This window comes from Aeromonas enteropelogenes (assembly GCF_020097295.1).
GTDB classification, from domain to species: domain Bacteria; phylum Pseudomonadota; class Gammaproteobacteria; order Enterobacterales; family Aeromonadaceae; genus Aeromonas; species Aeromonas enteropelogenes.
On sequence record NZ_CP083625.1, the window covers coordinates 2,763,304 to 2,877,456 of the forward strand.

At 60.6% G+C, this 114,153-nt stretch carries 100 protein-coding genes, 2 tRNA genes and 1 riboswitch (2 of these 103 cut by a window edge); of the genes, 53 read left to right on the forward strand and 49 right to left on the reverse strand.

The window, feature by feature from the left end:
* Window positions 1–590: the 3' portion of an NAD-dependent epimerase/dehydratase family protein gene (locus LA321_RS13060; RefSeq protein ID WP_042072041.1), read on the forward strand. It extends 244 nt beyond the left edge of the window; the window shows 590 of its 834 coding nt (coding positions 245–834); its start codon lies beyond the left edge, outside the window; its stop codon occupies window positions 588–590.
* A 60-nt stretch (window positions 591–650) separates the two neighbouring features.
* A complete protein-coding gene (gene yciA, locus LA321_RS13065; RefSeq protein ID WP_042025585.1) occupies window positions 651–1,055 on the forward strand; it encodes an acyl-CoA thioester hydrolase YciA in 405 nt (134 codons plus the stop codon).
* Here yciA and LA321_RS13070 read toward each other — a convergent pair whose 3' ends face one another.
* Window positions 1,056–1,280, reverse strand: coding sequence for a hypothetical protein (locus LA321_RS13070; protein WP_026458683.1), 225 nt, complete (start codon window positions 1,278–1,280; stop codon window positions 1,056–1,058). It lies immediately after the preceding gene.
* Window positions 1,281–1,376: 96 nt separating this feature from the next.
* Between LA321_RS13070 and LA321_RS13075 the strand changes: the two genes are divergently transcribed.
* On the forward strand, window positions 1,377–2,222 hold the full coding sequence (locus LA321_RS13075) for an endonuclease/exonuclease/phosphatase family protein (protein WP_042072039.1): 846 nt from the start codon (window positions 1,377–1,379) through the stop codon (window positions 2,220–2,222).
* A 104-nt stretch (window positions 2,223–2,326) separates the two neighbouring features.
* Here the strand turns inward: LA321_RS13075 and LA321_RS13080 are convergent, their stop codons facing one another.
* From LA321_RS13080 to LA321_RS13120, 9 genes are all read right to left on the reverse strand, one after another.
* On the reverse strand, window positions 2,327–2,590 hold the full coding sequence (locus LA321_RS13080; protein WP_026456982.1) for a GrxA family glutaredoxin: 264 nt from the start codon (window positions 2,588–2,590) through the stop codon (window positions 2,327–2,329).
* A gap of 218 nt (window positions 2,591–2,808) precedes the next feature.
* Window positions 2,809–4,242, reverse strand: a complete 1,434-nt coding sequence (gene dacB / locus LA321_RS13085) for a D-alanyl-D-alanine carboxypeptidase/D-alanyl-D-alanine endopeptidase (protein WP_042025588.1) — start codon at window positions 4,240–4,242, stop codon at window positions 2,809–2,811.
* 87 nt (window positions 4,243–4,329) lie between these two features.
* Window positions 4,330–6,090, reverse strand: a complete 1,761-nt coding sequence (locus LA321_RS13090) for a DEAD/DEAH box helicase (protein WP_042072038.1) — start codon at window positions 6,088–6,090, stop codon at window positions 4,330–4,332.
* A gap of 115 nt (window positions 6,091–6,205) precedes the next feature.
* On the reverse strand, window positions 6,206–7,243 hold the full coding sequence (locus LA321_RS13095) for an HlyD family secretion protein (protein WP_026457467.1): 1,038 nt from the start codon (window positions 7,241–7,243) through the stop codon (window positions 6,206–6,208).
* A gap of 3 nt (window positions 7,244–7,246) precedes the next feature.
* Window positions 7,247–7,585 carry a DUF3302 domain-containing protein gene (locus LA321_RS13100; protein WP_026457466.1) on the reverse strand — a complete coding sequence of 113 codons (339 nt, stop codon included), beginning with the start codon at window positions 7,583–7,585 and terminating at the stop codon, window positions 7,247–7,249.
* 207 nt (window positions 7,586–7,792) lie between these two features.
* A complete protein-coding gene (locus tag LA321_RS13105) occupies window positions 7,793–9,214 on the reverse strand; it encodes a carbon starvation CstA family protein (protein WP_042072036.1) in 1,422 nt (473 codons plus the stop codon).
* A gap of 140 nt (window positions 9,215–9,354) precedes the next feature.
* Window positions 9,355–10,059 carry a two-component system response regulator BtsR gene (btsR, locus tag LA321_RS13110; protein WP_042072035.1) on the reverse strand — a complete coding sequence of 235 codons (705 nt, stop codon included), beginning with the start codon at window positions 10,057–10,059 and terminating at the stop codon, window positions 9,355–9,357.
* Between the two features lie 94 nt (window positions 10,060–10,153).
* Window positions 10,154–11,824 (reverse strand): sensor histidine kinase, encoded by a 1,671-nt coding sequence (locus LA321_RS13115; RefSeq protein ID WP_042072033.1) that lies wholly within the window; start codon window positions 11,822–11,824, stop codon window positions 10,154–10,156.
* 352 nt (window positions 11,825–12,176) lie between these two features.
* Window positions 12,177–13,421 carry an HD-GYP domain-containing protein gene (locus LA321_RS13120; RefSeq protein WP_042072032.1) on the reverse strand — a complete coding sequence of 415 codons (1,245 nt, stop codon included), beginning with the start codon at window positions 13,419–13,421 and terminating at the stop codon, window positions 12,177–12,179.
* Between the two features lie 215 nt (window positions 13,422–13,636).
* Between LA321_RS13120 and LA321_RS13125 the strand changes: the two genes are divergently transcribed.
* Window positions 13,637–15,253, forward strand: a complete 1,617-nt coding sequence (locus LA321_RS13125; protein WP_042072031.1) for a phosphoethanolamine transferase — start codon at window positions 13,637–13,639, stop codon at window positions 15,251–15,253.
* An 83-nt stretch (window positions 15,254–15,336) separates the two neighbouring features.
* On the opposite strand, the gene nagC is transcribed toward LA321_RS13125, so the two are convergent.
* From nagC to nagB, 3 genes are read right to left on the reverse strand one after another with little or no spacing between them, the layout of a single operon-like run.
* On the reverse strand, window positions 15,337–16,551 hold the full coding sequence (nagC, locus tag LA321_RS13130; RefSeq protein ID WP_042025596.1) for a DNA-binding transcriptional regulator NagC: 1,215 nt from the start codon (window positions 16,549–16,551) through the stop codon (window positions 15,337–15,339).
* Window positions 16,552–16,555: 4 nt separating this feature from the next.
* Window positions 16,556–17,701: an N-acetylglucosamine-6-phosphate deacetylase gene (nagA, locus tag LA321_RS13135; protein WP_026457908.1), complete on the reverse strand. Its 1,146-nt coding sequence runs from the start codon at window positions 17,699–17,701 to the stop codon at window positions 16,556–16,558.
* A gap of 9 nt (window positions 17,702–17,710) precedes the next feature.
* The gene (gene nagB / locus LA321_RS13140) at window positions 17,711–18,511 is read right to left on the reverse strand and encodes a glucosamine-6-phosphate deaminase (RefSeq protein ID WP_026457909.1); all 801 of its coding nucleotides are present in this window, start codon (window positions 18,509–18,511) and stop codon (window positions 17,711–17,713) included.
* Window positions 18,512–18,784: 273 nt separating this feature from the next.
* On the opposite strand from nagB, the gene nagE reads away from it, so the two are divergent.
* From nagE to glnS, 3 genes are all read left to right on the forward strand, one after another.
* Window positions 18,785–20,263, forward strand: a complete 1,479-nt coding sequence (gene nagE, locus LA321_RS13145; RefSeq protein ID WP_042025599.1) for an N-acetylglucosamine-specific PTS transporter subunit IIBC — start codon at window positions 18,785–18,787, stop codon at window positions 20,261–20,263.
* 122 nt (window positions 20,264–20,385) lie between these two features.
* Window positions 20,386–23,049, forward strand: a complete 2,664-nt coding sequence (locus LA321_RS13150; protein ID WP_042072029.1) for a beta-N-acetylhexosaminidase — start codon at window positions 20,386–20,388, stop codon at window positions 23,047–23,049.
* Between the two features lie 336 nt (window positions 23,050–23,385).
* Window positions 23,386–25,047: a glutamine--tRNA ligase gene (gene glnS, locus LA321_RS13155; RefSeq protein WP_042072027.1), complete on the forward strand. Its 1,662-nt coding sequence runs from the start codon at window positions 23,386–23,388 to the stop codon at window positions 25,045–25,047.
* Window positions 25,048–25,164: 117 nt separating this feature from the next.
* Here the strand turns inward: glnS and fur are convergent, their stop codons facing one another.
* A complete protein-coding gene (fur, locus tag LA321_RS13160; protein ID WP_026457520.1) occupies window positions 25,165–25,593 on the reverse strand; it encodes a ferric iron uptake transcriptional regulator in 429 nt (142 codons plus the stop codon).
* A 240-nt stretch (window positions 25,594–25,833) separates the two neighbouring features.
* Between fur and LA321_RS13165 the strand changes: the two genes are divergently transcribed.
* Window positions 25,834–26,313, forward strand: coding sequence for a DUF4442 domain-containing protein (locus tag LA321_RS13165; RefSeq protein WP_042072026.1), 480 nt, complete (start codon window positions 25,834–25,836; stop codon window positions 26,311–26,313).
* Between the two features lie 69 nt (window positions 26,314–26,382).
* Here the strand turns inward: LA321_RS13165 and fldA are convergent, their stop codons facing one another.
* From fldA to LA321_RS13185, 4 genes are read right to left on the reverse strand one after another with little or no spacing between them, the layout of a single operon-like run.
* Complete coding sequence (fldA, locus tag LA321_RS13170; protein ID WP_042072025.1) at window positions 26,383–26,907, reverse strand: flavodoxin FldA; 525 nt, start codon at window positions 26,905–26,907, stop codon at window positions 26,383–26,385.
* A 39-nt stretch (window positions 26,908–26,946) separates the two neighbouring features.
* The gene (gene ybfE / locus LA321_RS13175; protein ID WP_026457523.1) at window positions 26,947–27,243 is read right to left on the reverse strand and encodes a LexA regulated protein; all 297 of its coding nucleotides are present in this window, start codon (window positions 27,241–27,243) and stop codon (window positions 26,947–26,949) included.
* A 20-nt stretch (window positions 27,244–27,263) separates the two neighbouring features.
* The gene (locus tag LA321_RS13180; protein ID WP_005334296.1) at window positions 27,264–27,485 is read right to left on the reverse strand and encodes a DUF2788 domain-containing protein; all 222 of its coding nucleotides are present in this window, start codon (window positions 27,483–27,485) and stop codon (window positions 27,264–27,266) included.
* A gap of 55 nt (window positions 27,486–27,540) precedes the next feature.
* Window positions 27,541–28,323 carry an alpha/beta fold hydrolase gene (locus tag LA321_RS13185; protein ID WP_082043423.1) on the reverse strand — a complete coding sequence of 261 codons (783 nt, stop codon included), beginning with the start codon at window positions 28,321–28,323 and terminating at the stop codon, window positions 27,541–27,543.
* 274 nt (window positions 28,324–28,597) lie between these two features.
* Here LA321_RS13185 and seqA point away from each other — a divergent pair, with 274 nt between their 5' ends.
* Together seqA and pgm are read left to right on the forward strand one after the other, a co-directional pair.
* A complete protein-coding gene (gene seqA / locus LA321_RS13190) occupies window positions 28,598–29,107 on the forward strand; it encodes a replication initiation negative regulator SeqA (protein WP_026457525.1) in 510 nt (169 codons plus the stop codon).
* Between the two features lie 57 nt (window positions 29,108–29,164).
* Window positions 29,165–30,814, forward strand: coding sequence for a phosphoglucomutase (alpha-D-glucose-1,6-bisphosphate-dependent) (gene pgm / locus LA321_RS13195; protein WP_042072023.1), 1,650 nt, complete (start codon window positions 29,165–29,167; stop codon window positions 30,812–30,814).
* Window positions 30,815–30,938: 124 nt separating this feature from the next.
* On the opposite strand, the gene LA321_RS13200 is transcribed toward pgm, so the two are convergent.
* Window positions 30,939–31,517: a TetR/AcrR family transcriptional regulator gene (locus LA321_RS13200; RefSeq protein ID WP_042072022.1), complete on the reverse strand. Its 579-nt coding sequence runs from the start codon at window positions 31,515–31,517 to the stop codon at window positions 30,939–30,941.
* Between the two features lie 112 nt (window positions 31,518–31,629).
* On the opposite strand from LA321_RS13200, the gene LA321_RS13205 reads away from it, so the two are divergent.
* Entirely contained in the window at window positions 31,630–32,295 is a 666-nt protein-coding gene (locus tag LA321_RS13205) for a peroxiredoxin-like family protein (RefSeq protein WP_042072021.1), read from the forward strand.
* A gap of 100 nt (window positions 32,296–32,395) precedes the next feature.
* Here LA321_RS13205 and mltB read toward each other — a convergent pair whose 3' ends face one another.
* From mltB to LA321_RS13250, 9 genes are all read right to left on the reverse strand, one after another.
* Complete coding sequence (gene mltB / locus LA321_RS13210) at window positions 32,396–33,487, reverse strand: lytic murein transglycosylase B (protein WP_042072020.1); 1,092 nt, start codon at window positions 33,485–33,487, stop codon at window positions 32,396–32,398.
* Window positions 33,488–33,572: 85 nt separating this feature from the next.
* Complete coding sequence (locus tag LA321_RS13215; RefSeq protein WP_042072019.1) at window positions 33,573–34,187, reverse strand: CDP-alcohol phosphatidyltransferase family protein; 615 nt, start codon at window positions 34,185–34,187, stop codon at window positions 33,573–33,575.
* An 11-nt stretch (window positions 34,188–34,198) separates the two neighbouring features.
* Window positions 34,199–34,843, reverse strand: coding sequence for an ATP-binding cassette domain-containing protein (locus LA321_RS13220; RefSeq protein WP_042072017.1), 645 nt, complete (start codon window positions 34,841–34,843; stop codon window positions 34,199–34,201).
* A gap of 16 nt (window positions 34,844–34,859) precedes the next feature.
* Complete coding sequence (locus LA321_RS13225; protein WP_042072016.1) at window positions 34,860–36,533, reverse strand: ABC transporter permease; 1,674 nt, start codon at window positions 36,531–36,533, stop codon at window positions 34,860–34,862.
* Window positions 36,533–37,717, reverse strand: coding sequence for an ABC transporter substrate-binding protein (locus LA321_RS13230; RefSeq protein ID WP_042072015.1), 1,185 nt, complete (start codon window positions 37,715–37,717; stop codon window positions 36,533–36,535). Before LA321_RS13230 ends, LA321_RS13225 begins: the two co-directional genes overlap by 1 nt.
* A gap of 17 nt (window positions 37,718–37,734) precedes the next feature.
* Window positions 37,735–39,885, reverse strand: a complete 2,151-nt coding sequence (locus LA321_RS13235; protein ID WP_042072014.1) for an FAD-dependent oxidoreductase — start codon at window positions 39,883–39,885, stop codon at window positions 37,735–37,737.
* Entirely contained in the window at window positions 39,882–40,469 is a 588-nt protein-coding gene (locus LA321_RS13240; RefSeq protein ID WP_042025393.1) for a carboxymuconolactone decarboxylase family protein, read from the reverse strand. Before LA321_RS13240 ends, LA321_RS13235 begins: the two co-directional genes overlap by 4 nt.
* A gap of 2 nt (window positions 40,470–40,471) precedes the next feature.
* Complete coding sequence (locus LA321_RS13245; RefSeq protein ID WP_042072013.1) at window positions 40,472–41,164, reverse strand: DUF1499 domain-containing protein; 693 nt, start codon at window positions 41,162–41,164, stop codon at window positions 40,472–40,474.
* A gap of 311 nt (window positions 41,165–41,475) precedes the next feature.
* Window positions 41,476–42,516 carry a DUF1214 domain-containing protein gene (locus LA321_RS13250; protein ID WP_052445737.1) on the reverse strand — a complete coding sequence of 347 codons (1,041 nt, stop codon included), beginning with the start codon at window positions 42,514–42,516 and terminating at the stop codon, window positions 41,476–41,478.
* Window positions 42,517–42,683: 167 nt separating this feature from the next.
* On the opposite strand from LA321_RS13250, the gene LA321_RS13255 reads away from it, so the two are divergent.
* Window positions 42,684–43,598 carry a LysR family transcriptional regulator gene (locus tag LA321_RS13255; protein WP_042072011.1) on the forward strand — a complete coding sequence of 305 codons (915 nt, stop codon included), beginning with the start codon at window positions 42,684–42,686 and terminating at the stop codon, window positions 43,596–43,598.
* 128 nt (window positions 43,599–43,726) lie between these two features.
* On the opposite strand, the gene LA321_RS13260 is transcribed toward LA321_RS13255, so the two are convergent.
* Together LA321_RS13260 and LA321_RS13265 are read right to left on the reverse strand one after the other, a co-directional pair.
* Window positions 43,727–44,005 (reverse strand): peptidylprolyl isomerase, encoded by a 279-nt coding sequence (locus LA321_RS13260; protein ID WP_026457964.1) that lies wholly within the window; start codon window positions 44,003–44,005, stop codon window positions 43,727–43,729.
* A gap of 109 nt (window positions 44,006–44,114) precedes the next feature.
* Window positions 44,115–44,489 (reverse strand): hypothetical protein, encoded by a 375-nt coding sequence (locus LA321_RS13265; protein WP_026457965.1) that lies wholly within the window; start codon window positions 44,487–44,489, stop codon window positions 44,115–44,117.
* A 523-nt stretch (window positions 44,490–45,012) separates the two neighbouring features.
* On the opposite strand from LA321_RS13265, the gene tamA reads away from it, so the two are divergent.
* On the forward strand, window positions 45,013–46,788 hold the full coding sequence (gene tamA, locus LA321_RS13270) for an autotransporter assembly complex protein TamA (RefSeq protein ID WP_042072010.1): 1,776 nt from the start codon (window positions 45,013–45,015) through the stop codon (window positions 46,786–46,788).
* Window positions 46,785–50,558, forward strand: coding sequence for an autotransporter assembly complex protein TamB (tamB, locus tag LA321_RS13275; protein WP_042072009.1), 3,774 nt, complete (start codon window positions 46,785–46,787; stop codon window positions 50,556–50,558). The genes tamA and tamB overlap by 4 nt, the downstream gene beginning before the upstream one ends.
* 132 nt (window positions 50,559–50,690) lie before the next feature.
* Here tamB and LA321_RS13280 read toward each other — a convergent pair.
* Together LA321_RS13280 and LA321_RS13285 are read right to left on the reverse strand one after the other, a co-directional pair.
* Window positions 50,691–50,775 (reverse strand) — tRNA-Tyr (locus LA321_RS13280).
* Window positions 50,776–50,809: 34 nt separating this feature from the next.
* Window positions 50,810–50,894: transfer RNA gene (locus LA321_RS13285), tRNA-Tyr, on the reverse strand.
* Between the two features lie 124 nt (window positions 50,895–51,018).
* On the opposite strand from LA321_RS13285, the gene LA321_RS13290 reads away from it, so the two are divergent.
* Window positions 51,019–51,528 (forward strand): VC2046/SO_2500 family protein, encoded by a 510-nt coding sequence (locus LA321_RS13290; RefSeq protein WP_042072007.1) that lies wholly within the window; start codon window positions 51,019–51,021, stop codon window positions 51,526–51,528.
* A gap of 116 nt (window positions 51,529–51,644) precedes the next feature.
* Here the strand turns inward: LA321_RS13290 and hpf are convergent, their stop codons facing one another.
* Window positions 51,645–51,983 (reverse strand): ribosome hibernation-promoting factor, HPF/YfiA family, encoded by a 339-nt coding sequence (hpf, locus tag LA321_RS13295; protein ID WP_026456769.1) that lies wholly within the window; start codon window positions 51,981–51,983, stop codon window positions 51,645–51,647.
* 383 nt (window positions 51,984–52,366) lie between these two features.
* Between hpf and LA321_RS13300 the strand changes: the two genes are divergently transcribed.
* The 3 genes from LA321_RS13300 (at window position 52,367) to LA321_RS13310 (ending at window position 58,036) form a co-directional block, all read left to right on the forward strand.
* Window positions 52,367–54,868, forward strand: a complete 2,502-nt coding sequence (locus tag LA321_RS13300; protein ID WP_042072006.1) for a putative bifunctional diguanylate cyclase/phosphodiesterase — start codon at window positions 52,367–52,369, stop codon at window positions 54,866–54,868.
* A gap of 99 nt (window positions 54,869–54,967) precedes the next feature.
* Entirely contained in the window at window positions 54,968–56,869 is a 1,902-nt protein-coding gene (locus tag LA321_RS13305; protein WP_042072005.1) for a transglycosylase SLT domain-containing protein, read from the forward strand.
* 168 nt (window positions 56,870–57,037) lie between these two features.
* A complete protein-coding gene (locus LA321_RS13310; RefSeq protein WP_042072003.1) occupies window positions 57,038–58,036 on the forward strand; it encodes a LacI family DNA-binding transcriptional regulator in 999 nt (332 codons plus the stop codon).
* An 83-nt stretch (window positions 58,037–58,119) separates the two neighbouring features.
* Here the strand turns inward: LA321_RS13310 and LA321_RS13315 are convergent, their stop codons facing one another.
* Both LA321_RS13315 and LA321_RS13320 read right to left on the reverse strand, forming a co-directional pair.
* Window positions 58,120–59,187, reverse strand: a complete 1,068-nt coding sequence (locus LA321_RS13315; protein ID WP_042072002.1) for a 3-deoxy-7-phosphoheptulonate synthase — start codon at window positions 59,185–59,187, stop codon at window positions 58,120–58,122.
* 115 nt (window positions 59,188–59,302) lie between these two features.
* The gene (locus tag LA321_RS13320) at window positions 59,303–61,255 is read right to left on the reverse strand and encodes a TonB-dependent receptor domain-containing protein (protein ID WP_042072001.1); all 1,953 of its coding nucleotides are present in this window, start codon (window positions 61,253–61,255) and stop codon (window positions 59,303–59,305) included.
* A gap of 264 nt (window positions 61,256–61,519) precedes the next feature.
* On the opposite strand from LA321_RS13320, the gene LA321_RS13325 reads away from it, so the two are divergent.
* The 11 genes from LA321_RS13325 (at window position 61,520) to LA321_RS13375 (ending at window position 75,078) form a co-directional block, all read left to right on the forward strand.
* The gene (locus tag LA321_RS13325) at window positions 61,520–62,668 is read left to right on the forward strand and encodes an isochorismate synthase (protein ID WP_042072000.1); all 1,149 of its coding nucleotides are present in this window, start codon (window positions 61,520–61,522) and stop codon (window positions 62,666–62,668) included.
* A complete protein-coding gene (locus LA321_RS13330) occupies window positions 62,665–64,314 on the forward strand; it encodes a (2,3-dihydroxybenzoyl)adenylate synthase (protein WP_042071999.1) in 1,650 nt (549 codons plus the stop codon). The genes LA321_RS13325 and LA321_RS13330 overlap by 4 nt, the downstream gene beginning before the upstream one ends.
* Window positions 64,311–65,201: an isochorismatase family protein gene (locus tag LA321_RS13335; protein WP_042071998.1), complete on the forward strand. Its 891-nt coding sequence runs from the start codon at window positions 64,311–64,313 to the stop codon at window positions 65,199–65,201. Before LA321_RS13330 ends, LA321_RS13335 begins: the two co-directional genes overlap by 4 nt.
* A complete protein-coding gene (gene dhbA, locus LA321_RS13340) occupies window positions 65,198–65,950 on the forward strand; it encodes a 2,3-dihydro-2,3-dihydroxybenzoate dehydrogenase (protein WP_042025413.1) in 753 nt (250 codons plus the stop codon). The genes LA321_RS13335 and dhbA overlap by 4 nt, the downstream gene beginning before the upstream one ends.
* Window positions 65,951–66,075: 125 nt before the next feature.
* Window positions 66,076–70,020: a non-ribosomal peptide synthetase gene (locus LA321_RS13345; RefSeq protein ID WP_042071997.1), complete on the forward strand. Its 3,945-nt coding sequence runs from the start codon at window positions 66,076–66,078 to the stop codon at window positions 70,018–70,020.
* A complete protein-coding gene (locus LA321_RS13350; protein WP_042071996.1) occupies window positions 70,017–70,874 on the forward strand; it encodes a hypothetical protein in 858 nt (285 codons plus the stop codon). The genes LA321_RS13345 and LA321_RS13350 overlap by 4 nt, the downstream gene beginning before the upstream one ends.
* Before the next feature lie 235 nt (window positions 70,875–71,109).
* Entirely contained in the window at window positions 71,110–72,198 is a 1,089-nt protein-coding gene (pdhA, locus tag LA321_RS13355; protein ID WP_042071995.1) for a pyruvate dehydrogenase (acetyl-transferring) E1 component subunit alpha, read from the forward strand.
* Window positions 72,191–73,174, forward strand: a complete 984-nt coding sequence (locus LA321_RS13360; protein WP_042071993.1) for an alpha-ketoacid dehydrogenase subunit beta — start codon at window positions 72,191–72,193, stop codon at window positions 73,172–73,174. Before pdhA ends, LA321_RS13360 begins: the two co-directional genes overlap by 8 nt.
* A complete protein-coding gene (locus tag LA321_RS13365; RefSeq protein WP_042071992.1) occupies window positions 73,171–74,271 on the forward strand; it encodes a dihydrolipoamide acetyltransferase family protein in 1,101 nt (366 codons plus the stop codon). The genes LA321_RS13360 and LA321_RS13365 overlap by 4 nt, the downstream gene beginning before the upstream one ends.
* Before the next feature lie 206 nt (window positions 74,272–74,477).
* Complete coding sequence (locus tag LA321_RS13370) at window positions 74,478–74,687, forward strand: cold-shock protein (protein ID WP_005302803.1); 210 nt, start codon at window positions 74,478–74,480, stop codon at window positions 74,685–74,687.
* A 91-nt stretch (window positions 74,688–74,778) separates the two neighbouring features.
* Window positions 74,779–75,078, forward strand: a complete 300-nt coding sequence (locus tag LA321_RS13375; RefSeq protein ID WP_042071991.1) for a hypothetical protein — start codon at window positions 74,779–74,781, stop codon at window positions 75,076–75,078.
* Here the strand turns inward: LA321_RS13375 and LA321_RS13380 are convergent.
* Complete coding sequence (locus LA321_RS13380) at window positions 75,065–75,313, reverse strand: TIGR02647 family protein (protein WP_026457400.1); 249 nt, start codon at window positions 75,311–75,313, stop codon at window positions 75,065–75,067. The genes LA321_RS13375 and LA321_RS13380 overlap by 14 nt on opposite strands.
* Before the next feature lie 246 nt (window positions 75,314–75,559).
* On the opposite strand from LA321_RS13380, the gene LA321_RS13385 reads away from it, so the two are divergent.
* Both LA321_RS13385 and LA321_RS13390 read left to right on the forward strand, forming a co-directional pair.
* A complete protein-coding gene (locus tag LA321_RS13385; RefSeq protein WP_026457401.1) occupies window positions 75,560–76,114 on the forward strand; it encodes a hypothetical protein in 555 nt (184 codons plus the stop codon).
* A gap of 153 nt (window positions 76,115–76,267) precedes the next feature.
* On the forward strand, window positions 76,268–76,660 hold the full coding sequence (locus LA321_RS13390; protein WP_026457402.1) for a DUF2750 domain-containing protein: 393 nt from the start codon (window positions 76,268–76,270) through the stop codon (window positions 76,658–76,660).
* Between the two features lie 87 nt (window positions 76,661–76,747).
* Here LA321_RS13390 and LA321_RS13395 read toward each other — a convergent pair whose 3' ends face one another.
* The 5 genes from LA321_RS13395 to LA321_RS13415 form a co-directional block, all read right to left on the reverse strand.
* Window positions 76,748–78,598 (reverse strand): extracellular solute-binding protein, encoded by a 1,851-nt coding sequence (locus LA321_RS13395; RefSeq protein WP_042071990.1) that lies wholly within the window; start codon window positions 78,596–78,598, stop codon window positions 76,748–76,750.
* Between the two features lie 128 nt (window positions 78,599–78,726).
* Window positions 78,727–79,620: an EamA family transporter gene (locus tag LA321_RS13400; RefSeq protein ID WP_042071988.1), complete on the reverse strand. Its 894-nt coding sequence runs from the start codon at window positions 79,618–79,620 to the stop codon at window positions 78,727–78,729.
* 140 nt (window positions 79,621–79,760) lie between these two features.
* Entirely contained in the window at window positions 79,761–80,507 is a 747-nt protein-coding gene (locus tag LA321_RS13405) for a DeoR/GlpR family DNA-binding transcription regulator (RefSeq protein WP_042072396.1), read from the reverse strand.
* Window positions 80,508–80,734: 227 nt separating this feature from the next.
* Window positions 80,735–83,167 (reverse strand): formate C-acetyltransferase/glycerol dehydratase family glycyl radical enzyme, encoded by a 2,433-nt coding sequence (locus LA321_RS13410; RefSeq protein WP_042071987.1) that lies wholly within the window; start codon window positions 83,165–83,167, stop codon window positions 80,735–80,737.
* A 45-nt stretch (window positions 83,168–83,212) separates the two neighbouring features.
* Window positions 83,213–84,109: a glycyl-radical enzyme activating protein gene (locus tag LA321_RS13415; protein ID WP_042071986.1), complete on the reverse strand. Its 897-nt coding sequence runs from the start codon at window positions 84,107–84,109 to the stop codon at window positions 83,213–83,215.
* Window positions 84,110–84,238: 129 nt separating this feature from the next.
* On the opposite strand from LA321_RS13415, the gene fsa reads away from it, so the two are divergent.
* Both fsa and LA321_RS13425 read left to right on the forward strand, forming a co-directional pair.
* Window positions 84,239–84,892 carry a fructose-6-phosphate aldolase gene (gene fsa / locus LA321_RS13420; RefSeq protein ID WP_042071985.1) on the forward strand — a complete coding sequence of 218 codons (654 nt, stop codon included), beginning with the start codon at window positions 84,239–84,241 and terminating at the stop codon, window positions 84,890–84,892.
* 102 nt (window positions 84,893–84,994) lie between these two features.
* Window positions 84,995–85,174 carry a hypothetical protein gene (locus LA321_RS13425; RefSeq protein ID WP_026457583.1) on the forward strand — a complete coding sequence of 60 codons (180 nt, stop codon included), beginning with the start codon at window positions 84,995–84,997 and terminating at the stop codon, window positions 85,172–85,174.
* A 15-nt stretch (window positions 85,175–85,189) separates the two neighbouring features.
* Here the strand turns inward: LA321_RS13425 and LA321_RS13430 are convergent, their stop codons facing one another.
* Window positions 85,190–86,389 (reverse strand): HD-GYP domain-containing protein, encoded by a 1,200-nt coding sequence (locus LA321_RS13430; RefSeq protein ID WP_042071984.1) that lies wholly within the window; start codon window positions 86,387–86,389, stop codon window positions 85,190–85,192.
* A gap of 166 nt (window positions 86,390–86,555) precedes the next feature.
* Here LA321_RS13430 and rsuA point away from each other — a divergent pair, with 166 nt between their 5' ends.
* Window positions 86,556–87,248, forward strand: a complete 693-nt coding sequence (gene rsuA, locus LA321_RS13435; protein WP_042071983.1) for a 16S rRNA pseudouridine(516) synthase RsuA — start codon at window positions 86,556–86,558, stop codon at window positions 87,246–87,248.
* Between the two features lie 24 nt (window positions 87,249–87,272).
* On the opposite strand, the gene LA321_RS13440 is transcribed toward rsuA, so the two are convergent.
* Window positions 87,273–88,169, reverse strand: a complete 897-nt coding sequence (locus LA321_RS13440) for a DMT family transporter (protein ID WP_042025434.1) — start codon at window positions 88,167–88,169, stop codon at window positions 87,273–87,275.
* Between the two features lie 157 nt (window positions 88,170–88,326).
* On the opposite strand from LA321_RS13440, the gene LA321_RS13445 reads away from it, so the two are divergent.
* Both LA321_RS13445 and yfcE read left to right on the forward strand, forming a co-directional pair.
* A complete protein-coding gene (locus LA321_RS13445) occupies window positions 88,327–89,964 on the forward strand; it encodes a peptide ABC transporter substrate-binding protein (RefSeq protein ID WP_042071982.1) in 1,638 nt (545 codons plus the stop codon).
* Between the two features lie 10 nt (window positions 89,965–89,974).
* Window positions 89,975–90,517, forward strand: coding sequence for a phosphodiesterase (gene yfcE / locus LA321_RS13450; protein WP_026457622.1), 543 nt, complete (start codon window positions 89,975–89,977; stop codon window positions 90,515–90,517).
* Window positions 90,518–90,553: 36 nt separating this feature from the next.
* Here the strand turns inward: yfcE and LA321_RS13455 are convergent, their stop codons facing one another.
* From LA321_RS13455 to flgA, 3 genes are all read right to left on the reverse strand, one after another.
* Window positions 90,554–90,970, reverse strand: a complete 417-nt coding sequence (locus LA321_RS13455) for a flagella synthesis protein FlgN (protein WP_042071981.1) — start codon at window positions 90,968–90,970, stop codon at window positions 90,554–90,556.
* The gene (flgM, locus tag LA321_RS13460) at window positions 90,967–91,287 is read right to left on the reverse strand and encodes a flagellar biosynthesis anti-sigma factor FlgM (RefSeq protein ID WP_026457620.1); all 321 of its coding nucleotides are present in this window, start codon (window positions 91,285–91,287) and stop codon (window positions 90,967–90,969) included. The genes LA321_RS13455 and flgM overlap by 4 nt, the downstream gene beginning before the upstream one ends.
* Window positions 91,288–91,379: 92 nt before the next feature.
* Complete coding sequence (gene flgA, locus LA321_RS13465; RefSeq protein WP_082043422.1) at window positions 91,380–92,063, reverse strand: flagellar basal body P-ring formation chaperone FlgA; 684 nt, start codon at window positions 92,061–92,063, stop codon at window positions 91,380–91,382.
* 143 nt (window positions 92,064–92,206) lie between these two features.
* Here flgA and LA321_RS13470 point away from each other — a divergent pair, with 143 nt between their 5' ends.
* The 14 genes from LA321_RS13470 (at window position 92,207) to mgtE (ending at window position 106,824) form a co-directional block, all read left to right on the forward strand.
* The gene (locus LA321_RS13470; RefSeq protein ID WP_042025439.1) at window positions 92,207–93,118 is read left to right on the forward strand and encodes a chemotaxis protein CheV; all 912 of its coding nucleotides are present in this window, start codon (window positions 92,207–92,209) and stop codon (window positions 93,116–93,118) included.
* An 18-nt stretch (window positions 93,119–93,136) separates the two neighbouring features.
* Window positions 93,137–93,961 carry a CheR family methyltransferase gene (locus tag LA321_RS13475; protein ID WP_026456457.1) on the forward strand — a complete coding sequence of 275 codons (825 nt, stop codon included), beginning with the start codon at window positions 93,137–93,139 and terminating at the stop codon, window positions 93,959–93,961.
* A 251-nt stretch (window positions 93,962–94,212) separates the two neighbouring features.
* Complete coding sequence (flgB, locus tag LA321_RS13480; RefSeq protein ID WP_026456458.1) at window positions 94,213–94,611, forward strand: flagellar basal body rod protein FlgB; 399 nt, start codon at window positions 94,213–94,215, stop codon at window positions 94,609–94,611.
* The gene (flgC, locus tag LA321_RS13485) at window positions 94,611–95,030 is read left to right on the forward strand and encodes a flagellar basal body rod protein FlgC (protein WP_026456459.1); all 420 of its coding nucleotides are present in this window, start codon (window positions 94,611–94,613) and stop codon (window positions 95,028–95,030) included. Before flgB ends, flgC begins: the two co-directional genes overlap by 1 nt.
* A gap of 15 nt (window positions 95,031–95,045) precedes the next feature.
* Window positions 95,046–95,792 (forward strand): flagellar hook assembly protein FlgD, encoded by a 747-nt coding sequence (locus LA321_RS13490; protein WP_042071979.1) that lies wholly within the window; start codon window positions 95,046–95,048, stop codon window positions 95,790–95,792.
* 10 nt (window positions 95,793–95,802) lie between these two features.
* Complete coding sequence (flgE, locus tag LA321_RS13495; RefSeq protein WP_042071978.1) at window positions 95,803–97,182, forward strand: flagellar hook protein FlgE; 1,380 nt, start codon at window positions 95,803–95,805, stop codon at window positions 97,180–97,182.
* 152 nt (window positions 97,183–97,334) lie between these two features.
* Window positions 97,335–98,081, forward strand: coding sequence for a flagellar basal-body rod protein FlgF (flgF, locus tag LA321_RS13500; protein WP_026456462.1), 747 nt, complete (start codon window positions 97,335–97,337; stop codon window positions 98,079–98,081).
* Between the two features lie 14 nt (window positions 98,082–98,095).
* Window positions 98,096–98,884, forward strand: a complete 789-nt coding sequence (flgG, locus tag LA321_RS13505; protein ID WP_026456463.1) for a flagellar basal-body rod protein FlgG — start codon at window positions 98,096–98,098, stop codon at window positions 98,882–98,884.
* 14 nt (window positions 98,885–98,898) lie between these two features.
* Window positions 98,899–99,570 carry a flagellar basal body L-ring protein FlgH gene (flgH, locus tag LA321_RS13510; RefSeq protein ID WP_026456464.1) on the forward strand — a complete coding sequence of 224 codons (672 nt, stop codon included), beginning with the start codon at window positions 98,899–98,901 and terminating at the stop codon, window positions 99,568–99,570.
* 8 nt (window positions 99,571–99,578) lie between these two features.
* Window positions 99,579–100,676 (forward strand): flagellar basal body P-ring protein FlgI, encoded by a 1,098-nt coding sequence (locus tag LA321_RS13515; RefSeq protein WP_042025443.1) that lies wholly within the window; start codon window positions 99,579–99,581, stop codon window positions 100,674–100,676.
* Between the two features lie 43 nt (window positions 100,677–100,719).
* Window positions 100,720–101,787 (forward strand): flagellar assembly peptidoglycan hydrolase FlgJ, encoded by a 1,068-nt coding sequence (flgJ, locus tag LA321_RS13520; protein ID WP_042071977.1) that lies wholly within the window; start codon window positions 100,720–100,722, stop codon window positions 101,785–101,787.
* A gap of 3 nt (window positions 101,788–101,790) precedes the next feature.
* Window positions 101,791–103,794 carry a FlgK family flagellar hook-associated protein gene (locus LA321_RS13525; protein WP_042071976.1) on the forward strand — a complete coding sequence of 668 codons (2,004 nt, stop codon included), beginning with the start codon at window positions 101,791–101,793 and terminating at the stop codon, window positions 103,792–103,794.
* Window positions 103,795–103,798: 4 nt separating this feature from the next.
* A complete protein-coding gene (gene flgL / locus LA321_RS13530) occupies window positions 103,799–105,007 on the forward strand; it encodes a flagellar hook-associated protein FlgL (RefSeq protein ID WP_042071974.1) in 1,209 nt (402 codons plus the stop codon).
* Between the two features lie 174 nt (window positions 105,008–105,181).
* Window positions 105,182–105,351: riboswitch (M-box (ykoK) riboswitch) on the forward strand.
* A gap of 123 nt (window positions 105,352–105,474) precedes the next feature.
* Window positions 105,475–106,824 (forward strand): magnesium transporter, encoded by a 1,350-nt coding sequence (gene mgtE / locus LA321_RS13535; RefSeq protein WP_042071973.1) that lies wholly within the window; start codon window positions 105,475–105,477, stop codon window positions 106,822–106,824.
* Between the two features lie 68 nt (window positions 106,825–106,892).
* Here mgtE and ppx read toward each other — a convergent pair whose 3' ends face one another.
* The 3 genes from ppx to LA321_RS13550 form a co-directional block, all read right to left on the reverse strand.
* Window positions 106,893–108,383: an exopolyphosphatase gene (gene ppx / locus LA321_RS13540; protein ID WP_042071972.1), complete on the reverse strand. Its 1,491-nt coding sequence runs from the start codon at window positions 108,381–108,383 to the stop codon at window positions 106,893–106,895.
* A complete protein-coding gene (gene ppk1, locus LA321_RS13545; RefSeq protein WP_026456854.1) occupies window positions 108,373–110,442 on the reverse strand; it encodes a polyphosphate kinase 1 in 2,070 nt (689 codons plus the stop codon). Before ppk1 ends, ppx begins: the two co-directional genes overlap by 11 nt.
* 72 nt (window positions 110,443–110,514) lie before the next feature.
* Window positions 110,515–111,027 carry a glycine cleavage system protein R gene (locus tag LA321_RS13550; protein WP_042025450.1) on the reverse strand — a complete coding sequence of 171 codons (513 nt, stop codon included), beginning with the start codon at window positions 111,025–111,027 and terminating at the stop codon, window positions 110,515–110,517.
* Window positions 111,028–111,257: 230 nt separating this feature from the next.
* Between LA321_RS13550 and LA321_RS13555 the strand changes: the two genes are divergently transcribed.
* From LA321_RS13555 to LA321_RS13565, 3 genes are all read left to right on the forward strand, one after another.
* Complete coding sequence (locus LA321_RS13555; protein WP_042071970.1) at window positions 111,258–112,127, forward strand: DUF2726 domain-containing protein; 870 nt, start codon at window positions 111,258–111,260, stop codon at window positions 112,125–112,127.
* A 242-nt stretch (window positions 112,128–112,369) separates the two neighbouring features.
* A complete protein-coding gene (locus tag LA321_RS13560) occupies window positions 112,370–113,791 on the forward strand; it encodes a sigma-54 dependent transcriptional regulator (protein ID WP_042071969.1) in 1,422 nt (473 codons plus the stop codon).
* Window positions 113,792–113,897: 106 nt separating this feature from the next.
* Window positions 113,898–114,153, forward strand: partial view of a sensor histidine kinase gene (locus LA321_RS13565; protein WP_026458407.1) — the 5' portion only. It continues 779 nt past the right edge of the window; the window shows 256 of its 1,035 coding nt (coding positions 1–256); its start codon is at window positions 113,898–113,900; its stop codon lies beyond the right edge, outside the window.

Sequence of the window (114,153 nt, forward strand, 5' to 3'; positions counted from 1 at the left end):
TGCCGCCCAGCAAGACCGATGATTATCCGGCAGCGGTGGCGCAGGCCTGCGCGCTTGCCAAAGCGCACGGCACCCGGCGAGTGCTGTTTGTCAGCGCCACCTCGGTATGGGGCGCAGGCCAAGCGGAGGGTGAGCAACCCAAACCGCGTCATGCCCGCGGCGAGCGGATGCTGGCGGCGGAGCTGGCGGTGCAGGCGGCCGGGTTCGAATGCGTGATGATAGTGCGCCCCTCCGGTCTTTATGGCCCGGATCGTCATCCGGGGCGCTTTTTGGCCGGCAAGACCCTGGAGGGGGGCGCCCAGGCGGTCAATCTGGTGCATCTGGACGATGTGGTGGCCGCCTGCCTGCTGCTGCTGGAGCGGGGCAAGGATGGGGATGCCTACAATCTGAGCGCGCCGGTTCATCCGCGCCGCGAGCAGTTCTACCCCTTTGCCGCGCGCCAGCTGGGGCTGCCCGCGCCGGTGTTTATCGAGCCTGCCGGGGAGTTTTTGCCCATCGACGGGCTGCGCATCTGCGAGCAACTGGGATTCAACTATCGCTGGCCCGATCCGGCCCACTGGTTCGCCGAGCTGGCGGCCCGTGGCAATTGAGGTTTGCCAAGGGGCAGATCGCCCCCTATCATGCCGCCCATCCATGAGAGAGAGGCAGTAATGATGGTAGATACACAACGTCACCCCGATGGGGAGCTGTTGCTGAGAACTCTGGCGATGCCAGCCGATACCAACCCCAATGGCGACATCTTTGGTGGCTGGATCATGTCCCAGATGGATATAGGTGGGGGCATCATGGCCAAGGAGCTGGCAAAGGGACGTATTTGTACCGTATCCGTCGAGGGCATGACCTTTCACAGCCCGGTTAAAGTAGGGGACGTGGTCTGCTGCTACGGCCGCTGCATGAAGATCGGCCGCAGCTCCATGAAGCTCAAGCTGGAGGTGTGGGTCAAGCCGGTGTTGCGTGAAAACGACGCCCAGCGTTACTGCGTGACCGAGGGGGTCTTTACCTACGTCGCCATCGACGAAAACGGCAAATCCCGCCCGGTTCCGGTGAGCGAGTGATCAGAGCAACCGGGCATTGATGATGGATATTTCCTGCTCAAGCCCGGTTTTTTGCCGTATCATGCGTTCCAGCATCTCTTCCGACCCGACGTATTGCAGGGTGTCAAACAGGCAGAGATCGCACTGCGGGTCCCGTCTGATCTGGTAGACGGTGGCAAGTTCCACTTGATGACAATTTCCTTGTTGATCATAAAACGTCACGTTGTACCTGAGTTCTTTCGCCATGGGGGCATCTCCTCCTGGTTGAGCGGAACGGGAACTTATCAGCTTAGTCGGCACTCATGACGTTTGTGATGGTCACAGCACAATGCAAAGTAGCCAATGAAAAATAGTTATCGCATTCTGGGTACCTCTCTGCTGACCCTGGGGTTGGTGGGCTGTTTCGACGTGCCGGATCAGAACCATCTGGTGACCGCGCAAGGAATCGTGCCGGATCTCGATTGCCAGCGCCCGCCACTGGTGGCGCTGGCGACCACGGCGCTGCCGCGCGAGTTCGGCATTACCGTGTGGAATCTCTACAAGGGGCAGCGCAAGAACTGGCGCGAGGGGATGGACCAGTACGCCAAGGGGCAGGATCTGGTGCTCTTGCAAGAGTCGGCGACCCGTCCCGAGATGCTCGACTGGCTGCGCGCCGGGAATTTCCAGTGGCAGCAGTTGCAGGCCTTTACCCAGGGTTCCGTTTCGTTTGGCGTGATGACGGTGGCCAAGACCCCGCAGGCGTTCGTCTGTGGCGTGCGCTCCCCCGAGCCGCTGCTGCGTATCCCCAAATCCGGGCTGGTGAGCCTCTATCCGCTACAGGGCGATCCTGACGGCGTGCTGGTGATCAATCTGCATGCGGTCAACTTCGAGCTGGGGATGGCCACCTTCCGCGAGCAGCTCAATGATCTGACCGCCCTGGTGCGCCGCCATCAGGGGCCGGTGATCCTGGCCGGGGACTTCAACACCTGGAGCGACAAGCGCCAGTTCTGGTTAAACAAGCTGGTGGACGAGCTGGGCCTGCAGGAGGCCGTGCCCGTGCCCGACTTGCGCCGCACCGCTTTCGGCCGCCCGCTCGATCACCTCTACTACCGCAATCTGGACCTGGTGGAGGTGAGCTCGCCCGCGACCGATTCCTCCGATCACAACCCCATCGTTGCCCGCTTCGCGGCCCAGTCGCTGACCCCCTGACAAGGGATGATGTGCGAGTTTTGCCCATAAAAAATCCGGCGCCATTGGCGCCGGATTTTTTATACGCTGCTGGCGGCTTGCCAGCACGGGATGACCCGCAGGAATTACTGGTAGAGGCCCAGATGCTCTTTGGCGTAGGCTTCGAAATCGGTGCAGCCACCGATGTGCTGCTCGTCCAGGAAGATCTGCGGCACGGTATTGACCGGCTTGCCGGCGCTCTTGGCCAGATCTTCCTTGGTGATGCCTTCTGCGTGGATGTCCACGTAGCGGAATTTGAAATCGTCGCGCTGCTCGACCAGCTGCTCGGCAATTTGCTTGGCGCGGACACAATAGGGGCAACCCGGGCGACCAAAAATCACTGCAAACATTTTATCTCTCCGTTATGGGGTCGTTAATTGAGGCTGGGCCCAGCATAGCCTCGCCTCGTGCTGACTTAAAGCTGAAATTGTCGATACCCTGCTGCGAGTGGCTCTATCGGCTCAACCCTGTGTGGCGAGCCATCGAGAAGCGCTTTGGCTCGCCGTATCAAGCCGGGTTGGGTGTTATCGGGGCAGCCTGACGGTTGCCCCTGTTGTAATCGAGTGGGTTACTGGGCGGCAATCTGGATGGGTTGCTGCTGATAGATGCTCTCCAGCACGCCTTTTTCGAATACGGTCCAGGGCCAGGGCGCCTTGCTGGCACGATAGCGCTCGTGAGTGGCCGGATCCTGCGACAGGCCGCGCTGGAAGATGACGAAGGCCTTGCGTTGGCCACCGGCGGTGTCGATGAAACCGGCCAGGTTGGAGGTGCCTGTGATGGTGCCGGTCTTGGCATGGACCTTGTTTTTCATCATGGGGGCGGTGACGCTGCGTCGCCAGGCCAGGGTGCCATCCACCTGGGAGCTTGGCAGCAGCTTGATGAAGTCGAGCTCGGCATCATTTTTCTGGATGAAGTTCAGCACCGACAGCATTTGGCGGGCGCTGATGAGATTGTGAGCAGAGAGGCCGGAGCCATCGGCCAGGGTGGCGTTGCCAAGGTCAATGCCGTGTTTGGTGAGGATGGCGCGCACTGCCATGGTGCCGCTGCGATAGCTGCCCGGCTTGTTGTAGTAGTGGCGGCCAACGGTTTTCAGGAAGGTGTCGGCGTAGAGGTTGTCCGATTTCTTCAGCATCTTGGCCAGCATGATGGGCAGGGAGACCGAGTAGTGGGTCGCCAGGGTCTGGGCACCGACCGGTGCCTTGTGGGTGATCCGCAGCAGACCGTCGTGCTTGATGCCGGCCCTGTCCATCGCCCAGCGGATGTTGTCCCATCCCCAGGCCTCCACATCGTGAATGGCAAAGCGCAGCCCCTGGGGCTCCTTGTTCGGGGTGATGCAGCCCTTGAGCTCATAGAAGTTGCCCTTTGCCATGTCCACTTCCAGGGCGCAGAACTGGCGCGCCATGTCGCCATAGCTCATCACTTCCACGTTGTCGGCCCCGACGCCGATGGCGACGCCTTTGGCGACATTGCCCACCGCCGGCTTGCCGATCTGGGTGGCGGTGATGGTGGCGTAGGCGCAGTTCTTGTCGATGATGACGGAGGAAACAGGCGCTGCGAAGCAGAGGGTCTGATCACCCCACGACCAGCCATTGCCGCGCTCGTAGCCGTTGTAGGCGCCGGTGTTGACGTAGACGTTGCCATTGATGCGGTTGATGCCGAGCTGCTTGAACAGGGCCAGCAGATCCATTTTCGACAGGGTGGGGTCGCCGACGAAGTTGATCCAGATATCGCCGTTGATGGCGTTGCCCTGTTTGGCACCGGGCTCGGCCTGGATATCGGTGGCGAAGCGGAAGTCAGCGCCCAGCTCCAGGCGGGCGGCCAGGGCGGTCAGCACCTTCATGGTGGAGGCTGGGGCAATCATGTCATCCGCGTTGCGGGCAAACTCAATGCCGTTGTTGCCCTGCACTATGATGGCGTACTGGCCACCCTTGGGCGGGGTGAGCGGGGTGGCGTGAACCGCCATGGAAACGAGGGCGCAAAAACCAATCAACAGCCGCAGCATAGGATCCTCAAACTTGATGAAGGGCGTCGGCAGTGGAGTACCGACTCTGATAATCGACGATGTTCATCTGCCGACCGGCGCTCGTCCTCAATAGAGGGCGTTGGCAGTTCGATACCGGCCGTCATAATCAAAAATTTTCTCTTTCACCTGCCAAAACCGTCCTGACTTGCGAGCGATGACGAAATCCGGGTGACGGAACTGGCCGGATGCGGCCAGCACGCTCTCCAGGGTGGCAAATTCGGGCTCCAGTCCCGGGGCGGGCCAATGATGACGCACAAAGCGCTGTTGAAACAAGCGCCGTGCGCCGACGGAGTGAAAAGCGAAGTATTCGCAGAGGGTGAGGCCATCCTCGTCGTGATAGGTCACCTCCAGCCGCTCCCCCTGTTTGCCACGGCCAGCGGCCAGAGTGAGGCCGGCGCAGCGGATCACCATGCAGTCCTTGAGATTGAGCGCTTCTTTAAGCTTGTCGTCCGGATCCACCAGCAGCTGATCGCAGCTCTGGCAGCGGCGGGCGGCGATGTCGTTCTCAGCCCCGCAGGCGGGGCAGATCTTGGCTCGAAAGCGGTAGTCACACTCCTCGCGGTGGCCCTCGTCATCTTCAAACAACCCCTGACAGCGGCGGCCGTAGTGCTCGATGACCTTGCCATCTTCGTCAGTCTTGCCCCAGAAGGTGTTGGCAAAGCCGCAGGCGGGGCAGGGCACCTGCACCGGCTCGGTGCCGGCGTGGGGCCTGGGTTCCCCCACCTCGGGGGCAAACAGGTTGAAGTTGTTGCCGGCATAATCGAGCACCAGGCAGTCGGTCTTGCCAGGTGACAGGCGCAGGCCGCGCCCCACTATCTGCTGGTAGAGCGACACCGACTCGGTGGGTCTGAGCATCACGATAAGATCGACATGGGGGGCGTCAAAGCCGGTGGTGAGCACCGCCACGTTGACCAGGAACTTGAGTTCGCGGGCCTTGAAAGCGCTGATAAGGGCATCGCGCTCCTGCCCCGGGGTTTCGCCGGTGATCAGGGCCGCTTTCTCTCCTTTGGCACCGAGCAGGCCGTGAATCTCGCGGGCGTGTTCGACGGTGGCGGCGAAGATCATCACCCCCTGACGTTCGGCGGCATACTCCAGTACCTGGCTCAGGATATGGGGGGTGACCCGCTCCTGGCGCTTGAGCTCGCCGTTGAGATCCGCCTCGCTGAAGAGGCCGTTTTCCCGTGGTACCAGCTTGCTGAAGTCGTAGTGGACTATGGGGGCATCAATCAGGCGCGGCGGGGTCAGGTAGCCGTTTTTTACCATGAAACGCAGGGGCAGCTCGAACACGCAGTCGCCAAACAGCCGATCCCCGTGGCTGCGCACCATGCCGTGGTAGTGACGCCGATAAATCCAGCCAAGGCCGAGCCGGTAAGGGGTGGCGGTGAGACCCAATATCTTGAGTGCCGGGTTGGCGGCCTTGAGATGGTCGATCACCTGATGGTACTGACTCTCGTCATCGAGCGACACCCGGTGGCACTCGTCGATGATAAGCAGGGAGAAGGCGCCATCGAAGGCGTCCAGGTTGCGCGCCACCGACTGCACCGAGCCGAACACCACCTGGGCGCTGGCCTCCTTGCGCGACAGTCCGGCGGCGAAGATGTCGGCCTTGAGTCCCCAGGCTTCGTACTTGGCGTGGTTCTGCTCCACCAGCTCCTTGACGTGGGCCAGCACCAGCACCCGGCCGCGGGCTTTTCGCGCCAGCTCGGCGATCACCAGACTCTTGCCGGCCCCGGTGGGCAGCACGATGACGGCGGGATCAGGATGTTTGCGAAAGTGGCTGATGACGGCGTTGACGGCGTCGGTTTGATAGGGTCTGAGAACGAACATGAGGAGAATGGCTGCTGCAAGATGGCGCCATTATAGGGATTCGTTTTTTAAATGTCTGGCTTAAAAACAGAGGGCCGGCAAGCGCGGCCCTCTGGACAGGAGGTGGCAACGAAGCTTAGTGGAAGGGGAACAGGTAGTTGAGCCAGCTCGCCATCCGCAGCAGCACTTTGCGCATGATGGAAACATGGTGGAAGTGGTGGGTGTAGATGGCCGCCTGGCCGCTGGCACCGGCGATCACCTGATACTTGGACCACTCTGGGTCGGTGATCTTGATGGTGACCGGCAAGCGGCCCGGGCGCTGGGCGGTGCTCTGGTCCAGCAGACCTGAGTTGGCCTGTACGTTACCGGCGGCGATGGCGGGCACCACGACAGTGACTTCGCCCTTGAAGATCTTGCCGGGAATGCCGTCGATCACCACTTCGGCCTCGTCGCCGACTTCCAGTCGCTGCATGCTGTTTTGCCAGAACCAGCCCACGTAGTAGTTCTCGCTCTGGTGCACGAAGGTCATGACGGGGCGATAGAGGTAGGGGGTGGCAATCATGCCCGGACGCAGCGCCAGTTGCAGCACGAAGCCGTCGGAGGGGGCAAGCACCACCGTCTGCTCGAGGTCATAGCGGGCTTTCTCCAGCTGGGCCTGCACGTCGTTGACCAGGGCGCGCTGCTGATCGAGCTGGGAGACCAGATCGTCGACATTGGCCTGGCTCACGTCGAGATCCCGCTGCTTGCCGATGCCGCGGCGCAGCAGCTCCTGGGCGCGGTCACGATCCAGCCGGGCGGAGCGCAGGCGTGCGTCGATGGACTTGATGTGATCCTGATTTGACTGCAGGCGGGCCTGCAGGCTGGCAACCTGCTGCTTGAACGGCGTGTCGTCGATGCGAAACAGCACGTCCCCCTGTTTGACCTGCTGGTTCGGTTTGACGGGCACCTCCACGACGCGCCCCTTCACCAGCGGCACTATAGGGGTGGAGATATAGTAGTTGCGCGCCATTTCGGAGTAGGGGTGGTTGTAGTTCATCAGCATGATCAGGGTGCCGATGATCAACACGCCCCCGAGTACCGCCGTCGGTACTGTCCACTTGTTGAGCGGGATACGGAAGATTTTGAAGATGGCCACACAGATGGCCGTGTAGGTCAGGATCAGTAGCAGGTCCATGGCTTATCCCTTTTGTTCGCTCTGTTCGATATGGTTGAGGCGGTTCTTCAGCTCGGCCAGCTCCTCCCTGAGGGCGGCGAGTTCCTCTTCATCCTTTGCCAGACGCTTGTTGAAGCCCCAGCCGCGATCGGGGCGGTAGAGGGTTGCCCAGATCCAGAGAAAGGGCCAGAGGACATGGAGGGTGAAGAGACTGACCCAACCGGCGACATGAATGGCGTCCTGATGGGGGTGGTCGCGGTGCTTGGCTATCTCGTAGGGAATATCGTGGATCACGATGATGCCGTAGAAGATGACCAACCCGACAAACACGAGCAGACCGAGTGCAAAGTAATCAAGGGACATGTAGACCTCCGGCGGCTTGAGCACCCATTGATAATTGGTTTTTGTTGCCACTAAAGCAATTAATAATCACATCGTTAACGTGATATCGCCCGCCATGATAATGCGGAAAGCCTGATTTGGGATGGGGTTTTCAAGGAAGGGCGTTAATATTGTTTTCATCAAAAAGGGGGCCGCACGGGCCCCCTTTTGATTCAGGTGTTATTTGCGTCAACTTTCGCTGGTCTGGCTCACCAGTGGCTGGCGGAACTTGATCAGGAAGGTGGCGGTGATCACGGCAGTGGCGACCAGACCGATGATGGTGGAGATACCCATCTCCAGACCAAAACCGATGGGGGCGTTGGCCAGGTAGGTGAACACCACGGCAGTCATGAACATGGCCGGGATGGTGCATACCCAGTGCAGCTTGCCCTCCTTGATGAGGTAGGCGGCAGCGGCCCACAGCATGATGACGGCAGTGGTCTGGTTGGCCCAGCCGAAATAGCGCCAGATCACCCCGAACTCGGCCTTGGAGATGATGAAACCAAGGACAAACATGGGGATGGCGATCAGCAGACGCTTGGCCATCGGCTTCTGGGTCAGGTTCAGGAAGTCCGCCACGATGAGGCGGGCGCTGCGAAACGCGGTGTCACCCGAGGTGATGGGCAGGATCACCACGCCGAGGATGGCCAGGATGCCGCCAACGGTGCCGAGCAGGCTGGTGGAGACTTCGTGTACCACGGCAGAGGGACCGCCGCTTGCCAGGGTGGCGTTGAGCGCTTCAGTGCTGTCGTAGAAGGAGAGACCCAGGGTGCACCAGATGAGGGCGATGATGCCTTCACCGATCATGGCTCCGTAGAAAATGAAGCGGCCGGATTTTTCGTTCTGCATGCAGCGCGCCATCAGCGGGGACTGGGTGGCGTGGAAGCCGGACACAGCACCACAAGCGATGGTGATGAAGAGCAGCGGCCACAGGGGCAGATCGGTCGGGTGCAGGTTGGAGAAGTCCATTCCTGTGTTGTAGAAGCCCTTGCCGGAGACGATGAGGCCGATGATGAGGCCGACCGACATGAATACCAGCAGTGCGCCGAAGATGGGGTAGAAGCGGCCGATGATCTTGTCGATGGGCACTATGGTCGCCAGGATGTAGTAGGCGAAGATGGCCATGATCCAGTAGACCAGATCGGTGGAGGTCAGGTTGGCCAGCAGGCCCGCCGGGCTCAGCACGAACACCACGCCCACCAGCATCAAAAGCACCACGGCGAACAGGTTCATGAAGTGCTTGGCGGCGTTGCCCAGGTGCTCACCGACCACGGTCGGCACCGAGGCGCCCTTGGCGCGCACCGACAGCATGCCGGAGAAGTAGTCGTGTACCGCACCGGCAAAGATGCAGCCAAACACGATCCACAGCATGGCGACCGGACCATACAGGGCACCCAGGATGGGGCCGAAGATGGGGCCGACGCCGGCGATGTTGAGCAGTTGGACCAGATAGACTTTCTTGTCCGACATGGGGACATAGTCCACCCCGTCCGCCATGGTGATGGCGGGGGTTTTCAGCTCGGGTTTCGGGCCAAATATCCGTTCGATGAATTTGCCGTATACGAAATAGCCGGCTACGAGCAAGCCGACGCATAGGAAGAACCAGACCATTGTTACGCTCCTGCATTGTTATTCTTTGATGTGCATGAGCAGTCTAGCGGGGATGGGCGCAGCCGGCAGTGGAAACGAGGCGAGCGGCGCCATGGCGCTGCGAGTGGTTGGCGCCTGTGATCGGGCGCACACAAACGGCCTTACTCCAGACCCAGCCTATCCTTCAACTCCTTGAGGTAGCGGCGGCTCACCGGCACCCGGGCGCCGCTCGGCGTGACTATTTCCGCCAGCTGGTTTTCCAGCAGCTGGATCTCGAAGATGGCCTCGGGGGCGATCAGATACTGGCGGTGACAACGCAGCAGCGGGCTCTTCTCTTCCAGGGATTTGAGGGTGAGCTGGGTATGAAACAACTCACCCTGGCAAGCCACATGGACGCCGCCGAGATCGGAGAAGGCATACTCCACCTGATTGATGGGCAAGAGGCGCACCCGGTTGTGCAGATAACCCGGAATGTGGTGAATGGCGGGGGCCAGCTTCTCAATCGGTTGCGGGCTGATGTCCTGGCGCAGGCGGGCGATGGTCTTGGCCAGCCTGGCGGGTTCCACCGGTTTGAGCAGGTAGTCGAAGGCGTTCTCCTCGAACGCCTGGATGGCGTACTCGTCGAAGGCGGTGACAAACACGATGCGGGGCAGGGGATCGAGCATGGCCACCAGCTCCATGCCGCTGAGCTTGGGCATCTGGATATCGAGAAACACCACTTGTGGCTTGAGCTGCTGGATAAGCGGCAGCGCCTCGATGGCGTTGGCCGCCGTGCCCAGGATCTCGATGTCGGGATAGCCGGCCAATTGCTGGGCCAGCTCTTCACGGGCGTAGGGCTCGTCATCGACAAGCAGGGCGCGGATCATGATTTCCTCCTATCAAACATGAATGGGTGCATGGGGTCGGCCACAGGGCCGGCGCCATATCCTGCTGACGCCAGGACAGAGATAACGGCCTGCATCAGGGAGCCACTTTTGGAATGGTGCAGGAGACCCGGGTCCACTGCTCCGGTTCGCACGCAACGCTCACCCCGTAGCGCTCGCCAAAGGCGCTCTTGAGTCGTCTGTCCACTATGGTCATGCCCAGGCCATCGCCAGCCGGCTGGGGTTGCCAGGTGCCGGCGTTGTCCTCGACGTGGATGGTCACGCTGTTGGCGCGCTCCTCGGTATAGAGGCGGATCTGCCCCTGCTCCAGCAGGGTCGAGATGCCGTGCTTGATGGCATTTTCAATCAGCGGCTGCAGGGTAAAGCTCGGCAGCTGCAGGTTGGCCAGGTGGGCCGGGATCTCGTTGATCACCGTCAGGCGATCGCCAAAGCGGGCGAGCTCTATCTCCAGATAGGACTGGCAGTGCTCCTGTTCCTCCTGCAGGGTGCTGAGGCCGCTGTGGCGCTTGAGGTTCTTGCGAAAGAACAGGGAGAGATGCAGCAATAGCTCGCGCGCCTTGTCCGGATCCCGCCGGGTGATGGCGCTGATGGTGTTGAGGGTGTTGAACAGGAAATGGGGGTTGATCTGGGCCTGGATAAGCTTGAGCTCGGATTGCACCAGCAGCCGCTGCTGCTGCTCCAGCCGACCGGCTAGCAGCTGCTGCGACAGCAGGTTGGCAATCCCCTCACCCAGGGTGTGGTTGATCTTGAGGAACAGCCGCTTCTTCGGCTCGTAGAGCTTGATGGTGCCGATCACCCCCTTGTCTCCCTGCAGCGGGATCACCAGCACAGAGCCGAGCTGGCACTGGGGTGAAATGCTGCAGCGGTAGGGCTGGCTGTTGCCATCGGCAAACAGCACCTTGTTCTGGGCGATGGCTTCCATGGTGGTGGCCGAGGTGATGGGGGTACCCGGCTTGTGGTGATCCTCCCCGATCCCGATAAAGGCGAGGATCTTGTCGGTATCCGTGATGGCGACTGCGCCGACCCCGGTCTCCTCCTGAATGATTTTTGCGATTTTACTGCTCGCCTCCGGAGTGAAACCCTGGCTCATGATCCCCACGGTGCGGTTGGCGATGTTGAGCGCCTTGGCGGAGAAGACCCGTGAGAACTTCTCGTACATCAATTGCTGGTCGCGGATCATGCTGATGAAGAGCGCCGCCCCGCAGGAGTTGGCCAGGATCATCGGGGTTGCGATGGTGCGCACCAGCAGCAGCGCCTTGTCGAAGGGGGCGGCCACCAGCAAGATGATCACCATCTGCAGCATTTCGGCGTAAAGAGTGGTGAAGAAGGCAACCTTGGGTTCAAACAGCGCGCCCATCCGGCCGGATCGCATCAAGCGCCAGTGCACCAGACCGCCCAGCAGTCCTTCACAAGTGGTGGAGATGGCGCAGGCCAGATCGGTAAATCCCCCCAGGGTATAGCGGTGCAATCCCCCGCTCAGTCCCACCAGAAAGCCCACCAGCGGTCCCCCCAGCAGGCCCCCCAGCACGGCGCCGACTGCCCGGGTATTGGCGATGGCATCATCGATATCCAGCCCCACGTAAGTGCCAAGGATGCAGAAAGCAGAAAAAATGATATATATCAGTATCTTGTGTGGGAGTCTGACGGAGTAGTTGGCCAGCGGGCGCAGCAGAGGGCTTTTTGAGAAGAGATAGGCGATCACCAGGCTGACGCTCATCTGTTGCAGCAAGGAGAGAACCAACTGCATAAAAAACGCTCCTCAAGGGAAAGGTTAAAAAACAGCCAGCATCTGAACAAGTGTGATCAGGATCTTGTTCTGGGGGGCCAATTTTGCGACGTGGGCCGCCAGTTTGCCAGAACGTGCGGATAAAACCATATTAAATCAGCATGTTAAATTGATATTTGTGTAAGCGAGCCGGGGTTGCTATTGGTGGATGGAGCATAAATCTATCCGCTGGATAGGCTACATGGAGGTAGCATGCTCCGCCCGGCCACTGGCTGGGCGTTTTTTATACATGGCCGGATGACAACTTTCCGGTGGGTATTCGAGTGATTATTCCGGTTTGTCCAATGAGTTATCCCCAGCTTCTGGGGATAACTCAAAAAGCGAAGTAATAACAGAAGCGGCGAGTCAGATTGAAGAACTGGCGCTGCCCCTCATCCAGCTCCTCCTGTCTGATACAGCCCGTGATGGTGCGCTCGTCTTCCCGCAGATCGATCATGGTGACGGCTTCCGGGCGTTGGGCCTTGATATAGGGGAGCAGCTTGGGTTTGAGGGGCATGGTGGGCTCGGTGGAAAGCACCAGCCCTATGCTGTCGTCGGACATTTTGACCAGGGAACCCGGTGGATACACCCCCAGGACCTTGATCAGCAATTTGACCAGATTCTGGTCAAATTTTTTCTGGGACAGCTTGTAGAGCTGGCTGATGGCCTGGCTCGGTGCGGCGGCACTGGCGCTGCTGCGGGGGTGAAGCAGCTCGTCATAATAGTCCACCAGCCCGATGAGACGGGCCAGCGGTGGTATATCTCCTCCCTTGAGCCCCAGTGGATATCCGCTACCATCGAGTCGCTCGTGATGCAGGTGAGCCACCTGGCGGATCTTCGGCTCGAAGGCGTTGAGCTGGGTCAGCATGTCCAGTCCGTATTGGGGATGCATGTTGAGAAAGTTCTGCTCGGCCTTGTTCAATTCTCCTCGCTTCAAGGTGATCTGGGTCGGCACCTTCAGCTCGCCGATGTCGTGGATAAGTCCTGCCAGCCCCGCCTCTTCCAGTGCGACCGGGTTCATTCCCAGCTCGCGTCCCATCAGCATGGCGATGAAGGCGACGTTGAGGCTGTGCTGCAACAGAACATCGGTATGGGGGCTGCGGATCAGATGCAGGCCGAGGGGGCCTTCGTGTTCGCTCAGACGGGCGGCGGTATTGCGCACCAGCTGGGCGGCGTTGGCCAAGCCTTCGTCGGGTTTGAGGTTGAGGGCACCCAGGGCGTCGCGAAGCTCCGACATCGACTGGCCAAAGGCCTTGTCGGCGGCGCGCATGGAGCGGCGAAAGGCTTTCTCATCGAAGGGGGGAGGGCCGGCATCGGTCGGCTCTTCTGTGGCATCCAGCTCGTCAAGATCGGGGCCTGCATCCGGTACATCCCCGCGCAGCAAGGGTTCGACGGGGAGATCGCTCTTGTCCGGGTCAACCATCAGAAGGTGGAGATCCAGGTGGCGAATGATGTCGAGTTGCTGCTGGTCTTTGATCTTGAAGGTATTAAACATAAAAGGGTGGTTGGTCCATCCGGTTGGCAGATGGATGAAGTGGCCTACCTTCAACTGTTCTATCGAAACCTGGATCAGTGCCATTGGAACGCCTGCATTTCTTGAATGCCTCTCAAACAAGCTAGCAAAATCCGATGGATAGACAACTAAAAATCCGTTTAGCACCCCTGGAGAAGGGTCAGGTTGTGACCTCTTTCTCTCTTAATTCACTCTTAAGTTTCGCCGATTAGTCTGACGCCATGGTTTTAGTCAGTTAATCCGGGTCAATCACAGGCTGACCCGTTCGCTAGGAGTTGTTAATGCGTATTGCGCTCGGTGTGCTGAAGGCGAATTTGCTGCTGGTACTGTTTTTTGCGCTGGTGCTGAACTGGCCGATCTTCTTGCATTTCTACAAGGTGCTCAGCGGTCTGGAACATGTCAAAACCGGATTCGTACTCTCCATTCCCCTGGTGTTGGTGGCGGCGCTCAATGCCGTCTTTATTCCCTTTACCTTCCGCTTTATCCTCAAACCCTTCTTTACCCTGCTGATCCTGACCGGCTCCATCGTCAGCTACGCCATGCTCAAATATGGCGTTGTCTTCGATGCCGGCATGATGCAGAACATAGTGGAGACCAACAGTAGGGAAGCCACCTCCTATCTGAACGGGTCGGTCGCCCTCTGGTTCCTGCTGACCGGCATACTGCCGACCCTGGGGCTCTGGTCGCTGAAGATCCGCTATCCCGCCACCTGGTACAAGGGACTGGCGCTGCGCGCCGGTTCGCTGGCGCTCTCCCTGCTGGTGGTGGGCAGCATGGCCGCCCTCTATTACCAGGATTACGCCTCGGTCGGGCGCAACAACAAGTCCCTTGGCAAGGAGATAGTGCCCGCCAACTATGTTAACGGGCTCTACAAATATGCCCGTGATGTGGTCTTCGCGACCCCGATCCCCTACCAGCAGATCGGCACCGATGCCAAGCTGATCGCCAAGGATGCCAAGCCGACTCTGATGTTCCTGGTCGTGGGGGAAACGGCGCGCAGCCAGAACTACTCCCTCAACGGTTATGCCAAGGCGACCAACAGCTTTACCGCGAAAGAGGAGGGGATAGTGTCGTTTCGGGATGTGCGCTCCTGCGGCACGGCGACGGCTGTCTCGGTGCCCTGCATGTTCTCCAACCTGACCCGCCGCGGCTACGATGATCAGCTGGCCGGCTCCCGTGACGGGTTGCTCGATGTGCTGCAACATGCCGGTGTCTCCGTGCTCTGGAAAGAGAACGACGGGGGCTGCAAAGGAGTGTGCCGTAATGTGCCGACCATAGAAATCGCCCCCAGGGATTATCCGGCCCTTTGCAAGGGTGGCTCCTGCTATGACGAGGTGTTGCTGGAAGGACTGGATCAGCAGATCGCCGCCATGAAGGGCAACAAGCTGGTGGCGTTTCACCTGATGGGCAGCCATGGACCGACTTATTTCCGTCGCTATCCCGCCAGCGAGCGTACCTTCGTGCCGGACTGCCCGCGCAGCGACATCGAAAACTGCACCAATGAAGAGCTGGTGAACACCTATGACAACACCATCCGCTACACCGACAAGGTGGTGGCCCGGCTCATCGACAAGCTGAAATCCCTGGAGAGTCAGTACAACGTAGGGTTGGTCTACCTCTCGGATCATGGCGAATCCCTCGGTGCCATGGGCCTCTATCTGCACGGTACGCCCTACAAGTTCGCGCCGGATGATCAGACCCGGGTGCCGCTGCTGACCTGGTTTTCTCCCCAGTTGCAGACGGATCGCCAGCTGAACATGGATTGTCTGCAGCAGGAGGCGGGCAGCAAGCGCTTCTCCCACGACAACCTGTTCCACTCGATGCTGGGGATCATGGATGTGCAAACCAAGGTCTACAACGGAGCGCTGGATCTGTTCAAACCGTGCCGGGCGGGGTAGGAGCCTAACTCCAGGCAAACAAGCAAAACAAAACGGCAGCCCTCGGGCTGCCGTTTGTCATTATGGGCCTTGCGTCGCCAGGGCTACTTCTGCTCCATGATGATCTGCAGCAGATCCCCTTCCAGCAGGGCCCGTTTCACCAGGGCAAAACCACCGATGGTGGGCTGGTTCTGGAAGCGCGCCTTCACGATGGGCAGGCCACGGTGGAAGCTTGGCAGCGACTGGTGTTCGACACAGCGGCGGATGGCCGGGAACAGGATCTCTTCGGCGGCGGTGATTTCGCCGGCGATCAGCACCTTCTGCGGGTTGAACAGGTTGACCGTGATGGCTACCGCCCGCCCCAGATGCTCCCCCACGTTCTCGATCACGCTGTGAGCCAGTTCATCCCCCGCTTGCGCTGCCTTGCACACTTCCTGGATGGTGATGTGTTTTTCTTGCAGCGAGCTCTGGTGGCCACGGCTGATGAGCTCCTTCACCTTGTCGACGATGGCCTCGTTGGAGGCGATGGTCTCGAGGCAGCCGAAGTTGCCGCAGTGGCAGCGCTTGCCGAGCGGTTCGACCTGGATGTGGCCGATCTCGCCCACGTTGCGGTTCTGGCCTAAAAACACCTGCCCTTTGGTGATGATCCCCGACCCCGTCCCCTGGTGCACGCTCACCAGGATTGAGTCCATGCAGTCGCGGGACTCGCCGAAGAAGTGTTCGGCCAGCGCCAGGGAGCGGGTGTCGTTGCCCACATAGCAGGGGAGGTTGAAGTGGTTCTCCAGGAGCTTCGCCAGCGGCAGGTTGCGGATCTGGTACTTGGGGGTGTAGATAACCATGCCGGATTCGGGGTTGACCAGACCCGGCATGGTGAGCGCGATGCTGATGAGATTGCGGCTGCGTTCGCTGTTGGCATCGATAAAGGCGCCAATCTCCCGCAGCAGCATGTCGACCACGGGTTGCTGGTCGATCTCGGCCACCTGGGTGATGTGCTGGTCGAGCTCCTTGCCATCGAGATCATAGAGACTCAGGTGCAGGTAGCCACGGCCCAGCTTGGCAGAGACAAATTGAAAGCGATGCTTGATGGTGGTCAGGGAGATGGCGCGCCGTCCGCCGGTAGAGGCTTGCGGCGAGGTCTCCTTGATCAGGCCATGCTCGATCAGTTGCCGGGTGATCTTGGTCACGCTGGCCGGGGCCAGGTGACTCAGTTCGGCAATTTTGACCCGGGAGATGGGCCCTTGCAGGTCGATGAGCCGATACACGGCCGCACTGTTGACCTGCTTGATAAGATCTACGTTTGCTATTTGTCCGCCAGTCATGATGTCACTGTTGTGTGTAGTGTCCGTTAACCACGGTCCCGCGGACCGTGAAGTCCTGATCGAATACAGTGAGGTTGGCAATCTTGCCGACCTGGATACTACCGAGACGTGAGTCCCATCCAATGGCGCGTGCCGGGTAGAGGCTGGCCATTCTCAGTGCTTCATCAAGCGGTAATCCGACCTGTTTGACCAGATTCTCCACCCCTTCAATCATGGTGAGGGAAGAGCCGCCGAGTGTACCATTCTCGTCAATGCACTGACCATCGCGTAAAAACACGGTCGTGCCACAAAAATCAAATTTCTCAAAGCCTTCCGGCGCGCCTGCCGCCGCGGTGGCATCGGTGACCAGCACCAGTCGCTCGCCGAGGATCTTGTGGGCCAGGCGCACGTTGGCGTAGTGCACGTGGTGACCGTCGACGATGACGCCGGTGTAGACATCCTTGCGATCGTAGATGGCACCGACCACGCCAGGCTCGCGGCCGTTCAGGGTCGGGGTCATGGCGTTGTAGAGGTGGGTGGCAAAGCGGATGCCATTGTCAAAGCCCGCCATCGCCTGATCGTAACTGGCGGCGGTGTGGCCGGCGGAGACCAGGATGCCGGCTTCCACCAGACGGCGGATATGGGCTGGATCGTTGCGCTCGGGGGCCAGGGTGATCTTGGCGATGGCATCGGCGTTGGCACAGAAGAAGTCGATCATCTCGTCCGCCGGCTGGCGGATCTGGGCGGCAGGATGGATCCCCTTGCGCTTGAGATTGGTGTAAGGGCCTTCCAGATGTACCCCCAGCACCTCGTTGGGGTGCGCCGCCATGTAGTCGCGGGTGACGGCGACGGCCTGCTTCATGTCTGCATCCGGACTGGTGATCAGGGTCGGCAGGAAGCTGGTGGTACCGGATTTGAGGTTGGCCGCCTGCATGATGGCCAGGGTCTCCACCTTGATGTCGGTGTTGAACATCACGCCGCCACAGCCGTTGAGCTGGACGTCGATGAAACCGGCGGTCAGGTTGGCACCTTCAAGATCGAATCGCTCGATCCCCTCGGGCAACTCATCCAGATGGGAGATGGCGACAATCTTGTCGCCCTCGATGACGACCCCGTAACCGGTCAGCACACAGCTGCCGGTGTAGAGGGTGCAGTTGGTCAATGCGTACATGTTCACTCCTTACAGGCGGCCGATGTTGGCGGCTTCCAGCTGCTGGAAGTAACGCACCGTCTTGACCTTGAGCTCCATGGTGGAGGGCTCGTCACATACCATCATGCCTTTCGGGTGCAGTTGCAGGGTGGAGATGGTCCACATGTGGTTGACGCTGCCTTCCACGGCGGCCTGCAGGGCCAGCGCCTTGCTGTGGCCGGTCACCAGGATCATGATCTCTTCGGCATCCATCAGGGTACCGACGCCCACGGTCAGGGCCAGCTTGGGCACTTGCTCGGTGTCGCCGCCGAAGAAGCGGGAGTTGGCGATGCGGGTGTCTTCGGTCAGGGTCTTGACCCGGGTGCGGGAGGAGAGGGAGGAGGCCGGCTCGTTGAACGCGATGTGGCCGTCATTGCCCACGCCGCCCATGAACAGGTGGATCTTGCCGTAGGACTTGATCTTGTCCTCGTAACGCTTGCACTCGGCTACCAGATCCTCGGCGTTGCCGTTGAGGATGTTGATGTTTTCCGGGCGAATGTCCACGTGATTGAAGAAGTTGTTGTACATGAAGCTGTGGTAGCTCTCCGGATGATCTTCCGGCAGGCCCACGTACTCGTCCATGTTGAAGGTGACCACGTGCTCGAAGCTCACTTCACCGGCCTTGTGCAGTTCGATCAGGCGCTTGTAGGTGTTGAGCGGGGTGCCGCCGGTGGGCAGACCGAGCACGAAGGGACGATCAGCGGTCGGCTTGAACGCATTGATACGGTCAACGATGTAACGGGCTGACCAGAGGCCGACTTGGCTGGCAGATTTCAACGGGATCAGACGCATGTTGGATTCCTCGGTGTCGGTTTGCGACCGCTTGGACGGTGGCAATGGGCTAAGATGGATTCAAGTTGTTTTATAGCGTAAATAAAGATTGCGAACTAAGCCACATCTATCCGCTACCTTTATCTTGTTTGGGTGATAATGATCACGATTATCGGTTTATTAATTTGCGCAGCGAAATAAAACCCCTAGACTGCCAATCAAGCCTTGATGGCTTATGCGTCAAACGTGATAAGCACTTAATTTCTAGAAATACATTAACTAAGGAGAGGAACCGTGAACATTCTCGGTTATTTACAAAAGATCGGCCGTGCCCTGATGGTGCCGGTAGCGGTGTTGCCTGCCGCTGCGATCCTGATGGGGGTTGGCTACTGGATTGACCCGAATGGTTGGGGTGGTGACAGCGCGCTGGCTGCCTTCCTGATCAAGGCGGGCGCCGCCATTATCGACAACATGTCCGTGCTGTTTGCGGTCGGTGTCGCCTATGGTATGTCCAAAGATAAAGACGGTTCTGCCGCACTGGCCGGTCTGGTCGGTTTCCTGGTAGTGACCACCCTGCTGAGCCCGGGCGCGGTTGCCCAGATCAAGAGCATCCCGCTGGAAGAAGTTCCGGCCGCGTTTGGCAAGATCAACAACCAGTTCGTGGGTATCCTGTGTGGCGTTATCGCCGCTGAGCTGTATAACCGCTTCAGCAGCGTCGAGCTGCACAAGGCACTCTCCTTCTTCTCCGGCCGTCGTCTGGTGCCGATCGTGACCTCAGTGGTGATGATCATCGTATCTTTCATCCTGATGGCCGTATGGCCTGCCATCTATGGCGGTCTGGTCGGTTTCGGTGAGTCCATCGTGAGCCTGGGCTCCACTGGCGCCGGTATCTACGCCTTCTTCAACCGTCTGCTGATCCCGATCGGTCTGCACCACGCCCTGAACTCCGTGTTCTGGTTCAACGTGGCCGGTATCAACGACATCCCGAACTTCCTGGGTGGTCAGGCTACCATCGATGCCGCGCTGGCCGCTGGCAAGAGCCTGGATCAGGTGAAAGGCGTGGTCGGTATGTACCAGGCTGGCTTCTTCCCCATCATGATGTTCGGTCTGCCGGGTGCCGCGCTGGCCATCTACCACTCCGCCAAGAAAGAGAACAAAGAGAAAGTTGCGTCCATCATGATCGCCGCCGCTTTCGCCTCCTTCTTCACTGGTGTAACCGAGCCGCTCGAGTTCTCCTTCATGTTCGTGGCGCCGGTGCTGTATGTCATCCACGCCGTGCTGACCGGTATCTCCGTGTTCATCGCCGCCTCCATGCACTGGATGGCCGGTTTCGGCTTCAGTGCCGGTCTGGTGGATATGGTGCTCTCCAGCCGCAACCCGCTGGCAACCAACTGGTACATGCTGATTGCTCAGGGTCTGGTGTTCTTCGGTCTGTACTACGTGGTCTTCCGCGCCGTCATCGCCAAGCTGAATCTGAAGACCCCGGGTCGTGAAGAGGAAGAGGAGAGCGCTCCGGCGGTTGCTCAGACTACTGACCGTACCGAACTGGCCAAGCAGTACCTGGAAGTGCTGGGTGGTCATGACAACCTGGTCACCATCGATGCCTGCATCACCCGTCTGCGTCTGACCCTGAAAGATCGCAGCATCGTGGATGAGCGCAAGCTCAAAGCCTTGGGCGCGGCCGGTGTGGTCAAGCTCGGTGAGCAGAACCTGCAGGTGATTCTGGGCCCATTGGCCGAAATCATCGCCGGTGAAATGAAGGCCCTGCGTTAATCGGGCGCCAAGCTCGCCTCAAGTCTAAGTCCATTGTTGACATAACTAAGGGCCCCGCTTAGGGGCCCAATATAAAAAAAGCCAAGAAATTCCAACCTTTACTTCAAATGAGAGCAGCAGTTATGAACTTGAAACATTCTCTGTTAGCCATTGCCATGTCTACCGTTTTTGCCACCCAGGTACAGGCAGCCGATGCCGCCAAGCAAGCCGTGGTCGATTCCCTCGCCAATAACCTGGTGGTCAAGTATGAAGTGGTCACCAACGACGGTGCCGGTGCCGGTCTCGATTGCCAGGCGCTGGGCTCCGAGTGGGCGAGCTGTGGCGTTGCCAAGCTGCACCTGACCAACACCGGTGCCGATGTGACCTCCAAGGACTGGAGCCTCTATGTCTCCTCCATCCGCCGCATCCAGCGGGTGGACAACGACCAGTTCACCATTACCCACCTCACTGGCGACCTCTATCGTTTGACGCCAACCGAGAAGTTCCAGGGGTTTGCCAAGGATGCGACCGTGGAAGTGCCGCTGGTCGTGGAGTACTGGGTATTGTTCGAATCTGACATCATGCCGAACTGGTATGTGGCCAGCGAAGGGGCCGAGCCGAAAGTGCTGGCCAGCATGAGCAACATCAATGATGCCACCACCTACGAGAAGCCGATGCCGGCCGATGGCTGGAAGCGCACCAAGGATGACAACAACATCCTGATGAACAGCGAGACCCGTTTTGCTGCCAACCAGACCAGCACCCTGCTGCCGGCGGGCAAGATCGACAACCAGATCTTGCCGACCCCGATGAAGCAGGTAGTGAAAGCAGGTCCGCAGGTCGACTTCTCCACCATCAAGCTCAACGCCCTGGATCTGCCGACCGATCGCGCCGAGACCCTGAAGGCTCAACTGACCAAGCTGGGTGTTACCCTCTCCGACACCGGCTATCCAGTGACCATCAAACTTGGCAGCAAGGTCAAGCAGGCCGAAGGCTACGACATGACCATCGGCCAGAAGGGCACCGTCATCCAGGGCCATGACATTGCGGGTGCCTTCTGGGGCGCGCAATCCTTGGTCTCCCTGCTGGGCGTCGATGACAAGCTGGTCTCCCCGATGAGTGTCGAGGATGCGCCGCGCTTCGAATACCGTGGCATGCAGACCGACGTGGCCCGTCACTTCCGCAGCCTGGACACCATGAAGAAGCTGGTTGACCAGATGTCCGCCACCAAGCTCAACGTGCTGCATCTGGGTCTGACCAACGATGAAGGCTGGCGTATCGAGATCCCGGGCCTGCCGGAGTTGACCGATGTCGGCAGCAAGCGTTGCCACGATCTCTCCGAAACCCAGTGCCTGCTGCCGCAGCTCGGCTCCGGCCCCACCAGCGACAACATGGGCACCGGTTTCTACAGCAAGGCTGACTACGTCGAGCTGGTGCGTTATGCCAAGGCTCGCGGCGTGACCGTGATCCCCGAGATCAACATGCCGGCCCACGCCCGTGCCGCCGTGGTTTCCATGGAGGCGCGCTACAAGCGTCTGATGGCAGAAGGCAAAGAGGCCGAAGCTAACCAGTTCCGTCTGACTGACCCGGCGGATACCTCCAACGTCACCTCGGTGCAGTTCTACGACAAGATGTCCTTCATCAACCCCTGCCAGCCGGGTGCCGCCACCTTCGTTGCCAAGGTGATGGATGAAGTGGCCAGAATGCACGAGGCCGCTGGCCAGCCGCTTACCGCTTGGCACTACGGTGGTGACGAGGCGAAGAACATCATGCTGGGCGGTGGTTATCAAGACCCGAACGTCACCAAACCGGAAGAGCTGGTGGGTTGGCGCGGCAATACCGACTGGAGCAAGCAGGACAAGCCGTTTGGCAAGTCCCCCATGTGCCAGAAGATGATCGAGGATGGCAAGATCAAGGACGTGGCCGAGCTGCCGGTCTACTTCGCCAAGGAAGTGAGCGAGATGGTCAAGGGCCACGGCTTCTCCACCCTGCAGGCGTGGGAAGATGGTCTGAAGTACGCCAAGGATGCCAGCGTGTTCGCCACCGACAAGACCCGCGTCAACTTCTGGGAAACCCTCTACTGGGGTGGCTTCAACGAAGCGATGAAGTGGGCTCACAACGGTTATGACGTGGTGCTCTCCAACCCGGATTACCTCTACTTCGACTTCCCGAACGAGGTGCACCCGGCCGAGCGTGGCTACTACTGGGCAACCCGTTTCAACGACACCCGCAAGGTGTTCGCCTTCGCCCCGGAAAACCTGCCGCAGAACGCCGAGACCTCGGTTGACCGCGACGGCAACGCCTTCGTGGCCAAGGGTGACCAGGAGCCGGTCAAGTTCAAGGGTATCTCCGGTCAGCAGTGGAGCGAAACCGTGCGCACCGACGCCCAGTATGAGTACATGGTTTACCCCCGTGTCTTCTCCGTGGCCGAGCGTGCCTGGCACAAGGGTGGCTTCGAGCTGGATTACGTGAAGGGCCGCGAGTTCTCCGGTGAGACCAAGCACGTCAACAAGGCCACTCTGAACAAAGAGTGGAACCAGTTTGCCAACCTGCTGGGTCAGCGCGTACTGCCTAAGCTCGATCAGGCCGGTGTCGAATACCGCCTCTCCGTACCGGGCGCCAGGGTGGTGAACGGTGTGCTGGAAGCGAACGTGGATCTGCCGGGCCTGCCCATCCAGTACAGCCTGGATGGCACCACCTGGACTGCCTACGACGCTGCGGCCAAGCCAAGCGTGACTGGCAAGGTCTACCTGCGCACTGTCAGCTTCGATGGCAAGCGTACCAGCCGTGTGACCGAGCTGAACTGATAGCGCTCAATCCATAACGCAAGGTGGGTCGCAAGACCCGCCTTTCCCAAGAGCGGTGGTCATCGGTCTTGGGAAAGGTTGACTATGCGTGTGAGCCTTTGTTGTGTGTATTGTCTGTTTTTCATCACCTTCTACCCCGCCTCGTGCGGGGCTTTTTTTGTGCTTTTTGCTGGAGTTCTTCCCCTGGGCGCTATTTTTGGCGCGTCAATGGCATGGAACGGCCAAATTCAGGTTGAGGCAGGGCGCGTAATGAGGGATCATATCCGGCTTGACGGCGGGGGGATGAGGGTGCCAGTCGGCACAACTTCCGCCAGTGACGCTTTTTTGAGGTGAGCCATGAGTCAGGCGAACAGCCCAACTAACTTTATCCGTCAGATCATTGATGAGGATCTGGCCAGTGGTAAGCACACCAGCGTGCATACCCGTTTTCCGCCCGAGCCGAACGGTTATCTTCACATCGGCCACGCCAAGTCCATCTGCCTGAACTTCGGCATCGCCCGTGACTACCAGGGCCAGTGCAACCTGCGTTTCGATGACACCAACCCGGTCAAAGAAGACATCGAGTATGTCGAGTCCATCAAGCAGGACGTGCAGTGGCTGGGCTTCCAGTGGAATGGCGAGATCTGCTACTCCTCCGACTATTTCGACAAGCTGCACGGTTATGCCGTTGAGCTTATCGAAAAAGGGCTGGCCTATGTGGACGAGCTCTCTGCCGAGCAGATGCGCGAATACCGTGGCACCCTGACCGCCCCGGGCAAGAACAGCCCGTTCCGCGATCGCAGCGTGGAAGAGAACCTGGCGCTGTTCGAGAAGATGAAGAACGGCGAGTTTGCCGAAGGCACCGCCTGCCTGCGCGCCAAGATCGACATGGCCTCTCCCTTCATGGTGATGCGCGATCCGGTGATCTACCGCATCAAGTTTGCCCACCACCACCAGACCGGTGACAAGTGGTGCATCTATCCGATGTACGACTTCACCCACTGCATCTCGGACGCCCTGGAGGGGATCACCCACTCCATCTGTACCCTGGAGTTCCAGGACAACCGTCGTCTCTATGACTGGGTGCTGGACAACATCACCATCGACTGCCACCCGCGTCAGTACGAGTTCTCCCGTCTGAACCTCGAGTACACCGTCATGTCCAAGCGCAAGCTGAACCTGCTGGTGACCGAGAAGCACGTGGATGGTTGGGACGATCCGCGCATGCTGACCGTCTCCGGTCTGCGCCGCCGTGGCTATACCCCGGCCTCCATCCGCGAGTTCTGCAAGCGCATCGGTGTGACCAAGCAGGACAACATCGTCGAGATGAGCATGCTGGAAGCCTGCATCCGCGAAGATCTCAACGAGAATGCCCCGCGCGCCATGGCCGTGCTGAATCCGGTGAAGGTCGTCATCGAGAACCTGGCGGCCGACGAAGTGCTGACCGCGCCGGCTCACCCGAGCAAGGCCGAGATGGGTACCCGCGAGCTGAATTTCACCCGCGAGATCTTCATCGACGAGGCTGACTTCAAAGAGGAAGCCAACAAGCAGTTCAAGCGTCTGGTGCTGGGCAAGGAAGTGCGTCTGCGCAACGCCTATGTCATCAAGGCTGAACGGGTCGAGAAGGATGCCGACGGCAAGGTCACCTGCATCTACTGCAGCTACGACGCCGACACCCTGGGCAAGGATCCGGCCGATGGCCGCAAGGTGAAAGGGGTGATCCACTGGGTCAGCGCCACTCACTCCCTGCCTGCCGAAGTGCGTCTCTATGACCGCCTGTTCAAGGTGCCAAATCCGGGTGCCGAAGAGGACTTCGAAGCCGCACTCAACCCGGACTCCCTGGTGATCGTCCAGGGGGCCCGCGTCGAAGCTTCTCTCAAGAACGCCCAGCCGGAGCAGGCTTACCAGTTTGAGCGCGAAGGCTACTTCTGCGCCGACAACAAGCTCTCCAGCCCGGAGCACCTGGTGTTCAACCGCACCGTGGCCCTGCGCGACTCCTGGGGCAAGGTAGAAGGCTAAGTGAGCAGGGTAGGGGTGACCCTGCCCTCTGTTTGGCAATCAGCGTTGCCCAGGACAATAAAAAAGCCAGCATCAGCTGGCTTTTTTATTGTCCGTCATTACAGTGTGTCTGGCGGCTCAGTCGTCGTGCTTGCACTCGCCTGCGGCACAGTGGCCATAGAGGTAGAGGCTGTGGTTAGTGAGACGAATGTTGTGTTTCTTGGCGATGTCGCGCTGGCGCTCTTCGATCACCTCGTCGGAAAACTCGATCACTTTGCCGCAGTCGAGGCAGACCAGGTGGTCGTGGTGCTCCTGGGTAGCCAGCTCGAACACCGACTTGCCCCCCTCGAAGTGGTGGCGGGTGACGATGCCGGCATCATCAAACTGGTTGAGAACACGGTAGACGGTGGCAAGACCGATCTCTTCGCCAAGATCGATAAGTCGCTTATAGAGATCTTCGGCGCTGGTGTGTTGGCAGTCCGGCTGTTGCAGGATTTCCAGAATTTTGACTCGAGGCAAGGTGATCTTGAGCCCGGCCTTTTTTAACGCTTGGTTGTTGTCTGCCATATTCTACTTATTCGCATTCTCGAAGGTGGGTTTATTCTGAGGGACTGCCGCGGGAATGGCAACCTTGAACTCGCTTGGCCTGTCATTATAGGGCGGCATCCCCAAAAATAAACCCGCTAATTCAAAGGGTTTAGCCAAGGATTCCACTCTGTATCGAAAAAATCTATCGTGAGGTTCGGCTTGTCGACAGCCTGTATGTTGATAAAATGTAACTTCTGTATATCTGGTCGGATGAGATCCATGGATTGGCTTTTTGACAAGGCAGCGCGAGTGCGCCGTGCCCTCAATGCCTGGCCCCCTTTCTGGGGCGCCGGCATCAAGATAGAGACCCTGAGCGATGATTTTCGCTACTGCAGGGTGACCCTCAAGTCCCGCTGGTGGAACAAGAACGCCAACCGCACCCAGTTCGGTGGCAGCATGTTTGCCATGACGGACCCCATCTATCCACTGATGCTGATGGGGCACTTCAAGAACCGTTACTACGTGTGGGACAAGGCGGGCAGCATCAATTACATCAAGCCCGGCAAGGGCAAGCTGGTGGCCGAGTTCACCCTGACCGAGGGCAAGCTGGCATCGATCGTGGCGGCAACGGCTGCGGGGGACAAGCACTTTCCCGAGTTTGAAGTGACGGTGCAGGACAGCCGGGGTGAGCTGGTCGCTCAGGTCAGGCGCACCCTCTACGTGCGGGCACGGCCGGAACACAGAAATGGCGCAGAATGACGCTTGTACAAAAACAACAAGGGCCCCGTCGGGGCCCTTGTTGTGTTCAGAGAAGATGCCGAGGCGGGATCACTCCAGCTCGGCCAGGCACATCTCTTCATGCAGCTGTTTGCACCAGCCCTTGACGCGCTCGGCAGTCAGCTCCGGCTGGCGATCCTCGTCGATACCCAGACCGACGAAGTGCTTGTCGTCCACCAGTGCCTTGGAGGCTTCAAACTCGTAACCGGCAGTCGGCCAGTGACCGATGATGATGGCGCCTTTGGCTTCGACAATGTCGCGCAGGGTGCCCATGGCATCGAGGAAATATTCGGCATAGTCTTCCTGATCGCCGCATCCGAAGATGGCGACCAGCTTGTTGTTGAAGTCGATTTCGCCCAAGTCAGGGAAGAAGTCATCCCAGTCGGCCTGGGCTTCACCGTAGTACCAAGTCGGGATACCGAACATCAGCAGATCGAAGCTCTCGATGTCGGCCTTGCTGCTCTTGGCGATGTCACGGACTTCAATCAGTTGCTTGCCCAGTTCTTTCTGGATCATCTTGGCGACAGCTTCGGTATTACCGGTATCGCTGCCGAAAAACAGACCTACACTTGCCATAGTGTTTAGTTACCCGTGTTTGGTGTTAATGCTTAACGCTCAGACTGCAATGTCCACCGGATAGGCGGACTCAATCTGTTGTTTCAGGATAGATTGGATCAGCTCGGCTCGGCTGATGTTCTGTTGTAACGCAAGTTGGTTCAGGCGCTCCAGCAACTCGGCCTCCACCTTTAACTCTACCCGCTTCAGCCCATTTTCCCGATCGCGTTTAAGCTGGTTACGCTTGTTGATCTTGAGCTGGGTCTCGCGGGGGAGTGGGTTGGTCTTTGGCCTGCCGGGGCGCTTCTCATTTGCGAACAGATCCAGTGTTGTTCGATCAGTTTGCTGTTTGGCCATACATCACAGACGAAAAAAAGTTAGCCGAGACCTGAGCCTTCCCAGCCCAGTTCAATCAGCCCCTTGGCGACAAAACCTGCACAACCCAGAAACAGCACCAACCAGACGATGAAACGGCCGAAACGGGGCACGTTGCCGCGTTTGAGGACGTCCTGAATGGCAAGGCCAATCAATATGAAGATGGCCACAAAGAATAACTTCAGGCCCAAACTTTCGATCAGGTCGATATGTTCACTTAGCATGGATTGCGCACACTCCTTATGACCGGCGCACTATATCACAAAGGATTTGAAACTGTTAACCGCCTGTCGACAGGAAATCCACAACCAGTTTGTTGAACAAAACCGGCTTTTCCGCATGCAGCCAGTGACCGGTTCCGGCGATGACCCGCACTTTTGCCGCCGGAAACTGGGCAAGCGCCGTTTCGCTGTACTGGGGCTGCATATAGTCCGAGTCGCCCCCCTTGATGAAGAGCACGGGCCCCTCGAAGCGGCGATCATCCTCGGGCCAGCCCATGATGTTGGCGTAGTTTTGCTCAAGGGCCGGCACGTTGAAACGCCAGCCCCAGCCCGCCTCGGTTTTGGCAAAGGATTTGAGCAGGAACTGGCGAACGCCCGGGATCTCTATGTACTGGGCCAGCAGGGCTTCCGCTTCGCTGCGGCCTTGCGGGGGCGTGGCCAACGTGGCGTTGAGGCCGGCAAACACATTCTGGTGGCGGGAGTGGGGGTAGGCCACCGGCGCCATGTCGGCAACGACCAGCTTGGTGACCCGCGCTGGCGCCAGTTTGGCAACCTGCATCCCCACCTTGCCGCCCATGGAGTGGCCGATGAGCGTCGCCTCAGGGATGGCCAGTTGATCCATCAACGCCAGGATATCGGCGGCCTGGGCAGGGTAGTCCATCATGTCCGAGTGGAAGGAGGCGCCGTGGTTGCGCAGATCGACGCTGATGACCCGATAGTGTTCACTCAGGGCACGAGCCAGCAATCCCAGGTTGTCGAGGCTGCCGAACAGGCCGTGGATCAGGATGACGGCCGGCCCCTGGCCCTGCTCCTTGAAGTTCAATTCGTGATTATGTTGCAAAATAACACCTTCCCGCTCATGAGTTCGAATGGTGATATGGCTTAACGCACTGGAAAGAAAAGCTTTTCATATCCTGGATAGAGATTTTGTGTGGTTTTTTTTCTAAAAAATCCCATCCGAATTGGCTATCAGTGCGGCCGATCACACACTTGGCCCGCCATTATGCCGTATTCTCGATGAGATTCATGTACATCTGCCAGCCCCTGGCTTGGGCTGTCGGGTCTGCCTATGTATAATCGCCGCATCCGAATTTCGACGAGTCCAGCGCATCCCTATGAAAACCATCGAGCTTGATGACGATCTCTACTTCTATATCGCCAGCCAGACCCGGCACATTGGCGAGAGTGCCTCCGATATTCTGCGCCGTCTGCTGGAACAGCCTGTCCAGGTGACGGCGCCCGTGACCGAGCCAGTCACGGCACCGCAGCCCGTTGCGGCGCGCAGCAACCAGGGAGTGCAGGCGCTGCTCGATTCCGGTGAGCTGCAAAAAGAAGAGAAGTCCATCAACCGCTTCATGCAGGTGCTCAGTACCCTCTACCGGGATGATCCGGCCGGGTTCACTCAGGCTACCGAAATCAAGGGGCGCAAGCGTGTCTATTTTTCGCGGGATCCCGACGCTCTGCGTGCCAGTGGCAGCACCACCAAGCCCAAGCCGGTGCCACAGACCCCGTTCTGGGTGATCACCAATACCAACACCAGCCGCAAGCAGAACATGGTGGCCCAGCTGATGAGCAGCATGGGGTATGACGACGAGGTGATCGCACAGGTGTGCGGCGCAATTTAACGGTTCATCAGACTCAGGCCTTGGTCATCAAGGCCGCCATTACGCAAGGACAACACCATGGCTCAGCATGCTCACGCCGGTCAGCCGGCCCGTTTAAGTGATCTGACCAACATCCCTCGTCTGGTCAGCGCCTACTACCTCAACAAGCCGGACATGAGCCGCCCCGAACAACGCGTGGCGTTTGGTACCTCCGGCCATCGTGGCAGCGCCTTGCACAGCGCCTTTACCGAATCCCACATCCTGGCGGTGACCCAGGCGCTGGTGGAGTACCGCCAGCAGGCCGGTATCACGGGCCCGCTGTTTGTCGGCATGGACACCCATGCTCTCTCCGAATCCGCCTTTGCCAGTGCGGTGGAAGTGCTGGCGGCCAACGGTGTCGAGACCCGCATCCAGGCTGGTCTCGGCTTTACCCCGACCCCGGTCATCTCCCACGCCATTTTGCGCCACAATGCCAGCAAGCCTGCTGCGCGTGCCGACGGCGTGGTGATCACCCCGTCTCACAACCCGCCGGAAGACGGTGGCTTCAAGTACAACCCGCCTCACGGTGGTCCCGCGGAAGGGGAGATCACCAAGTGGGTGGAAGACCGCGCCAACGCCATTCTGGAAGCGGGGCTGGCCGGCGTGAAACGCATGCCGTTCGCCGATGCGCTCAAGAGCCCGTTCGTGGTCGAACACGACTATGTCACCCCCTATGTGGATGATCTGAAGAACGTGCTGGATCTGGATGCCATCAAGCAGGCCGGCATCAAGATTGGCGTGGATCCCCTGGGCGGCTCCGGCGTCGCCTATTGGGACGTCATCGCCAAGACCTATGATCTCGATATCGAAGTGGTCAACTATCGCGTCGATCCGACCTTCTCCTTCATGACCCTGGACAAGGACGGCAAGATCCGGATGGACTGCTCCAGCCCGTTCGCCATGGCCAGCCTGATTGCGCTTAAAGACAAGTTCGACATCGCTCTTGGCAACGACCCCGATTACGACCGTCACGGCATCGTCACCAAGGCGGGCCTGATGAACCCGAACCACTATCTGGCGGTGGCCATCCAGTATCTGTTCACCCACAGAACCGGCTGGTCCAAGGATGCTGCCGTCGGTAAGACGCTGGTCTCCTCCTCGATGATCGACCGGGTTGCCGGCGAGATTGGCCGCACCCTGAAAGAGGTGCCGGTCGGCTTCAAGTGGTTCGTGGATGGCCTCTACAGCGGCGAGTTCGGCTTTGGCGGCGAGGAGAGCGCGGGCGCCTCCTTCCTGCGCAAAGATGGCACTGTCTGGACCACCGACAAGGATGGTTTCATCCTGGCGCTGCTGGCTGCCGAAATTCTGGCGGTCACCGGCAAGGATCCCCAGGCGCACTACGACGCGCTGGAGGCCAAGTTCGGCCGCTCCAGCTACCGCCGCATCGATGCACCGGCCAACAGCGCCCAGAAAGCAGTGCTCTCCAAGCTGGATCCGGCACTGGTGGAAGCCTCCACCCTGGCCGGCGAGCCCATCATCGCCAAGCTGACCAAGGCGCCCGGCAACGACGCCGCCATCGGCGGTTTGAAGGTTGTAACCGAGAACGGCTGGTTCGCGGCGCGCCCCTCCGGCACCGAGTCCATTTACAAGATCTACATGGAAAGCTTCAAGGGCGAGGAACACTTGGACCTTATCCAGCAGGAAGCCCAGCAGATCGTCTCCGCGGCCCTGGCCAAGGCTGGCGTCTAGGCAAGGCCTAACGCCGGAGCCTGAATTTCCCGGGCCGACATGCAACGAGAAAGAGGAGCCATGACGGCTCCTCTTTTTTGTTTGTGCAGACGATGAGTGCTGCCCGCGGCAGGTGGTCAGTGGCTTACAGACAGGCTTGCATCTGTGCCAGCACGATCTGAACTTTGGCGGGGTCCGGATGGGTGCGTCCCAGCACGCGCAAGCCCCACAGCATGGTCATCAGCAGGGCGGCGGTCGCCGCCACGTCTCTATCCGGCGCCAGTTCCCCCTGCGCCTGCGCCTGTTGCAGCGCCTGCGTCACCAATTGCTCGACCTCGGCGAGGTGCGTGCTGACTGCCGCCTGTATGGTGTCGTGGTGGCGCCCCACCTCCAGCAGGGTGTTGACCAGCAGGCAGCCGCGATGGGCCTCGCAGGCGATGGCATCCCGCGCCACGGCATCGAGCAGCGCCCGCACGCCCGCCAGGGGAGAATCCTCCGACGCCAGCAGCGCGCGGATCTGCTCCTGGCTCTTGGCGGAATAACGCTGCAACACCTCGATGAAGAGTCCCTCCTTGGAGGAGAAGGCCCCGTACAGGCTGCTGGGCTTGAGGCCCATCTTCTCGACCAGCGCAGCTATGCCGGTGTTGCTGAATCCCGTGTCCCAGAAGGCGTCGAGGGCGATGTCCAGGATGTTGTCTCTGTCAAATGATGCGGGTCTTGCCATGGTGTCACCTGCCGTGAGGAGATTGTTTTTTAGTGGTCGCTACAAAATAAGCTTGACCGACTGCCGGCCCCTGATTGATATTGTAGCGACCACTACAAAAAGGATGACAATCATGCAGACTCTGGAACAAAAAATCAAAGCCTACGACGAGATCAAGCAGAGCAAGGTCCCGGCTCATATTCTGGCGGTGATGGATCAGGCGACCGAGCAGCTCAGGGAAACCCCCCTCGAACAGGGGGCGCTCACCACTGGCGCGCAGATCCCCGATTTCGCGCTGCCGGATCAGCATGGGGTGACGCGTCCGCTCTCCCACTACCTCGCGCAGGGGCCGGTCGTGCTCAACATCTACCGCGGCGGTTGGTGCCCCTACTGTAATCTGGAGATGCAGGCCCTCAACGCCGTGCTGCCGGAGTTTCGGGCTCGTGGCGTCAACCTCATCGGACTGACTCCGGAGAAACCGAGCTCGGCCCAGGATACCCTCACCGCCAACGGGCTGGCGATCACCGTACTCAGCGACGAAGGCAACCGGGTGTCGGCCTCCCTGGGACTGGTATTCACGCTTGCCGAGGAGCTGCGCCCAATCTATGAGAGTTTTGGCATCGATATTCCGGCGAGCAACGGGGATGACAGCTTCACCCTGCCGGTGCCAGCCACCTATGTGATTGGCCAGGATGGCACCGTGCTCTATCACTTCGTCAACGTGGATTACACCAAGCGGGTCGAACCTGCGACCCTGGTGGCCGTACTGGACGAGTTGGCTGCGGCGGGGAAAATCTAAAAAAACAGCGCCGGCTTGCCGGCGCTGCTGCTCTTTGTATTCAGGTAGAGAAGACACCCGGCATGGCACTCCTTGCCGGGTTGTCTTTTTGCCGGGCGTCTCAGTATCCGCCGCGGGCGCTCTTGACCGCCAGCCCCAGCTGCCACACCGCCATGGCGTAGTGGGTGCTGTGGTTGTAGCGGGTGATGGTGTAGAAGTTGGGCAGTCCGTACCAGTATTGGTAGCCGGTGCCGACATCCAGACGCAGCAGGCTTGCCTCGCTGTGATTGCCGAGGGAGCTGGTGGGGGTGAGACCGGCGCGACGCAAGGAGGCGATGGGGTAGCGGGTCTGGAAACCATGTTCGTAGCCGGGCATCTGGCCCTGACCACGCACGGCCACCGGTTGCCCCTTCTCCCAGCCATGAGCCTTGAAGTAGTTGGCCACGCTGCCGATGGCATCCACCGGATCCCAGAGGTTGGTGTGGCCATTGTTATTGAAGTCCACCGCATAGCGCTGGAAGCTGGACGGCATAAATTGGCCATAACCCATGGCCCCTGCGTAGGAACCTGTCGGCGCGGTGGGGTCCATCCCCTCATCCCGGGTCATCACCAGGAAGGATTCCAGTTCGCCGGTGAAAAATTCCGCCCGGCGCGGGTAGTCAAATGCCAGGGTGGCCAGCGCATCCAGGATGCGGGTCTTGCCCATCACCCGACCCCAGCGGGTCTCCACGCCGATGATGCCGACGATGATCTCGGGCGGCACCCCATAGAGTTGCTGGGCGCGGTTGAGCTCGTTCTCGTATTCGCGCCAGAACGCGACGCCATTTTGCACATTGTCCGGGGTGATGAACTTGGCGCGGTAGCGATTCCAGGCACCGGTCGGGCCTGTGGGCTTGCTGCTGCTCGGCCCCTGGGCGTCCATCAGACGGATGATCCAGTCATAACGCTCGGCCTGGGCCAGCACCTGATGGAGGTAGGCACTGTCAAAACCATGCTTGTCGACCATCCGTTGTACGAACCTGTCCACGTTGGGGCGATTGGCAAAATCCCCTTTGCTGACCCCTTGCGAATAGACGGGCTTGCTCGGTGGCGTCTGGTTGATAAAGGCGCTATTGGGCTGGGGTTTGACCACGGGCTTGGCTTCAGGCGTGCTGCTGCAGCCGCCGATCAAGGGGAATACGGAGAGAGTGAGTAGACAGACAAGGCGACGCATAGGGTTCTCATGAGCCTGAAAAAGAGTGCCGACATGGTAAAACATTGCCATCCATGCGCAAGTGCCAGTGCAGTACGGCTGGCGCTTATTTTGTTCCCTGACGCAGGGTATGGTAGCCGCTCCAGAGCCGGGTCAGGGTGGTGATGAGGCAGAGCAGGGCAAAGCCGTAAGCGAGTGACGCAAAGCCGGCAGGCCACAGACACATCAGCACGAACAGGGCGATGGTCTCGCTCCCCTCGGTCAAGCCTCCGAGGTAATAGAGCGACTTGTGGTGATAGACGGGGTTATCGATCCCCCGCTTGCCCGCCATGATGGCGAAGGCGAGAAAGCTCGAGCCCGTGCCCATGAAGGCAAACAGCAGGGTGGCGGCGGGCAGGGCGTTGGCAGGGTCGCTCAGGGCGAACCCCAGCACCACGGCGGCGTAGAAGATGAAGTCGAGGGTGATGTCGAGAAAACCGCCGCAGTCGGTGATCCCCGTCTCCCGTGCCACGGCGCCATCCAGCCCGTCCAGCATGCGATTGAGCAGGATGGTGAGCAGTGCCCAGAGATAAAGGTCAAAGGCCAGCAGCGGCAGCGCCAGCATGCCGATGGCAAAGCCGGTGAGACTCACCTGGTTGGCGCTGATCCCCATGCGGCACAAGGGCTTGGCCAGCCGGGTGAGGGGGCTGCGAATAACAGGGATGAGGTAGCGATCGAACAAGGTCAGGATCCTCAGCAAACAGGGATGGAAAGGGTGAGGTCGAGGATGGTGCCGGGAGCATCCTCTTCATCATGAGTGACCAGGATGGCGGGGATCGCCAGCATCCTTATCTGCTCGAACACCAGGGCGCGAAATGCCGCCCGCAGCGGCTTGTCGAGGCGGGAGAAGGGCTCGTCCAGCAGCAGGGCTTGCGGTTCGGCCAGCAGAGCCCGCAGCAGGCTGACGCGTGCCTTCTGGCCGCCGGAGAGCGCCCCCGGCAGCTTGTCTGCCTGATCCGCCAGCGCCACCTGTGCCAAGGCCTCCAGCACTTTCGCCCGCCGGGCTCCGCTTCCCTTGAGGGAGGCGGGCATGCCGAACATCAGGTTCTCGGCCACCGTCAGGTGGGCAAACAACAGGTCATCCTGAAACAGCATGCCGATGCGCCTCGCCTGCGGAGGCAGCGGGGTGAGCAGTCGCTCACCGAGCCGGACGTCCCCCTCCAGCCGAAGGGGCCCCTTGGGGGGCAGGACGCCCGCCAGCGCCGCCAGCAGCGAGCTCTTGCCACAACCACTGGGGCCCATCAGGGTCAGCACCTCGCCGGGGGCGATGGCGAGCGCGGGTAACGACAGCAAGGGATCTTGCCCAAGGTAGAGGTGAAGGGGCGTGGTGCTTAGCATCGAGACGTTCCCGTGTTTATCGGGCGCCCTTGAGCGCCGGGTTGAGGCGACCTGGCAGCCAGAGCGCCAGCAGATAGATTGCCAGTGGCACTAGCAGTTGCAACAGGCCGTAGAGCCCGGCCAGCCGCCGGTTGAGGCCGCTGCCGATGGCTACCGCCTCCGTGGTGATGGTGACCACTCGACCTGCGCCAAACAGCAGGGTCGGCAGATATTGGGCGAGGCTCACTGCCGCTCCCACCGCGAATGAGAAAAGCAGCGGACGGGCCAGCAAGGGTCCCTTCACCCGCCACCAGGTGCGCCAGGGGCTGGCGCCGAGCAGGAGCGCCGTCTGGGTGAGACGGGGATCGAACTGGCGATAGGGGCCGTGCAAACAGAGATAGACGTAGGGAAACACGAACAGCAGCTGGCTCCAGAGCACCCAGCCCCAGCCAATCCCGCCACCCAGCCAGTCGAGCCCGAGCCGGATGCCAAACAGCAGGCTGGCCTGGGGCAGCAGCAACGGCAGGCAGATGAGCCAGAGCGGCCAGGGGCGACGCCCCAGCTGCGCCTCCAGGCTCAATACCACCAGCAGCAGGGCCAGCGCCGCGCTTGCCAGGGCCAGCAGGGCGCTGTCGACGAGCAGGGGCATCAGGTTCGGCAGCAGCACCAGCCAGTGCTGGCTGCTCCATTGACTTGGCCACAGATCCGGGAAGGACCAGCGCCGCGCCAGCGACCAGAGCAGCAGGGCCGCCAGCACCGCCAGGTTGATGGCAAACAGGGCGGTGACACAGAGGCCGGCCAGCCTGGCCGCCAGGGGGCGCGATCCGCGGCGCTGTCCGTCGAGCCAGATCTGCTTGCCATACCTCTGATGGGCCCACTCCAGCAGCCTCAGCGCCGCCAGCAGCAACAGGCTGATGGCCAGCAGCAGCAGGGCGCCGCTGGCGGTGACGCCGCGCCAGCCAAGATCCGGATCCTGATACCAGAGCCACAGCCTGACCGCCAGCGGAGCGGGAGCATCCGGGCCCAGCAACTGTGCGAGATCCACCACCGCCACCCCGTAGGCGGCGACCGCATAGAGTGGCAGGCGCAGGGCGGGCCAGAGGGCGGGCAGCAGCAGGCGCCACCAGATCTGCGGGGCGCTGAAGCCCAGGCTCGCCCCGAGCCACTGCTGGCGCGCCAGTTTGGCGGGCTCCAGGGCCGCCAGCGCCATCAACAGCAGAAACGGCGTCTCCTTCATGATGAGCGCCAGGATCAGGCCAAGCCCCCAGGGATCCCGGATGGTCTGCCAATCGGGGGGAAACTCGAACCCGGTCAGGGAGGGAGAGACGAGGCGCAGCAGCCAGCCGGAGGGGGCGAGCAGAAAGGCAAAGCCGATGGCGAAGGCGACGTGGGGCAGGGCCAGCAGGGGGGAGAGCAGGCGGCGCAGCCAGCGAAAACAGGGGCGCTCGTCACCCTGCTGACCGCCTTGTGCCAGCAGCAGGGCGGTCAGCAGCAGGCTGCCGAGGGTCGAGGCCGCGCCAATCCACAGGCTCAGGGCCGCCGAGTGCCAGAGTCCGGGCTGGGCCAGCAGGCGATGAAGGTTTAACTGGCTTAGCCCGCTGCCCAGCAGTTGCCACAACCCCACCAGCACGGGCGCCGCCAGCAGGAGGGCGCAAGCGCAGGTGAAGAGGGGACGCCAGCCTGACAGCCGGTTGTCGGTGGTTGATAGCATCAGTGGCCGTAGCGTTCGGCCCAGGCTTCTTCAAGCCTGAGTTGCCAACTGGGGTGAGGTTCTGCCACCGCCTTGAAGCGCAGCGCCGGCGTCTGGCTGGCCGAGGCGGGCAGGGCGTCGGCCCGCAGCACGCTGGGATCGCCCCAGAAGGCGGGATCGACCTTGCGCGCCTGGGCTGCCGGGCTTAGCAGAAAATTGGCCGCCACCTTGGCGCCGGCACGGGCGCTGGCGTTGAACGGGATGGCGAGAAAGTGGCTGTTGGTGAGCGCCCCCTTTGCCATGGCCACTGCAACCACGCCAGGTGGCAGGGCACCATTTTGCACCGCGCTCTGGGCCTCTCCCGGATTGAAGCTGATGGCCATGGCCAGCTCACCGTCATCCAGCAGCTGGCGGGTCTCGGCGGCGCTGGCAGGAAACAGCTTGCCCTTGCGCCAGAGCGCCGGATGCAGCGCATCGAGCCAGACCCAGAGGGGCGCCGTCAGACGCTCAAACTCGGCATCGGTCGCTTCCCGATAGAGGGGGGCGGGATCCGGGGTGAGCTCCAGCAGAATTTGCTTGAGAAAGCTCGAGCCGTGGAACTGGGGCGGCTTGGGATAGGTGAAGCGGCCAGGGTTGGCCTTGGCCCAGGCGAGCAGGGCGGCGGCCGAGGTGGGGGGCGTGGTGACCTCCTCTCCGTTGACCATCAGGTTGAGCTGGCCTATGCCCCAGGGGGCCTCGAGCCCCGCTACCGGCACGGTGAAGTCCTCACTCACCGGCAGATTCATATCCACCAACGCCATGTTGGGCAGCTCCCCGGTGAACGGCACCCCCAGCAGCCCCTGTTCCTTGAGCGCCTTGAAGTTCTCGCCATTGACCCAGAGCAGATCGATGGGGCCACCGGTGTTCTTGCCCGCCTGTTTGCTTGCAAGCAGCTGGCTGACGCTCGGGGCTATGTCATCCACCTTGACCTGCACCAGCTTGACCCCGTACTGGCGCTCGAGCTCCTGCCCGGCCCACACCAGATAGCCGTTGATCTCCGGGCTGCCGCCCCAGGCGTTGAAGTAAACAGTCTGGCCTTTGGCCTCGTCCAGCGTCTGCTGCCAGCGGGCATCGGGGGCCGGGTTCTCGCCGGCAAGCAGGGAGCCGCTTGCCAGCAGGGGCAGGGCGCAGACCAGGGTTTTGAGCAGGGGCAGGGTCTTGAACATGAATGTCACCTAAGGGATCAGGCGCCGCGGCGCCAGTTGTGATAACGGGCCAGCATGGCCAGGATGCGGGTGGGCTGGTGGGCCCGTTTCCACTCGCCGGCCACGTATTTGTTCCCCTCCATCAGGGTGGGATAGGCGTGGATGGTGGCGAGGATCTTGCCAAGCCCCAGCTTGTGGCGCATGGCGAGGACGAATTCGGCAATCCGCTCGCCGGCGTGAGTGCCCACTATGGTGGCACCCAGGATCTTGTCCTTGCCCGGCACGGTCAGCACCTCGACAAAGCCCTCACGCTCACCGTCGGCGATGGCGCGATCGAGCTCGGCCAGATCGAAGCGGGTCGCCTCGAATGCAATGCCCTGCGCCTCGGCCTCCTTGCGATTGAGGCCCACCCGGGCAATCTCGGGGCTGGTGTAGGTAGCCGCCGGGATCACCCGGTAGTCGGCGCGAAAGCGCTTGAGCTGGCCGAACAGGGCGTTGACGGCGGCATACCAGGCCTGATGAGCGGCAAAGTGGGTGAACTGATAGGGGCCGGCCACGTCCCCCACCGCCAGAATGCTGGGGTAGTTGGTGGCCAGAAAGCCGTCTACTGCTACTGTGCCGCGCGGCGCCAGCGTCACCCCCAGCTCTTCCAGCCCGAAGCCGCTCACGTTGGCGACCCGGCCCAGCGCCAGCAGCAGCTGATCCCCTTCGATCACTTGGGTCTCGTCACCCCGGCGCAGGTGCAGCCGGATGGGCAGCCCATCCTCTATGGCTTGGTATTGCGCCCGCTCGGCGCGCCAGCCGGTGAGAAGGGTGACGCCATCCCGCTCCATCTGGTGGCGCAGTGCCTCGGCCACCTCCCGCTCCTCTCGTGGCAACAGCTGATCGGCCAGCTCCACCAGGGTGACGGGGATGCCGAGCAGAGCGAAGCTCTGGGCCAGCTCGCAGCCGATGGGGCCGCCGCCGAGCACCAGCAGGCGGCGCGGCGGGGTGCGCAGTTGCCACAGGGTGTCCGAGGTGAGGTAGGGGACGTCGCCAAGGCCAGGCAAATCGGGCACCAGCGGCCTGGCACCAGTGGCGATGACCACATGGCGGGTGGTGAGGCGCTGGCCGTTGACGTCGACCTCCCAGGGGGAGACCAGTCGCGCCGCCCCCTCGATGCACTCCACCCCCAGTCCCTGGTAACGCTCGACGGAGTCGTGGGGCTCGACATCCCTGATCACCTGGGCGACCCGCTCCATCACGGCGGCAAAATCGGCCTCGCTCTGGCTCGGACTAAAGCCGAGCTCGCCCGCCTTGCGCTGCTCGGCAGCAAAGCGGGTGGCGCGGATCAGCGCCTTGGAGGGGACGCAGCCGGTATTGAGGCAATCACCCCCCATCCTGTGCTTTTCGATCAGGGCCACTTTGGCCTTCACCGCCGCGGCGATATAGCTGGTGACCAGGCCGCCGGCGCCGGCGCCGATCACCACCAGGTTGTAGTCGTAGCGGATCGGTTTTTGATAGGGGGCGTGCAGGCGGCGCAGGGCCAGGGTCTGCGCCAGTTTTTTCATCAGCCAGGGCATCAGCCCCAAGAGGGTCAGCGCCACCATCAGGCCGGGGGAAAGAATATTGCCGGTGCTGGTGAGGGTCGCCAGCTCGCTGCCCGCCAGCACGAAGACGAAGGTGCCGGGTAGCATGCCAAGCTGGCTCACCCAGTAGTAGGTACTGACTCTGATAGGGGTCAGCCCCATCAGCAGGTTGACCAGAAAGAAGGGGAAGATGGGGATGAGGCGCAGGCTCAGCAGATAGAAGGCGCCATCTTTTGCCATCCCCGCCTGGAAGGTGGCCAGCTTGTCGCCAAAGCGGGCGCTCACCCAGTCGCGCAGCAGGAATCGGGCGCTGAGAAACGCCAGGGTGGCTCCGAGCGAGCTGGCAAACGAGACCAGTAGCAGCCCCCACGCCACGCCAAAGACCGCGCTGCCTGCCAGGGTGAGCAGGCTGGCGCCCGGCAGGGAGAGGGCGGTGCTGAGCACATAGATCACCAGAAACAGCAGGCTGGCCGTGACAAAATGGCGGTCGACCCACAGCGCCAGGCTCTCCTGGCGAGCCTGTAACTCGGAGAGGCTAAGATAGTGGCCGAGATCGAACGCGAAAAAGGCGCCGATGAGGCACCCCATCACCAGCAGAAGCAGCAAACGGGCTCGCGTCATTTTACGTCCTTGTCGGCGTTGGCATCGGTCGGACGCGCTGGCTGCACCGGCAGCTGGCAGAAGCCCTGGGGAGCGATGTCTAGGGCCGCATTGAATTTGGCCGACATGTTCTGGAAGGCGATGAGGCCGGTCAGCTCCACCATGGCGTCGTCATCGAACCATGGCTTGAGACGGGCAGCCTGTTCATCGCTCACTCCATCCAGCCCTGTCATCGCCTCTGTGTAGTCGAGCACGGCCCGCTCCCGCTCGTCGAACAGCGGGCTTTCGCGCCACTCGGCCAGGGCTTCCACCTTCTCGCTGGAGCCGGCCCGCTTGATGAGGGTCATGGCATTGATGTCGACGCAGAAACGGCACCAGTTGAGCTGGGAGACCCGTACCGTCACCAGGGAGCGCAGCACGGGATCGATGGGAGAGCGTTTGCGGTTGATGACGCCATAGAGGGTCGCCACGGCGGCAAACAGCCTGGGGGAGCGGCCCCAGCACTTGCCCGGGATCAGAACCTGGCCGTAGTTGCGTTTTTGCAGCCAGAAAAAGGGGCGGATAAACCAGGCATACTCCTGATCCGGTTTGACCTCGACGCGCATTGCTACTCCTCTTCTTTGTTCTTCTTCATCATCTTGGGTTTGTAGGCCCCACCCAACCGTTCATTGAGCCGATCCAGAAAGCAGTTGATCCGTGCCCGGTTGGTGCCAAGGTCACTGCGTCCCTGACGGGAGGCGGAGCGCATGTCGATGCGGGTCTCTTTGGGGCCGGTAAAGACCCGCAGCGCCACATCATCCTGAAAGCCGAACCAGGGGGTGGTGACAACTGCATCGAGCCCGTGGGGGCTCGGACGTACCTGCCAGCCCAGCTCTGTCATCAGTGCGTTGGCCTCGGCGATCACCTCGGCCCCGGAGGCGCGGGTATAGAGAGGACCGGGGTTGCCGGCAAAAACTTTCAGGGGAGGCGCATTGACGGGCAGATCCGCCGGGGTTCTGAGTTCGCTGGCCCAGCTCAGGGCGGGGGGATGATAGGGATCCGTGCTGACATCGTTGGTCAGTGGCATGCGCCACGCCTGCACCAGGAACAGCAGGGGCAACAGCAGCGGGATGGCCCCCCACAGGTTGGATGCCTTGTTTCGGCTCCAGGGCAAACGTACCAGCAGGAAGAGGGAGAGCAACGCCCCGGCCAGACAGAGGGTAAAACCCAGCCACCAGGGCCAGAGATGGATACGGCTACCGAGGGCCCCTACCAGAGGAACGAACCAGGCCAGCAGTGGCCACAAGATGGTGCTGGGCATAGGGCGGGATCCATGGATTGAGTGGGCAATGCCGAGAAGGATAAACCTAATAGCCTGATAACGTTAGCAAATTGAAGCCTGTTCGGCGATTTTTTGGTCGAGGTGACAAGTGCAGGAACGCGGTTTGGGCGTCATCACTAGGCTGGCGACCAAACGGGGCACCATGTGCCAGCATGATGAGCCAGTTATCAGTTAATGAGAGAGGGGTGAGGGTGGAGTGGAGCAAAAGGATAAAGAGAATTTCAGGAGAGTGATGACCCACCGATGTCGCGCTCACTGGGCGACATCGGTGGGAGAGGCGATTTACGTCGTTACTGTTTGTCGACGGCAACCGGTACCGGCAGCTTGTAGTCGCCATTGATGACATCAGCCTTGGGCCGATAGACACGCAGACCCAGATACCAGTTGTCGGTTGGCGTCTCCAGGAGGTTGTCGACCTTGCCACACGTGGCTTCTGAGCCGTAGTAGAGGGTGAAGGAGCCATCCTTGTTGCGCTTGATGGTGCGATCGTTCAGCGTCGATTTATCGGTATGCAGGTACTTGTCCGAGCCATACATGGTGAATGAGAAGAATCCCGGCGCATTGAATCCCGGCGCATCATAGGTGGCCGAATAACAGGTGTCTTTGGAGAGGCCATAGTCACGGTACTGGTATACGGCGTCTTGTGGCGGCAGCAGCCCCAGGGCAACGGCGACCCCCATCTTCTGCAGCTCGGGATCTATGGTGCCGTGGCGACCCGAAGTGCCATTAAAGTTGGGCAGCTTTTTCGCCTTGATCTGGTACTCGCTTCTGATGGTATCCAGGCTGGCGCTGTCCCAGTTTCTCGGCTCATATTGTTTCGGCGTCACCCCCTTGGGGAAGGTGACCTTGATCTGATCCTGCAGCTGGTTGACATACTTGACGTCGTCCGGGTTGTTGGCATCGACCTGGGTGCGGATCACGATGGCGACGAAATCGGTTTTGGAATCGATCTCGTGGGTACCCGCGCCGTAAAACACCTGATCGATGTAGTGATCGCTTTGCAGGATCATGGCCGACTGGTAGCGATTGTCTTTCGAGGTCGGCAGCGTGATGGTGGTCCCTTTGGGCGCATAGAAAATGCCGAATGAATAGACGGTATCACGATTCATGGTCACGGCTGGTTGCTGATCGAGGGCGATCAGGTTGCGATCATGCCGGAATTGATTGGCCCCGGCGCTCTTGTAGATATTGGCAAATGAAAGGTCCACTTCGGCTTCGACATAATTGTTGGTCGTGACCGGAATGGGCGCCGAGCTGGCGGCATAAGCCGTGGCACTGCCAAGGGTTGCTGAGGCGATGAGTAAGCACAGAGCCGTTTTCTTCAAAGACATAGATAATTCTCCACAAACCATGAGGGTGTTGATATCCGAAATATCCTGCCGTGATGCCTTGACAAGAAGTATTAATGTATTGACCGGATGCATACTATGGTAGCGTTACGCTCAGGAAAGTGAGTCAATATCTTCTTGAATTAAATTCAATTAACGCGAGAGTCGGGATGCGCAGTGATTTTGATTTGAATCTGCTGAAAACGCTGGTGATCCTGGCGGAAAAGAAAAATCTGAAAAAAACGGGCATCTCTCTCGGCTTGACGGAAAGTGCCGTGAGCAAACAACTCGCCCGGCTGCGGGAGCATCTCGATGATGAACTGTTTGTCAGAGTGGCCAGCGTGCTTGAACCGACCGACTATACCCTGTCTATCTTGCCGCGCGTCAATATCGCGCTGACCGATATAGAAGACGCGTTGATCCCCATCTCCTTCAACCCACAAAACTATTCCGGCTCCATCAATCTGGCGCTGCCTGATCTGGTGATGGAGGTCTTTGGTCTGACGCTGTATGAAACCTTGCAGCGTGAATTCCCCAATGCCCTCATTGCACTTCATAACTGGGGAGAGGAGACCGAAAATAAAATACTGTCTGGCGAAATCGATCTGGGTATTCACCTGCTGCATCCCGACCGCTTGAACGGGTTATATCAGCAGCGAGTGTGCGGCGATCAGTTGGTGATCGCGATAGCGGGCAATCACGGCGTGCATGACTGGCAGACAGTAAAACATTGGCCATTCATCAAGCAGAAAAATATTGGCTGGAATGCACAGCGCTTTCATTTTATTAAAAGCCTGAAAGAGTTGGCGGTAGAGATTGATTATTTGCATGATATTGACACCGCTTCCCTCGCACTCAAATTGATGAGAAGCCAGCGCGTCGGCAATGTACTGCCCAGTTTGATCCTGGGAGAGGAATTAATCAGGGTGCCGGGTGCTGAATTTCTCGACTATGAGGTTGTCTGGACGACCTGCGTTCGTCTTACCGACCGCCGCTCCGGCCTGTATCAGTATCTCTATAAAATCATCCTGACCCTGTTTATTGGTCAACGCAGGGGAGACATCTCGGCAAAACCGGCAAATTAGCGGGGAATTTATGCTCATCCGCCCGGCCAGATAAGGTCGGTTATGACCTGATCATGGTATGCAGGGCGGAGGACAGGTGCTCGCAGGAGCAAGGAGATGAGCAGTTACGCCGCACTGGGCGATGAGGCCTAGTTGCGGTAGAGCACCTTGATCAGGTGAAAGCCGAACTTGGTGCGCACCGGCCCCAATACCTTGAGCAACTCCCCCTTGAAGACGGCATCGTCGAAGGATTTGACCATGTCCCCCTTGGAAAACTCCCCCAGATCGCCGAAACGCTTGCCGGAGGGGCAGGTGGAGAAACGCTTGGCCATCTGGCCGAAGTCGGCGCCCTTCTCGATCTTCTCCTTGATCTCCAGACACTGTTTCTCTGTCTTGACCAGGATGTGCTGGGCACAGGCTTTTTTCATGGGGCGCTCCTCGGGTTAACGGGTGGATGGCAAATCGGGGGCGCAAGGGTACCCCAAATTGCCCTCCGCGTCAGCCGTCCGGGTAACGTTTGGCAGAGCCTTGCCGCCATCAGGGGTGGCTGCTGGTGGCCAGTTGCGCTCTGGGGCGAGCCTGCCAGAGGATTTCCAGTCCCAGCAGGGCATAGAGGCTCCAGATGGCCAGCGGGTTGAGCCATTCGCCACCAAGCTGCATCGTCAGCAAGGCAGCTGCCGCCAGCAACAGTGTGATGCCGGGCAGGCGCCAGTAAGCGGGCAGGGGAGCCAGCAATGCCATGGTCAGCAGGATGGCGAGACCAAATGGCAGGTTGAGTGCGGTAAAGGCCAGCGCCTGCTGGCCGTTCATGCCGGTCAGCAGCGCCAGCAGGGCGCTGCAACAGGCGAGAAAAGTGATGAATTCGAGCCGGTCGGCAATGTAGTCAGCCATCTGTTCGCTACGGGCATGCATGATGGGATCTCCTTCGGTTGATGGCTTGAGTGTGCGCGAGGGCGTCAGACAAGGGCAGCGGGATAATTCGATTGCACTGAACGAGCCTGTCTCAATCCCGCGTGGCGCGGGCCTTGTCGCGGGATAGCGGGGTTTGAGAGGCTGGCTGCTCAATCGACAGGCAGGTTCCGACAAGCCTTGTCGTGGCACACCCACGGACGCGCTGTTCGACGTGGACCGGGAGTGATGGAGATTTATCCGGTTTCAGATGGCTAGCGCTATTTTGGGTCGGCGAGCGAGGCCAAAGGGGGCACCTGGCTGCGCAATTTGTGGCCAACATCTTAAAATCTATGGCGAATTTGCCAGGCCGGCGGCTCTGTCGTTGGCGAAAGCCTATGTTAGGATAGGGTTCGCCATATGTTGGTGCGCTCTTGGTCCGACCCCGTGCATGACTGCGTTCCCCGCTTGGCGGGCGAGTGGCTGCAGCGGGCTGTGCCTGTGTGCGTCTTTATATTCGTTACCCAACTTTCAGGAATATCGACCTTTGACCGGATGCAATCCATCCCTGCCGGCAGGGCGTTTACTCTCCGGCTCCGCCTGTCGCCGCGGCCTGCTGATCCTGGCGCTGGGCCTGTTTCTGTCGCTCCTGGCGGCGCCAGCGCTGGCGGCCAAGCTCACCTATCAGGTCAAGGGAGTGAAAGGGGACAACAAGGACAACGTTGAAGCTTATCTCAACGCCCTGCCCGTCTATCAGGAGCGCCAGTATCGTCCTGCCCGCCCCAAGATCATCGAGAGCGTGCAAAAGGCGCTGCAGGTGTATGGCTACTACGAGCCCAAGATCTCCCTCAGCCGCGACGAGAAGAAGCCATCTCGGGTCATTGTCACCATCGACAAGGGGGAGCCGGTCATTGTCTCCCGTCTCGACGTCTTGCTGGAAGGGGATGCCAGCAGTGACGAGCGCTATAGCGAGCTGCTGGATCAGTTGCCCCTGAAAGAGGGGGAGCCCCTCAACCATGCCAAATATGAATCCATCAAGGCCGATCTCGGCAGCCTGGGGCTGGCGCGCGGCTATTTCGACGCCAAGCTGAGCAAGAGCCAGGTCAGGGTGTTTCCCGACAAGGGCACGGCGGAGATCTTCATCCTGTTCCAGTCCGGTCATCGCTACCGTTTTGGCGATATCCGCTATGACGCCACCCCCGAGGCGCTAAAGCTGATCAAGCCGCTCATCACCATCAAGGATGACGAACCCTATCTGGCCATCCGCCTGGCCGAGATGTCCCAGGATATCTCCTCCACCAAGCTGTTCCGTCAGGTGGATATCAAGCCCCAGATCAGCGAGGCGACCGATTACCGGGTGCCCATCTCGGTGACCCTGGCCAACCGGGTCGATCACGAAATCGAAGCCGGTCTGGGCTATGCCACCGACGTGGGGCCGCGGATGAGCGCGACCTGGGAGAAGCCCTGGGTCAACCGTTACGGCCACCGCCTGTTTGCCACCGCCAAGGTGTCGGCGCCGGAGGCGGAGCTCAGCTTCGACTACCAGATCCCGGTGGGCAACCCGCTGCGGGACTACTACTCCATCCAGAGTGGCTACCAGTACAAGGACAATAACGACACCCGCTCCGATCTCACCACCATAGGGGTGCACCGCTGGACCCGGCGGCCGGAGAGCTGGGATCGCGACGTCTTCATCCGCCTGGAGAACGAGGTCTATACCCAGGGCATGGATGAGGGGAACAGCTTGCTGGTGATCCCTGGTGTCTCCTGGTCCCGGCTGCGGGTGCGTGGTGGCCTGGTGCCCGATTGGGGGGATCGCCAGCAGCTCACCCTGGAGTTTTCCGATCCCACCTGGGGATCCGACATCAGCTTCGTGCGGGTGTGGGGCCGCAGCAAGTGGCTGCGCACCCTGGGCGAGGATCATCGCTTCCTGATGCGGGCCGAGCAGGGGGCCATCATAGGGGACAGCTTCTCCCTGGTGCCGCCATCCCTGCGCTTCTTCACCGGGGGCGATCAGACGGTGCGTGGTTTTGACTATGAAACCATCTCCCCGACCGGGCCGGATGGCAAGCTGACCGGGGGCCGTTATACCAGCGTGGCCAGCCTGGAGTACAACTACCGCTTCAGCGAGAAGTGGCTGGGGGCTCTGTTCGTGGATGGCGGTACCGCCACCGTCGATTACAGCGAGCCGTGGAAAATCGGCACCGGGATCGGGGTGCGCTGGGTTACCCCCATCGGTCAGGTCAGACTCGATCTGGCGGTCGGAGTATCGGAAGAGGATAAGCCCGTGCGGCTGCATTTCGCCTTGGGGCCTGAATTATGATCTGGGTAAAGCGTCTTTTTCTCTGGCTGATGGGCCTCATCTTTCTGCTGCTCATCGGCGTCAGCCTGCTGGGCTTCACCCATCAGGGCAACAAGTGGCTGTGGCAACAGGCCAAGGGCGCTCTCCCTTCCCTCAAGGGGGAGCTGGTGGCGGGTCAGCTGGGTTATGGCTGGACCCTGGAAGGGGTCGGCTGGCAGGATGAGCTGGTGGATGTTTCGGTCGATCGCGCCGTGCTGGATTGGGATCTGGGCAAGCTCCTGCAGGGCAAGCTCTGGATCAAATCCCTGGTGGTCACCCATCCGGTGGTGAAGGTCGCCGACTCAGAACCCGCGCCGCCAGAGCCCTCCGAACCCTTTGTCTGGCAACCACTGCCCCTCAAAATCCAGGTAGACACCCTGCTGGTGGCCGATCTCGATCTGGCCGTGCCCGGTGTGGCCGTGACCCTGGGGGCGCTGGATATCGGCGCGACCCTCGATCGCAAGGGGTTGATAGTGCGCGGCCCTGTGCTGGATGGTCTGAGCGTCACCCTGGCTGACACGCCGCCAGCCAAAGCAGCGGCCGAAGAGAGTGCCAAGGCCGGGAAAACGGCTCAGGGCAAGGCTCAGGATAACGCGAGCGAGACAACCAACAGCGAGTCAACTCAGGCTGATAAAGCAGCGGCCATCGAGCTGCCCGCCATTTCCCTGCCATTCCCCGTCCAGCTGGAAGGGGTGAGTCTGACCCGTTTTCGTTATCAGCAGGGCGATCTGATCGAAGCCGTCGACAAGCTGCACCTCTCGGCCGGCGCCGAGGAGGATCGCATCGAACTGCGCGAGCTTTCGCTGCGCCACGCCATGGCCGATCTGGCCCTCAAGGGGAATATTCGCCTGGGCGATGATTATCCGCTGGATCTGACCCTGGATGCCAAGGCGCGCAAGGGCTTGCTCGATGGCGAGCTCAAGGGGGAGCAGGCCACCCTGGCCCTGAGCGGGTCGGTCGGCAAGCTGGATCTGGCATTGCAGGCCAGGGGGCCGGTAGCCGCCAGCCTCAAGGGGTCGCTGGCAGCCCTCGACCCGGATCTGCCGTTTGATCTGGCGCTCGACTGGAAGAGCCTCGGCTGGCCCTTGCACAAGCCGGCCAAGGATGAGCCGAATTACCGGCTGGACAAGGGGAGCCTGACCGCCAAGGGCAAGCTCTCCGGCTATCAGTTTGCCCTCAAGACGTCGGGCAAGGGGACGGATGTGCCCCCGTTCAAGATTGTGCTGGACGGCAAGGGGGATCTCGAACAGCTGAGCAAACTGGCCCTGCGGCTCGAGGCTCTCAAGGGGGAGTTGACCCTGGATGGCAAGCTGGCCTGGCAAAAGGGAGTCCACTGGCAAGGGAGCACCCGCTTCAAGGGGATCAATCCGGCCGAGCTGGTGCCGGATCTCAAGGGCACCCTGACCGGGGAGATAGAGAGCCGTTTCGTGATGAACGAGGCGGGCAGCTGGGAGTTGAACCTGCCCACCCTCAGGGTGGACGGCAAGCTCAACCAGTATCCGCTGGCCATCAAGGGGGAGGCGAGCGGCAATGACAAGATGGAGTGGCGCATTCCCGGGCTGTCGCTGCAAAGCGGCCCCAACCGGTTGCAGGCCAAGGGGCAGATCAGCCAGCAGGTGTGGCAACTGGTGGCCGATCTCGATGCTCCCAATCTGGCGGGGCTCTACCCCGGCCTGAAGGGGGACATCAAAGGGCTGGTGCGCCTGGGGGGCAATCAGCAGGCGCCGCGGGTGACCACAGAGCTTTTGGCCAATCGCCTCTATTATGCGGGCACTAACATCAAGGGGATCGCCATCAGGGGCAATGCCCTGGTGGGTGACAAGCCTGCGGGTGAGCTGGCGCTCACCGTGGCCAGCCTGACCCAGGGGGAGACCAAGCTAAGCCAGTTGGCGCTGGCCCTCGACGGGGATCTGGCGCGCCATCAGCTCACCCTGACGATGAAGGGCGATCCGGTGGCCGCCAATCTCAAGCTGGGTGGCGGCGTGCGCGGGGATCACTGGCGCGGAACCCTCTCCGAGCTCAAGCTCAAGACTCCCTTGCGGCGCTGGAGTCTGACCAACCCCTGGGCGCTGGATCTCGATCTGCCGCGCCAGCGCTTGGCGATGGGGGATCTCTGTCTTGACTCCCAGGGGGCCAACCTCTGCATCAAGGGCAGTCAGGTATCGGCCGAGCAGGGGGCGCTGGAGTTTGCCCTCAACGGGTTTGATCTCAAGCGGCTGCGCCCTTGGCTGCCGGACAACTTCCGGTGGCAGGCGGTGCTCTCCGCCGATGGCCGTGCCAGCTGGCGCGGCAGCCAACCGACCCTGCATGCGGTGGTGCGCACCACACCGGGCAGCTTCGTGGCTGACGACATCAAGACCGATTATCAGCAGTTGGCGCTGGCCGTGGAGTTCGAGCGCCAGCAGGCGGCGATCCGCCTCGACTTCGCCTCGCAGCAGATCGGCAATATCGATACCGACCTGCTGATCAGGGAGCCCGCCGGTCGCGGTCAGCTCGGGGGCCAACTCAAGTTTGACGATCTCAAGCTCGACACCTTTGCCCCCCTCATTCCCGAGGTGCGCTCCCTGCAAGGGGTGATCTCCGCCAATGCCCGCTTCGAGGGAACTCTGGCATCCCCCCTGCTGTTCGGTCAGCTCAATCTGCTGGATGGCGAAGTGCAGACTCACTCCGATATGGTGACCCTCTCCAAACTGGTGACCCGCCTCAAGATCGAGGGCAACCGCGCCGAGCTGGATGGCTCCATGCTGGTGGGCAAGGGGCCGCTGGCCCTCGGCGGCTGGCTCAGCTGGGCCAAGATGCCGGTGAGTGGCAGCCTGACCATCCAGGGGGATGAGCTGGAGGCGCAATACCCGGGCATGGGCCGGGTGCGGGTCTCCCCGGACATCGCCATCTCGTTGGGGGAGGAGACCCGCATCACCGGCAAGGTGGATATTCCCTGGGCGCGGATCCTGGTCAAGAGTCTGCCGGACTCGGCGGTCGCCGTCTCCGATGACGTGACCGTGGTGTACGACGATCTGCCGCCACCGCCTCCCCAGGCCAGCCTGCCACTGCTGATGAAGGTGGCGATCCGGCTTGGTGACGATGTGAAACTGGAGGCGATGGGGCTCAAGACCAATGTCTCCGGCGGGCTCAATATCAATCAGGATCCGGGCAAGCCACTGGCGGGCAACGGCCAGCTGGTGCTGACCGACGGCCGCTTCAAGGCCTATGGCCAGAACCTCATCATCAAGGAGGGACGGATCATCTTCTCCGGCCCCCTCGATCGCCCCTTCCTCAATATCGAGGCCTATCGTGACCCGGATACCATAGAGGATCAGGTGACGGTCGGGGTTCGGGTGACGGGGCCGGCCACCAAGCCGGAGATCAAGGTCTATTCCGAACCCCAGATGGCCCAGTCCGAACAGCTCTCCTATCTGTTGCGCGGCAAGGGGCTACAAACGGGCGGTGAGGATGGCGGCTTCAACGGCCTGCTGGTGGCCGGCGCGGTCAGCCAGGCCAACGGCGTGGTGTCGAGCATCGGCGAGGCGCTGGGGATGAGCGATGTCTCCCTCGATACCGCCGGCAGTGGCGACGACACCCAGGTGACTCTCTCCGCCTATCTGCTACCCGGTTTGCAGTTCCAGTACGGGGTGGGGGTATTCAGCCCGATCGCCGAGTTCAAACTGCGCTACGAGGTGCTGCCGCGACTCTATCTGCAGGCCATGAGCGGGGTCGCCCAGGCGGTGGATGTCTTCTATCGCTTCACCCTCTAACGGGGGCGACTGTGACTGATGAAACGGGAGGCGCTGGCCTCCCGTTTTTTATCCTGATTGCGAGGTGTAAGGGAAAGAATTGGGCGGGCCGGAAAAGCGAAAACCCGGCGCAAGGCCGGGTCTTCTGAATGATGGTGGAGGGAGAAGGATTCGAACCTTCGAAGGCAGAGCCGTCAGATTTACAGTCTGATCCCTTTGGCCGCTCGGGAACCCCTCCACGGGGTATTGCAAACAGATTGTGGCACTTGAAATGGTGGAGGGAGAAGGATTCGAACCTTCGAAGGCAGAGCCGTCAGATTTACAGTCTGATCCCTTTGGCCACTCGGGAACCCCTCCACAAGTGCGAGGCGCATACTAACAGATCTTCCGCTTTTGTGAACCCCCAAGCGGGATTTTTCCATTAAAAGAATCGGATTGATGGCCGATAAGAAGTGAAATCGCCATTTTCAAGAGTTATGCCATGCTACCCCGCTCAATCCGTGATCATCTGCTCGTCGATGAGGGCCAGTTGGGGCAACGCCTCAACCTGGATCTGCAGCATGGCGATCGGGCGGATTTTCGGCTGCATCTGGCGTTGCTCACCGATTCGGTGGAGGAGCAGCCCTGGTTTGATGCCAAGCCGGCCGCCGCGCCGGATGAGCGGGACTGGCGGGCCCATTTCGGGTTGCGCCCGGCAGAAGCCTTGATGGCAGAAGAGGCGACCAGCGACAGCAGTGCCCTCAACGAGCGGTTGCAGCAGGGGGGTAGCATGGTGGATGTGCGACTGTGGCTGGCATTGCAGCCACAGCCACTGGTGGCAAAGCAACCGCTGCTGGATGAGGCGGTCTACGACAACCTGACGCCACTCGGGCGTGAGCGGCTGCGGGGAGCACTTGTGGATGAGCCTCGTCAGGAAGATCCGCTGGTGCTGTTGCCTGTGCTGGATCGCCTGCAGCAGGGAATCGATACCCGGCTCCACTGGCTCGGTTGAGCAAGGCGGGTTGCACGAAAGGCGGTTCGAGTAAGCGAATGCGGGTATGCAGCAGGCATACAAAAGGCGGGATATCCCGCCTTTGTGTTGAGTGACTGAGTTAACCTTGCCGGGAGTTATGCGTCGGCTTCATCCGGTTGTGGCATCTCCTTGCGTGTGCCATTGGCGCGACGGGCGATCGGCTTTTCGGTGTGGCGGTTGATTTGACGCTCCAGTTTTTGTCCCAGTTCATTGATGGCGGCGTAGAGATCCTCATGCTCTGCCTGGGCAAACAGCTTGCCGTTGGGGATGCCAGCAGTGGCTTCGACGATAAACATCAGACGCTCTTTGGACACAATCACATGGGGTGTGATGAGAGGCACCTGAAGACGCTCGAGCTTGTCAAAACGGGATTCGATGCGCTCGCGGATAGCCGGGGTGATGTCGATGATTTTGCTGGTAATTTCGATTTTCATATTGGCCCCCTTCGGGTCGTCTTGCTTGTGTCTTCACCTTCAGATTACTCATCGGTAGTATTGAAAATGTGATGTTGGTCACAAAATCTCCCGCCATGTATTTAGCGATTTGTAAATTGTGAGCTTTTCCGGTTTCGTGCCAAAAATAGCTTGAGCTCCTTGAAACTGGCAGGCAGTATGACGGGAATAGGATCGTTTCTGTCCCTTCTTGGCAGCACCTTGTGTCGACTTCTTGTCCGGTTTGCCCGGTTTTCCCCGCTCGATACTGCATGATGTTAGCCCCCTCTCTGTATTGTCTTTGAACTCATGAGTCGATGTGGGGAGTGGTTGTGCCCGTTCTGCCTGGACATCAAACGTGAGCGATTGTTGTGTTGGAGTTGTAGATGAAGCAGCAAGCCACTCAAATCATGTGGTTTTATGATCGGCAGCATGATCAGTGGAGCCTCTCCGATCAGGGCGCCTACCAGCAGTGGCAGGGGGAGGGGAAACACCCCTGGGCAGGTTGCCTGCAGCCGGAAGATGAAGCGGGCTTTGCCGATTTTTTGGCGCGTCTGCATCAATCCACCTTGCCGGAACAGTTCATCGGCCATCTCAAGGATGAACGGGGCCTGTTCAGTCACGTGATCTGGAGTGGGCAATACGTTCCCAGCCAGCAGTTGTGCTGCGGCTGGCTGGCGCCCCTTGACGGGATGAGCGCGGCGGCCGAATCACTCAATCTCGCCCAGCCATTGCAGACCTCATTGCTGACCCGCCTGGCCCAGGCGCTTTCTGCCTGTACCGGTACCGAGTTTTTCAACACCCTGGTCAACCAGCTGACTCACATCCTCAAGGTGGATGCCGTCTGGGTGGGTGAGCTGAGCGGGGTGGACAGGATCAAGGTGCTGGCTGCCGACGGGCTGGATATCCGGGATTACCCCCTGGCGGGCACCCCATGCCAGCAACTCTATCGGCAGGGAACCAGCTGTCAGGTGAACCTGGATGAGCTGGCCGAATGCCAGACCCCCTCCCGACCCGGACAGCGCTATTATGGCCAGCCGCTGTGCGATAGCCGGGGCCAGCTGCTGGGTCATCTGGCCCTGCTCTATTCCGCTCCCGCTGACATTGCCAACCTCGACTCCGTGCTCAACACCTTCTCGGTACGCATGGTGGCCGAGTTGGAGCGGTTGCAATCCGATGCCCAGATGCGCCTCTCCGCCGTGGCCTTTGAAACCCACGAAGGGATCATCATCACGGATCCCGGTTTCAAGGTGCTGCGGGTCAATCACGCCTTCAGCCAGATCACCGGCTTTGACAGCCAAGCCGTGCTGGGCCTGCATCTGGAAGAAGATCTCTGGCCCACCATGGGAAAACCGGGCTACGAGCTCAATACCCTGAGCCGCTGGCAGGGGGAGACCCAGCGGCGCCATGCCGATGGCCACGTCTACCCCCAGTGGGAAATCGTGACGCCGGTGCAGGATGAGAAGGGGGAGATCAGCCACTTCGTCATCTGCTTCGAGGATATCTCGGAGCGCAAGGCGGCCGAGCTGCGGATCCAGGATCTGGCCTATTACGACGAGCTGACCGGTCTGCCGAACCGGCGCCAGTTGCACGAAACCCTGGTGCAGACCTTCAACGAGGCCAGTCGCAACGGATTGATAGGGGCCCTGCTGTTTATCGATCTCGATCACTTCAAGACCATCAACGACTCCCTCGGCCACGCCACCGGTGACTGGCTGCTCAAGGAGGTGGCGACACGTCTCAAACGGCTGGTGCGCCAAGGGGACTGCCTCGCTCGCCTCGGTGGCGACGAGTTCGTGCTGCTGCTGCCTTCCCTCTCAGCCAGCCCGCCCCAGGCCGAGATGCAGGCCGACATCATCGCCGAGCGCCTCATCACCGAGATTGCCTCCCCCTACAGCCATGGCGGGCAGGTATTGCATATCGGCGCCAGCGTCGGCATCACCCTGTTTCCGGATCGGGAACAGGGGGTCGACGATCTGCTCAAACAGGCGGATACCGCCATGTATCAGGCCAAGTCTGCCGGGCGCAAGACGCGGCGTTTCTTCGATGCCTCCATGCAGCATCAGGCGGATCGGCGCCTGCTCATCCACAACGAGCTGCGCAACGCCCTGAACAAGAACGAGCTGACCCTCTACTATCAGCCGCAGCATCTGGTGGATGGCGGCGATCTCATCGGCATTGAAGCCCTGATCCGCTGGCAGCCGCCGGGCCGGGCCCTGGTCTCGCCCGCCGAGTTCATCCCCATTGCCGAGGAGACGGATCTCATCGTCGATATCGGCAACTGGGTGTTGCATGAGGCGTGTGTCCAGTACGTGTTGTGGGAGGAGAGTGGCATCCACATTCCCCAGATCTCGGTCAATGTGAGCGCCAAGCAGTTTCACGCCACCGATTTTGTCGAGCGGATCCACGATGTGCTGGCACAAACCGGCATGGATCCGGCCTGCCTCAACCTGGAGATCACCGAGTCGGTGGTGCTGGGCCATGCCGAGGACACTATCAGCAAGATGGCGGAGCTCAAGGCCCTTGGCATCAGCTTTGCCATCGACGATTTTGGCGCCGGCTACTCGTCCCTCAGCTATCTCAAGCGGCTGCCCGCCGATGAGCTCAAGATCGACCGCTCCTTCATCCAGGACATTCCTCGGGATGGGGACAACATGGCCATTGTCGAGGCGGTGATAGCCATGGCGCGCCACATGGGGTTCAACGTGACGGCGGAAGGGGTGGAGTCGCGCCAGCAGCTCGAGTTTCTCAAGGCGCAGGGGTGCAGCTTCTACCAGGGCTACCTCGCCTCCAAGCCGTTGCCAGTGCCTTATCTGGAGAAATATGTGCAGCGGCTGGCCAAACCCGAGTACCAGCGCGACGTCCACCTGGCCTGCGCGGAAAAATAGTCGTCATCCCCGCTTTCGCACCGCCCGGCTGCGGGTAGAATGGGCATTTCCGGATCCACCGCCTGCGGGCGGTGGCGTGCTTCCCAATGGAGATGTTCAGTGAAAGCTGTGTGGGGAATTCTCTTAACGACACTGTTTGCGCCAGGGATCATGGCCCAGACCCAGGATCAGAGTCTGTACCGTCAGGCCTATGATGCCGTGCGGGCCAACGATCAGGCCCGTTTTCAGCAGCTTCGCGCTCGCTTGACCCATTATCCTCTGCTGCCCTATCTCGATTACTTCCAGCTCGCCTTTCGGCCCGGGGCGGCCGATTATCAGGATGTGACCCGTTTCATCCGCCAGCATGGGGATACCCCCCAGTCCAACCGGCTGGAGCGTACCTATCTGACCTATCTGGCCCAGAGCCAGCAGTGGTCGCAGTTCCTGCGCTTCTACCCGGCCAAGCCAAAATCGACCGACCTGCTCTGCATGCACTATCAGGCGCTCTATTACACCGGCAAGACCAGGGAGGCGTTGCAGGGGGCGGGCAAGATGTGGATGAGTGGGCAATCCCGTCCTGATGCCTGTGATCCGCTATTCACCCTCTGGCAGGGGGCTGGTCTGCGCACCCAGGACAAGATCTGGCAACGGATGACGATGGCCTTCGAGGCGGAAAATCCCAACCTGATCCGCCATCTGGGGGCCTCCCTCGGTACCGGCCTGCAGGGGTATGGCAACCAGATGGTGACCCTGTTCGAGCAGCCGGCCAAGGCGATGAATCCCACCTACTTCAGCAACAACCCTTACTCCAGGAAGTTGTTGTCGCTGGGGCTGACCCGCTATGCCAACCAGCAGCCGGAGGCTGTGCTGCGCCAGCTTGACCTGTTTCGCAGCCGCTTTGGCCTGAGCCAGGCCGAGATCAAGCCGGTGGAGCGAGCTATCGCCCGCCGCCTGCTGCTGGATCGTTCGAGAAGCGAGCGCCAGTGGTTGGACAACACGGTCAGGTTGCTGGCCGATCCGGATATCACCGAATTGCGAGCCAGGCTCGCCATCTGGGAAGAGGATTGGCGCGGTCTCTCCGGCTGGGTGAAGATGATGCCGATGGCACGCCAGAAGGAGGATCGCTGGCGCTACTGGATGGCCCGCTCGCTGGAGGTACAAGGGCAGCAGAAGCTGGCCCGCGACCTCTACCTGGAGACCGCCAATCTGCGCGGTTTCTACGGGTTTATGGCCGCCCAGCGCACCGGCGCCCCCTACCGGATGAAGAACCAGACGGTGCCGCATGTACCGGACTGGCGCAGCGCGAGCCGGCGTTGGCCCTTCCTGCTTCGGGTGCAGGAGCTGCTGGCCATGAACGAGGTGGCGGCTGCCCGTTCGGAGTGGATCCACAACATGGATCGCAACCCGGTGGCCCAGCGCATCGAATTTGGCCACATCGCCCTCAATCGGGGCTGGCATGATCTGGCGATCCTCGCCAGCATCCGTGCCGAGGCCTGGGATGCCCTTGAGTTGCGCTTCCCCAAACCCTACAAGCAGACCTTCAGTCAGGTGGCCCGCGAGCGAGCGGTCAACATGAGCCTGCTCTACGCCATCTCCCGCCAGGAGAGCGCCCTCTACCCGCGGGCACAATCGCCAGTGGGGGCGAGGGGCCTGATGCAGCTGATGCCCGCGACCGCGAAAGAGACTGCCGGCAAGATTGGGGTACCCTATCGCAGTGAGCAGCAACTGTTTGATCCTGCAATGAATATCCGTTTGGGCAGCGCCTATCTCAAACGCCTGCTGGATGTCTATGACGGCAACCGGATCCTGGCGGCGGCGGCCTACAACGCAGGCCCCGGCCGGGTGAAGCGCTGGCGTGAGCAGAGTGCCGACAAGCCGATGGACGTGTGGGTCGAGAGCATCCCTTACCGGGAGACGCGCAACTATGTGCAGAACGTGTTGTCGTTCGATCTCATCTATCAGCACAAGTTTCAGCAGCCGCTGCGGTTCATGTCCGATCGCGAACTCAAGCATGGCTATTGAATGCGGGGGCCGCGGGCCCCTGCCTGTTACCCGGCGCTGGGTATCACGGCGCAAGAATTTGTTACCAAAGGAAACCTGTCAGGTGACCTGGCTCCGGGAATCGGATCCGCGAGCAGGATATACTGGGCCGTCGGTACCGACAGGTTCCCCACAATAAAGGAATGGATAGTGGCAACGATTAAAGACGTTTCTCAGCTGGCAAATGTGTCCATCTCAACCGTCTCCCGGGTGATCAACAACACGGCACAGATCGCGCCGGAAAAGCGCGAGGCCGTGCTGGCGGCGATGAAGGAACTCAATTTTCGTCCCAACAGCTTTGCCCAGGCCCTGGTCAGCAAGCGCTCCAACTGCATCGGCGTGCTGGTCGGCGATCTCTGTGGCGGCCCCTTCTTCGCCCAGATGATGCGAGGCATCGAAGCCATGGTCGATCGGGCCAACAAGTTCACCATAGTGATGTCAGGCAACCATGACATCACTCGCGAGCGTCATGCCATCCAGGCCCTGCTGCAGCGCCAGTGTGACGCCCTGATCCTGCACAGCAAGGCGCTCCCCGATGAGGAGCTGAGCGAGCTGGCCGCCGGATCCACCCCTGTGGTCTTTATCAACCGCCAAGTGCCGGGAGCCGAAGATCGCTGCGTCTGGCTCGACAACCAGGCAGGCATCACCACAGCGTGCCAGCATCTGCTGGAGGCCGGCCACCGCAAGATCGCCTTTATCACCTCGGACGATGAAGAGTTCGTCGACGGCCAGCAGCGCATGGCGGGCTACACCCAGACCCTGGCCCAGGCCGGAATTGCACTGGAACCTGCCTTGATCGGCCGTGGCTTTGCCGATGAGAACGGCGGTTATGTGGCGATGAACGAGCTGCTCTCCCGCGGGGTTGAATTTACCGCCGTGCTTGGCTTCAACGATGCCATGGTGGCGGGAGCCATCTCCTGTCTGCTGGAGCGGGGTTACAAGATCCCGCAGCAGATCTCGGTGGTGGGGTTCGACGATATTCCTTACGCCCGCTACATCTATCCCAAGCTCACCACGGTGCGTTATCCCATCGAGGAGATGGGGAGCCGTGCCGCCGAGCTGGCCCTTCGCCTGCTCGATCACAAGCCGGCCGACGGTCTGGCACTCAAGTTTGAAGCCAGGCTGGTGGAGCGCGAGTCCGTCGCCTGACGCCCGCCAAAGAGAGTAAAAATGTGGCCCCGTCGGGGCCATATTGCGCTCTGGCACTGTACCAGGAATGCCGCCGTTTTATCTCAACCTGCCAGCGCAATCCGCCGCTGGCGCCTTGCCTCCACCCCTTCGGCCAGCATATCGAGCAGTACCAGGGTCTGTTCCCAGCCGATGCAGGCGTCGGTGATCGACTGGCCGTAGCACAGTGGCTGACCACCCTTGATCTCCTGACGCCCTTCACACAGGAAACTCTCCACCATCACGGCAACGATCCCCTGGTTACCAGCTGTCAGCTGATTGGCCAGATCCTGTGCCACCCGCAGTTGACGAAGATGCTGCTTCTGGCTGTTGCCGTGGCTGCAATCGACCATCAGCCGGGGAGCAAGGTGGTGTCGTTGCAACAGTAAACAGGCTTGTTTCACGGCATCATGTTGATAGTTGGGTTGGCGGCCGCCACGCAGGATCAGGTGGCAATCCTTGTTGCCGTGGCTACGAACCAGTGTCATGCGCCCCTCACCATCCGGTTGGGTATAGAGGTGGGCAGCCCGACTGGCGAGGATCGCCTCCACGGCGACCTGGACATTGCCATCGGTACCATTCTTGAAACCGATGGGGCAGGGGAGCGCAGATGCCAGCTGGCGATGGAACTGGGATTCGGTGGTGCGCGCTCCGATGGCGCCCCAGCTGATAAGGTCCCCCAGATAGAGCATGCTGGTGAGATCGAGAAACTCGGTAGCGCAAGCGAGGCCCGCTTCTCCCAGCTCCAGCAGCAGAGCGCGTGCCTGGTGCAATCCCTCCGCCAGTCGGTCGCTACCATCGAGGCAGGGATCGAAGATAAATCCCTTCCAGCCGAGGGTGGTGCGTGGTTTTTCGAAATAGGTGCGCATCACCAGCAGCAGTTGATCGCCGTAGCGTGTCTGCAGCTCGACCAGCCGAGCGCCATAGTCGCGGGCGGCGATCGGATCGTGAATGGAGCAGGGGCCAATCACCAGCAGCAGGCGATCATCCATGCCTTGCAGGATCTGGCTGGCATGGTGGCGGTGGCAGCCGATCCGGTGGGCAAGCCGGGTGGGGCAGGGGAGCGTCGCCAGCAACTCGCCCTGAGTGGGGAGAGTGGCAAGTGGCGATGCGTTCAGTAGTGAGGGGAACATGGAAGATCCTCGAACAGAGTGAAAATCTGCATGCTCATTGCTATCCAGTGGGACTTGTCCCTTGTTGTCGTAAATTGCGGCACGGGAAGGTTCCCGTGCCGCGTGGAGGGCCGGATCAGAAACGGGCTGAGCCGCTGATGTAATAGCTGCGGCCCGGTTCCACGTTTTGGAAGAGGGCATCTTTCTCTTGCAGACGGACATCGGTCAGGTTGGTGATGCCGACTCGCAGATCAAAGTTGTTGGTTACCTTGAAGCCGGTGCCAAGATCGAACGTCTGGTAGCTGGGCAACTTATGCAGCACAGTTGCCTTGTTGACGGTCTGCTCCGCAAACTGGGTGCCTGTGTAGGTCGTTCCGACGAAGGCATTCACCCGCTCGGTGGCTTGCCAGGTGAGCCTGGCGTTGGCCTTGTGCTCCGGGCGCTCGGGCAGGGGCTGGCCTTGTTCCCCTTCCGCCTTGAGGTAGGTGTAGTTGGCATTGAGGCTGAGATCCTCGAACAGATCGAGGCGACCGGTCAGCTCCAGTCCCTTGGTCGTGGCCTTATCCAGGTTGTACCAGGTACGGTCTTTGGAGTTGGGTATCTGCTTGAAGGTCAGCATGTCTTCTATGTCGGAGTAGAAGAGGGTGGCGCTGGTTTCCCAGATGCCTTCTCCTGCGATGATCCCCAGCTCGTAGTTGGTGCTGGTCTCGGGTTTGACCTTGTCGCTGCCGTAGATGAGGCAGCTGCCACCGCAGCTCTCGATGCTGTAACCCTTGGAGTATTGATGCGGAGCCGGCGCCTTGAAGGCCTGGCTGACGCCGCCCTTGACGGTCACCAGGTCGCTCAGCTCATAGACCAGATAACCGCGTGGCGTGAAGTGGCCGCCATAGATCTCGTGGTGATCGTAACGCCCCCCCAGGGTCAAGGTCAGGCTATCGGTCAGGCCGATCTCGTCCTGGGCAAACAGCGCCTCCTGGGCGTGACTCTCCCGGCCGCCGATATCCTTGTAGCTCACCGTATCCACCAGCTCCCGGTCGAGATATTCGCCGCCGAAGGTCAGATAGTGATTGGCCAGCATCAGATTGGTGTAACCCTTGAGAGTCAGGGTGTTCTCCTCCAGCTCGCGCTGCTGGGGGGCTGAGTAGCTGGTGTTGAAGTCGTCGATCCGGGAGCTTTCGTAATTGGCCATGACGGTAGTGTCACCCCAGCTCCAGTTCCCCTTGTGAGTCAGGCCAAACAGATTGCGGTCGTTCTGCTGCTGGCGACTGTGCACCTTGTTGCCTGTTTTGCGGAAGATGTCGAGGGGCCGTTCGTCCTGGTTGTAGAGATAGTCGAGTTCGAAGCGTTGTTGCTCATCCACCAGCCAGCTCAGAGTGGACGCGAAGTTGCGCGTCTGTTTGGCTTCGATGAGGGGAATGCCGTCGGTTGCCTCTGTGGGTGTCCAGGCCTGGCGATCATAGACTTCGCCGTTCATCCGGATCAGCAGGTTGTCGGTGAGCGGGCCGGTAAAGCCCAGGTTGGTTCTGTGCTGCTCGCCGCCATCCTTGCCTTCTATGGCCTTGAAGTCGGCATCCGCCGCCCCCTGCCACTGCGTGCCTGGCTGCTTGGTGATGATGTTGATGACACCGCCGATGGCGTCGGAACCGTAGAGCGCTGACATGGGGCCGCGGATCACCTCGACCCGCTCGATCATGCCAAGGGGAACCGGAGTGTTGTCGAAGTTGCCGCCGCGCCACAGGGCATTGGAGGAGGAGAGGCGTTTGCCATCCACCAGTACGAGCGTGTACTTGCCCGACATGCCGCGAATGCCGATATCGCTGCGGCCATTGGTATCGGTTTCGGCCTGGATACCCACCTCGTGACGCAGCAGATCCGAGAGATCGTTGACCGGTGCCGCCTTAATCTGTTCGGCGGTGATGACAGAGATGGAAGCCGGTGCCGAGCGGGTGTTGTGTGCCGTGGTGGTGACGGTGATCACCTCGTCGGCTTGGGGCGTGCTATTGGCGGCTGTGGCTTGCTGGGTCAGCAAGGCCACTATGGTGGTGGCCAGTAGCGTGGGAGTGACAAAACGGGAGGCTGAGGATTTCATTATTTATATTTTCCATAACATTCAAATGATAAGCATTATCATTATCAAATTGCTTTTGCCTCGTTCGCAACTCTTTTTTTAGCTTTCTTTCAAAGATTCATACGCTCCCCTTTTTGACAGAAAAGAAGTTAATGATACTGATTATCATTTGTATTGATCCCGATTTTGCTCCTTGCTAGGATGCCGCTCACCTTGTTGCCAAGCGAGTCGAATGACGGGCTTGTCAGCATCAGGCAGAGATTCATTCCAAGGAGTAGCGCCCTCATGTGTGACTATGTACAGGAAGAAGAGTGGCCCGCCACTGCGGCTGATCTGGACAGAGCCTGCTGTTTTGCCAGTGGTGAGCGGGTACTGCTCACCTCGGGCATTCACGACAGCTTCACTGGCATCGCACCGAGTCAGTTGCTGAGCCATTTGCGTCAGCTGCGCCGACAGGGCATGACTAATCCCGTCGCAATTGGCGCCATCCCCTTTGACACCCGAGCCCCCTGGCATCTGGTGATCCCGGAACAGTGGCAATGGATTGCGCGGGAGCGCCTGCTGCCCGCCTGCCACTGCCAGCTGCACGGCAAGGTGTGTGAGGTGACCGATGTGGCTCACTATCAGGGGGCAGTGCGAGAGGCCCTGCAGCAATTCAGCGAAGGCCAGCTTGAGAAGATAGTGCTTTCGCGAGCCATTGATGTGCAGAGCGCGCAGCGTACCGCCCCTTCGCAAGCCTATGGCAGCCTGCTGGCCCAGAATCCCGGGGCCTATGTGTTTCAGGTTCCGCTTCCCGAGGGGGAGACACTGCTGGGCGCGAGTCCAGAGTTGCTGATCTCGCGCAATGACATGACTGTGGTGAGCAACCCGTTGGCAGGCTCTCGTCCCCGCCACGCCTTTTGCGAACAACAGGCAGCCTGCGCCGATCTGCTGCAGGCACGCAAGGATCGCTATGAGCATGCGCTGGTGGCCGATGCGGTCGCAGCCGCGCTCTCTCCCTTCTGTCGCGAGCTCGAGGTGCCGGTTGAGCCGCAGGTGATCGCCACGTCCACCATGTGGCACCTCTCGACCCGGATCGAGGGACGGTTGCGCGAGCCATCTACCGCGCTGGAGTTGGCACTGGCGCTCCATCCCACTCCGGCAGTATGTGGTACTCCCCAGGAGGAAGCCCGCCAGGCCATCGCCCGGCTGGAAGGATATGATCGTCACTTCTACAGTGGCGCAGTGGGGTGGATGGATGCCGATGGCAATGGCGAGTGGGTGGTCACTATTCGCTGCGGCATGCTGGCCGGGAAGACGTTGCGTCTCTATGCCGGCGCCGGGGTGGTGGTGGGTTCCTCGCCCGAGGCGGAGTGGCAGGAGACGGCCGCCAAACTCGGCACCATGCTGCGTGCCTTTGGTCTTGAGAGCCGTGAGCCGGAGGTGGCTGCATGAAGCCGCTGGTCCCCTTTACCCCCTGGCCCGCAGAACACGCAGCCCACTATCGGGCGCAGGGGTGGTGGCGCGGTCAGCCGCTGACCGCCCTACTGGATGAGTCTGCAGAACGTTATCCCGCTCGCACAGCCCTCATCTGCGGCGAGCGTATCCTGAGTTATGGCCAGCTGCGTCGTGAGGTCGATACATTGGCGGCGCGGCTGGCCACACGCGGGCTCGGCCACGGCGATACCGCGCTGGTGCAGTTGCCCAACTGTGCCGAGTTCTACATCTGCTGGTTTGCCTTGATCCGCTGTGGCGTGGTGGCGGTACATGCCCTCTTTAGCCATCAGCGGCGCGAGCTGGTCGCCTTTGCTCGCCAGATTGATCCCTCGCTGCTGGTATTGAGCCCTGCTCATCCGGGTTTGGCGGGAGAAGCGGGCAGCCTGGCGGTCCTCGAGGCGCTGGTGCAGCCATCCTGCCAGATGCTGCTCTTCGAGCCTGTAGATGGGGAGGCGTCAGCACAAGGGTTTGCATGGCGTGAGCCGGAACCCGTTTCTGTTGCAGATCATCCGGCACCTGTTGCAGTGGCGCACCCTGTGCCGACCCCGGTCGATCAGGTTGCCTTTTTTCAGCTCTCCGGTGGCAGCACAGGCACTCCCAAGCTGATCCCCCGTACTCACGACGACTACGGCTACAGCGTGCGCCAGAGCGTGGCGGTCTGCGGCTGGGACGAGCGGGTCATTTATCTCTGTGCCCTGCCTGCCCCTCATAACTTTTCCCTGAGCTCTCCCGGAGCGCTCGGCGTTTTTCATGCCGGCGGCTGTGTGGTGATGGCGCCGGAGCCTTCACCGGCAACCTGTCTGCCACTGGTACAGCGTCACAAGGTCAACTGGGCCGCACTGGTACCCCCCGCCCTTGCGCTCTGGCTGGAGGCGGCAGGCCATTATCCGCAAACGTCCCTTGAGTGGGTACAGGTGGGGGGCGCGCGCCTGAGTCCTGCGCATGCCGAATCGGTAGAAAACCGTCTGGGTTGTCGCTTGCAGCAGGTATTCGGCATGGCGGAGGGGCTGGTCAACTACACCCGCGCCGAGGATGGCCACTGGCATCTCGTCAACACCCAGGGACGTCCGATGAGCCCGGGAGACGAGGTGGAGGTGCGTGACAGCAACGGGCGCGCCTTGCCCGATGGCGAGTGCGGTGAGCTGTGGACGCGCGGACCCTACACCTTCCGTGGTTACTACAAGGCCGAGGCCCACAATCTGCGGGCCTTCGATCGGGATGGCTTCTACTGCACCGGCGATCTGGTCTGCCGCTTGCCCGGCGGCTATTTGATGGTGGTCGGCCGCAACAAGGATCAGATCAACCGGGGTGGGGAGAAGATCGACGCCCTTGAGATAGAGGAGCTACTGCTCACTCATCCTGACGTACGTCAGTCGGCGCTGGTGGCCATGCCCGATCCGCTGCTGGGGGAGCGCAGTTGTGCCTTTCTGATGAGCCGTGAGTCCCTCGATTTGCCCCGTTTGCGTCGTTTCCTGCGAGAGCAAGGGGTGGCGGACTACAAGTTGCCAGATCGCCTGGTGCTGGTGGATGAACTGCCCCGGACCCCGGTCGGCAAGATAGACAAACAGACGCTGCGCGAGCAGCTTGCCAAGGAGTGTGCATGACCATTCAAGCCCTTGATGCCTACCCGCTGCCCACCGCAGAAGAGCTGCCCGCCGCACGGGTCAACTGGCCCTTTGAACCGGGCCGCGCCGTGCTGCTGATCCACGACATGCAGCGTTACTTTGTCGACTTCTACGGGCCGGACAACCCGCTTATCAACCAGGTCGTCGACAATATCGTGCTCCTGAGCCGCCAGGCCCGGGCCCTCGGCATGCCGGTGGTCTATACCGCCCAGCCCGCCGAGCAGAGTCCGGCTGATCGCGCCCTGCTAAACGACATGTGGGGGCCGGGTTTGACTCGCTCGCCGGAACGCCAGCCCATTGTCGCGGCGCTGACGCCACAGCCGCAGGATACTGTGCTGACCAAGTGGCGCTACAGTGCTTTTTGCCGTTCCCCCCTTGCTGATCTGATGGCTGGATGGGGGCGGGATCAGCTGGTGATCTGCGGTATCTACGGCCACATCGGGGTGATGCAGACGGCGGTCGATGCTTTTATGCGCGACATACGCCCCTTCCTTGTGGCCGACGCCATCGCCGACTTCTCTCGCGAGGATCATCTGCTGGCTCTCTCTTATGTCAGCCGCAATGCCGGTCGGGTGATCACGGTGGCAGAGGTGCTGGCGGCAGCAAACCCCGTTCCGCTTAGCCGTGCGCTGTTGCAGGCGCAGGTGTTGGCCCGTTTGCCAGCAGAGATGCAGCAGACGCTGCCGGCAGAGGATGAGAACCTGCTCGACTACGGCCTCGATTCTTTGGCGGTGATGGGGTTGGTGGAGGAGTGGCGCCAGCGTGGCCTGGAGGTTGAACTCGCCGAACTTGCCCGTCAACCGACGCTGGCCCACTGGTGGTCGCTGCTCTCCCGTCACGCCGAACAGCCGGAGTGCACCCCATGAACGAATGGCAAGGCAAAATCGTCTGGGTGACCGGCGCGGCGCAGGGAATAGGCCATGCCGTGGCGCGCACCTTTGCCGAGGCGGGGGCGAGCGTGGTGGTGCTCGATCTTCAGTTGGTCGAGGCGCTGCCCGGCAATGTGAAGGGGGTGGTGATCGATGTGAGCGACAGCGAGGCCATCGTCCGCTGCTGCGAGCAGTTGCTCGAAGAGGGGCTGGGGCCCGATGTGCTGGTCAATGTCGCCGGCGTGCTGGCCACCGGCAGACTGGACGAGGTGGGTGACGTCCTGCTGGCGCGCACCTTTGCCGTCAACACCTTCGCCCCCTTCTACCTGATGCGGGCTCTGGCCCCCTGGTTTCGCGCGCGGCGAGGCGGTGCCATCGTCAATGTCTCCTCCAATGCAGCCAAGGTGCCGCGAGCGGGGATGGGAGTCTATGGTGCTTCCAAGGCTGCACTGACCAGCCTCACTCTGACGGCGGGGCTTGAGCTCGCCCCCTACGGGGTGCGTTGCAATCTGGTGTCGCCGGGGTCGACCCAGACGCCGATGTTGTGGGGCATGTGGCAGGACGGGGAGGGGGAGCGGAGAACCATCGCCGGGCTCCCCGAACAGTTCAAGCTGGGGATCCCCCTTGGCAAGCTGGCCACACCGGCCGACGTGGCGGCCTGCGTTCTCTTTCTCGCCTCCGATGCTGCCAGCCATGTCACCCTGCAGGATCTGGTGGTCGATGGCGGTGCCACTCTGGGCGTCTAGCCCCGCATCTCCAGATGTCGCTGGCATCGCCCTTTTCTTATATTGAGGAGGCTCTGCTTCCTCGCTTTTCAAGCGTTCGGGGAGGCGAAAACGCTACCCGGTCGATGTTGCGCAAGGATATTCCCATGGAACAGACAATGGCGATGCGTGCCCCGTACCAGGGCGGGGACAAGCCGCGCTGGCCACTCACCACGGCGCAGGCGGGCATCTGGTTTGCCCAGCAAAAGTACCCGGAGAGTCCGGCTTGCAACACGGGAGAGTACTGGCTGCTGGAGGGGACGCTCGCCCCTTACCACTTCATCCGGGCGGTGCGTCAGACGCTCGATGAGATCCCCGGTCTGCACTGCGCCTTTGTGGCAACGGGGGAGGGCCCCTTCATGGAGGCCAACCCCGCCTGCTGGCAGATGGCAGAGCGGGATCTGCGCCGTGAGGCCGATCCGCTCGCAGCTGCGCAGGTAGAGATGGAAACCCTGTTGGCGACCCCCTTCAATCTGGCCGAGGGCCCGCTCTTTGCCACTACCCTCTACCGCCTTGCCGACCGGCAGTGGGCCTGGTTTATCGCGGTGCACCATATCGCTATCGACGGTTTTGGCCTGCGCCTGATCTGCCAACGCGTGGCGCTCTGGTACGAAGAGCTCTGCCGCGGGGGTCTGCCAGCCCCATGCCGTTATGCCACCCAGACCGAGCTGCTGGCCGAAGAGGCTGATTATCAGGCATCCCCCCGTGCCGCGCGGGATCTCGACTTCTTCGTGCAGCAGTTGGCTGGCGTGGAGAGCCCGGCGTCTCTCTCCCGTCGTCCGGCGCAGGGACCGGGAGACATTCATCGCCTCGAGCAGCGTTTGGCTGGCCGACTGTGGCAGACGCTGGTGGCGCGAGCTGGCTGCTCTTCCTGCCATCCATACAGCCTCTTGCTGGCGGCGGTAGCCAGCTATGTACACCGGATGAGCGGCGCTGGCGAGGTAGTGTTGGGGATCCCCTTGATGGGGCGGCTGGGCTCACAGGCTGCCGATACCCCCTGCATGAAGGTCAATGTGCTGCCCCTTCACATCGAGGTGACAGGGGCAAGCCGGGTTGGCGAGCTGCTGGCGCAGGTAGAGCGGCAATTTGCCGCCCTGCGTCGCCATCAGGGTTGTCGTCAGGAGCATTTGCAGCAGCGTCAGCCCGGGCTGCCGCTCTTTGGCCCTCAGGTCAACCTGATGCCCTTTACCCGCACCCTGACTTTTGGCGAGGTACGCGGGGAGGTACGGGTACTGGCGGCGGGGCCGGTGGAAGAGTGCGCCTTTTACTTTGCCGAGGAAGCAGGCGACGTCACCCTGACCCTTGAGACCCATCAGGGGCGCTTTAGCCGTCAGGAGAGTGAGCGCCATCTGGCCCGTCTGGTGGCCTATCTGGCGGCCTGGAGTGATGCCGGTGATGACATTGAGGTCGTGCGTCTGCCGCTGCTGATGGCCTGTGAGCAGGCTGAATTGGCACGCTGGAACGAGACCAGCCATCCGTTACCATCCACCACGCTGAGCACCCTGCTAGGCGAGGGGTTGGCCGCGGCCAACCCCGCCGCCATCGCCCTTGAATGTAGTGAGGAGCGCTGGTCAGTGGCCGAGCTGCGCCAGCGCACTCGCCAGCTGGCCAGCTATCTGGTGGAGAGGGGGATAGGTCCCGGTTGCCGGGTGGCGGTGGTGATCTCCCGCTCGCCCGAGCTCATCTTGGCCCAGCAGGCCATCATGGCGGTGGGGGCCGTCTATGTGCCGGTTGACCCAGACTATCCGGCAGAGCGGATCGGCTACATTCTGGCCAGCAGCGAACCTGCGCTGTTATTGACTTGCCGAGCCCTGGCCATGTCGGTGGAGCCCGATATACCTGCCGTCTGCCTTGATGCACCGGAGGTGGCGAAGACGCTGGCGGCGGTGGCTCCTTGCACCTTGCCGGCCCCCAAACCGGAAGATGCCGCCTACATCATCTACACCTCGGGTTCGACCGGCCGCCCCAAGGGGGTGGTGGTGAGCCATGCTGCCATCGTCAACCGACTGCTCTGGATGCAACATATGTATCCCATCGGTCCAGCGGATCGAGTGCTGCAAAAGACGCCTGCCGGTTTTGATGTCTCCATCTGGGAGTTCTTCTGGCCTGTTATGACGGGGGCGCGGTTGGTGCTCGCCAAACCGGGCGGCCACAAGGATCCCGCCTATCTTGCCGCGCTTATCGAACAGTCGGGGATCACCACCTTGCACTTCGTTCCCTCCATGTTGCAGATCTTCGTCGGTCAGGCCGAGCTCAAGCGTTGCCGCACCTTGCGCCAGGTCTTCTGCTCCGGCGAGGCGTTGCCGGCCGATCTGGTGCAGCGCTGGTATGGCGCTTTTGCCGCGCCCCTGCACAACCTCTATGGCCCGACCGAGGCGGCGGTGGATGTCACCTGGTACCCTTGCCGTGCGGATGAGGAGGTGACCAGCGTGCCCATCGGCTATCCGGTCTGGAATACCTGTATCCATATTCTCGATCCCTGGCTGCAGCCAGTGCCACCCGGTGTAGCGGGAGAGCTCTGGATAGGGGGCGTACAGGTGGCAGAAGGCTATTTCGGACAGTCCGAGCTTACCGCCGAGCGTTTCATTGCCAACCCCTTCGGGGCGGGGCGTCTCTATCGAAGCGGCGATCTGGCCGCCTGGCGGGAGGATGGCGCCATCGAGTATCTGGGGCGCCTCGATTTTCAGGTGAAGATCCGCGGTCAGCGCATCGAGCTGGAGGAGATTGAGCTGGTGTTGCTGCAACATCCCAGCGTGGCACAGGCAGTGGTACTGGCCCCCGAGTTTGCCCAAGGTGATCGCCGGCTGGTGGCCTATGTGGTGGCCGCCGATGAGGGGGAGTTGACGCTGGCAGAGCTGACGCCAGCGCTCAGTGCCGCGCTACCCGACTACATGGTGCCGGGGCTGCTGGTGACGCTGGCCGATCTGCCGCTCACTCCCAACGGCAAGCTGGATCGCAAGGCATTGCCGCTGCCAGATCTTGCTACCGCAGTTGGCCAGCAGTTGCCGCGAACCCTGCTGGAGGAGCGGCTCTGCCGTCTCTTTGCCGAGGTGCTGGGGCTGGTGCGGGTCGGCGCCGGGGATAACTTCTTTGCACTCGGCGGCCACTCTCTGCTGGCGGCGCAACTGGTGGTGCGCATTGAAGAGGCGCTCGGCCAGACGCTTTCCCTGGCCAGCCTGTTCGAAACATCTAGCCCCGCTCAGTTGGCACGGCATCTTGGCGGCGAGCGAGAAGGGATGCCAATGCTGTTGCCACTCAGGGGGCGCAGGGAGGAGGCGGGGCTATCCGGTCCAACCCTTTTCTGTGTCCATCCCGCCGGTGGCCTTGGCTGGTGTTATGCCTCGCTGGTGGCCCATCTGCCTACCAGCATGGCGGTCTATGCCCTGCAGGCCCGGGCCCTCTGCCAGCCGGATGCCCCTTTGCCCGCCACATTCGATGAGCTGGCGCTTGACTATGTGACCGAGCTGCGCCGCCATCAGAGCGAGGGGCCTTACTGGCTGCTTGGCTGGTCGATAGGTGGCATGCTGGTTCACAGGATGGCGGCCATGCTGCAAGAGCAGGGGCAGGAGGTGGCCATGGTGTTGCTGCTCGATGCCTATCCCTGTCACCAGTGGCACACCCAGCCGCTGCCCGACGAGCAGCACATGCTCGATGCTCTGTTGCGGATGGGAGGCATTGCCGTGTCGGACGCGGCGCTGGGTTCCCTCACTCGTGAAGAGGTGGTTGCCCGGTTGGGGGAGGAAGGAAGTGCGCTGGCCATGCTCGATGAGCAAGTGGTGAGCGCCATGATCGGGCTGATTGACCACAATAACCGGCTGATCCGCCAACCTGTCGACTACAGCTATCACGGAGAGGTGATCTTTATCGAGGCGTTGGGCTCCCGTCAGCCCTGGCTGGATGGCCGTGGCTGGGAGACCCTGACGCGAGGGACGATCCACTATCAGCACTTCCCGTGTCTGCATCAGGAGATGGTGCATCCTGACTGGCTGGCGAAGATAGGTGAGCTTGTCTGCAAGCGCCTTCAGGCAGCAGAGCGGGAGGTGCAGTCGTGACCCCGGTCGCTGCCATCAGGGAAGCGCTGCTGGTAGGCAAGCTGGTGGGGCTTGGGGAGCCGCACTGGCACCCCGCATTTATCAGGCGCCAGCACGCCTGGCTTTGCGATCCGATGCTCTGGGGGGTGATGACGGATCTGGTGCTTGAGTGCGGCAACCGCCGCCATCAGGGTTTGCTCGACACCTGGCTGGCGGGAGCAGATTGCTGGCAGGGAGAGCCGCTCACGCTGGAGAGCCTCTATCCGGTCTGGCTGGACTCCAGCGCTTTCACCGCCTGGATGCCCCCCGAGTTTCCAGCCCTCTTCGCTGCCTTGCGCCAGAGCAATCTGGCGCGTCCTGCGCAACTGCGGTTGCGGGTTCATCTGTGCGAGCCGCCATTCGAATGGCAGGAGCTGACTCCCGAGGCGTGGCGATATCACAACAGGGGGCGGGATCAGGCGATGGCCAACTGTATCGCCGGGTTGCCCGAGCGCGGTGTGGTGGTGCTGGCGGGAGCGCGCCATCTGCTCAAGGCGGCGGGTGATCCCCATTTCTCACAGCCAAGCCTTGGTCAGTTGCTGGAGATGGTCAATCCGGGGCGATTGCACGTGCTTTATCCCTGGCTGACTCCAGCTCCGATGGGGGAGGGCGTCAGCGGGGTGGACGGGCTTACTACGGCCGAGATCTTTCCTCACTGGCCGGTCCAGCTCCCCCTCGACTCACTTATCGATCAACGGGTCTGGGTCGCAGGCGCCGAACGGCAGATACAGACTTGTCCGATCCTGCAGACAGAACCCTGGCGAAGCAGGTTGCGTGCCCGGGTTCCCTTGTTGCCTCCGAGAATGGCCAGCCAGCTGATACGCTGGCTGGATTGATACCAGGGAGTTCGACTCCCTTTTGGGTGTATTGGCGTTCTGTATCTGCCCCTGAAAACCTGCACCATTTACGGCATCACGCCACCTCTCTCGACGAAAATTCAATTTATTTACTATTTCAAAGAAGTTTCTACTGGTCTTACCTGGCTGATTCTCTTTGCTTTTTCATTAACATGATATTTACATTTGAGATGTCACCACTCCCGGTGGCGTTCTCAACGGCAAGGAGCCAGTTATGACCCATGTCGACATCCCTTTCCTTCGTTACCTCGATGCGGAAGGGGGCCAGGTTGCTAACCTGCCGACCTGGCTGGACAAGGCGATACTGCACACCTTTTACCGCAACATGGTGATGGTGCGCAGCTATGACAAGAAAGCGATCGCGCTGCAGCGAACCGGCAAGCTCGGTACATTCCCCTCCCATCTCGGGGCGGAGGCGGTCGGCGTCGGCATTGGTCTTGCCATGCAGCCGCAGGATGTCTATGTGCCCTACTACCGGGATATGCCCACCCTCTATGTGCGGGGCGTGCCCATGGAGAAGAACCTGCAGTATTGGGGAGGGGATGAGAGGGGCAGCTATTTTCTCAGGGCAGACGGCACTCCCTCGGAGGATCTGCCCATCTGCGTTCCTATCGCCACCCAGATCACCCATGCCTGCGGCATTGCCGCCGCGTTCAAGCTGCGCAACCAGCCAAGGGTTGCCGTGGTCACCATCGGCGATGGCGGCACCTCCAAGGGGGACTTTCTGGAGGGGCTGAACTGCGCCGGCGTCTGGCATCTGCCCATGGTCATCATCATCAACAACAATCAGTGGGCCATCTCGGTGCCCCGCAAGTTGCAGTCGAGCGCCCCGACCCTGGCCCAGAAAGGGATCGGGGCCGGAGTGCGCAGCCTGCAGGTCGATGGCAACGATGTGGTCGCTGTCTACGATGCCGCCCGCAGCGCCATCGAGCGGGCTCGCACCGGCAAGGGACCGACCCTGATCGAGGCGGTGAGTTATCGCCTCGGGGATCACACCACCGCCGATGATGCCACCCGCTATCGTGACGGGGCTGAAGTTGAGGCCGCCTGGGCCCGCGAGCCGGTCAAACGGCTGCGCCAGTTCATGCACAGCCAAGGGTGGTGGGATGAACAGCAGGAGCAGGCGTTGCTGGCCGAGGCGAGCCAGGAGGTGGAGCAGGCGGTGGCACGCTACGAGGCGATGCAACCCCAACCACCGGAGGCGCTGCTTGATTATCACTACGCCGAACTGCCCGCCGAGCTGCTGCCCCAGCGCGAGCGGATCATTGCCAAGGGGATGAAGCGGGAGGCTGGCCATGAGTGAGATGAGTCTGCTGGAAGCGGTCAATATGGCCCTTCACTACGAGATGGAACATGACCCCGACGTGGTGGTGCTGGGGGAGGATGTGGGGGTCAATGGCGGGGTATTTCGCGCTACTGTGGGCCTTCGCGACAAGTTCGGTTTCAAGCGGGTGATAGATACGCCACTGGCCGAGGGGCTGATCGCCGGGGTGGCGGTCGGCATGGCGACCCAGGGGCTCAAGCCGGTGGCCGAGTTCCAGTTTCAGGGGTTTATCTTCCCCGGCATGGAGCAGATCATCTGCCAGGCGGCCCGGATGCGCAACCGCACGCGCGGCCGCCTCTCCTGTCCCATCGTTTACCGCTCCCCCTATGGTGCCGGCATCCACTCGCCCGAGCACCACAGCGAGAGCGTCGAGGCGCTGTTTGCCCATATTCCAGGGCTTCGGGTGGTGATCCCCTCCAGCCCGCGGCGCGCCTACGGCCTGCTGCTCTCGGCCATCCGCGATCCGGATCCCGTGATGTTCTTCGAGCCCGATCGCATCTATCGCTCCATGAAGTCCGACGTGGTGGATGATGGCATCGGTCTGCCGCTGGACGTCTGTTTTACCCTGAGGCCCGGGCGAGATATCACGATCGTTGCCTGGGGGGCCTGCGTGCAGGAGGTGATGCGGGCGGCGAACCTGCTGGCCGAGCAGGATATCCAGTGCGAGGTGCTGGATCTGGCCACCATCAAGCCGCTGGACATGGAGACGATCCTGGCTTCGGTGCGCAAGACCGGCCGCCTGCTGGTGGTGCACGAGGCGTGCGGCAGTTTTGGCGTGGGCGCCGAGATCGTGGCGCGAGCGACCGAGCAGGCATTGACCTCCCTCAAGGCACCGCCAAAGCGCCTGACCGGGGTGGATGCGGCCGTGCCCTACTATCGCAACGAAGAGTATTACCTCATCACCGAGCAGGATATCGCGGATGCGGCTCACCAGCTGATGGAGAACTGGTCATGAAATTTTTCAAATTACCGGATCTGGGCGAAGGACTGGCCGAAGCCGAGATTGTTGAGTGGAAGGTGAAGGTCGGCGATACCGTGGCGGTCGATCAGGTGTTGCTCTCGGTCGAAACGGCCAAGGCGCTGGTGGACGTACCCTCGCCGGTGGCGGGGGTGATCGCCCGCCTGTGTGGCGAGGAGGGGGATATCCTCCATATCGGCGCCCCGCTGGTGGAATTTGAAGGGGGCGAGGATGACGGCACAGTAGTGGGCAAGGTGAGCGCCCATCAGCATCATATCGAGGATCACTTCGTGGTGGGGGCCATTGCGCCCGGCGGCACTCTGGTACGAGCCATGCCTGCGGTGCGCCTGCTGGCCCAGAAATTGGGGCTGGATATCGAGCGACTCAAGGGGAGCGGCAACGCCGGCATGGTGACCGAGCAGGATGTGCAGACGGCCTTCGAAGCGATGCAGGGCAGTGGCAACGAATTTCTCAAGGGATCGCGCCGGGCCATGGCCAAGGCGATGGAGATCTCCCATCAGACGGTGGTGCCGGTCAGCATCACCGACGAGGTGGATTTGCGTCACTGGCGAGCCGATGAAGACGTGACGGTACGTCTCATCAAGGCCATCGGCGTGGCCTGTCGTGCCGAGCCCTCCATGAACGCCTGGTTCGATGGTGAGACCCTGTCAAGGCGGCTGTTCAACGAGGTCAATGTGGCCATTGCGGTGGATTCCAGACATGGGCTCTATGTGCCCGTGATGGAGAACGTAGCCGAGCGGGAAGGGGCCGACATCCGCCAAGGGCTGGATCGGATGATAGCCGACGTGAAGGCCCGTGCTGTGCCGCGCGAGATGCTGCAGGGGGCGACCATCACGCTGACCAACTTTGGCGCCATCGCGGGTCGCTACGCCAGCCCCATAGTGACGCCGCCCCAGGTGGCCATCATAGGGGCCGGGAAATTGTTCGAAAAAGTGGTCTTCATTCACGGGGAGGCCAGGCCGGTTCGGGCACTGCCTTTGTCGATGACGTTTGACCACAGAGCCTGCACCGGTGGTGAGGCGGCACGCTTCCTAAAAACCCTGGTACAAGCACTGGAAGCGCCGAGTCTGTAAACGATTGTGCCCTGCTCCCGCAGGGCACAAATTTGTTTGCGTAATCTACAAAGCCACGTATAATCCTATCCAGCTTGAAAGGGCGATAGTTATGTCAATGAATTTGATGTTTTACATCTTTTCCTGTTGTTCATAAGTTAATCCCGTTTTTTGAGCTTTACCCGCTGAAAAGCATAAGTAATTATTTTGAATACAGGTTTAAAGATATGTCTAACATGATCACCGGTACCGTTAAGTTTTTCAACGAAACCAAAGGTTTTGGCTTCATCCAGCAAGAAAACGGCCCGGACGTTTTCGTTCACTTCAGCGCCATTCAAGGTAACGGTTTCCGTACCCTGGCTGAAGGTCAGCGCGTACAGTTCTCTGTGACCCAAGGTCAGAAAGGCCCGCAGGCTGAGAACGTAACTGCTCTGTAATCTTACAGAATTTAAGAAAGCCGTGGTGCCTCAGGTACCACGGCTTTTTGTTTATCTGGAGCCCGTCAGGGCTCAGGACGCGGGTTGAATCATGCTGTTGCCACTGCTGATCCTTGCTACCTCCATGTCGACACCGGAAGTGCCGGTACAAGCTGCCATGCAGGCACAAAGCGTCTGCGGGCAATTTGTGGCTGTGCGTCTGGGCAGTGATCGCCAGCCTGACGAGATACAGGCCCGGCCTCTGCCTGGCAAGGAAGGGGAGTGGCTGGTGGACGGCAAAGTAAAAGGACCCGAAGGTCCTTTGCTGTTTGCCTGTCACCTGCATCAGGGACGGCATTGGAAATTGCTGAATTTTTCGCTCTGGGCACCGCAACCCGTCAAACAGGCTTGAGCGCGACCAGCAGGTGCTGCAGATGCTCCACCATGGTCATGCCAAATGGGGTGAGATAGCCGCCATCTTCCGCGCTGATGAGTCCCTGCTGATGCAGGCGAGCCGCCGCCTGGCACAGCTCCTCGGACATATCGCTGCGCAACTTGATCCCCAGGCTCATGTTGGCTGGATCAAAGCAAGCCAGTATCTTCAACTGGTTTATCACGTCATCCGAAATCTGATCGATACCAATCATGGATCCACTCCTTACGCTAAAGATGTAAGCAAACTAGCATCCCTGTCGCCACTTTAGTGGGCGCTGGCTCAAATTATTGCGCTTTGCAGGGGGCGTATGGGGGGAATGATGTTTTTTTGGTCGTTATCAAGTACTTGGCGTTCGGTTTATCGAAAGGTTTGGGTCGTACAAACATGATAGGATAGGTCACTCCTTTTATATCGGACGGTCCGTCGGCGACTGTTCGCTCGGTTCAAGGTATCGTCCATGGTCAAGATCACTCTGGTATCCCTGCTGCATTCGCTCTCTGCCCGTTTTCCCGTCTATCAGACGTCATTGCTGACATCCCTGCTGGACTCCTGCCAGGGGGAGGTATGGCTGCCCGCTCGCAACGGGAACGATGTCGCCCAGCTGCGCAAACACGCCAAAGGAGCGTCAGCTGGTGAGCTGGTCTCCCTCGATGCGGGCTGGTGCGACTTTGCCACTGGCGCTAGTGGGGCCACGGCAGAGCTCGATGCCCTGGCCAACTATGATGCCGAGATGATGGACAACCTCCTGATGTATTGGCACAGCGCCGCCAAGATCAACAGTCCCATCACCGACAACCTGTTCGAACTGCGCCGCGAGGTGGTGGATGAAGCCCATGGCACCAAGCTGGCGCAGGCCTGGCAACAGCAGCAGCAACAGCGTTTCGAGCAGCTGATGGCCGCGGCGGCCAGTGGCCGTGATCAGCTTTGCTTTGTGGAAGTCGAATCCGCCTACTGGCTGCGCCAGAAGCTGAGCGAAGTGGCTGAGATCGAACTGGTTACCCCCGAACTTTGACGAAATCCCCAGGCAGTTGCCGCTATGTGGCGTGCTTCTGCCCTATTCTTGTGGGCGTCCCAACCCCTCATTCGGTGCCGGGGGCGGCGAGCTGGACAAGCTGACCACAAGATGTGAACATGGCGCCCTTTTATCGAGAGAGAGACTTGGCCGATGAGCTATGAACTGAGCGACACCGAGCGCAATGCCGCGCTGCAACTGAATGCCGACTACCGATACGATCACTTCATCAGCAAGCTGGTCGAGCATGAAGAGCTCTACGTGCTAACCGATGAGCACGGCGTCATGATGCTGACCACCGACGATGAAGACTGCATCCCGGTATGGCCGCATCCCGAGTATGCCAAGGCGTGGGCCGAAGGCGAGTGGGCCGATTGCAAGCCACAGTCCATCACCCTGAAGGTGTGGCTGGAGCGCTGGATCGACGGCATGGAGCAGGACGAGCTGTGTGTTGCCGTGTTCCCGACTCCGGATCAGGAAGGTATCGTGCTGGAGCCGGCCGACGTGGCCGACGCCATCGCCCAGAAGCAGGCCAAGCGCGGCTAAGCGACGGCGACCTGTCCCCGCAACCGGTCAGTTGCAATAACAAGACCCCGCCAATGAGCGGGGTCTTTTGTTGGGGGATAGGGGCGTTCAAGGCTGCAGGTAGGTTTTGTCTATTCGCATGACCGGGGGGAATGTCTGGCCACGCTTGATGGCCGCCTTCGTCTCGGTTTTCAGCGCCTCGTCAATCCACAGCAGACCGCCGTAACTGTAGCCACTGTTGCCCCCGTCCAGGGGCCAATAGAGCAGTTCGCTCTTGGGCGTGGCGGGCACCTTGGGCAGCTTTATCCAGCGCCAGGCCCCTTCCCGGGTATAGGGCACCTGATAGGCGGGCACGAAGCTGGCCAGCTCATAGAGCCGCTGCTGGATCTGCCGTGACAGCGCCGCCTTTTTGGCGAAGTCGAACTCCTTGTCGTACTGCTCCACCAGGGCCGAGATGGCGTCATCATCGATGTTCATGATGTTGTTGGTCTGGGGCTTGTTGGCGTTGACCTTGTGGAAAAACTCCCAATAGGCAGGATAACGGCCACCGCTCCAGGCCATCCAGGCACTCTGGTGTTTCTTCTCCAGCATGGATTTGAATCCGGTCGAGGCATCCATCAGGTTGAGCTCGAGATTGAGCCCCGCCTTTTTCGCCTCTTCGCGCAGCAGGGTCAGGCGCTGGGCATGTTCCGCCGTGGTGTAGGTGATGGTCAGGGTCAGCGGTTGTCCCTTGTTATCCTGCAAGATCCCGTTTGGCCCCGCCTTGCTGAAGCCTGCCTTGGCAAAGTATTCCCGGGCGAGTTTGGGGTCGAAGGGGCGCGCCTTGATCTCGGTATTGGTAAAATCCCCCTGGCCCGAGCCGTAGCTGTTGAGACGCTGATAATCTCCCCGCAGCAGGGTGCTGAGCATCTTGTCGAGGTTGAGGGCGTACTGGATGCCGAGCCGCACGTTGAGATCTCTCAGCAAGGGATCCGCCGTGTTGAGGTAGAGCCCCATGGGAGATTGCGGGGTCTGGTTATAGAACCAGGTCCGCTCGATATAGCCCTTCTCGAACTCGGCCGTTTTGGTCTTGTCGTGCCACCAGTTGGGCATGGTCAGGCCAAAGGTGTCGAGATCGCCGCGCAGAAAGTGCTGCCAGGCGATGTTTTGATCCCGCAGTACCTTGATCTCAATCCTGTCCGGGTTGAAGCGGTGCTGAAAGTAGCGCTCCTCATCTCCCCACCAATCCTTGACTCGCTCCAGAGTGACGGACTTGCCCTTTTTCACCTCGCTGATCCGGTAGGCGCCGGTGACCGGCAAGACCTTCCAGTTGTACTCCTTGACCCAGTTGGCGGTGAGCTTGATGGCGTGGCTCGGTACCGGGGTGAAGGGCAGGGAGTCCAGCAGATCCTGGCGGCTCTTCTCGCTGCCGCTGGTGATGGCCAGGGTATGATCATCAAATTTGGTGACGTCGGTTATCTGGGTGCTGTAGTAGTTGTTGTACCAGGGGTCGTTGATCTCCTTGCTGCGCAGCATCTTGAGGGCGAACAGCCAGTCATCGGCGGTGACCGGCTTGCCGTCCGACCAGCGCGCCTTGGGGTTGATGCGAAAATAGAGGGTCTTGTTGTCGGGGCCGAAGGCCCACTCATTGGCCAGCAGTGGCATGGGATTGCCGGTCAGCGGATGAGTACCGAGCAGAGGCAGGTTGGTCTCCCTGACATAGCCGGCAAAGCCGCCATTGGAGTCGGGTCCGTAGACGCGCAGGGTGAGCGGGAAACTGGTCATGAAAGTGTGGAAGGTGCCGCCCCGTTTGGCCGCCGGATCTCCATAGACGGGATCCGTGTTGTTGCTCTCCCACGTGAGATCGGCCGGCAGGGCGGCGCTCCAGCCAACCTGGCTCCAGCACAGGGTCAGGGTGATGGCGGTGGCGCGGATCAGATAGGGGAGGGTACGCCCCCCGGCGGCGATGGTCGATGGCATATCCTTGCTCTCCAGTTGGCTGCATCCTGCAGGTCACTCATGGGTGACACCACTCCCGATGGGGATTGGGCCATCATGGAAATTTTCCCCTGGCGGGTCAATGGTCAGAGGCAAATAACGCGAAGCAATCAAGGGGTTGGCTGTGGCTTCAACCAGCGCAGCCGTCCCCCCAGCAGGTGCACCACGAAGCCGAGCAGCACCAGGGCCGAGCCCAGCCACTGCAAGGGGGTGGGATGTTCGTCCAGCAACAGGGCGGCGGCCACCATGCCGACGCAGGGCACCAGCAGGGAGAGGGGAGCCACCTGCGCCACCGGGTAGCGCATCAGCAGCCGCCCCCACAGGCCGTAGCCGAGCCAGGTGGCGATCAGCGAGAGGTAAAGCACGCAGAGTACTCCCTGCCAGCTGATGTGTTGCAGGCTGCTCGTGATGCGTTCGGGCCCCTCGAACAACCAGGAGAGGGCGAGAAACGGCACAATGGGCACCAGGCCACCCCAGGCGATGAGGCTCGGCAGGGCGGCTTGATAGCGCAGACCAATCTGGCGATTGATCACGTTGCCAAGGCCCCAGCAGGCTGCGGCGCAGAGGGTCAGGGCAAAGCCGAGCAGGGTCAGGTTACCCGCCCCCTGGGTCGCGATAAGGTAGAGCCCGGCACCTGCCAGCGGCAGGGCAACCCAGTGGTGGGGTTGCCAGCGCTCCCCCAGCCATAACATGGCAAACAACAGGGTGAAGAGCACCTGGGATTGCAGCACCAGGGAGGCCATGCCCGCCGGCATGCCGAATTTCATGGCGCAAAACAGGAAGGCAAACTGGCCCAGGTTGATGGTGCCGCCATAGGTGAGCAACCAGCGCCAGGGGAGAGCGGGTCTTGGTACCAGCAAGATGGCGGGGAAGACAACGCCGATAAAGCGCAGCGCCCCCAGCAGCAATGGCGGGATCCCCTCCAGCCCCCACTTGATCACCACGAAGTTGAGCCCCCAGCAGAGGATGACCAGGGCGGCCAGACATTTATCCTTGATGTGCATCTTGGGTCCTTGTGCGAGAGACGCAGCCTACAGGTGGTCTGTCTGCGGGCGGCGCAAGGGGTTGAGCATACTCCGGGCAGGGTGGCGGGCGTCAAGTCATCCGGCTGCGCGGGACGCAGGGGTTGGCCTGATGAGCGGGCTCAGGCCGTGACGCAGTGCAGGGTGAGGCCGCGCGCCGCGAGCGCCGCCCGCATGGGGGCAGGCAGGGCATCGTCGGTGACCAGCACGCCGATCTCGCCGGGTTTGCCGAGGGGGCTCGGGTGAATGGCGCCAAACTTGCTGCTGTCGGTGATGACCACATTGGTTACTCCCTTGGCCAGCACGCTGTTGACCACGTCGGCCCGCATCATGTCCCGGCTGGTAAATCCCACCTCGGGGTGAAAGCCATCGATCCCGATAAAGGCTTTGGAGAAGTGCACCTGCTCGATGCAAAGGCGGGTCAAAGGCCCCACCACGCTCTCGCTCTGGTGCTGGAACAGGCCGCCGAGCAGCACTACCTGGGCCTGGGTGTCTTTGAGCAGGTGGGCGATATAGCTGCTGATGGTGATGATGGTGACCCGCTTGTGCAGGGCCAGGTGGCGGGCCAATAGGGCGTTGGCGCTGCCCCCCTCGATAAAGACCGTCTCGCCATCTTCCACCAGCTGGGCCGCCCGCTCGGCGAGGCGCTCTTTGAGCAGATAGTTGATGTTCATCCGGGCGTCCGGGTCATCGCTTTCCAGCGCCATGGCCGAGCCATGCACCCGTTTGAGCAGACCCTGTTTTTCCAGGGCGGTGAGATCGTTGCGCACCGTGACTTCCGACACGCCGGTATGTTGCGCCAGCTCGGCGACGCTCATCTTGCGGGCCTGATGGACCAGGGTGAGGATCTGTTGGTGGCGTGGGTTCATGGGGGCTCGCATACAAAAATCTGTGATGGCAGGAGCGCTTGGCGCCTGCCGCTAACATGGGCCCGGCCTCATCGATGTGCCTTGAAGCAGCGACATATGAGCCAGGCGGGCAATCATAACATCTTGCCCTCTGTCCGTGGAGCCGGGATGGCCAGGACAGGGGCATGGTACAGGTGGCGTGCACCTCTGCCAAAAAAGCGGGAGGGCATGGGCCCTCCCGTCCGTTGTCAGAGGCTGTGTTCGGTGCGGGCGATGATGTCGTCCTGGGCATCCGGAGAGAGGGCCGTAAAGAAGGCCGAGTAACCGGCCACCCGCACCACCAGATCCCGGTATTGATCCGGGTTGGCCTTGGCCGCCAGCAGGGTCTCCCGCGAGACGATGTTGTACTGCACGTGCCACCCCTTGTGCACCTCGAAGAAGGTGCGCAGCAGGCTCATCAGCTTGGCCTTGTCCCGTTCGTTCTCAAGGCTCGCCGGGCTCAGCTTCTGGTTGAGCAGCACGCCGCCGAGGATGGCCTGGGTGGGCAGCTTGCCGATGGAGTTGAACACCGCCGTGGGGCCGAGGCGATCCGAACCCGACGCAGGGCTTGCCCCCTCCGCCAGCGGGGTGCGGGCATGACGGCCATCCGGGGTGGCCATGGTGGCTGCGCCAAAGGGGACGTTGGCCGAGATGGAAGAGGTGCCGGCATAGTAGGTGCCGCCGATGGGGCCGCGGCCGAAACGGGTGTTGTGCAACCCCTTGAGCTCGTCGATGTAGCTCTGGTAGGCCTGTACCAGCAGCAGATCCACCTCGTCCAGATCGTTGCCGTATTTGGGGGCCGCGTTGGTGAGGCGCTGGCGCAGCTGCTCGCCGGCGAGCCCCGCAAAGTCCTGTTCCAGCGCATTGGCCAGCTCGCGTTGATCCACCATGCCCTGTTCGAACACCAGTTTCTTCAGCGCCGCCAGGCTGTTGCCCAGATTCGCGATCCCCACCTGCAGGCCGGAGACCCAGTCATAGACTGCCCCCCCCTCCTTGATGGTCTTGCCGCGCTCGATGCAGTCATCCACCAGGGTGCTGCAGAGGATGTCGTGAGCTTGCGCTTCCAGCACGCTGTCGACCACGCAGTCGATCTCGATGGACTTGCGGGTGAAATAGCGTACCTGCTCGTCCCAGCGGGCCATCACCTCGTCAAAGTTGCTGAATGATCCTTCCCGCAGCGACTGCGACTGGGGCAGGAAGATCTTGCCCGTGGTGGCATCGCGGCCGCCATCCAGCGCCGCCAGCAGGATGCGGGCGAAGTTGATGAAGCTCATGCCGGTGCAGCGATAGCCCCATTTGCCGGGCACTGCGGTCTCGATGCAGCCGATGGCGGCGTAGTTGTGGGCATCCTCCACGCTCACGCCGAGCTTGATGAATTCGGGGATCACCACCTCGTCGTTGTTGAAGGCGGGCATGCCAAAGCCGCAGCGGATCACCTGGATGCAGGCATCGAGGAAATCCTCGCTCATGCCGGCATGGTAGCGCACCGAGAGGTTGGGCTGGGTGGAGCGCAACTGGCCGCAGGACTCCAGAATCGCGTAGGAGAGGCCGTTGACCGCGTCATGAGCCTGGCCATCTCGCCAGATCTGGCCGCCAATCGTCACGTTCTGATAGAGCGGGCTGCCGGCGGAGGCCTTGGAGTGGGTGCCGGAACGGATCTTGTTCACCTCCAGCAGTTTCAGCCAGCAGCCCTGCAGCAGCTCGATGGCGTGCTCGCGCGGCAGGGATTCTGACAGCTCCACTTCGCGGCGATACCAGGGGTAGAGGTACTGGTCCATCCGGCCAAACGAGACCGAGTGGCCGTTGGATTCGATCTGCAGGATGAGCTGGATAAAGTAGCAAAGCTGCAGTGCCTGCCAGAAGGTCTCGGGAGGCTGGTGGGCGATATGGGCGCAGTTGAGCGATATGCTCTGCAGTTCGTCACGGCGCTCGGCGCACAATTCCTGCTCCGCCATGCCGCGAGCCAGGGTCGCGTAGCGCTCGATGTGGTTGCCTACTGCATCGAGGGTGATGGCAACGGCCTGCAAAAACTGCTCGCGCTGCAGATCCGCCCAGTCAGCCAGATCGAGCCGGCTGCGCCGCTCGGCGACCTTGACCTTGAATCCATCAAGCCCCAGGGTGAGCAGCTCCTCGTAGTTGACCGCGAGGTGGGCATCCCCCGAAGTCATGTTGCCCTCGGCCTTGATGATGCCGCTCTCCAGCAGTCCCTTCTGTTCATCGGTAAAGAGGCCGTAGCAGCGATCCTGTACCGTCTGGCCGCGCCAGAAGGGGGTGAGGGCGTGGATTGCCTCCTTGTCCTCTTCGCTCACCGCAAAGCCGGCACCGGGTCTGTCTGCCAGCTCGTCGATCTCCTTCTCAATCCAGCTGACCGTGTACTCGGGAAAGAGCGGTGCGGCGCGCACCTGGCTTGCCTGGTTGCCGACGATGAGCTCGTCGTGCTTGATCCAGATGGTGCGCTCCTTGAGATGGTGGGCCAGCGCCAGGGCGCGGCGTACCGGCAGCGGCCGGGCGAGATGGGCCTGGTAGGCTTGCGTGTAGTGACGGGCCCGCTCGGTGCAGACCGGCGGCTGGACTATGTGGATCAGGCTCTCCTTGTGGGCGCGGATCCGTGGGGTGAGGGTGGTGAGGTCGAGCTGAGTCATGATCTTATCCTCTGGTTGGTCTGTGTCTGCGTCATGGTGGTGTGCCTATCCCCGGGTGATGGGGGTCAGCCCCCGTTGCCGGGCGCAATCATGGGCAAAGGTGAGCAATTCGGGTGCATCCAGGGGTTGGCTGGGGGCCTGATAGGGCTGATCCAGCAGGGCATATTTGCCCATTCCCATGGTGTGGTAGGGGAGAAAGTGGATCTCCTGCACGCTGCCAAGGCTCGCGGCGGTGTCGACGATGGCCGCGATGCTGGCCTCGTCGGCGTTGAAACCGGGAATGAGTGGCACCCGGATCTGCATGGGAATACCGGTTTCGGCGAGGCGTTTGAGGTTATCCTGCACCCGTGCCACCTTGCCGTGGGTCCACTCGAAGAAACGCGCCTGCTCGACGTGTTTGAGATCGGCCAGTATCAAATCCAGGTGGGGGAGGCTCGGCTCAATCTGGTGCCAGGGTACGTGCAGGCAGGTTTCCACCGCGGTATGCAATCCCTCCTGTTTGCAGCGGGCCAGCAGGGCGGCTGCGAAGTCGGGCTGCATAAAGGGCTCGCCACCGGAGAGGGTGACCCCGCCGCCGCTGCGCTCGAAGAAGGGGCGATCCCGCAAGATGGTAGCCATGAGGCTTTCCAGACTCTCTTCCCGGCCGCACACCTGCAGCGCCTCGCTTGGGCAGAGCTCGCGCAGTCGCTCTACGCCCTGCTTAGCGAGGGCGGCACGATTCAGCTGAATGCCCCGGGTGTCACGCAAGATTGCCGGACAGGCCTGGCTGCAGAGCTGGCATCCCTCGATGCATTGGCGCCGGTCGAGTAGGATGTCCGGTCTGGGAGAGCGGCTTTCCGGGTTTTGACACCAGCGACAGGCAAGGGAACACCCCTTGAGAAACACCAGGGTGCGAATGCCGGGGCCATCGTGAGTCGAGTAACGTTGCAGGTCGAAAATCATACCGCCTCCTTTTGTTTTTATTTTATTTGCTTTCGTTCGAAAGTTGATTTGATTTTGATCAAGAGTTTTGTGGATGTTTTATCGCTAGAATGACGGCAGATTGAACACCTCAACCTAAAGGAGTCAGAGATGGAGTTGTATCTCGATACCGCCGATGTGGCCGCGGTGCGCCGCTGGTCACGGATCCTGCCGCTGGCTGGCGTCACCACCAATCCTTCCATCACCGCTGCCGGTGGCATGCCGCTGCCCGAGTTGCTGCCCGCTCTGCGCGAGGTGCTGGGGCCCAAGGGGCGGCTGTTTGCCCAGGTGATGGCCAAGAGCGAGACCGAGATGGTGCGCGAGGCGTTTGCGTTGCGGGAGCTGGATCGGGATCTGGTGGTCAAGATCCCGGTTTGCGAAGAGGGGTTAGCCGCCATCAAGACCCTGACGGCCAATGGGGTGCCGACCCTGGGGACTGCCGTCTATACCCCGCTGCAGGGTTGGCTGGCGGCGGTGGCCGGGGCCGAGTACGTGGCGCCCTATGTCAACCGGCTGGATGCCCAGGGGGGCGATGGCATCGCCACTGTGCAGGAGCTGCAGCAACTGCTGGCGCTGCACGCCCCCAAGAGCAAGGTGCTGGCGGCTTCCTTCCGCACCCCGCGTCAGGCGCTTGACTGCCTGCTGGCGGGGTGCCAGTCCATCACTCTGCCGCTCGACGTGGCGGAACAACTGCTCAATGTGCCGGCAGTGGACGCGGCGCTGGTCAAATTTGATCAGGATTGGCAGCGCGCCTTCGGCCGCTGAATTGAAAAGGAGTGACGGGGGAGGGGACGTGTCGCCGGCCGACTAGACTGGAAGAAGGTGGCCAATCTGGATGGCCACCATCGGGTTTGTCGGAGGTATCCCATGAGCGATCATCTGCTTCTCCCCCATGGCGAGGATCTGCGCCGGGCGGTGCGCTGGCTCAGCGAGCATCACGAATACGATATCGCCGCGATTGAAGAGGTCAGCTTGCGCTTTGATCTCTCGCCGCTGGATGAGGAGTTTCTGATCCAGCACTGGCTCGGCAGCCAGCGCCAGTCCTGACAAGCCGGGGGAATGTCAGAAGAAGTTGGCGAGGTTGATGCCGTACTCTTTCGGATCAACCGTGCTTTCGATGCTCTCCTGCACGTTGCTTTTGGCCAGATCCAGCCACTGCACCTCGAGGTAGTGGCGCTGGGTGGCATGATAGATCACCTTGACCACCGGCTTGAGCGGCTGCTGTTCGTTGCGCTGCATCACGATGGCCAGCCGCTGGTTCGAGAGCATGACCAGGGTACCCACCGGATAGACTCCCATGCATTTGATGAACTTGGTGACCAGCTCGGCATCAAAGTGCTGGTTGATTCCCTTGAGCAGGATGCGAAACGCCTGGGTCGGCTGCATGCCGGTTTTATAAACCCGATCAGCGGTAATGGCATCGTACACATCGACGATGCAGCTCATGCGGGTATGGAGGGAGAGTTGATCCCCCTTCAGCTTGCGGGGATAGCCGCTGCCATCGAGCCGCTCGTGGTGATTGGCGGCCACCTCCAGCATGGTGGCCGTGATGCCCTTGGTATTTTTCAGGATGCCGTAGCTGTGCACCACGTGCTGGCGCATGATGGCGAACTCTTCGTCGGTTAATTTCCCCGGTTTGTGCAGCACCTCGTCCGGGGTCATGATCTTGCCCACGTCGTGCAGCAGCCCCCCCAGGGTCAACTCCTTCAAAACGCTGCGCTCCAGCCCCAGATAGCGGCCAAAGTTGGCCAGCAGGATGGCCACGTTCATGGAGTGTTCCATCAGGTAGGCATCCTTGGCGCGGATGCGAGCCAGGCAGAGCATGGCATCACCGTGAGTGAACATGGTGTCTACCATCTCCTCGGCTACTTCGGCGAGGGGGGTGATGTCGATGGGTTCACCAGCCTTGAGATGGCGGATGAACTTGCCCTGCAGTTCGCGGGCCTCCTGATAGAGGCGACGGATCTTCAGCTCCCGTCCTTCACCGCTGCCGCGAAGATGGCGCTCGCCGTGGGTGGTACTGGTGCCGGGGTCCGGCACAGCAAGGGCGTCGCTGTCGGCACTGCCCAGTTTGCTGCGGGCCAGATCGATACGCACCGTCAGTACCCCCAGTTGAATCAGATGGTCGATTTGTGCCTGGTTGCTCACCAGTCCCATCTGGGCAATCTCCATCCCGCCTGTCTGACTGGCGATGGCGATGACATACATGCCGGGTTTGAGTTTGTTGACGGGAATGACGGGATAGGATGCTTGAGACTTCATGGTGCTTCCTGACTTTTATTATTATGGGGTCGTGCCAATGAACCGCACCGTTGCAGTGTACCATCGGATAATGGCTTCGTCACAATTGCGCGCGCCTTAACGGTGGCGTTGTCGCCCCTGCCCGATATAATGACGCCCCTTTCGTTGTTGGACTCCGAGGTTGTGAATGCGGCTTGATAAATTTATTTGCGATTGTTCCGATTTGACCCGCTCGCTCGCGGGCAAACTGATCCGCCAGGGAGAGGTGATGGTGGACGGGATTGTGGTCAAGCAGCCCGCCTTCCACATCAATGAGCAGAGCCAGATTGAGTTCGACGGTGTCACCCTGACCCTGGATCGGCGCAACCGCTACTTCATGCTGCACAAGCCGGAAGGCTATGTCTGTTCCAACGACGACCCGGATCATCCGACCGTGTTCTTCCTGATGGATGAACCCGCCATGGGCAAGCTGCACGTGGTGGGCCGACTCGATCTCGATACTACAGGCCTTGTGCTGGTGACCGACGATGGTCAATGGTCTCATCGCATCACCTCGCCGCGTCACGAGTGTGCCAAGACCTATCACGTCTGGTTGGCCGATCCGGTGAGCCCGGATGCCATCGCGCTGTTTGCCGAAGGGGTGTTGCTGCGCAGCGAGACCGAGAAAACCCGCCCTGCCCAGCTGGAAATTCTGGGTGAGTGCGAGGCACGTCTGACCATCCACGAAGGCAAGTACCATCAGGTGAAGCGGATGTTTGCCGCCATCGGCAACAAGGTGATCGGCCTGCACCGGGAGCGAGTTGGCGGCCTGCAACTGGATGATGACCTGGCTCCCGGTGAATACCGTGAATTGACTGCCGACGAGATCGCCCGGTTCTGATCCCGCCGCGTCAAGTCTCGGGCGTCAGAGCGTACTGACGCCCAGCACCAGCGCCGTGCCCAAGGTGGCCAGCAGGGCGCCGCCCCAGGCAGCCGCAGAGGGGCGCTCCCCCGAGTGCCACCAGAGCAGCGGCAACAGGATGACAGGGGTGGTGGAGGAGAGAATGGCGACCATGCCGACCTCTCCTTCACGCAATGCCACCAAGATCAAGGTCATCCCGAGGGCCATCGCCAGAAAGCCGTTGACGGCGATCATGCCGAGGATCCGCGGCGTGACGGGTTTGAGGGGCATGGCCAGGGGCAGGCGCACCAGCCGCAGGGCGCAGTGGGCCAGCAGAGCGCTGCCCATCCTGATCCCGGAGGCACTCACGGCGTCCACCTCGCCACTCATCATTACCGGCTTGGCTATGATGGCCCCCACGCTCTGGCAGAGGGCGGCAGTCAGGCCAAGGCCAATGCCCACGGCCAGGCTGCCGCGGATCTGCTCCCATGCGCTGCTCGAACGTCGCCCGAACAAGATCGCCAGCATCACCCCGCTAAATACCAGCAAGGCCCCCAGCAGTCGCCAGCCGGTGAGCTGCTCGTTGAACAGCCACAGGCCAAGCAGGGCGGAGAAGAGCGCATGGCAGGAGAACAGCAGACCGCTACGTCTGGGGCCCAGCCGGTTCATGCAGGCGAACAGGGCGGTATCCCCGATGAAGATGCCGACCAGCCCGGAGAGTGCCAGCAAGGGGAGGGTGGAGGTCGACAGCGTCTGCCAGCCACCGGTGAAGAGACTCATGGTGCCGAGCATCAAGGTGACCAGGAACATGCGCCAGCGGCTGTAGGCAAATGCTCCCAGATGGCGGGCCGGTGTGACCGAAATCAGGGCGGCCACTGCCCACAAACTGGCCGAAGCGAGGGCCAGCCATTCATACCCCATAAAAAACTCCTGAAAAAATTAACCCGAAAGACTCCATCTCTCGGGCAAGCCCGATACAATACGGGGCGTTTTCGGGGATAACAAGGGCGGCATCAGGCATTCATCAGGCGCGCCGTCGGCCTTCCCCCCAGCAAGTGGTTTATTCGAGGTTGTTGTAATGCGGTATGGTTTTTCCCCCGGGCTGGCACGACGCTGGCTCTCTCCCTTCCTGATTGGTGTGTTGAGCGGACCGCTGGCACACGCTACCCCGGTTGAGCAGCAGACTCAGCTTTCCGACAGACAGACCCTGGTCAAGGGCAATGGCGCCGAACCCGAATCACTCGACCCTGCCCAGGTGCGCTCCGGCTTTCCCGGCGAAGTGGTGCTGGTGGATTTGTTCGAGGGGCTGGTCAATGAAGATGGCCAGGGCAGGATAGTGCCCGCCCAGGCCCAGCGCTGGGAGACCAGTGACGATGGTCTGGTGTGGCGCTTCTTCCTGCGCCCTCAGCTCAAGTGGTCCAACGGCGAGCCGCTGGTCGCCCGGGATTTTGTCTACGCCTGGCGGCGGTTGCTGGATCCGGCGCAAGGTTCCCCTTCCGCGGGCCTTTTGCTGGCGACCGGCATCAACAATGCCCAGTCCATCTACGCCGGCGCGCTTGAGCCCGACATGCTGGGGGTGGAGGCGGAGAGCGATCAGATCCTCAAAGTGACGCTGGAACGTCCCGTGCCCTACTTCCTGCAGCTCATCAGCCAGCGCCCCTTCGTGCCGGTCAACGAGAAGGCCATCGCCAGCTTTGGCAAGCAGTGGACCCAGCCTGGCAAGCTGGTCAGTAACGGCGCCTACAAGCTGGAGAGCTGGGCGCCCAACGAGCGGCTCGAGGCGCAGCGCAATCCCCACTATTGGGATGATGCCCATACCCGCATCCAGCGAGTGATCTATCTGCCGCTCGCCTCCCAGCATGCGGAGCGGTTGCGCTATGAAGCGGGGGAGATCCAGCTCACCAACAAGGTGGCGCTGGAGTATTACCAGAAGATCAAGCAGGCTACCCCCGAGCGGATCTGGGGTCTGCCGCTGCTGGGTACTTATCTCTATACCTTCAACCTGCGCCGCCCTGAGCTGCAGGATGTACGGGTGCGCCAGGCGCTCTCTATGGCCATCGATCGCACTCTGTTGACCGACAAGGTGAGCGGCCAGGGCGAGCAGCCTGCCTGGTCCCTGCTACCCGAGATGCCGGGGTATGACGCCCTGCATCCGGCGCAGGCGTCACAGGATCTGCCGAGCCGGCTGACCAAAGCCGTCGAGCTGCTGGCCGAGGCGGGTTACAGCAGCGCCCATCCCCTCAAGCTGACCCTGACTTACAACACTTCGGAGAACCACAAGAAGCTGGCTCTGGCGGTCGCCGCCATGTGGAAGCCGTTGGGGGTGGAGGTGACACTCAACAACATGGAGTGGGCGGCCTATCAGGTGGCGAAGGACAGCGGTGACTTCATGGTGGCGCGCTCCTTCCTGTTCGGTGATTACGTGGAGCCTTCCGCCATGCTCAACAGCTTCCGCTGCCAGGACGTGCGCAACGAGAGCGGTTACTGCAATCCCGACTTTGATCTTTTGCTGGAGCAGGCGGCCAATACCCTGGATGCGTCGAGCCGGCGCGCGCTCTATCAGCATGCCGAACAGTTGCTGATCGACGAGGTGCCCGTCATTCCCGTCTACCACTACAATCAGATGCGTCTGGTCGATCCCGCCTTGCGCGGATTGCCGAGCCAGAATCTGAAGGGGGCGATTGCCACCAAGGATCTCTATTTCAGCCCGCAGTGAGGAGCATTTCATGAAACTTGCCATTATTTCCGACATCCACGGCAGTATCATCGCCCTGGAGCGGGTGCTGACCCAGCTCGAGCCTTGGCAGCCGGATCACTATCTGCTGCTGGGGGATCTGCTCAACCATGGGCCGCGCAATCCGGTACCGGAAGGGTATAACCCGGCCGCGGTTGCCGATCGGCTCAACGGCCTGGCACCGCAGATCTTGGCCGTCAGAGGCAACTGTGATTCGGAAGTGGATCAGATGCTGTTGCGTTTTCCCATTACCGCCCCCTACAACCAGTTGCTGGTCGATGAGCGGCGCTGGTTTGTCAGCCACGGTCATCTTTATCATCCCGATGACATCGCCTTGCCGGCGGGCAGTCTGTTTCTGAGCGGCCATACCCATGTGCCCGTGCTGGAGTGGCAGGGGGAGCGCATCTTGATGAATCCGGGGTCTATCTGTTTTCCGCGCGGCGACTTGCCGGCCAGTTATGGCCGTTATGACGCTGGCGTACTGACGGTCAACGCCTGTACGGACGGAAGGGAATTGCTGAGACTGGTGCTCTAGCCGAGCGGGAGAAATGCAAAAGGCCTGATGGGGAGATCAGGCCTTGATGCCGTAGGAGCGGGTCCCGGAGCGGGTATTGCCCTTGGCGTCATAGGTTAGGCTGTTGCGATCGCGCAGTTGGCTCAAGAAGCCGGCGAGGCGGCGATTCGATACGATGCTGAGCTCGAGCAGGCGACCATTGATGTCATTCTGGCTCTGGCAGGCATCCAGTTTTTCCCGCAGCTGTACCATCTGGTCTGGATAGGCAGCCAGCTGCTGTGCCAGATCAGGCAAGGCTGCCAGGGTCTTGTCCAGCGCCTCGATGGCGCCCAGCAGCTGTTGTTTGCGCTCGCTCAGCTCAGGCAGGGCCAGTGCCTGGTGCTGTTTGAGCAGGTTGAACTCTTCTTCCAGAATGCCTTGCATCCGGGTGAGGTAGTCATCCTGAGTGTGCAGTAACGAAGGCAGGTCCATCATCCCAGCATCTTGTCCAGGTTGGTTTCGAAGCTGAACATCTTGCGGGCAACCGCTTCGTTGTTGACTTGGTACTCGCCACTGGCGACGGCCTTTTTCAGGCGCTCGACTTTGCTCTCATTGCCGGTCGAGGCGGCATTGAGGTTTTGTTGCATCTTTTGCAATTGCTGGGCCTCGTTGGTCAGGGAGACAGAATCCTGTCTGACCGCCGTGGACTTGCTGTCGGGGGAAGAGGCAACCGATTTGCTGCCTGTTCCCTGGCTGTTACCGGTATTTTGCAACCGATTGTTCGCCAAGTTGTTGATATTGTTGATGGCCATTTTGATTACCTTCGTCTGCTTTAAGGTTCGCTTACCTGTTTATCGGTACGCCAGGTCAGAACTTTAGAAAAAAGTTGTCGACGATCCGGATATTAGAAAGTGACCGTGACGGCACCCACTGCGCTGACCTTTCCCTGCACGGTTTTACCGGAGCGAATGTTGACGAGCCTGATGATCTCTCCGAAGCTGCCATCTTGCAAGGCTCGGGCCATTGTTTTGATTTCAAAGTGGTTATTTTCTGCGGTCAGGGTGACCTGATCCCCTTTGCACACCACGCAGACCTGGCTTAACCGGACGGGTTGCCCCGGCTTGAGTTCCCGCTTGCTGCGCACCCCTATGAGGGCCGCGGTGTCACTGAGGTAGTCGCCCCGGATCAGGGTCTGATCCAGATAGGCCAGTACCAGCTGGCTTTCGGTCAGCAGATCCCCCTTTGCAACCGGGTTGGCGACGGTGACATAGGGTTTCTGGATGCTCACCCGCACAGGTAAATAGACATCCCAGGGTTTGTCTTCCTCGCACTTCATGTAAACTGTTGTATTACGGCGAATTTCCATTTTTGCCGGGAGGGAGATGGTCAGGCTGTCTTCACAACGGGTCAGCGGTAGACGCTCATCCAGAGTCGCTGCAGTGACCTCCGTCCTGGCATCAAGCGGCACAGCCAGTTGCTCGTAGACGAATTCTTGCGCTCTTTCTTGCAGGTAGTCCGTGACGTCCGACGCGTAGCTGGAGGAGATGCTGCCGAAAAAAAGGCTGATGAGTAAAAGTCGATTAATCATTTTCGCTCGTTGGTCGATAAGTTATCCACGCATATCACCAAATTAACTATGATTGCTTCAGGATTTGTTCGTTTCTACATCGATAGTCTGACGCAATCCATTACGCATGCATGAACAGTGCCAAGCGTTTTTAGGGAGTGTTTATGGCCAGTATTCTGGACTCGGTCAACCAACGCACCCAGCTAGTGGGGCAAAACCGGCTGGAGTTGTTGTTGTTTCGTCTCAATGGTCGTCAAAGATTTGGCATCAACGTATTCAAAGTACGTGAAGTGCTGCAGTGTCCCCCTCTGACCGTGATGCCCAAATTGAATTCCTGCATTCGCGGGGTCGCCCACATTCGTGGCCAGACCATTTCGGTCATCGATCTGAGCATGGCGATGGGCAAACGTCCCATCGAAGATCTGAGCAAGTGTTTTATCATCATTTCCGAATACAACCGCTCCATTCAAGGGTTTCTGGTGCACTCGGTCGAGCGCATCATCAACATGAACTGGGAGTCCATTCTGCCGCCCCCCAAAGGTGCGGGTCGTATCAACTACATGACGGCCGTCACCGAGGTGGATGGGGAGCTGGTCGAGATACTGGATGTAGAGCGCATCCTGAACGAGATCTCCCCTGTCTCAACCGAAGTGAGCCAAGAGTTGGTGGAAGCTAGCGTTGAACACCCGACATTGGGTCGTCCCGTACTGGTGGCCGATGACTCCTCTGTTGCTCGCAAGCAGGTTCAGCGTGCGCTGCAGGCTATCGGAGTGGAGTGCGTGCTGGCCAAAGATGGTCGGGATGCACTGAACATGTTGCTGGAGATGGCCAAAAATGGCCCGATCAAGGATCAGATTGCACTGGTCATTTCGGATATAGAGATGCCGGAAATGGATGGTTATACCTTCACGGCTGAAATCCGGAATAATCCCAACCTCAAGGATTTGCATGTTATTCTGCATACATCCCTCAGCGGAGTATTCAACCAGGCAATGGTGCAGAAAGTCGGTGCGAACAATTTTATTGCCAAGTTCCAGCCTGATGAATTGGCCAAGGCCGTACAAAATGCACTCTGATAAAAGAAGAACAGCTGCATGAAGACACTTTCGGACGACTTATACAAACAGTTCAGCAATTTTCTGGCGATACAGAGCGGGATTGTGCTGGGCGATAACAAACAGTATCTGGTGAAGAGCCGTCTTTCACCCTTGATGGCTCAGTTTGGCATTGAGAGTCTGTCTGATCTGGTTACCCGTGCAATGAGTGTGCGAGAGCGTGACCTGAAAATGGCGGTAGTGGATGCCATGACCACCAACGAAACCCTCTGGTTTCGCGATACCTACCCCTTTCAGCTGTTGACCGACAAGATCTTTCCCGAACTGGGCAAGAGTGGCCGCCCTATCAAAATCTGGTCTGCGGCCTCTTCATCCGGACAGGAACCCTACTCGATAGCCATGACGGCGCTGGAGCAGCAGATGAAAAAGCCGGGCACCCTGCCGGGCGGCGTTCAGATCGTGGGAACCGATATTTCGACTACCATGCTTAACCAGTGCAAGGAAGGGGTGTATGACAGCCTGGCGCTGGCGCGCGGCCTCTCTCCCGAGCGCAAGAAGATGTTTTTCGAGCCCTGTGGCGACAACAAGATGCGGGTGGTCGAGCGAGTCAGAAAATTGACCACCTTCAGACCGCTCAACCTGCTGGAGAGCTACAGCCTGCTCGGCAAATTTGACATTATTTTCTGCCGCAACGTACTCATCTACTTTGCGCCGGAAGTGAAGTCGAAGATCCTTAACCAGTTTGCTACCAGCCTTAACCCGGGTGGTTACCTGATGTTGGGAGCGTCTGAATCACTGGCCGGGCTGACCGACCGGTTCGAGATGATCCGCTGCAATCCGGGGATTGTCTACAAGGTCAAATAAGCCTTGGGGCCATGCCATCCAAGGGTTTGCGGGATCCTCTCGCATCATATGAATCATCAATGAGGGAAGCGACAGCTTCCCTCATTTTTTTATCTGACTGTACCTGTCTGTGCTTGATCGTGACTGACAGTATGCCTGCCTCTTTGAGCGACCCACCGCCAAGCCGGGGATTGTCTGTCCGGGCATTCTATTGATATGAAACTTTTCTGGCATAGCTCTTGCTAATGAATACTCCAAGCAGGAGGTGTGCTATGGCTATTTCATTCGACAAGGCATTCGGGGTTCATCAATACACCCTGAGCGTGCGTGCCAAACGGGCAGAAGTGCTGTCCAGCAACATTGCCAACGCGGATACCCCGGGTTTCAAGGCCAGGGATCTCAATTTCGCTCAAGCGTTGCAGGAAGCCCAGCATCAACAGGGGTTTGGATTGGCGACCACCAGTGAAAAGCACTTTGCCCTGAATATGGATGCGCCGGGAACCGTGCAGTACCGCAACCCGCTGCAACCTGATACCGGTGATGGCAACACGGTGGATGTGCAGCAGGAGCGCAGCGAGTTTTTGCGAAATAGCCTTGAATATCAAACCTCCCTCGAATTCATGAATGGCAAGATCAGCGGCCTGCTCAAGGCCCTGAAAGGAGATCAGTGATGAGTTTGTTCAAGGTCTTTGACATAGCAGGCTCGGCCATGAGTGCCCAATCGGTACGACTCAACACTGTGGCCAGCAATATGGCCAACGCAGACAGTGTCAGTTCGAGTGTGGAGGCAACTTACCATGCCAGGCGGCCAATTTTTGCCGCCCAGCTTGACCAGGCCATGTCGGATAAACAGGGGTCAGTCGGCGTTGAGGTGAAGGGGATAGTCGAGAGCAAGGCTCCCCTGCTCAAAGAGTACAACCCCAACCATCCCATGGCGGACAAAGACGGCTTCATCTTCAAGCCCAACGTCAACATGGTGGAAGAGATGGCTGACATGATCAACGCCTCGCGCAGTTACCAGACCAACGTTCAGGTTGCAGATTCGGCCAAGAAGATGCTGCAGCAGACGTTGAACCTGGGCAAATCTTGATAGGAGTGCTGTCACATGGTTGATATCACCAATACGCTGGGCGGGGTCAGTACGACAAGCCAGACATCGGGCACGAGCACGACCCCGAAGAAAGAGCTGGATCAGGCGTCATTCCTGAAACTGCTCACCATGCAGCTCTCTTATCAGGATCCGTTCAAACCGGTGGATAACGCCCAGACGCTGTCGCAGATGACCTCCATGTCGACGTCTGATGCCATCAACCAGCTGTCGACCCAGATGGGGAGCCTCAACGACCTGATGACCTCCAGCCAAGCGTTGCAGGCGTCGTCTCTGGTAGGGCAGAGCGTCCTTATTCCCTCGGATACCGGTTATCTCGATACAGATGGCCAGGTTTCCGGTGTGGCGGCAGTCGGCGGGCAAAAGCTTTCCAACCTCAAGATCACGGTCGAGGATGAAAAGGGTCAGGTCATCAAGGACTTCGTCATCAATGGTGAGCAGCAGGGCAACGTGCCGTTCACCTGGGATGGTACCGACAAGGATGGCAAGCCTGCTCCAGCCGGCAAATACAAGTTCAAAGTCAGTGGTACCGATGCCAGTGGCAAATCGGAGAGCATACCTGCACTAACTTACGGCCAGGTAGAGAGTGTGACCCTGGGGAGCTCGGCTTCTCCCACCAGGGTACAACTCAAAGGGCTTGGGTCCATCATGCTGACGGATATTCTGGAGATCTCCGGCACCAAGAGCAAACCTGAAACAACCCCTACGCAATCAACTACACCTAATTCCTCAGCAGTGATTTAAGGAGCTGAACATGTCATTTAACAACGCTTTAAGTGGTGTCAACGCGGCACAGAAAGACCTTAACGTCACCGCTAACAACATCGCCAACGTCAACACTACCGGCTTCAAGGAATCACGTGCCGAGTTTGCTGACGTCTATGCCAACTCCATCTTCGTCAACGCCAAGACCCAGGTCGGCAACGGCGTGGCAACCGGTGCGGTGGCGCAGCAGTTTCACCAAGGGGCGCTGCAGTTCACCAACAACTCGCTGGACCTGGCCATCCAGGGTAACGGTTTCTTCGTGACCTCAGACGGGCTGACCAACCTGGATCGCACCTACACTCGTGCCGGGGCTTTCAAGCTCAACGAAAACAGCTACATGGTCAATAACCAGGGCCACTATCTGCAAGGCTACGAGATCAACGATGACGGTACCCCCAAGGCGGTGAGCATCAATGCGACCAAGCCGATCCAGATTCCGGATCGGGCCGGTGAGCCGGTTCAGACCAGCAAGATAGAAGCGAGCTTCAACCTGCCTTCAACCGCGACCCCGCTGCCGGCGGGTGGTACGGCAGCCGTGCCTCCAGCCATTCCGGCGGATGCGTCGACCTTTGATCCGAAAGATTCGAAAACCTACTCATCCTCGACCTCGGTGGTGGTTTACGACTCGCTGGGTGAACCCCATACCATCACCCAGTACTTCATCAAGGAGGCCGATCCGGCCGATCTGACCAAACCAGCGGATCCCACCTCTTGGCGCATGTACCTGTATGAAGGGGACAAACCCATCGACATCGCCGGTGGCTCAGCCCCGACCATGGCGGCAGGCCTGAGCCAGGCCCCGTTGGGTGCCCGTATCCAGTTCGGCGCCGATGGCAAGATGATCACCCCGACCAGCCCTGCCGTCATCACGACCGAAGCGCTGGGTGCCGGTGGTGCCGGTATCATCACCAACGGTGCCGATCCGACCCAGCAGGTGGAGATCAAGCTGGGCACCATCACCCAATATGCCTCGCCGTTCGAAGTCAACAAGTTGACACAGGATGGCTCTACCGTCGGTCGCCTGACCAAGGTCGAAATCACTCCGGATGGCATCGTCTCCGCCACCTACAGCAACGCGACCACGGTCAAGGTCGCCATGGTGGCCATGGCCAAGTTTGCCAACTCCCAGGGGCTGACTCAGGTGGGGGACACCTCCTGGCGTCAATCCCTGCTCTCCGGCGATGCGTTGCCCGGTACGCCCAACTCGGGTACCTTCGGTAGCATCAAGTCGTCGGCACTGGAGCAGTCCAACGTCGACCTGACCAACGAGCTGGTGGACCTTATCACAGCGCAGCGCAACTTCCAGGCCAACTCCCGTTCGCTGGAAGTCAACAGCTCACTGCAGCAGACCATATTGCAGATCCGCTGATCTCTCTGATAGCGAGGCGCCTTTAGGCGCCTCGCGCTTTTCTGTCCCGCCTTCGACTACCCGCAAATCACCCCGTCACCGAGCCAAATTTACGCTGTTGGCATCCAAATTGCAGTTATCCCCTCAGAGTCATCTGTTTGACGGAGGATCCCATGGATCACCTGCTTTACATCGCCATGTCCGGGGCCAAGGAGAACATGAACAGCCTGGCTGTTCGTGGCAACAACCTGGCCAACGCCAACACTATCGGCTTCAAGTCTGATTTTGAGCAGGCCAGAAGCATGCAGGCGTTTGGCGAGGGCTTGCCGTCACGGGTATTTGCCATGACGGAGCGGCCGGGCCAGAACCTGCAGCACGGCATGCTGATGACGACCGGACGGGATCTGGACGTGGCCGTGGATGGCCCGGGCTGGATTGCGGTACAGGATCCCAAGGGGGGAGAGGCCTTTACCCGCATGGGTAACCTCCAGGTGAGTGCCACGGGCAATCTGCAGACCTCGACCGGGCTCAACGTCGTGGATGACGGTGGCCGCCCCATCGTGCTGCCGATGCCAATGGAAAAGATCGAAATCAACCGGGATGGCACCATCAGTGGCCGTCCCGAAGGGGCCGCCGCCAACCTGCCGGAGGATTTCCAGCGGATCAAGCTGGTCAACCCGGCCGCTGATGCGGTGGAGAAAGGGCAGGATGGCCTGTTTCGCCGCAAGGATGGCCAGAACGAGGCGGCCTCCGCCAATGTCGGCTTGATTGCCGGCTCCCTCGAGGGGAGCAACGTCAATGTGGTTGACGAGATGACCAACCTGATCCGGCTGCAACGTCAGTTCGAAACCCAGGTCAAAATCATGAAGACGGCCGAGGAAAATGACGAGGCCCAAACCCAGCTGCTGCGTATCAGCTAATCAAGGAGTTTTACATGAATCCTGCACTCTGGATCAGCAAGACCGGGTTGGATGCCCAGCAGACCAACATCTCGGTCACCTCGAACAACCTGGCGAACGCCAGCACCGTCGGCTTCAAGAAGTCGCGGGCCATCTTCGAGGATCTGCTCTATCAAAACATCAACCAGCCAGGTGGCCGCTCCTCGGCGGATACCGAACTCCCCTCCGGCCTGATGCTGGGGGCCGGTGCCAAGGTGGTAGCGACCCAGAAAAACCACAGCCAGGGCAACGTCCAGACCACCGATAACTCGCTGGACCTGATGATCAGCGGCCGCGGCTATTTCGAAATCCAGCTGCCGGATGGTAGCGCCGCTTATACCCGCAATGGTCAGTTCACCCTGAACGACGAGGGGACCATAGTGACCCCGGGCAACGGTTATCCCCTGCAGCCCGAAATCCAGATCCCGCAGGATGCCCAGAGCGTCACCGTGGGGGAGGATGGCCAGGTCTCGGTCCAGCTCAAGGGCGATGGTGCTTCCCAGGTGGTGGGCCAGATCAATATCTCAGATTTCGTCAACCCCACCGGCCTGCAGCCGATGGGGGAGAACATGTTTGTCGAGACCCAGTCCAGCGGCGCGGCCATTCAGGGCACCGCCGGGGCTGACGGGATCGGGGTGATCAAACAGGGCATGCTGGAGACCTCCAACGTCAATGTGACCGAGGAGCTGGTCAATCTCATCCAGGCACAGCGTGTCTACGAGATGAACTCCAAGGTGCTCTCCGCCGTCGATTCCATGACGTCCTTCCTGATCCAGCGAACCTAATTAGGAGGTCCAGAATGAAAGCCGTATGGATGCTGGGATTACTAGTGCTGGGGGGCTGCTCGTCCACGCCCTATACACCCAGACCGGATGACCCCGAGTTTTCTCCCGTCTACGGGGAGTCGGAGCCGGTATCGGTCAAACCCACCGGAGCCATTTTTCAACCGGATCAGGTCAATGGCATCTATTCGGACATCAAGGCGCACAAGGTGGGTGACATCATCACCATCGAGCTCGCCGAATCGACCTCGGCGTCCAAGAAGGCCAACACCCAGAGTGGCAAGGACAACAAGTTCAACCTGGATACCGTCACCCTGGGTGGCGTGCCGGTGACGGCCAGCCCCTACGATCTCTCCGCCAACATCGGCCAGAACAGTGCCTTCAAGGGGCAGGCCAAGGCGGATCAGAGCAACAGCCTGCAAGGCAACATCTCGGTCAGCGTGGCCAAGGTGCTGCCCAATGGCAACCTGCTGGTACGGGGCGAGAAGTGGATCATGCTCAACAACGGCAACGAATATATCCGCATCACGGGTCTCATCCGCCCCGAAGATGTCTCCTCGGAGAACAGCGTCTCCTCCCAGAAGGTGGCGAATGCCCGCATCTATTACGGCGGCACCGGTGATCTGGCCAATAGCCAGGAGCAGGGATGGCTCACCAGCTTTTTCAATGGTCCCTGGTGGCCGCTCTAGGAGATGTTATGAAGTCACTGCGTCTTGTGGCCCTGCTCTGCTGCCTGTTGCCCCTGGGGGCGGCCCACGCCGCCCGCATCAAGGACATCAGCTCGGTGGAAGGGGTGCGTAGCAACCAGCTGATCGGCTATGGCCTGGTGGTGGGCCTGCCCGGTACCGGCGAGAAGAACAACGCCTTCACCGAGCAGACCTTCCGTACCATGCTGAACAATTTCGGCATCAAGGTACCGGACAACATCAAGCCCAAGATCAAGGACGTGGCGCCGGTGGCCATCCATGCCGATCTGCCCCCCTTCTCCAAGCCGGGGCAGACCATAGACGTGACCGTTTCCGCCATCGGCGAGGCCAAGAGCCTGCGTGGCGGTACCCTGCTGCAGAGCTTTCTCAAAGGGTTGGATGGCCGGGTTTATGCGGTCGCCCAGGGCAGCCTGGTGGTTGGCGGTCTGGGGGCCGAGGGGGCCGATGGTTCCAAGGTGGTGATCAACACCCCGACCGTGGGACGTATCGCCAATGGCGCCACCGTGGAGCGGGAAGTGCCCAACTCCTTCAGCCAGGGGGATACCATCACCTTCAACCTCAATCGCCCGGACTTCACCACCGCCCGCCGTCTGGCGGACGTGGTCAACGATTTGGTCGGCCCCAACACGGCCCAGGCCCTCGATGCGACCTCGGTGCAGGTCTATGCGCCGCGGGATCCGGGCCAGCGCGTCTCCTATCTCGCCACCATCGAGAACCTGGAGGTGGATCCGGCCAACGAGGCGGCCAAGATCATCGTCAACTCCCGCACCGGTACCATCGTCATCGGCAGCGAGGTACGCCTCAAGCCGGCCGCCGTCAGCCATGGCGGCCTGACGGTGACCATCGCGGAAAACCAGCAGGTGTCCCAGCCCAATCCGCTCTCCGGCGGCCAGACGGCGGTCACCAACAACTCCACCATCAATGTGCAGCAGGCCGAGGGACGCATGTTCAAGCTGGATACCGGCGCGACCCTGGACGATCTGGTGCGGGCAGTGAATCAGGTCGGGGTGGCCCCCGGCGATTTGATGGCGATCCTCGAGGCGCTGCAGCAGGCGGGTGCCATCGAGGGCCAACTGGTCATATTGTAACAAGCGGCAAGGGGTTGCCGTGGGCGGCAATGAGGTATGAGAAATGGCAGAATTTGACAGCAACAGCGGCATGAATCTCGGGGTCGTACAGGATATCCAGAACCTGGATCGCCTGCGCCAGATGAGCCAGAGCGAGAGCAAGGAGGGGAAAGCAGAAGCGCTGCAGGCCGCCTCCCGTCAGTTCGAGTCCATCTTTACCCAGATGCTGTTCAAGGGGATGCGCCAGGCCAACCAGGTGCTGACCCAGGACAACCCCATGAGCAGCAGCTATACCCAGTTCTATGAGGGGATGCTCGACGAACAGCGGGTCGCCGACATGTCCAGCAAGGGCGGCCTGGGGCTGGCCAACATGGTGGCCAAACAGCTTTCGCCCGAGACCTTCACCCACAACGATGGCCGCATCCTCAAGATGCCCCAGCGTACCGAGCGGGTCTACAAGCCCTATCAGCCGCCCACCGCTGCCGCCAATGATTTGATTGAAGCCTCAAAAGTTGGCAAAGATTTTGCTGAAAAGGAGATGGCGCAAGAGAAACATGACCTTGCCGCGCCGCGCCGGACTCACCGCACCGTGCCTCCGATGGGGCCCAGACACAGCGCTGGCGCGACTGCGCAGGATGGCAGCCAGGGTTTTGACACTCCGCAGGAGTTCGTCAACCGCCTGATGCCGCTGGCCAAGAAGGCGGCCGACAAGCTGGGCCTGAGCCCGGCGGTGCTGGTGGCCCAGGCCGCCCTTGAGAGTGGCTGGGGCAAGCGGGTGATCCGGGATGGCGAAGGCCAGATAACCCACAACCTGTTCGGCATCAAGGCCGATCCGCGCTGGCAGGGGCCGAAAACCGTGGTCAGCACGCTGGAGTATGAGCAGGGGGTGGCTTCTCGCCAGAAGGCGGCCTTCCGTTCTTACGAATCGTTTGAAGAAAGCTTCAACGACTACGTGGATTTCCTCACCTCGGGCACCCGCTACAAGGGGGCGCTGGCCAAGGTGGACAGTCCGGACCGCTACTTTGAAGCCTTGCAGCAGGCGGGATATGCCACGGATCCCCACTATGCCAGGAAACTGAAACAGGTATTGCGCAGCGATGCCATTGCCCAATACAACGAAAGGGAGCTGTAACGTATGGCAAGCGATCTGCTTGGAATTGGTACCTCGGGCGTGCTGGCACAGCAACGCCTGCTGCAGACCACCAGCAACAACATAGTCAACATCAACAGCCAGGGCTATGTGCGCGAGCGGACGCTGGTTTATACCAATTCCATCGGATTGGGCACGGGGGACATGGTGACTGAGCGGATCATCAACAGCTATGCCCAGGGGGAGATGCGCCGGGACACCTCAGCCTATCACGCCTCCGCTACCCGCTTTGAACAGCTCTCCACCGTTGACGGCCTGCTCGGGGATACCAGCAACAGCGTCGGCACGGCCATTACCTCCTACTTCAAAGCGTTTCACACCGCCAACGAGTCCCCTGCCGAGATTGGCGGGCGCAAGACCACCATGACTGAACTCGGCAATCTGGTGAACCGCTTCCACACCCTCTCCGGTCAGTTCGACACGCAGATGGATACCATCAACAAGCGCATCGAGGACGAGACCAAGCAGGTCAACAGCCTGCTCAACAGCATCAATGATCTCAACCAGGCCATCCTGCGCACCCAGGGCTCTCCCGAAGAGAACCTGATGCTGTTCGATCAGCGAGACGAGGCCATTCGCCAGCTTTCTGAAAAGATGGACATCCGCACCGTGCCCCAGGCCAATGGCAGCATGCTGGTCAACCTCAGCACCGGTCATTCGCTGGTGCTCGACGGCGGCGTGGCCCAGTTCCAGACGGTGGCCGGCGATCCGGACTCCCGCTCCCTGGAGCTCAAGCTGACCATGGGCAAGAATGAGGCCGATATCGACCACACCATCTTTGGCGGCGCCCTGGGCGGTCTGTTTGCCGCCCGCGACGATCTGGAGCCGACCCAGCGTGAGTTGGGCCAGTTGGCCATTGCCATGGCCGATGCCATGAACCGCCAGAACCACCTCGGCATGGATCTGGACAACGAGATCGGCGGCGACATCTTCTCCCTGCCCAGCAGCAAGGGGTTGCCCTACAGCGACAACGCCGGTACGGCGGGGGCCACGGTCAACTTCGTGCCCGGCAAGGGGGGGGAAGTGACCACCTTCGATTACGAGATCCAGTTCAGCAGCGCGACCGGATACGAGGTGTTCTCCCTGGACAAGGACGGCAACCGTACCTCCATCACCACGGGCACAACACCGCCGACGACCTTCGAGATCCCGGGCCATGGTCTTTCGGTGGATCTCACCGGGGCGCCTGCCGCCGGTGACAAGCTGCTGCTGCAACCGACCAAACATGCCGCGGCCGGGGTGGAACAACTGATCACCCGGCCCGAAGATCTGGCCCTGGCGTCGCCCCTCAAGGGGGACAAGGACAGCAACAACTTTGGCAGTGCCGAGATCAAGCTGAACGGCATTTTCAACACCGGGGCCGGTTCGAGCTTTGGCGCCAACAGCCTGGACCCGGCCGCGCCCCAGGTCATCAAGATCGACAGTGCCGGCAACTACGAAGTCTACGCAAAAGACGGTACCACTCTGATCGGGGTAGCCCCCGCCTCCAGCAAGGGGCAGAACCTGATGGGGGCCATCGTCAACCCCTTCCCGGCGGGCACGCCTGTCTACAGCGATCCCAAGCAGACGCCGGGTTATGAGTTCAGCATCACTGGAACGGTCGAGCCCAAGGATACCTTCACCATCAGCTACAACGAGGATGGCTTTGCCGACAACAGTAACGGCCTGGCGCTGGCCGAGCTGCAAAACAAGGATCTGGTGCGCAAGAGCAGCAGCGGCAATACCAGCAACGACAAGATGACTTTCAACGAAGCCTATTCCGGTCTGGTGATGGGGGTGGGGAACAACACCAGCCAGGCGCGCACCCAGCTCAAGGCCAACGAGGCCAAGCTTATCCAGAGTTCCGGCATCTACGAAAGCGTGTCAGGGGTCAACCTGGAGGAGGAGGCGGCCAACCTGATCCGCTTCCAGCAATCCTATGCCGCCTCGGCCCAGGTGGTCAGCACGGCCAAGACCATCTTCGACACCCTGCTCTCTTCCGTGAGGTAAGTTCATGCGTATCACCACCAACATGATTTACAACCGCAGCCTCAGCTCACTGAACAACGCCAACGAGCGGATCGCCAACGCCTATGAGCAGCTGCAGACCGGCAACAAGTTCAAGACGGCGGGGGAAGATCCCTCCGGCATGAGTCAGAAGATGGCCCTCACCAAGGAGATCGACCTGTTCAAGCAGTATGGCATCAACGGCAGTCTGCTGGAGAACAGTCTGGGTCACGAGGAGACGGTGCTGAGCTCCATCAACACCGCCATGATGAGCGCCCAGACCCTGATCCAGAAGGCCAACAACTCGGCGGTCAGCTTCGATGACCGCAAGGCCATTGCCAGCGAGCTGGAAGGGCTGCAACAGCAGATCTTCGACCTGATGAACAGCAAGAACTCCCAGGGGGAGTACATCTTCGGGGGCAACCAGAGCAAGAACCAGCCCTTCATCAAGGATGCGAGCGGAAACTATGTGTTTCAGGGAGACACGGGCCAGCGCAACATCCAGGTCTCGCCCACCGTCGAGATCGCGGCCAACGACTCGGGCCAGGGGCTGTTCCAGATCGTGGCCACCCGCCGGACCGCCAGCGCCACCACCGGCAACCTCAAGGTGGAGATCGCCGATCAGGGCAACTTCGACAGCTTCTACCGCAACAACTACGACTCTTCCCTGGCCAGCAACAAGTACACCATCACCACCACGGCGGGTACCCCGGATACCTACGAGATCCTGGACGCTGGAGGCAACCCGGTGCAGTCGGGGGATTATGTGGCGGGTAACAAGATCCCCTTCAACGGGATGGAGCTGACCCTGGATCTGCCGGCCGGCGGCGCCGCCCAGGAGTTGGTGCTGGGTCCGCCGCAAAACGACAATATCCTGAACGGCATGTCGAACTTCATCAACGACCTGCGCGATCCTTCCATCACCCCGGAGAACTTCCAGCTGTCGGTGGCCGATGCGAGCGTGCACATGAACAACGCCCGCTTCAACATGGATCGTGGACTGGGTGATCTCGGCAGCCGGATGAACAGCCTGGAGCAGGTGATGAACTCCAACGAGGGGCTCAGCACCCTCAATACCGAGGCGCGGGCCAAGGTGTCGGAAGCGGATCTCTACGATGTGATCTCGACCCTGGCCAAGGAGGACGCCGCCCTGAGCGCCTCCCAGCTCTCGTTCAGCAAGATAAGCCGCTTGACCCTGTTCGACTACATCCGCTGATGCATTCGATGATAAAAGGCCCTTCGGGGCCTTTTGTTATCCCGCCTCACACCCAATCCGCCGGCAATTGTAACAAGCTGTTGCGTATGGCTATTTTTGCCGCGCCCTGGGTTGACCACTCTGGCCGATTGGCTGATCATGCCGCCCGCACAACAGGGGTTGTGCGTCTTATTTGCAGCATCTCGTTAGGCGAGGCTCCTGTATAAACACAGGCCACTGATCTCACGACGTCCAGAGACGCCCAAGATCAGGACAGTTTTCATCGGATTAAGGTGTCAACCCAAGTGGCTTCCGGCATGCCGGATACGTTATGCAGTGCTAAAGCTGGTACGTGGGGATGATGACACGCCGAACGGCGTCATTTCCTGCCTATTACTCGTCAATCAAATTGCTGTTTTCTTGTCGTCGCATCCGGCGCCCTGCCGGATGTGTTCAGGCTTGCCTGAAATCACATGAGGATATCTGTGATGAAGAAAACACACACCCTTCTCAATCGTCATCAACTGCTCGATCTGGCGGCCCTGCAGGGTTGGCTGGCGCACAATCTGGATCCGGTCCAGCGCGCCGATCAACTGCTGACCCTGAAGGCCGAAGAGCTCAACTGTGTCTTTGACACCCTGCCGGTCACGCAAGGGGGCGCCCTGCTGGGGTCGCTGCCGGCGGAGAATGCCGGCAACCTGCTGCTGAGGTTGCATGGCAGCATCGTCAGCGTGCTGCAGGAGGCTATTCCCCGCCGGGAGATGGTGACCATATTGCGCAAACTGGGTCGCAAGGATCGCCCCCGCCTGCTCGAGCGTTTTCCGGCGCAGGCCAGGGAGATGTACGAGGCCCTGCTGGATTGGCCCACCGAATCGGTAGGGGCCAACATGCGCCAGGAGTATCTGGCGGTGCGGGAAGCCGACTCTGCAGGCCGGGCCCGGCAACTGCTCCACGATGCCTGGGACAACGCCAGGCTGTTTCGCCAAATCTACGTCGTCAACGGGGAGGGCAAACTCCTGGGGAGCATCTCCCTCAAGGCGCTGTTGATCGCCGACCCGCAGGCGAGCGTAGCGACCCTGATGGACAGGGAAGCTGTGCGGATCAATGCACGGGCGGATCAGGAGCTGGCGGCGCGCCTGCTGATCGACCGTGACCTCCAGGTATTGCCGGTGGAGGATAGAGGGCGCCTGGTGGGGATCTTTCACCTCGACGATGCCGCCGACATTCTGGAGCGCGAATCCACCGAGGATGCCGAGATGCAGGGGGGCTCATCGCCCCTCGATACCTCCTATCTGCAGGCGACCCCCTGGCAGCTGTGGCGCAAGCGGGTAGGTTGGCTGCTGGTCCTGTTCGTGGCTGAAGCTTACACCGGCACGGTGCTGCGGGCGTTTGAAGAGCAGTTGGAGGCGGTCATCGCCCTGGCCTTCTTCATTCCGCTGCTCATCGGCACCGGCGGTAACAGTGGCACCCAGATCACCACCACGATCGTGCGTGCCATGGCAGTGGGGGAGGTGAGCCTGCGCAATCTGGGCTCGGTACTGAGAAAGGAGCTCTCCACCGGTGTGCTGATTTCCCTGGCCATCGCGCTGGCCGCCTGGGTGCGGGCCTGGAGCCTGGGGGTTGGGCCCGAGATTGGACTGGTGGTGACCCTGACCATCATCGCCATCGTGCTGTGGAGCGCCACCGTCGCCTCGGTGATCCCCATGGTGCTGCGTCGCTTTAGGATCGATCCGGCCGTGGTGTCGGCGCCCTTCATCGCCACCCTGGTCGATGGCACCGGTCTCATCATCTACTTCGAAATTGCCAAGCTGTTGTTGCCGCAACTGCAGGTGGCGTAAGCAAGAAGCCCGTCAACAATAAGGCAGCCAGTGGCTGCCTTATTGCTTTGCTGTGAGCGGTCGGTTTGTCAAGTGAGGTGAAACAGCAGGGGCCAGTCCTGTTCATTGCAGTAGCGCTGCTCTTTTTCCAAGTTTTGCATCAAGAGCCGGTTCTCCTCGCACCAGCTGGCGGGCAGGTTGACCACCAGTTGATCGCCGGCTGCCTGCACGTGCAGCTCGGGCAGCAGGTCATCCTGGCGCTTGTGATGGGCCGCCACGGCGAGGCGCAGGATGCGGATGCAGCGCAGCACCGTCTGCTCGTCGTGGTTGGGCAGGGCGGGCAGCTCGGCGAGTTTGAGCCCTTTGCGCTGGAAGCGCACCAGGGCCGCCAGCAGGGCCTGATCGTCCTGGTTGAAGCCGGGCAAGTCGGTGTGCTGCAGGATATAGGCGGAGTGGCGATGGATGCCGCTGTAGTTGATGGCAAGGCCAATCTCGTGCAGCCGCGCCGCCCAGCCGAGGATGGCGCGATAGGGCTCGGTCGGCATCTGCCAGGGCGCTTGCAAGGCATCGAACAGGGCCAAGACACTCTGCTCGACCCGGGCAGCCTGCCTCTTGTCCATCTTGTAATGCAGCCCGAGAGCTTGGGCGGTGCGCTCGCGAATGTCGTGGTGCTGCAGCCGCTCCTCGAATTCATAGAGCAAGCCTTCGCGCAGGGCGCCGTCGGAGTACTCCATCCACTCGATGGGCAGAGAGGTAAAGAGCCCGAGCAGAATGGCCACCGCGGCGGCGAACACCTCCTGCCGCTCCTCTGACAGACCGGTCAGTTTGAGATTGTCCACCCGCTTGCGTTCAATCATCTCGGCCTTGAGTCGCTCCAGACCCGCCAGGGTGATACCGCCGTCGGTCCAGCCTTCCCCCTGCAGTACGTCCCGCACGGTGCGGATCGACCCCGAGCTGCCAAGGCAGCTCTGCCAGCCGAGCTTGCGGTACTGGTTGATGATGGGGGCGAGCTGGTGCTGGGCCTCCAGCACGGCGCTGGTGAAGGCCTTCTCGGTGAGCTTGCCGCCGGCAAAGAAGCTCTGGGTAAAGCTGACGCAACCCATTTTGCGGCTGGTGAGCGCCTTGTGTTCGAACCCCTCGCCAACGATGAGCTCGGTGCTGCCGCCGCCGATGTCCACCACCAGCACCTGACCCTCGATGTGCTGGGTATGGGCGACCCCCTGATAGATGAGGCGCGCCTCTTCCTGACCGCTGATGATCTCGATGGGGTGGTTCAGCACCTTGGCCGCCTCGCTCACGAACTCGCGGGCGTTGCTGGCGCGGCGCAGGGTATAGGTGCCGGCGATGCGGATATGTTCCGGCCTGATGTTGGTGAGCCGCTCGGCAAACAGCGCCAGGCAGGCGAGGCCGCGGGCCATCGCCTCCGGGCTCATTCGCTTCTGTTCATCCATCCCTTCCGCCAGCCTCACCCGCTCCTTGATGCGATCGACGATGCGAAAGCGCCCCTCCGAGAGGTGGGCGATCACCATGTGAAAACTGTTGGAGCCGAGATCCACGGCGGCATACAGACTATTGTCCATTGTTGGCCTCGATACGTTTGAGGTAATCGTAAATCGCGACCTGGGAGCGGATCTTGCGGCGGTTGCCCCGCTTCACGTATTCGTTCTTCTGGTCGGCATCGATGACCCGTGCCTTGCAGGTGTCGCTCAGTTGCAGCTCGAGAATGTCGAGGATGCGCTGTTTGAGCCGCTCGTCATAGATGGGGGTGCCCACCTCGATCCGCCCGTCGATGTTGCGGCTCATCCAGTCGGCGCTGGAGATATAGAGCTGGGGATTGCCCTTGTTGTGAAACACCATCACTCTCGGGTGCTCGAGGAAGCGGTCGATGATGCTGATGACCCGGATGTTGTCGCTCAGACCCGGGACGCCTGGGCGCAGGGCGCACATGCCGCGGATGATCATCTGGATGGGCACCCCGGCCTGGCTCGCGGCATAGAGCCGGTTGATGAGGTCTCTGTCCACCAGGTTGTTGATCTTGAGGGTGATGCCGCTGGGCTGGCCCGCCTTGGCGTTGGCCAGCTCGTTGTCGATCATCCGGTAGAGCTGACGGCGGCTGTTGATGGGGGAGACCAGCAGGTGGTTGAACTTGTAGCGCCGGTAGGGGTATTCGATGTACTCGAACACGCTCTCCACCTCGGCGGTGATGTCCGGGTGGCGGGTCAGCAGGGAGAAGTCGGTGTAGATCTTGGCGGTCTTCTCGTTGAAGTTGCCGGTGCCGATGTGGGCATAGCGCACCGCTTCGCCATTTTCGTGGCGGGTGATGAGGCAGAGCTTGGAGTGGATCTTGAGGCTCGGCACCCCGAACACCACCTTGACCCCTGCATTGGTCAGGATATTGGCCCAGTCGATGTTGGCCGCCTCGTCGAAACGGGCGCGCAGCTCCACCACCACGGTCACCTTCTTGCCGTTGTTGGCGGCATCGATCAGGGAGTGGATGATGCGCGACTTCTTGGCCACCCGGTAGATGTTGATGCGAATGGCGCTGACCGCCGGATCGAACGCCGCCTGGCGCACCAGCTCGGTGAAGTGGTGGAACTTGTGGTACGGGTAGTAGAGCAGTATGTCTTGCCTGGTGATGGCGTCGAAGGCGTTGACGAAACCGTCGAAGTCGCGGCACTCCAGGGCCGGCAGCTTGGGGTTTTCCAGATAGTCCCTCCCCACGTTGGGGAAGCCGATAAAATCCTTGAAGTTGTGATAGCGCCCGCCCGGCATGATGGCGTCGTAGGAGCTGATCTGCAGTTTGAGCTTGAGAAAACTTATCATGGCGGCCGGCATCTCCCGCTCGTAGACGAAGCGTACCGGCATGGCGGTGAGGCGCTGCTTCAGGCCATCACTCATCTTGTCCACCAGGCTGAGGTCCAGCTGATCCGAGAGGTCATACTCGGCGTCGCGAGTCAGCTTGACCGCATAGGCCGCTATCTCGTCGTAGTCGAAGAAGCCCTTGAATATCTCGTCGAGACAGAAGCGGATGACGTTGTCCAGGATGATGATCTGCTTCTTGCGCCGGGTGCCCTCCGGCGGCAGCTGGAAGAAGCGGGGCAGATCGTCGGTGGGTACCTCCACCAGGGCGTACTGGATCACCTGGCCGTTCTTCTTCATCTCGATGGCCAGATAGGTGTACTCGTCTTTCAGGAACTTGACCGGGTTGACCTCCTTGTTGAGCAGGATCGGGATGATGTGGCGCAACACCTTCTCCCGGAAAAAGACCCGCAGCCATTTCTGGATGTTCTCGGAGAGCTGGTTCTCGTTGACCAGGAAGATGTTGTGGCGGGCCAGGGCGATCAGCAGCTCCTTGTAGGTGTTGTCGAACGCCTCGCCAAGGGCCATCACCTTCTGCTGGATGGCCCGCAGCAACACCTTGGCTTCGTCATCGCCGCCGTGTACCTCGTTGATCAGGATGCGGCGCTTGACGTCAGATACCCGCACCTTGAAGAACTCGTCCTGGTTGGACGAGAAGATCCCGAGGAAGCGGACCCGCTCGATGAGGGGCACCGTCTTGTCCATCGCCTCTTGCAACACCCGTTCATTGAATGAGAGCCAGCTCAGCTCTTTCTCTTCATACAGCTTGTCGGTGCTCATCTTGTGCCTCTGTGTCGATCCGTTTTAGGGGCTGGTATGGCGTGAATATATGACAGTTCAATGACAAAAATATTACTCGCCAAACCCCTCGTCGATATCGACCACCAGATCGTCGGAGAGGGACTCCAGTGCGCCGATCAGGGTCTCCATTTCGAGCTCGTCTGGCAGGGCGACCAGCGCGTGGGCATAGAAGAGCGGGGCGCCGGAATGGGGGGCCGGTTCACAGCCAGTGGTGAGATCGGCCACGTTGATGTTGAGCTGGCGCAAGATGCTGGCCACCTCGTGGACAATACCGGGGCGATCGTTGCCGGTGACCGTCATCATCATCTGGTTGACTGGCTCTGCCGAGGGGGTCCCTTCGGCGAAGCTGATGGTGAGACCTGGCAGCATGGCCAGCGCCTCGCACAGGCTGCGATAGTGCTCTTCGGGAACCGATACATGGAGGATGCCGGCAAACTGGCCTGCTAATTCACTCATGGCACTGCCCAGCCAGTTGCCCTGCTCGCGGCTGATGACGGCCGCCAGGCTTTCGACGATCCCGGGTTTGTCTGCACCGATCACGGTGACCACCAATTGCTTTTGCATCCTGCTCTCCTTGGAATGGTTTTTAGTCCGGCCGGGATGTCGTCGCGAGTGCAACGCCATCTCAACCGACCCTAGCATTGTGCCTGCTGTGGCAGGCCATATGAAGCCCCGTTCGCAGGCAAATGGACAAAAAGCGGGGCGTTTTGCTTATCCACCTCAATTGCCGGCTGCCTTGTGCCACGACGGCTGTGGTAGAGTGAGCGCCCTGTCGTGAACTGGATCGCGTTTTCATGAATATCCTCATCCTTTCGGGTTTGCTGTTGCTGACGTTGCTTGTGCTGGTGATCGTCTGGCGTCGGGGCCGGCGCCCGCAGCGTCTGCCCTATGAGCTGCAGGAGACCCTGCTAAACCCCGCCGAACGGGCCTTTCTCACCGTGTTGGAACAGGCGGCAGGGGAACAGGCCAGGGTCTTTGCCAAGGTGCCGGTGGTGGACGTGCTGGTGCCGCAGGCCGCCCTTGGCAAGAACAAATGGCAGCAGTATGCAGGCAAGATAGGGGGTAAGCATTTTGATTACCTGCTATGCCATCCCGCCGATCTCTCTTTTGTCTGCGCCATCGAGCTCGATGACAGCGGCCCCCGTCACCAGAAGCGCAAGGTGCGTGACAGCTTCCTGAAGGCGGCCTGTGATGGCGCCGGTTTTCCCCTGCTGCAGATCCCTGCAGGCAGCCACTATCTGGTGGAAGATCTGCGCGAGCAGCTTCAGCCGCTGTTGACCAAGAGGCGTGAACCGCAGGCCGATGAGCTGCTGCCCGGGGAGCGGCGAGAACCTACCTTCAACCCGTTGTTGCTCGATGGGGTCGATGTGGAAGGCAAAGAGCACAAGCGGGCTGCTCCCCTGGCCGGGCTGTCGTCAACCGAACCCGAGTTGGCTGTCACCAGGACAACCGTCGTGTCCGGGCCAGCAGAAGAGGAGCTGGCCGCTCTGCTGTTCGACGATCCGGAGGATGATGAGGAGCAAGACGCCCCCCACTGTCCTCGCTGCGATGCCCCGCTGGTGGAGCGGGAAGCCAAAAAAGGCCCTCATGCCGGCCGTCTATTTCTCGCCTGCAGTCGTTTTCCCGAGTGCCGTTACGCGGCGCCTCATCATTCCCGTCACTGAGCTTGTCGGGAGTGCCGACACGGCCCGCCTGGCGGGCCGTTTTCCCCGTTTCTGCTTGCGCAAAAAAATCGTTGGCAAAATTTATCTTCTCCCCTCTTTGTGTCGATACACTTACCCTGACTACGACAATTTTTGACAATGTGTCGGATTTTTGGCACTTTGTGTGCCGCAAAGGAACCGTCAACGAGCGTTTTATAATCAAATAAAACAATAAGTTAGCTATGTAATCGCGAGAGGTGGATATGGTGGAGATGGGCGTGTTGATTGTTGATGCCGATGAAGCACGGCGTCAGCAATTGGAAACAGTGCTCTCGTTCATGGGGATCCCGTGGCAGGATGTGGCCGAAGGGGACCTCGACGTTGCCATCGAATCCGCCGGCCCGCTGCAGGGGGTATTGGTGGGTGAGCTGACGGAGCGCCCCTTGCCCGAGCTGCTGGCGGCCTTTCCCCGCACACCGTTTCTCTCCCTGATCGATGCCGATCTCGACAACAGCAATTTCATCGGTGTGGCGCAGGCCCCCATCACTTACGAATCCCTCACTCGCCATCTGCATTTCTGTCAGGCGTTTGTCTCCCTGCATCCTCGCCAGCAGACCCACGACAAGGGTCAGGCTTTGCTGCGCCTGCTGGTGGGCAAGGGCAAGGGGATCCAGGAGGTGCGCCGCCTCATCGGCCAGGTGGCCGAAACCGATGCCAACGTGCTGATCCTGGGGGAATCCGGGACCGGTAAAGAGGTGGTGGCACGGGCTATCCACGAACTATCAACCCGCAGTGCCGGTCCCTTCGTGCCCATCAACTGTGGTGCCATTCCCGCCGAACTGCTCGAGAGCGAGCTGTTTGGCCACGAGAAGGGGGCCTTCACCGGTGCCATCGCCGCTCGCCGTGGTCGCTTCGAGCTGGCCCAGGGGGGCACCCTGTTTCTCGACGAGATCGGCGACATGCCGATGCCGATGCAGGTCAAGCTGCTGCGGGTATTGCAGGAGCGGATGTTCGACAGGGTCGGCGGCGGCAAGCCCATTCAGGCCGATGTGCGTGTCATCGCCGCGACTCACCGGGATCTGGAGGCGATGATCCGCACCCAGGATTTTCGCGAGGATCTCTATTACCGCCTCAACGTCTTCCCCATCGAGACGCCGCCGCTGCGGGATCGCTGTGATGACATTCCCCTGCTGCTGCAGGAGCTGCTCAACCGCCATGCGGAGCAGCACCAGGGCGTCATTCGCCTGACCCAGCGCGCCATGGAGTCCCTGATGCAGTACCCCTGGCCCGGCAATGTACGCGAGCTCTCCAACCTGCTGGAGCGGCTGCTCATCCTCTATCCGCACCAGATCGTCGATGTAGCGGATTTGCCGAGCCGTTACCGCCTGCTGCCCTGCGAGCCACGGGATGAGCGACTGACCGAGATGGACGAGCGCGATGCGCTGGCCGCCGTATTCCAGGATCCGCCGGAGCTGGACCTCGCCTTCAGCTCGGCCCGCTCCATGCAGTTGCCGGAGGAGGGGGTCAATCTCAAGGAGATGCTGGCCGACCTCGAGGTGGAGCTGATCCGCCAGGCGCTGGAGTCCCAGGAGGGGGTGGTGGCTCGCGCCGCCGACCTGCTCGGCATGCGTCGCACCACACTGGTCGAGAAGATGAAAAAGTACGGGATGAGCAAGGAGGGCTGAGGGTCAATGCCTTGACGCCTGTCTTTAATTCTTTGTTTTAATTAATTTAATTTAGTGGCATGAAAATTGAATGAGCTGACCAAATTGCCAGTTTGAGGTCAGCTTTATGACAATCTTGCAGCAGGACATGCCACTCCAGTCCCACGAAGTGAGCCAGCTCTACGCCATCTTCACGGCACTCCCCACCGGGGTGTTGCTGCTCGATGGCGCCGGGGTGATCACCCGGGCCAATCCGGCCGCGCTCTCCCTGCTGGGGGAGCCACTGGAAGGGGAACTCTGGCGTCAGGTCATCGCCCGCTGCTTCGAGCCCCGGGAAGATGACGGCCACGAGATCTCCCTGCGTGATGGTCGCCGGGTCCAGC

What these genes read in the sequence shown, in the direction of transcription:
- LA321_RS13100 (WP_026457466.1), bottom strand. Translation starts at nt 7,585, where the DNA reads ATGTCCCTTGATTACTTTGCACTCGGTCTGCTCGTGTTTGTCGGGTTG.
- flgF (WP_026456462.1), top strand. Translation starts at nt 97,335, where the DNA reads ATGGATCACCTGCTTTACATCGCCATGTCCGGGGCCAAGGAGAACATG.
- LA321_RS13105 (WP_042072036.1), bottom strand. Translation starts at nt 9,214, where the DNA reads ATGGTCTGGTTCTTCCTATGCGTCGGCTTGCTCGTAGCCGGCTATTTC.
- flgJ (WP_042071977.1), top strand. Translation starts at nt 100,720, where the DNA reads ATGGCAGAATTTGACAGCAACAGCGGCATGAATCTCGGGGTCGTACAG.
- LA321_RS13415 (WP_042071986.1), bottom strand. Translation starts at nt 84,109, where the DNA reads ATGATTTTCGACCTGCAACGTTACTCGACTCACGATGGCCCCGGCATT.
- tamB (WP_042072009.1), top strand. Translation starts at nt 46,785, where the DNA reads ATGATCTGGGTAAAGCGTCTTTTTCTCTGGCTGATGGGCCTCATCTTT.
- LA321_RS13455 (WP_042071981.1), bottom strand. Translation starts at nt 90,970, where the DNA reads ATGATGGACCTGCCTTCGTTACTGCACACTCAGGATGACTACCTCACC.
- LA321_RS13095 (WP_026457467.1), bottom strand. Translation starts at nt 7,243, where the DNA reads ATGGACCTGCTACTGATCCTGACCTACACGGCCATCTGTGTGGCCATC.
- LA321_RS13410 (WP_042071987.1), bottom strand. Translation starts at nt 83,167, where the DNA reads ATGACTCAGCTCGACCTCACCACCCTCACCCCACGGATCCGCGCCCAC.
- LA321_RS13440 (WP_042025434.1), bottom strand. Translation starts at nt 88,169, where the DNA reads ATGGGGTATGAATGGCTGGCCCTCGCTTCGGCCAGTTTGTGGGCAGTG.
- yfcE (WP_026457622.1), top strand. Translation starts at nt 89,975, where the DNA reads ATGAAACTTGCCATTATTTCCGACATCCACGGCAGTATCATCGCCCTG.
- pgm (WP_042072023.1), top strand. Translation starts at nt 29,165, where the DNA reads ATGGCTCAGCATGCTCACGCCGGTCAGCCGGCCCGTTTAAGTGATCTG.
- glnS (WP_042072027.1), top strand. Translation starts at nt 23,386, where the DNA reads ATGAGTCAGGCGAACAGCCCAACTAACTTTATCCGTCAGATCATTGAT.
- ybfE (WP_026457523.1), bottom strand. Translation starts at nt 27,243, where the DNA reads ATGGCCAAACAGCAAACTGATCGAACAACACTGGATCTGTTCGCAAAT.
- flgE (WP_042071978.1), top strand. Translation starts at nt 95,803, where the DNA reads ATGTCATTTAACAACGCTTTAAGTGGTGTCAACGCGGCACAGAAAGAC.
- LA321_RS13325 (WP_042072000.1), top strand. Translation starts at nt 61,520, where the DNA reads ATGTGTGACTATGTACAGGAAGAAGAGTGGCCCGCCACTGCGGCTGAT.
- LA321_RS13075 (WP_042072039.1), top strand. Translation starts at nt 1,377, where the DNA reads ATGAAAAATAGTTATCGCATTCTGGGTACCTCTCTGCTGACCCTGGGG.
- fur (WP_026457520.1), bottom strand. Translation starts at nt 25,593, where the DNA reads ATGGCAGACAACAACCAAGCGTTAAAAAAGGCCGGGCTCAAGATCACC.
- LA321_RS13360 (WP_042071993.1), top strand. Translation starts at nt 72,191, where the DNA reads ATGAGTGAGATGAGTCTGCTGGAAGCGGTCAATATGGCCCTTCACTAC.
- yciA (WP_042025585.1), top strand. Translation starts at nt 651, where the DNA reads ATGATGGTAGATACACAACGTCACCCCGATGGGGAGCTGTTGCTGAGA.
- nagC (WP_042025596.1), bottom strand. Translation starts at nt 16,551, where the DNA reads ATGACTGGCGGACAAATAGCAAACGTAGATCTTATCAAGCAGGTCAAC.
- nagB (WP_026457909.1), bottom strand. Translation starts at nt 18,511, where the DNA reads ATGCGTCTGATCCCGTTGAAATCTGCCAGCCAAGTCGGCCTCTGGTCA.
- LA321_RS13180 (WP_005334296.1), bottom strand. Translation starts at nt 27,485, where the DNA reads ATGCTAAGTGAACATATCGACCTGATCGAAAGTTTGGGCCTGAAGTTA.
- LA321_RS13125 (WP_042072031.1), top strand. Translation starts at nt 13,637, where the DNA reads ATGCGTATTGCGCTCGGTGTGCTGAAGGCGAATTTGCTGCTGGTACTG.
- nagA (WP_026457908.1), bottom strand. Translation starts at nt 17,701, where the DNA reads ATGTACGCATTGACCAACTGCACCCTCTACACCGGCAGCTGTGTGCTG.
- ppx (WP_042071972.1), bottom strand. Translation starts at nt 108,383, where the DNA reads ATGGACAATAGTCTGTATGCCGCCGTGGATCTCGGCTCCAACAGTTTT.
- LA321_RS13525 (WP_042071976.1), top strand. Translation starts at nt 101,791, where the DNA reads ATGGCAAGCGATCTGCTTGGAATTGGTACCTCGGGCGTGCTGGCACAG.
- LA321_RS13560 (WP_042071969.1), top strand. Translation starts at nt 112,370, where the DNA reads ATGGTGGAGATGGGCGTGTTGATTGTTGATGCCGATGAAGCACGGCGT.
- dhbA (WP_042025413.1), top strand. Translation starts at nt 65,198, where the DNA reads ATGAACGAATGGCAAGGCAAAATCGTCTGGGTGACCGGCGCGGCGCAG.
- LA321_RS13300 (WP_042072006.1), top strand. Translation starts at nt 52,367, where the DNA reads ATGAAGCAGCAAGCCACTCAAATCATGTGGTTTTATGATCGGCAGCAT.
- LA321_RS13255 (WP_042072011.1), top strand. Translation starts at nt 42,684, where the DNA reads ATGCGCAGTGATTTTGATTTGAATCTGCTGAAAACGCTGGTGATCCTG.
- seqA (WP_026457525.1), top strand. Translation starts at nt 28,598, where the DNA reads ATGAAAACCATCGAGCTTGATGACGATCTCTACTTCTATATCGCCAGC.
- rsuA (WP_042071983.1), top strand. Translation starts at nt 86,556, where the DNA reads ATGCGGCTTGATAAATTTATTTGCGATTGTTCCGATTTGACCCGCTCG.
- flgC (WP_026456459.1), top strand. Translation starts at nt 94,611, where the DNA reads ATGAGTTTGTTCAAGGTCTTTGACATAGCAGGCTCGGCCATGAGTGCC.
- LA321_RS13070 (WP_026458683.1), bottom strand. Translation starts at nt 1,280, where the DNA reads ATGGCGAAAGAACTCAGGTACAACGTGACGTTTTATGATCAACAAGGA.
- LA321_RS13490 (WP_042071979.1), top strand. Translation starts at nt 95,046, where the DNA reads ATGGTTGATATCACCAATACGCTGGGCGGGGTCAGTACGACAAGCCAG.
- LA321_RS13250 (WP_052445737.1), bottom strand. Translation starts at nt 42,516, where the DNA reads ATGTCTTTGAAGAAAACGGCTCTGTGCTTACTCATCGCCTCAGCAACC.
- flgL (WP_042071974.1), top strand. Translation starts at nt 103,799, where the DNA reads ATGCGTATCACCACCAACATGATTTACAACCGCAGCCTCAGCTCACTG.
- LA321_RS13425 (WP_026457583.1), top strand. Translation starts at nt 84,995, where the DNA reads ATGAGCGATCATCTGCTTCTCCCCCATGGCGAGGATCTGCGCCGGGCG.
- btsR (WP_042072035.1), bottom strand. Translation starts at nt 10,059, where the DNA reads ATGATCCGCGCCCTGCTTGTCGATGACGAGCCCTACGCCCGTGAAGAG.
- LA321_RS13260 (WP_026457964.1), bottom strand. Translation starts at nt 44,005, where the DNA reads ATGAAAAAAGCCTGTGCCCAGCACATCCTGGTCAAGACAGAGAAACAG.
- LA321_RS13555 (WP_042071970.1), top strand. Translation starts at nt 111,258, where the DNA reads ATGAATATCCTCATCCTTTCGGGTTTGCTGTTGCTGACGTTGCTTGTG.
- flgB (WP_026456458.1), top strand. Translation starts at nt 94,213, where the DNA reads ATGGCTATTTCATTCGACAAGGCATTCGGGGTTCATCAATACACCCTG.
- LA321_RS13200 (WP_042072022.1), bottom strand. Translation starts at nt 31,517, where the DNA reads ATGGCAAGACCCGCATCATTTGACAGAGACAACATCCTGGACATCGCC.
- LA321_RS13090 (WP_042072038.1), bottom strand. Translation starts at nt 6,090, where the DNA reads ATGTTCGTTCTCAGACCCTATCAAACCGACGCCGTCAACGCCGTCATC.
- LA321_RS13375 (WP_042071991.1), top strand. Translation starts at nt 74,779, where the DNA reads ATGCTGTTGCCACTGCTGATCCTTGCTACCTCCATGTCGACACCGGAA.
- LA321_RS13080 (WP_026456982.1), bottom strand. Translation starts at nt 2,590, where the DNA reads ATGTTTGCAGTGATTTTTGGTCGCCCGGGTTGCCCCTATTGTGTCCGC.
- ppk1 (WP_026456854.1), bottom strand. Translation starts at nt 110,442, where the DNA reads ATGAGCACCGACAAGCTGTATGAAGAGAAAGAGCTGAGCTGGCTCTCA.
- LA321_RS13345 (WP_042071997.1), top strand. Translation starts at nt 66,076, where the DNA reads ATGGAACAGACAATGGCGATGCGTGCCCCGTACCAGGGCGGGGACAAG.
- LA321_RS13470 (WP_042025439.1), top strand. Translation starts at nt 92,207, where the DNA reads ATGGCCAGTATTCTGGACTCGGTCAACCAACGCACCCAGCTAGTGGGG.
- LA321_RS13430 (WP_042071984.1), bottom strand. Translation starts at nt 86,389, where the DNA reads ATGAAGTCTCAAGCATCCTATCCCGTCATTCCCGTCAACAAACTCAAA.
- LA321_RS13205 (WP_042072021.1), top strand. Translation starts at nt 31,630, where the DNA reads ATGCAGACTCTGGAACAAAAAATCAAAGCCTACGACGAGATCAAGCAG.
- LA321_RS13225 (WP_042072016.1), bottom strand. Translation starts at nt 36,533, where the DNA reads ATGCTATCAACCACCGACAACCGGCTGTCAGGCTGGCGTCCCCTCTTC.
- LA321_RS13405 (WP_042072396.1), bottom strand. Translation starts at nt 80,507, where the DNA reads ATGAACCCACGCCACCAACAGATCCTCACCCTGGTCCATCAGGCCCGC.
- mgtE (WP_042071973.1), top strand. Translation starts at nt 105,475, where the DNA reads ATGAAGAAAACACACACCCTTCTCAATCGTCATCAACTGCTCGATCTG.
- LA321_RS13380 (WP_026457400.1), bottom strand. Translation starts at nt 75,313, where the DNA reads ATGATTGGTATCGATCAGATTTCGGATGACGTGATAAACCAGTTGAAG.
- LA321_RS13320 (WP_042072001.1), bottom strand. Translation starts at nt 61,255, where the DNA reads ATGAAATCCTCAGCCTCCCGTTTTGTCACTCCCACGCTACTGGCCACC.
- LA321_RS13550 (WP_042025450.1), bottom strand. Translation starts at nt 111,027, where the DNA reads ATGCAAAAGCAATTGGTGGTCACCGTGATCGGTGCAGACAAACCCGGG.
- LA321_RS13265 (WP_026457965.1), bottom strand. Translation starts at nt 44,489, where the DNA reads ATGCATGCCCGTAGCGAACAGATGGCTGACTACATTGCCGACCGGCTC.
- fldA (WP_042072025.1), bottom strand. Translation starts at nt 26,907, where the DNA reads ATGGCAAGTGTAGGTCTGTTTTTCGGCAGCGATACCGGTAATACCGAA.
- LA321_RS13390 (WP_026457402.1), top strand. Translation starts at nt 76,268, where the DNA reads ATGAGCTATGAACTGAGCGACACCGAGCGCAATGCCGCGCTGCAACTG.
- LA321_RS13365 (WP_042071992.1), top strand. Translation starts at nt 73,171, where the DNA reads ATGAAATTTTTCAAATTACCGGATCTGGGCGAAGGACTGGCCGAAGCC.
- LA321_RS13330 (WP_042071999.1), top strand. Translation starts at nt 62,665, where the DNA reads ATGAAGCCGCTGGTCCCCTTTACCCCCTGGCCCGCAGAACACGCAGCC.
- fsa (WP_042071985.1), top strand. Translation starts at nt 84,239, where the DNA reads ATGGAGTTGTATCTCGATACCGCCGATGTGGCCGCGGTGCGCCGCTGG.
- LA321_RS13290 (WP_042072007.1), top strand. Translation starts at nt 51,019, where the DNA reads ATGCTACCCCGCTCAATCCGTGATCATCTGCTCGTCGATGAGGGCCAG.
- LA321_RS13150 (WP_042072029.1), top strand. Translation starts at nt 20,386, where the DNA reads ATGAACTTGAAACATTCTCTGTTAGCCATTGCCATGTCTACCGTTTTT.
- LA321_RS13315 (WP_042072002.1), bottom strand. Translation starts at nt 59,187, where the DNA reads ATGTTCCCCTCACTACTGAACGCATCGCCACTTGCCACTCTCCCCACT.
- flgM (WP_026457620.1), bottom strand. Translation starts at nt 91,287, where the DNA reads ATGGCCATCAACAATATCAACAACTTGGCGAACAATCGGTTGCAAAAT.
- LA321_RS13515 (WP_042025443.1), top strand. Translation starts at nt 99,579, where the DNA reads ATGAAGTCACTGCGTCTTGTGGCCCTGCTCTGCTGCCTGTTGCCCCTG.
- LA321_RS13475 (WP_026456457.1), top strand. Translation starts at nt 93,137, where the DNA reads ATGAAGACACTTTCGGACGACTTATACAAACAGTTCAGCAATTTTCTG.
- LA321_RS13115 (WP_042072033.1), bottom strand. Translation starts at nt 11,824, where the DNA reads ATGCAGTTGGTTCTCTCCTTGCTGCAACAGATGAGCGTCAGCCTGGTG.
- LA321_RS13400 (WP_042071988.1), bottom strand. Translation starts at nt 79,620, where the DNA reads ATGCACATCAAGGATAAATGTCTGGCCGCCCTGGTCATCCTCTGCTGG.
- flgG (WP_026456463.1), top strand. Translation starts at nt 98,096, where the DNA reads ATGAATCCTGCACTCTGGATCAGCAAGACCGGGTTGGATGCCCAGCAG.
- LA321_RS13385 (WP_026457401.1), top strand. Translation starts at nt 75,560, where the DNA reads ATGGTCAAGATCACTCTGGTATCCCTGCTGCATTCGCTCTCTGCCCGT.
- hpf (WP_026456769.1), bottom strand. Translation starts at nt 51,983, where the DNA reads ATGAAAATCGAAATTACCAGCAAAATCATCGACATCACCCCGGCTATC.
- dacB (WP_042025588.1), bottom strand. Translation starts at nt 4,242, where the DNA reads ATGCTGCGGCTGTTGATTGGTTTTTGCGCCCTCGTTTCCATGGCGGTT.
- LA321_RS13230 (WP_042072015.1), bottom strand. Translation starts at nt 37,717, where the DNA reads ATGTTCAAGACCCTGCCCCTGCTCAAAACCCTGGTCTGCGCCCTGCCC.
- LA321_RS13245 (WP_042072013.1), bottom strand. Translation starts at nt 41,164, where the DNA reads ATGCCCAGCACCATCTTGTGGCCACTGCTGGCCTGGTTCGTTCCTCTG.
- LA321_RS13395 (WP_042071990.1), bottom strand. Translation starts at nt 78,598, where the DNA reads ATGCCATCGACCATCGCCGCCGGGGGGCGTACCCTCCCCTATCTGATC.
- LA321_RS13165 (WP_042072026.1), top strand. Translation starts at nt 25,834, where the DNA reads ATGGATTGGCTTTTTGACAAGGCAGCGCGAGTGCGCCGTGCCCTCAAT.
- flgA (WP_082043422.1), bottom strand. Translation starts at nt 92,063, where the DNA reads ATGATTAATCGACTTTTACTCATCAGCCTTTTTTTCGGCAGCATCTCC.
- LA321_RS13370 (WP_005302803.1), top strand. Translation starts at nt 74,478, where the DNA reads ATGTCTAACATGATCACCGGTACCGTTAAGTTTTTCAACGAAACCAAA.
- mltB (WP_042072020.1), bottom strand. Translation starts at nt 33,487, where the DNA reads ATGCGTCGCCTTGTCTGTCTACTCACTCTCTCCGTATTCCCCTTGATC.
- LA321_RS13235 (WP_042072014.1), bottom strand. Translation starts at nt 39,885, where the DNA reads ATGACGCGAGCCCGTTTGCTGCTTCTGCTGGTGATGGGGTGCCTCATC.
- pdhA (WP_042071995.1), top strand. Translation starts at nt 71,110, where the DNA reads ATGACCCATGTCGACATCCCTTTCCTTCGTTACCTCGATGCGGAAGGG.
- LA321_RS13335 (WP_042071998.1), top strand. Translation starts at nt 64,311, where the DNA reads ATGACCATTCAAGCCCTTGATGCCTACCCGCTGCCCACCGCAGAAGAG.
- LA321_RS13220 (WP_042072017.1), bottom strand. Translation starts at nt 34,843, where the DNA reads ATGCTAAGCACCACGCCCCTTCACCTCTACCTTGGGCAAGATCCCTTG.
- LA321_RS13120 (WP_042072032.1), bottom strand. Translation starts at nt 13,421, where the DNA reads ATGGCACTGATCCAGGTTTCGATAGAACAGTTGAAGGTAGGCCACTTC.
- LA321_RS13445 (WP_042071982.1), top strand. Translation starts at nt 88,327, where the DNA reads ATGCGGTATGGTTTTTCCCCCGGGCTGGCACGACGCTGGCTCTCTCCC.
- flgH (WP_026456464.1), top strand. Translation starts at nt 98,899, where the DNA reads ATGAAAGCCGTATGGATGCTGGGATTACTAGTGCTGGGGGGCTGCTCG.
- LA321_RS13240 (WP_042025393.1), bottom strand. Translation starts at nt 40,469, where the DNA reads ATGCGCGTCGAGGTCAAACCGGATCAGGAGTATGCCTGGTTTATCCGC.